We start from the raw sequence: 111,858 nt of genomic DNA, 5'->3' as shown, positions 1-111,858 counted from the left end.
AACTGCTCGGCGCCATCTGCGACGCCTTGGACGTGCCACTGTCACGGGTACTCACCGACGCGGGCGAGAACATGGCCGAACGTGAGCACGTCGACGCGGCGGTCCCGGCGTCGGCTCACGCCAACGTCGCCCACATCGATGCGGCCACCAAGGTCGTCATCCCGCACGCCGTGTCGATGGCCGTCGCGTGACATGAACCCGGCCCCGGTCTGATTGCGCTGTTCGTGCCCGCGGCGCGAATTTTCGCAAAACGCCCACGCGAACAGTGCGCGGGGCTGTGGCTGCTTGTCCGGAACCGATAAGTTGGCATCAGAGGAATTGCGGAAATCTGAATGACGAGGCCCCATCAAGGGCCCGACAAGCCCGACAGATAAGGCGGAACGAACCAATGGCCAATCCGTTCGTCAAGGCGTGGAAGTACCTGATGGCGCTGTTCAGCTCCAAGGTGGACGAATACGCCGATCCGAAGGTGCAGATCCAGCAGGCCATCGAGGACGCCCAGCGTCAGCACCAGGCCCTCACCCAGCAGGCCGCCCAGGTCATCGGCAACCAGCGCCAGTTGGAGATGCGGCTCAGCCGCCAGTTGGCAGACATCGAGAAGCTGCAGGTCAACGTCCGTCAGGCGCTGACGCTGGCTGATCAGGCCACGGCTGCCGGTGACGCGGCCAAGGCCACCGAGTACAACAACGCCGCTGAGGCATTCGCCGCCCAGCTGGTCACCGCCGAGCAGAGCGTCGAGGACCTCAAGGGTCTGCACGACCAGGCCCTGCAGGCGGCCGCGCAGGCCAAGAAGGCCGTCGAGCAGAACGCGATGATGCTGCAGCAGAAGATCGCCGAGCGCACCAAGCTGCTGTCGCAGCTGGAGCAGGCCAAGATGCAGGAGCAGGTCAGTGCCTCGCTCCGGTCGATGAGCGAGGTGGCCGCGCCCGGCAACACTCCGAGCCTCGACGAGGTGCGCGACAAGATCGAGCGCCGCTACGCCAATGCGATCGGGCAGGCCGAGCTGGCCCAGAACTCGGTCCAGGGCCGCATGATGGAGGTGCAGCAGGCCAGCGTCCAGATGGCCGGGCACTCACGGCTCGAGCAGATCCGTGCCTCGATGCGCGGCGACGCCCTGCCCAGCGGCGACGCTTCTCCGGGCACGCCGGCCTCGCCGTCGACCAACCAAACCTCTGCCACGCCCGAAAACCCGCTCGGCCAATAACGATTCGAGTGGGTTAGATCATGGCTGTCAAGACCGGACGACCGGACACCTGGAGATCGCTGGCGCAGCGGGCCATCGACACCGCGGCCGATCTGTCCGGTGCGCTGACCGAAAAGCTCAGTGCCGCCGCCGATCCGCGCGCAAAGCTGTTGCGCAAGCGGCGGTGGGCACTGCGCTTCGGGGTGTTCTTCACCTTGTCCAGCGTGTTCTGGGTACTGGTGACGGCGCTGCTGGCGTCGTGGAGCACACCCGTCTGGGGCCTGATCATCAGTGGAGCGCTCGCAGCCGGCGCGGCCTTCCCGGCCACGCTGTTCTGGCTGCGCTACCGGTGGCTGCGCGCGGAACCGCTTCCGGCGCAGCGACCCGTGGCCGGACGCCGGTTGCCGCCGTGGGGTTCGGCGGCGCGTCAGCCCATGGCGGCGCTGATGGCCTCCGAACGCGGCATGTTCTCGTTGCTCGGCGTGCTGGAGCGCGGTCGGATGCTTCCGGCCGACGAACTGCGTGAGCTGACCGCGGTGGCCAATCACACGGCGCGGACGATGGCGGCCACCGCCACCGAGGTGGTGTCGATGGAGCGGGCGATCAGCAACGCCCCGCAGTCGCGCCAGCATCTGGTGCCGACCATCAACGCGTTCACCGCCCAACTCGGTCAAGGTGTGCGGCAATACAACGAGATGGTCACCGCCGCAGCCCAGCTGGTGTCGACGGTGAACAGCGGCCAGGGCGCGGCGTCGCCGTTGGCGCAGCAGCGTTACCGCAGCGAGCTGACCGGCGCCACCGATCGTCTGATCGGCTGGGCGCAGGCGTTCGACGAACTCGGTCAGCTGCGCCGCGCGTGACCCGGCGCTACAGCGAGGGCCGCAACGACGGTACGACCACCCCGGCCAGCCCGCGCAGCGTGGCCTTGAACATGTCGAGGAAGTCGAAGTAGTCCCGCCACAGGGTGATTCGGCCTTCGTGCACCTCGAAGACACCGCACACCCAGAACTGCAGACGGACCGGGCCGAACACCAGCGCATCGGTGCGTTCGGTCAGCACGGCCGCACCATCGGCGGCAATCCGGTGGATCTTCACCTCGAAACCGGCTCGCCCCTCCATGGAGCGAAACAGCTTTATCGCGCGATTACGCCCATAGATCGTCGGCAGGCCGACGTTCTGGTAGACGAGGTTCTGCGCCAATGCGTTCTCGGCGGTGTCGAAATCCTGTTCCTGCAGTGCGTTGAGGAACGTCTCGACCGTGCTGGTCTGCGACGCAGCTGCGGTGGTGGATTGGTCAGCCATGCCCGAAGCCTAGTGCGGGAAGGCTGTGGCAAGGTAGCCCGGTGCGCGTAGCAGTGGTCGCCGGGCCGGATCCCGGGCATGCCTTCCCGGCCCTGGCGTTGTGCTTGAAGTTCCTGGCCGCGGGGGATGTCCCGACGCTGCTGACCGGCGTCGAATGGCTCGATACCGCGCGAGCGGCCGGGGTCGAGGCGGCCGAACTCGTCGGCCTCGATGTGACCGATGCCGACGACGATGCCGATGCCGGAGCCAAGATCCACCAGCGTGCCGCGCGGATGGCCCAGCTCAACCTCCCCGGCCTGCGGGAGCTGCAACCGGACCTCGTCGTCTCCGACGTCATCACCGCCTGTGGGGGGATGGCCGCCGAACTGCTCGGATTGCCGTGGGTCGAGCTGAATCCGCATCCGCTGTACCTGCCGTCGAAGGGGTTGCCGCCGATCGGCAGTGGGTTGGCCCCCGGGGTCGGCCTGCGTGGACGTCTTCGCGACACCGTCATGCGCGCCCTGACCGCGAGATCGATCCGGGCCGGTCTGGCCCAGCGGGCTGCGGTACGGGCCGACATCGGCCTTCCACCGGTCGATCCCGGGCCGCGGCGTCGGCTGATCGCCACCCTGCCCGCGCTTGAGGTGCCGCGTCCGGATTGGCCGGCCGAGGCCGTGGTGGTGGGCCCGTTGCATTTCGAGCCCACCGACGCGGTACTGACCGTGCCGCCGGGATCGGGACCGGTCGTGATGGTGGCGCCGTCTACTGCGACCACCGGTACGCAGGGGATGGCCGAGTTGGTCCTGGAATCGTTGCGCCCCGGCGACACGCTGCCGGCGGGCGCCCGGGTGGTGGTGTCGCGACTGGGTGGCGCCGAACTCGAGGTGCCTCCGTGGGCGGCGGTGGGCCTGGGCCGGCAGGACGAGTTGTTGTCGCGGGCCGACCTGGTGATCTGCGGCGGCGGGCACGGCCTGGTGTCCAAGGCACTTCTGGCCGGTGTGCCGATGGTCGTGGTACCCGGTGGCGGTGATCAGTGGGAGCTCGCCAATCGCGTTGTGCGCCAAGGTAGTGGGCAGCTGGTGCGCCCCCTTTCGGGCGAGGCGCTGACGGCCGCCGTCGGTACCGTGCTCGCTTCACCGTCATACCGCGCGGCCGCCCGGCGCGCCGGAACCTCGGCGGACGAGGTGGCAGATCCGGTACGGGTGTGCCATGACGCACTCGTGCGCACTGGGTAGGTTGGGCTCGTGCGGCTGACGGAATTCAATGAGCTCGTGGACGGCCAGTTCGGCACGATGCGAGGCCGTTCGCTGCTCGTCGACCACGTGCTCAGTGCCCTCGACGGCCGGACGGCCGCACAGGCCATCGAGGACGGCGAGGAGCCGCGCAATGTGTGGCGGGCACTGTGCGCGGATTTCGACGTTCCCCGTGACCAGTGGTGAGCGTTCAGTGGTGACTTCCGCGGGGAGGCCACCGGCTTCCCCTGCGCAGATTTTCGGCGTATACCGGAGTCATGGGTCTCGGTGACCATCCGATGCGGACGCCCCTCTACGGTGTCCTGCTGGTGATCGCAGCGGTTCTGCTGTGCTGGTTGGTCGCGTCAACTCTGAGTGGCTGGCAGGCCGCCCTCGGATATTTCCTGGCCATCGCCGTCGGCGCATTCGGCTTCGTCCTGACGCTGCGGGATCTCGACAACTTTCCGAACTGGCGTCACTGACCGAGATCATCTCCGGCGTGTCCACTTGAGTCGAACAGATGTTCGTCTAGTGTGGGCGGTGTTCGACCGACTTGTCGGTGCCCTGGCCTAGCGTCACGGCCAACCGATCGGAACACCGGTCAACACGACTACTTGGAGAGGCACCATCATGGCGCAGCAGGCCCCTGATCGCGAAAAAGCGCTCGAACTGGCGATGGCCCAGATCGACAAGAACTTCGGTAAAGGCTCGGTGATGCGCCTCGGCGAGGAGGTGCGCCAGCCGATTTCGGTGATCCCCACCGGTTCGATCTCCCTGGATGTGGCCCTCGGCATCGGCGGCCTGCCGCGCGGCCGGGTGGTCGAGATCTATGGCCCGGAATCCTCGGGTAAGACCACTGTGGCGCTGCATGCGGTGGCCAACGCCCAGGCCGCCGGCGGCATCGCGGCGTTCATCGACGCCGAGCATGCCCTGGATCCCGAGTACGCCAAGAAGCTCGGTGTGGACACCGATTCGCTGCTGGTGAGCCAGCCGGACACCGGCGAGCAGGCGCTGGAGATCGCCGACATGTTGGTGCGCTCGGGCGCGCTGGACATCCTGGTGATCGACTCGGTGGCCGCCCTGGTGCCCCGCGCTGAGATCGAGGGCGAGATGGGTGACAGCCATGTCGGCCTGCAAGCCCGCCTGATGAGCCAGGCGCTGCGCAAGATGACCGGCGCGCTGAACAACTCGGGTACCACCGCGATCTTCATCAACCAGCTCCGCGAGAAGATCGGCGTGATGTTCGGCTCGCCCGAAACCACCACGGGCGGTAAGGCTTTGAAGTTCTATGCCTCGGTCCGCCTGGACGTGCGTCGCATCGAGACACTCAAGGACGGCACCGACGCGGTCGGTAACCGCACGCGCGTCAAGGTCGTCAAGAACAAGGTGTCGCCGCCGTTCAAGCAGGCCGAGTTCGACATCCTGTACGGCCAGGGCATCAGCCGCGAAGGTTCGCTCATCGACATGGGTGTCGAGCACGGCTTCATCCGCAAGTCCGGGTCCTGGTTCACCTATGAGGGTGAGCAGCTGGGCCAGGGCAAGGAGAACGCCCGCAAGTTCCTGCTGGAAAACGTCGACGTCGCGAACGAGGTCGAGAAGAAGATCAAGGAAAAGCTCGGTATCGGTGCCGTGGTGACCGCCGAGGCGACCGCTGATGACGTCCTTCCCGCCCCGGTTGATTTCTGAGCCGTCGGGTACGCCCGAGGGGGAGCAGGCGCAGGATCCTCGCAAACGCGAGGAACAGGCCAAGAACGTCTGTCTGCGCCTGCTCACCGTACGGGCCCGCACCCGCGCCGAGTTGACCGAGCAGCTCACCAAACGGGGCTACGAAGAAGACCTCAGCGCCAAAGTGCTCGACCGGCTCACCGAGGTCGGGCTGATCGATGACGAGGACTTCGCCGAGCAGTGGGTGCGGTCACGGCACGCCAACGCGGGAAAAGGCAAGCGCGCCTTGGCCGTCGAACTCCGCAAGAAGGGCGTCGACAATGACGTCATCGACGCTGCACTGGCCGATCTGGATCCGGCGGCCGAGCGACAACGGGCCGAGCAGTTGGTCCGCGACAAGCTGCGTCGTGAACGGCTCGATGACGAGGACGGCGATGTGAAGGTGACTCGCCGATTGGTCGGCATGCTGGCCCGTCGTGGCTACAACCAGTCGATGGCCTTCGACGTCGTCAGTGTCGAGCTTGCCGCCGAACGGGAGCGCCGCCGGGTGTGATCAGTCGCGTGGGGGGTGCAACATCTGTGCGCCCGGTGCGCCCTCCTGCTCGACCTCCTCGGGCTCGAGTGGCGCGGGCCCGCGGCTGGAACGACGCAAGCGCTGCTCGATCCTGGTGGCCAACGACGACAATGCCATGTTGACGCTGATCATCAAGATCGCGATGACGATCAGTGCGGGCAGGATGTTGCCGTAGGCCGACCCGATGTTCGTGCCCTGGCGAACCATCTCCACGAACGTGATCTGATAACCGATTGCGGTGTCCTTGAGCACCACGACCAGTTGCGAAACCAGCACCGGCAGCATCGCGGTGATGGCCTGCGGCAACAGGATCAGGCGCATGGTCTGCGTCCACGTCAATCCCAGCGACCACGCAGCCTCCTGCTGGCCACGAGGAAGGGAATGGACGCCGGCCCGAACGATTTCGGCAATCACCGCGCCGTTGTAGAGGGTCAACCCGGTCACCACGCCGGCCAGCGCCACGTGCCTGGTCAAGAACTCGTCGAACGTCCCGAAGTCGAGCATGCTGTAGAGGAAGAACGCGAACAGCATCATGATCAGCACCGGCACGGCGCGGAAGAACTCCACGATGACCGCGCAGGTCCATCGGATCGGCGCGATCGGCGCCAGGCGACCAATACCGAGCATCAAGCCGAGCACCAGGGCCAGAACGATCGATATCGCCGCAGCCGTCAACGTTCCCTCGATGCCGGGCAACACGTAGGTGACCCACGGGTCCGAGGTGAGGAACGGCTTCCACTTGGCGGGCTGGAGTTGGTCTTTCTCCCACAACCGGAAGAGCACGAAGGCGATCAGTGCGAGCGCGGCGAACGCGGCGAGCACCGTCAGTACGTTGTTGCGTACCCGTGCCCTGGGACCCGGGGCGTCGAACAGCACCGATGCGGCCATTACCGTGCCTGTCCGTTCTTCGCGCAAGCGCTCATCGGTGTGGGTTCGTTCTTCGCGCAAGCGCTCATCGGTGTGGGTTCGTTCTTCGCGCAAGCGCTCATCGGTGTGGGTTCGTTCTTCGCGCAAGCGCTCATCACCGTGCCACCGCCAAGCGCTTACCCAACCAGCCGAACAACAGCCCCATCGGCAATGTCAGCAGGATGAACCCGGCGGCCATGATGGCGCCGACGGTGAGCACTGCCGCAGTCGACTCGATCATCTCCTTCATCAACAGCGCCGCTTCCGCCACGCCGATCGCCGAGGCGATCGTGGTGTTCTTCGTCAATGCGATCAACACCGATCCCAGCGGAATGATCACTGCACGAAATGCCTGGGGCAGCAGGATCAGTCGCAGGTTCTGCCCGAAGGTCAAGCCCAGCGACCGGGCCGCCTCGGCCTGACCCATGGGCACCGTGTTGACCCCGGATCGCACCGTCTCGCATACGAAAGACGCGGTATAGACCGTCAATCCGAGTACGGCCAGCCGAAAGTTGCTGTCGGCGATCGATGTCGGTGAATGCGGGTCGACCAGCGTGATCCGTAGTGTCTGACCGACCCCGAGTGCACAGAACACGATGATCAGGGTCAGGGGAGTGTTGCGGATGACGTTCACGTAGGCGGCGCCGAGCCAGTTCAGCACCGGCACCGGTGCCAGCCGCATGGCGGCCAGCACCGTGCCCAGGATCAGCGCACCGATCGCGGAGTACACCGTCAGCTGGATCGTGGTCCAGAACGCCGCGAATATCTGGTCGCGGTATGCGTCGAATATCTCCACAATCGGCGCGCTACCGGCTCAGTTGCGGTCGACGGCGGGCGGCGCCGGGGTGGTGATACCCGCGGGGCCGAGGTTGCGCTCGAACGCTTCTTTCCAGGCTCCGCTGGATTCCATCTTCTCGAGCGCGTCGTTGATCTTGTTGCGCAGCTCGGTGTCACCCTTCTTCAGACCGATGCCGTAGCGCTCCTCGGAGAAGGTGTCACCAGCGATCTTGAACGTGCCCGGGCTCTGCGCGGCGTAGCCGGCCAGAATCACCTCGTCGGTGGTCAACGCGTCCACGGCACCGCTCTTGAGGGCGTCCAGGCACAGCGTGTACGTGTCGTACTGCTGCAGTTGCACCTTCGGGTACTCGTCCTTGATCCGCTGCGCCGGGGTCGACCCCGACACCGAACACAGCTTCTTGTTGTTCTCCAGCGAAGCTGCCCCGGTGATGTCGGTGTTGTCGGCGCGCACCAGCAGGCTCTGCCCGGTGAGCAGGTACGGGCCCGCGAAGTCGACCTTCTCCTTGCGTGCATCGGTGATCGAGTAGGTCCCCGCGATATATTCGACCTGACCGTTCTGGATCAGCGTCTCGCGCTGCGGCGAGGGCGCTTCCTTCCACTCGATCTTGTCCTCGGGGTAACCGAGTTCGTTGGCCACGTATTTGGCCACGTCGACATCGAACCCGGACATGGTGCCGTCGGGCTTCTTCAGGCCGAGCCCGGGCTGGTCGTACTTGGTACCGATGACGATCTTGCCGGAGTCGCCACCACCGCCACAAGCGGTCGCGGCGAAGGGGAGGGCGATCGCGAGCGCGAGGGTACCGACCAACTTGAACGGCGCTGATGGCATGTTCGGGTTCCTTTCGGGTGCAGCGTTAGTGCGGAGGTCAGTGGTGCAGGATCTTGCCGAGAAAATCTTTGGCGCGTTCGGATTTCGGATTGTCGAAGAACTCGGCCGGTGGAGCGTCTTCGACAATCGCGCCGTCGGCCATGAACGCCACCCGGTCAGATGCCCGGCGGGCGAAACCCATCTCGTGGGTGATCACCACCATTGTCATGCCCTCGGAAGCCAACGAGGTCATCACCGCCAGCACCTCGTTGATCATCTCGGGGTCCAGCGCGCTGGTCGGCTCGTCGAACAGCATCACCTTCGGGTCCATCGCCAACGACCGAGCGATGGCCACGCGTTGCTGCTGCCCACCGGACAGCTGGGCCGGGTACTTGTCGGCTTGGTTGGCCACCCCGACGCGATCCAGCAGGGCCATCGCCTTCTCGCGTGCTGCGGCCTTGGACTTCCGGCGCACCTTCACCGGGGCGAGGGTGACGTTCTCCAGGATCGTCTTGTGCGCGAACAGGTTGAAGGACTGGAAGACCATGCCGACGTCCGAGCGCAGCTGGGCCAGCTTGCGCCCCTCGGCCGGCAGGGTCTGGCCGTCGATCTCGATGCTGCCGGAGTCGATGGTCTCCAGCCGATTGATCGTGCGGCACAGCGTGGACTTGCCCGAACCCGACGGGCCCAGCACCACGACCACCTGGCCCCGGCCCACTTCGAGGTTGATGTCGTTGAGAACGTGCAGCGGGCCGAAGTGCTTGTTGACCCCCGACAGCGCGATCATCGGCACATCTGGTCGTGCGGCATTGTCGACCTGCGGCTGCTCGCCGGGGCTTCCCATGGCAGGTGACCTTACCCAGGGAATGTCCGGCCTGCCCGGATCTCATGAATCCGCCGCGTTAACGTTTCGGACCCGTCCGTACCATTGAGGCCGTGACGACGATGGTGAACCGGGACGCGACGGCGCCGGACGAGCGCTCGCGCGAAGAGTCGTCGGTACAGGAACAGCGCGACGTGCGCACCTATCAGGTCCGCACCTACGGCTGCCAGATGAACGTACATGACTCCGAGCGGCTGTCGGGCCTGCTCGAGGACGCCGGATATCGGCGGGCCGAGGACGGCACCGACGCCGACATCGTAGTGTTCAACACCTGCGCGGTGCGCGAGAACGCCGACAACAAGCTGTACGGCAACCTCAGCCACCTGGCCCCGCGCAAGCAGTCCGATCCGAACATGCAGATCGCCGTCGGCGGATGCCTGGCGCAGAAGGACCGCGACTCGGTGTTGCGACGCGCCCCGTGGGTCGACGTGGTGTTCGGTACGCACAACATCGGGTCGCTGCCCACGTTGCTGGAACGGGCGCGGCACAACCGCACCGCCCAGGTCGAGATCGTCGAGGCCCTGCAGGAGTTTCCGTCCACGCTTCCGGCGACTCGCGAATCCGCTTATGCGGCTTGGGTGTCGATCTCGGTGGGTTGTAACAACACCTGCACGTTCTGCATCGTGCCCTCGCTGCGTGGCAAAGAGGTGGACCGGCGGCCCGGCGACATCCTGGCCGAGGTGCAGGCCTTGGCCGATCAGGGTGTGCTCGAGGTCACTCTGCTGGGCCAGAACGTGAACGCCTACGGCGTCTCGTTTGCCGACCCGGAGGTGCCGCGCGACCGCAGTGCCTTCGCAAAGCTGCTGCGCGCGTGCGGCGACATCGACGGGCTGGAGCGGGTGCGGTTCACCTCACCGCACCCGGCCGAGTTCACCGACGATGTGATCGAGGCGATGGCGCAGACTCCGAACGTGTGCCCGACATTGCACATGCCGCTGCAGTCCGGTTCGGACCGCATTCTCAAGGCGATGCGGCGCTCGTACCGGGCTGAACGCTACCTGGGCATCATCGACAAGGTGCGCGCCGCGATCCCAGACGCCGCGATCACCACCGATCTCATCGTCGGTTTCCCGGGTGAGACCGAGGAAGATTTCCAGGCCACCCTCGATGTGGTCGAACAGTCGCGATTCGCGAGCGCGTTCACCTTCCAGTACTCGATCCGGCCCGGTACCCCGGCTGCCGAAATGCCCGATCAGTTGCCGAAAGCGGTTGTCACCGAACGCTATCAGCGACTGATCGAGCTGCAGGAGCGAATCTCGCTGCAGGAGAACCAGGCTCAGATCGGGCGGACCGTCGAACTGCTGGTTGCCACGGGAGAGGGGCGTAAGGACGCCGCCACCGCCCGTATGTCGGGACGGGCCCGCGACGGCAGGCTGGTGCACTTCAGCCCCGGCCCGGACGCTGAGGGGATTCGGCCCGGCGACATCGTGACCACCACCGTGACCGGCGCCGCGCCGCATCACCTGATCGCCGATGCCCCGTTGGCCACGCATCGACGCACCCGCGCCGGTGACGCCCACGCCGCCGGGCAGCGCCCCCGTACCGGCGTCGGCCTGGGGTTGCCGCGGATCGGGGCGCCGGAGACCGCGCCGTCATCAGGAGGATGTGGCTGTTGAGCAAGGAAAGCGACTTCGAGCCGTTCAAGGACGACCTCGCCGCCGTCGAACGCAAGGTCACCCGCGAGTTCGACTCGGGTCCGCGCGCGATGGTCGTCGCGATCCTGGTGTTCGTGGTGCTGCTGTCGTTCGTGCTGCCGCACACCGGTTCCAGCAAGGGCTTCGACGTCCTCGTGGGTGACGCCACGGCCGTGGCCGACGGCATCTCACTGCCGTCGCGGGTCTTCACCTGGTTGGCGCTGGTGTTCTCGGTCGGCTTCTCGACACTGGCGCTGATCACCCGCCGCTGGGCGCTGGCCTGGGTGGCCCTGGCGGGTTCCGCCGTGGCCAGCGCGCTCGGGATGCTCGCCGTGTGGTCACGTCAGACCGCGGGGGACCATCCCGGCCCCGGCATCGGGTTGATCATCGGCTGGCTGGCGGTGATCGTGCTGACGTTCCACTGGGCGCGGGTCGTGTGGTCGCGCACCGCGATGCAGCTGGCCGCCGAGGAGGACCGGCGTCGCCAGGCCGCCGAGCATCAGCAGCGCGGCGTGCTCGACATCCCGAACGGTGACTCGACGAAGAAAACCGACGTCACCGAGACCGGCCCTGCGGACACGAAGCCCGACCAGCCGGACCAGACCTAGCCGCGGCTATTTGCGCTCTCCGAGCGCGGCTGCCGCCGCGTCGGCCCACTGACGCCACTGCTCGGCGCTGGCCCTGGCCTCGGCCGCATCCTTGGCCCGCCCGGCCGCCTCGGCCTTCTCCGCCTGCCGTTCGAACTGCTCGGCCCGTGAGCGGAACTGATCCGCCCGAGCCTTGGCCTCGGGATCGACGCCGCCGGCCGGGGCATCGCGAACCTTCTTTTCCACGGCGCGCAGCCGGCGTTCCAGGTCGGCAGCGCGTTCGCGGGGAACCTTGCCGATCGCGTCCCACTTGTCGCCGATGGTGCGTAAGGCCGCGCGGGCGGCGTCGAGGTCGGTCGTGTCGATCTTTTCGGCCTCGGCCAGCAGCGCCTCCTTGGCGGCGGCATTGGCCTTGAATTCGGCGTCGCGTTCGGCGTTGGCGGCGTTGCGGGCCCCGAAGAACGTGTCCTGAGCAGCCTTGAACCGGTGCCACAGCGCGTCGTCGACGTCCTTGGCGGCGCGTCCCGCGCTCTTCCACTGCGTCAACAGGTCGCGGAAGGCGGCCGCGGTGGCGCCCCAATCGGTCGAGCCGGACAGCTGCTCGGCCTGCTCACACAACGCCTCCTTGACCTGGCGGGCGCCGGCGCGGCCACGGTCGAGTTCGGCGAAGTGCGATCCGCGGCGGCGGTTGAAGGTCTCGCGCGCCGTCGAGTAGCGCTTCCACAGGGCGTCGTCGAGCTTGCGGTCCAGCCCGGTGATGGTGCGCCATTCGTCGAGAATCTCGCGTAGGCGATCCCCGGCGGCTTTCCACTGCGTGGAGTTCGCGGCCAGATCCTCGGCCTCGGCGGCCAGTGCCTCTTTGCGCGCGGTCTGCGCGGCCCGGTGCTCGTCACGTTGGGCGCGCTCGGTCTTGGCGGCCTCGTCGGCGTGGTCCACGATCGCTGCCAGACGGGTGCTCAACGCGTCGACGTCGCCGAGAACCGCTGCGGTGGGCAGACTTTCGGCCAGCGCAGCGGCAGCCGACTTGATCTTGCGGGCGTCACCGGTGCCCGAGGACAGTCGACGTTCCAGCAGCGCCACCTCGGTGTGCAGGTCATCGAAGCGTCGGCCGAAGTGGGCGAATGCCGCTTCGGTATCGCCGGCCTGCCACGAGCCGATGACACGTTCACCGGATCCGTTGATCAACCACACCGTGCCGTCGTCGTCCACCCGCCCGAAGCGGTGCGGATCGCTGGTCGGCGCCACCGCGACGACCGGGGCAACCCGGCTGGGGCGGGGGACGGGACGGGGCGGCCCCGGCCTCGGGGCAGGTGAAGGAGTGGGCCTCGGCGTGGGCCCGGACGTCGGCTGTGGGGTGGCTCCGCCTGGCTCACTGGTTGTCATATCCGCTCCTCGTACTCCGCGCGGTCCACCCGCGCATCTGCCGCGCGACGCGGCGCCTGATGCTGTCGCTTTGTCCGCTATTCAAGCAGGTCGTGCTGTGCCGTGCCCATGGCTTTAGGCTCAATGCCCCGACAAACTAGTTTGGTGACGTGCTCAGCGCCATCGCGATCGTCCCCGCAACCCCGGTTCTCGTGCCCGAACTGGTGGGTTCGGCCGCGGTCGAGGTGGCCGGACTGCGCGCGGCGGTGACCGCGGCAGCAACCTCGTTGCCGCCGCATTGGCTGGCGGTCGGCGTCGGCCCCTGCGACGCGGTCTACGGACCGGACTGTGCCGGGACCTTCGCCGGCTACGGCGTCGACGTCCCGGTGGCACTCGGCCCCGGACCCGTCGGGGGGCCGGTGGAACTGCCGCTGTGTGCCCTGATCGCCGGGTGGATCCGCGGACACGTTGCACCGGATGCCGCCATCGAGGTGCATGCCTACGCCGCATCACAACCGGTGGCGCAGGCACTGAGCTTCGGACGCTCCCTGCGGGCCCGTATGGAGGAATCCCCGGACCCCATGGGCGTACTCGTCGTCGCCGACGGCTTGCACACGCTCACCCCCTCCGCGCCCGGCGGGTATCTGCCGGATTCGGTGGCCACACAGCAGGATCTCGATGACGCGCTGGCCACCGGCGACCTCGCCGGGCTGGCCGAGCTGCCCGACACCGTGCTGGGGCGGGTGGCCTTTCAGGTGCTGGCCGGACTGGCCTGGCCAGAGCCGGGCACCGCCCGCGAGCTCTACCGCGGCGCGCCCTACGGGGTCGGCTACTTCGCCGGCGAATGGCTGCCATGACCCGGCCCATCGCGGTCATCGGGCCGACCGGGACCGGGAAATCGGCCCTGGCGCTGGCGATCGCCGAGAAATTGAGTGGGTCACGGGGCGTCGAAATAGTCAATGCCGACGCCATGCAGCTCTACCGCGGCATGGACATCGGCACCGCCAAGCTGCCCGTCGCCGAGCGACGCGGCATCCCGCACCACCAGCTCGATGTCCTCGAGGTGACCGAGACCGCGACGGTGGCCCGCTACCAGCAGGACGCCGCCGCCGACGTGGAGGCCATCGCGGCCCGCGGCGCGGTTCCGGTGATCGTCGGCGGTTCGATGCTCTACATCCAGTCGCTGCTGGACGAGTGGACGTTTCCGGCGACCGATCCGACGGTGCGGGCCCGATGGGAGGAGCGGCTGGCCGAGGTGGGGGTGGCCGCGTTGCATGCCGAGCTGACCCAAGTGGACCCTGCCGCGGGGGCGTCGATCCTGCCGACCGATGGCCGGCGGATCGTGCGGGCGCTGGAGGTAGTGGAGCTCACCGGCCTGCCGTTCGCCGCCTCGGCGCCGAGTATCGGTACTCCGCGCTGGGACACCGCGATCATCGGGTTGGATTGGGAGACAGCCGCTCTCGACACAAGGCTGGAACAACGTACCGACTCGATGTTCGCCGAGGGGCTGGTGGACGAGGTGCGCACGCTGATCGGCCGCGGGTTGCGGGACGGGGTCACCGCGGCGCGCGCTCTCGGTTACGCGCAGGTGCTCGCCGACCTGGATGCCGGGGGAGACGGTGCGGCGGCACGAGAGCCCACATTCATCGGCACCCGCCGCTATGTGCGCCGGCAGCGGTCCTGGTTCCGTCGCGACCATCGGGTGGTGTGGCTGGACGGGGCCGCCGACGGACTGGTGCACGACGCGCTGCGGGCGTGGCGGCACGTATCCTGAACAGGTGATCTTCGCCAAAGGGCACGGTACCCAGAACGATTTCGTGGTGCTGCCCGACCTCGACGCTGCGCTGTCGCTGACGCCTGCCGCCGTGGCCGCGTTGTGCGACCGCCGCCGTGGCATCGGGGCCGACGGCGTACTGCGGGTGACGACGGCCGGTGCTGCGCAGGCTGCCTGCGTTTTCGAGCGGCTGCCGGAGGGGGTGGCGGCCACCGACTGGTACATGGACTACCGCAACGCCGACGGCTCCATCGCGCAGATGTGCGGCAACGGGGTACGTGTATTCGCCCATTACCTGCGCGCCTCAGGCCTGGAATCCGCCGACGAGTTCGTGGTGGGCTCGTTGGCCGGCCCCCGTCCCGTGGTGCTGCACAGCGCCGACCCGACCACCGCGGACGTCACCGTCGAGATGGGTAAAGCGAACCGGTTCGGCACCGGAACCGCGGTGGTCGGTGGCCGCAGTGTCAGCGGTATCGCCGTCGACGTGGGCAACCCGCACCTGGCGTGTGTCGGCCTGACCGAGGACGAGTTGGCTGCCCTCGACGTGGGCTGCCCGGTGTCCTTCGACGAGCAGCTGTTCCCCGAGGGCGTCAACGTCGAGGTCCTGACGGCTCCGGTGGACGGCGCAGTGTCGATGCGTGTGCACGAACGTGGCGTCGGGGAAACGCGGTCCTGCGGTACCGGCACGGTCGCGGCCACCTTGGCCGCGCTGGCCCACCAAGGTGCCGACACCGGGACCTTGCAGGTCCGGATCCCGGGTGGGGAGGTCACCGTGACGATCACCGAGTCCACCAGCTACCTGCGTGGACCATCGGTGCTGGTCGCCAGGGGAGAGCTGTCCGAGCAGTGGTGGCATGCCGCCCACGCGTAATTGGGGTGCGCGCGCAACGATGCACGTGACAACCTGTAAGTACATATGACTCATCCAGAACATCCCCTCACTCCCAGCACCGGCGAGCTGGCGCTGGAAGACCGCGCCTCATTGCGCCGCGTCGCCGGGCTGTCCACCGAACTCACCGACGTCACCGAGGTCGAATACCGCCAGCTGAGGCTGGAGCGCGTCGTCCTGGTCGGGGTGTGGACCGAGGGCAGTGCGGCCGACGCCGATGCCAGCCTTACCGAGCTGGCCGCGCTGGCCGAGACCGCGGGCTCGGAAGTGCTCGAGGGCCTGATCCAGCGCCGCGACAAACCCGATCCATCGACCTACATCGGCTCGGGCAAGGCGGCCGAACTGCGCGAGATCGTGCTGGCGACCGGCGCCGACACCGTGATCTGTGACGGTGAGCTCTCACCCGCGCAGCTCAACTCGTTGGAGAAGGTGGTCAAGGTCAAGGTCATCGACCGGACCGCGCTGATCCTGGACATCTTCGCCCAGCACGCCACCAGCCGAGAGGGCAAGGCACAGGTGTCGCTGGCTCAGATGGAGTACATGCTTCCCCGGCTGCGCGGCTGGGGTGAATCGATGTCGCGGCAGGCCGGCGGTCGCGCCGGCGGGGCAGGCGGCGGCGTGGGAACCCGCGGGCCAGGTGAGACCAAGATCGAAACCGATCGCCGCCGCATCCGTGAGCGGATGGCCAAGCTGCGCCGCGAGATTCGCGACATGAAGAAGATCCGCGACACTCAGCGCAGCCGCCGGCTGTCTTCAGACGCCGCCTCGGTGGCCATCGTCGGCTACACCAACGCCGGCAAGTCCAGCCTGCTCAACGGCCTGACCGGGGCCGGGGTGCTGGTAGAGAACGCGCTGTTTGCGACTCTCGAACCGACAACGCGCCGAGGCGAATTCGACGACGGCCGGCCTTTCGTGCTGACCGATACCGTCGGCTTCGTCCGGCACTTGCCCACCCAGCTCGTCGAAGCGTTCCGGTCCACCCTGGAAGAAGTGGTCGATGCCGATCTGCTGGTACACGTGGTGGACGGCTCCGACGAGCATCCGCTGGCACAGATCAACGCGGTACGCGAGGTGGTCAACGACGTAGTCGTCGAATGCGGCATCGCCCCACCGCCGGAGTTGTTGGTGGTCAACAAGATCGACGCGGCGACCGGCCTCGGGCTGGCCACGCTGCGCCGGGCGCTGCCCGACGCGGTGTTCGTCTCGGCGCACACCGGCGACGGGCTGGACCGGCTGCGGGCTCGCATGGCCGAGATGATCCCTCCCACCGATGCGACGGTGGACGTGACGATTCCCTACGATCGTGGGGATCTGGTGGCGCGGGTGCACGCCGAGGGCCGGGTGGACGCCACCGAACACACCGCCGAAGGCACCCGCATCAAGGCACGGGTACCGATGGCGCTCGCCGCGGGTCTGAGCGAGTTCACGACCTTCTGAACGTTCGGCCTTCTGAACGCTTCGGCGAGGCGGGCCTCAGGCTGCCGGTTTCTTGTCCTTGGCCCCGGCCGACTTGTCCTTGACCCGGGTGGTGCCTGCTGTCTTGCGGTGCGGGCCGCCCAGCGCTTTGTGCACGGTGCTGCGGAGCGACTTCGCCACATCGCGCGCCGGATGTGCCTTGACCGGCGAGGCTTTCAGCTCCGACGGACGGTGTTGCTCGCTGATCGTGGGGTCGTCGGCGTCGGGAGCTGTGGTGAGCGTCGCAGTCCCCTTGGTGGCGGTCTTCAGTCGCGACAGCGGTCGGCGGTCGGGCTTCGCTGCGATCTTCGTGTCGGCGACGGTGTTCTCGGGTGTGCCTTCGACTGTGACGGTATCGCCGGATTCGGTCGGATCGGACCATCCGGGCAGCGGGTCGAGTCCGGGGTTGAGCGCGGCCTGGATGCCCTCGGGGATGTCGTTGACGAGGTCGGTCGCCAGTGTCACGGGGTTGAATCTGGGGAGCAGCTGAAACGGCGTGGGTGTGCTGTAATCCGTTCTGGTGTAACCGGTTTCGATCAGGGTCTGCGCCATCGGTGAGATCAGGTCGACGAGCGGAACCACCAGGGCCGACGTGCCGGTCGCCGCGCCCAGTTCGAGGAACGGCTGCATGATCGGCAGGGTCTTCGCCGGCAGCGTGATGTAGTACGTGTCGCTGCCGTCGACTTTCTGGCAGTGGGTTTCGGCGGTGCAGCTCTGCTGGGCGTTCTCGATCGCGGCCTGCACTTGCTCCGGCGTGTATCCGTAGGGTGTCGCCGTGGCCGGATCGTCACCCCTGGGATCCAGGTAGGTGCCATGTACGTACTGGAATCCGGCCAGTGCGTTGAGCAGCGCGAGCGGATTGAGCAGCCAGGACGGAGCGTCGGCCACGCCGTCGTACTCAAGGGCGATGTCGTAGGTCTCGATGCCCGTGTCCGTCGGGGTCGGTTGGCCGAATGTCGCGTCGAGGATGGGCACGGTGCCCAGGATCGCCAACCGCTCGAAGAGTCCGCCGTCGGGGCGGTTCGGATTACCGATCAGGACGAAGCTCAGGTTCTGTTTCTGCTCGTCGGTCAGGTCGGCCAGGTTGCCTTTGACGATGCTGGCGACGGTGGCGCCCTGCGAATATCCGAAGACGGCCACGGGGTGGGGCGCACTGGGGTTGTTGGAGCCGACGAGTTCGCTGGTCAGCTGGGTGACTCCGCTGGCCACCGATACATTCCATTTGGCGCCCTCCAATCCGCCCCAGCCCGGCAGCGGGATGGGCCAGAACTGAGCGATGTAAGGGACAGCCACCGGCGCCGCGCAGTCCTCGGCCCCGCAACTGCCGCTGGGTTGGACGTAGTAGGAGACTGCGTTGGCCATGTAGTTGTTGGAGCTCGCCGGGTTCGGGGTTCCGGTTCCGGGCACGATGAGCGGTGTCACTGCCACGACCAGGCCGACTGCTGCGGTACCGACCGGGGACAGCCCGATAACCACCGAACCGGATACAGCTACCGCGCCGACCAGCAGTGACCTGGCGGCAGCACGGGGTGAGAATCGCATCGGCCGGGATCTCCTTCTGCTGACGGCCCCGTCAGCGCTGAAGGGATCTTTGCATCGGCGCGCGGCCGCTAGGTGGCAAACGCCCGAAGTAGTGACCTCTCAATCGATCTGGCGCGGGCGCAGCACCGGCGGCTGGTGCGCGCGCACCGGGGGAAGCGCTTCGTCGAACTTCTCGATCTCCACCAGGACATGCGCGCCGGTGCAACCCTGGGCCAGCGAGGAGGTGCCGATGTCCGCGGTGAGCACGTTGGGGTTGCCGTGCACGCACATCGAATCGGGGTCGGCCGGGTCGGCCGGATCGAACCAGGCCCCGGTCGACAATTGCACTACTGCCCGGCGCACCCGATCGTCTATTACCACGCCGGCCAGACACGCCCCGCGGTCGTTGAATACCCGTACCACCTCGCCACCGCTGAGCCCGCGGGCCGCCGCGTCATCGGGGTGAATCCGGATCGGTTCTCGTCCCTGAACTTTCGATGCCTGACTGGCGGCGCCGCCGTCGAGTTGGCTGTGCAGACGGGTCGCGGGCTGGTTGGCCAGCAGATGCAACGGATAGGTGCGGGCCCGCTGCCCACCGAGCCACTCCGTCGGCTCGTACCACCGGGGATGGCCGGCGCAGTCGTCGTAGCCGAACCCGTCGATGGTGTGCGAGAAGATCTCGATGCGCCCACTCGGGGTGCCCAACCGGTGCTCGATCGGATCGGCCCGGAAATCGGAGAGCAGCGTCAGCCCCGGTTCGGTGGGCAGGCGCAGTTTGCCTGCGGCCCAGAACTCGTCGAACCGGGGAACGTCGAAATCCAGCCCGGCCGACCACTTCTCATACATGTGGACCAGCCATTGCCGAGCCGTGCGGCCCTCGGTGAACCGCGCGCCGAAGCCAAGACGATCCGCCAGCGCCGAGAACGTGGTGTAGTCGTCGCGGGAATCGGCATACGGCTGCACCAGCGCGGGCATCGCGACCAGCAGTGGGTCGTTGCGCGAGCCCGAATAGTCCTCGCGCTCATAGGCGGTGGTCGAGGGCACCACGATGTCGGCATGCTTGGCCATCGCCGTCCAGTACGGGTCGTGCACCACGATGGTGTCCACCCGCGACAGCGCCCGGCGCAACCGGGGAATGTTCTGGTGATGGTGGAACGGATTGCCGCCGGCCCAGTACACGCACTTGATGTCGGGGTAGCTCAGTTGCATGCCGTTGTAGTCGAACGGCTGCCCGGGGTGCAGCAGCATGTCGGTGACAGAGGCGACCGGGATGAACGTCTGCACCGGGTTGAGGCCTTGGGGCAGGGTGGGCAGGCCGCACCGCAGCGGCGGCAGTCCCGGCTCGTTCATCGACCCGTAGCCGTGCCCGAAACCTCCACCGGGCAGCCCGATCTGGCCGAGCATTGCGGCCAGGGTCAGCCCCATCCAGGGGGCCTGCTCTCCGTGGCGGACCCGTTGCAGGGACCAGCTGACGGTGACGACGGTCCGCGATGCGGCCATCCGCCGGGCCAGCGCGGTCAGTTCCTCGGCGGGCAGGCCGCTGAGCGCCGACGCCCACTGCGGGCTCTTGGCGACGCCGTCATCGCGACCCAGCAGATAGCGCTCGAACCGGCGGTAGCCGGTGCAGTGTGTATCGAGGAAATCGAGGTCGGCCAGACCTTCGGTGGCCAAGACGTAGGCCAGCGCGAGCATCACCGCCACGTCGGTGCCCGGGGCCGGGGCCAGCCACTGGCAGTCGCCGTCGACATCGTCGCGCAGCGGGCTCAACGACACGATCTGCCCGCCGCGCGCACCCAACCGGCGTAGCGCGTCGCGGGCCGGATGTGCGGTGGTGCCACCGTGATTGGTGCCGGTGTTCTTCAGCGCGAGGCCCCCGAAACAGACCAGCAGATCGGTGTTGGCGGCGATCACATCCCAGTCGGTGGAGCGCTTGAACAGGTCGTCGTGGGTGCCGACCACCCGGGGCATGATCACCCCGGTCGCGCCCAGGCTGTAGGAATGGCGCGAAAAGGTATAGCCGCCAAGCATTTTCAGGAAGCGGTGCACCTGACTCTGGGCATGGTGGAAGCGTCCGGCACTGGCCCAGCCATAGGAGCCGCCGTAGATTGCCTGGTTGCCGTAGGTGTCGACCACCCGGCTCAGCTCGTCGGCGAGCAACTCGGTGAGCTCGTCCCATGACACCGCCACGTACTCGTCGGCACCCCGATCGGTACTGGGGCCTGGGCCGTCACGCAGCCAGCCGCGCCGCACGGCGGGCCCGGCGACCCGCGAGCGGTGCCGGATCGAACCTGCGAGGTTGCCGAGCAACGGTGAAGGGTCGGTGTCGCCCACCATGGGGGTGACGGCGGTGATGTCGCCGTCCGCCACGTCGGCGGTGAAGCCACCCCAGTGCGCGAGGCTCGTGGGGGACTGCGGCATGGCCCGAGTTTACGGGCGGTACGGCCCTCCCCGCGGCTGACCAACCACCCGGTTGGTATAGGTTGACCCCAACTATGTAACCAGTACCGGAGGTCACACCATGAGCAGTGCTGTGAAGTACGACCGCACGTTGTTCGAGCCGGAGCACGAGCTGTTCCGCGAGTCATACCGGGCGTTCCTGGACAAGCACGTCGCGCCGTTCCACGACCAGTGGGAGAAAGACAAGATCGTCGACCGCGGGGTCTGGCTGGAGGCCGGTAAGCAGGGCTTTCTCGGGATGGCGGTGCCCGAGGAGTACGGCGGCGGCGGCAACGACGACTTCCGCTACAACACGATCGTCTGTGAGGAGACGGTGGCCGGCCGCTACAGCGGCATCGGCTTCAGCCTGCACAACGACGTCGTAGCGCCCTATCTGCTGCGGCTGGCCAACGAGGAGCAGAAGCAACGCTGGCTGCCCAAGTTCTGCACGGGTGAATTGATCACGGCGATCGCAATGACCGAACCCGGCACCGGCAGCGACCTTCAGGGCATCAAGACCCGTGCCGTCCGCGACGGCGACCACTACGTGCTCAACGGGTCGAAGACCTTCATCACCAACGGCATCAACTCCGACCTGGTGATCGTCGTCGCCCAGACCGACCCCGAGAAGGGCGCGCTGGGCTTCTCCCTGCTGGTGGTGGAGCGCGGCATGGAGGGCTTCGAGCGGGGCCGGCACCTCGACAAGATCGGTCTGGACGCCCAGGACACCGCCGAGCTGTCGTTCACCGACGTCAAGGTGCCGGTCGAGAACCTGCTCGGCGAGGAAGGCCAGGGCTTCGTCTACCTGATGCAGAACCTGCCGCAGGAACGGATCTCGATCGCCATCATGGCCGCGGCTGCGATGGAGGCGGTGTTGGAGCAGACGGTGCAGTACACCAAGGAGCGCAAGGCGTTCGGCAAGCCGATCGGCAGCTTCCAGAACAGCCGGTTCCTGCTGGCCGAACTGGCGACCGAGGCCACCGTGGTGCGGATGATGGTCGACGAGTTCCTCCGGTTGCACCTCGACGAGAAGCTCACCGTGGAGCAGGCCGCGATGGCCAAGTGGTATTCGACCGAGAAGCAGGTCGAGCTCATCGACCGCTGCCTGCAGCTGCACGGCGGCTACGGCTACATGCGGGAGTACCCGGTAGCACGGGCGTACCTGGACGCGCGGGTGCAGACCATTTACGGCGGTACGACCGAGATCATGAAGGAGATCATCGGACGCAGTTTGGGCGTCTGACGAGTCCGGATCACCCCGTGTGACGGCCCGAGAAGCCCAAATCTGGGTCCTTGGACCCAGATATTGGGGCTTTTTTGGCCATGATCGGCCACGTTCCTTGGTTATCGTCACCTGCTGAAGCAAAGTTGTCGGGGCGGGACATTTCTGAGGAAACTTTGCCGAACGAGCGGGGAGAGCGCATGACTAGGCCTGGAGCGAGGCTGGACGCGACCGTGTGGCGGTTGGCGGTCGGCCTGCTCGCACTCGTGGTCGCTGCTTTGATGGGGCCGGCGGTGGCGTCGGCCACCCCGGAGTCGGATGCCGATGCGGCGGTCACGGCCGCCTGGCAGGCCAGCGGCGGTGACGGCGGGCCGCTGGGGCCACGCCAGGGCGGGGTCTACGCGGTCGGATCGGGCTTCGCGCAGAACTTCGCCGGGGGCAAGATGTTCTACACCCCGGCGACCGGCGCTCATTTCATGCAGGGCGCCATTCTGGAGAAGTACGAGTCGCTGGGCGGCGCCGCGGACGGGGATCTGGGATTCCCGACCATCGACGAGGGACCCGGGCTGGCCGCCGACAGCCGCAACTCGACGCTCAGCGCGCCAGACAAGCCCGTCATCTTCTGGACTCCTGCCACCGGTGCCCGCGTTGTCCGGGGTGCTATCAACGCCGCGTGGGACAAGCTCGGCGGTTCGGCGGGTGTGTTGGGCGTTCCAGCCGAGGACGAGTCGTTCGACGGCGACGTGAGCACCCAGAAGTTCACCGGCGGTGAGATTTCCTGGAACCGCAAGACCAAAGCGTTCACCACGGTTCCGCCGGAGCTGGCCGATCAGCTGACGGGTCTGGACGTGCCGTCGGATGCTGCCGCGGCGATCGCGGCGGCCCGTCGCGCGGCAGGCGGGCCGATGGGGCCGCTGGGGGCCAAGGACGGCGACCAGTACCCGATCGGCGCCGACGGGGTCGGGCAGAACTACGCCGGCGGCAAGATTTTCTACAGCCCGGCCACCGGCGCCAACGCGATCACCGGCCAGCTGCTGGAGAAATACGAAAGCGTCGGTGGACCGGAAGGCGATCTGGGCTTCCCCACCGCCAGCGAGTCCGAAGGCGGGCTGGGTCCGAACAGCCGCATCAGCACCTTCGCCGCGGCAGACAACCCAGTCATCTTCTGGACCCCCGACTACGGTGCGGTGATCGTCCGGGGAGCCATGAAAGCGGCCTGGGACAAGCTCGGCGGCGCCAAGGGCGCACTGGGCGCCCCCATGGCCGACCAGACCGAAGACGGCTCGGTCATCACGCAGCGGTTCAGCGGGGGAGCGATCTCGTGGGATCGCGACGCCAACAAGTTCACCACCGAGCCGTCGAAACTGGCCTCCGAGCTGAGCGGACTGCAGGTTCCCGGAGTCGGTCAGCCCCATGCCGGTGGTCCGCAGCCGTCGACAGCCGATACCGAGAAGCCATTCTCCTGGCATTGGAGCTGGTGGTGGCTGATCGCGGTGGTCCCGGTGCTGCTGCTGGCGGGGCTCATCGTGGGGGCGGCACTGTGGCACCGCCGCCGGGCCGGCCGCGATGACGACTTCGAACACGATCCATTCGACGACGACTACGACGAGGCACCCGGCCCACCGCACTACGACGACGGTCGCTACGACGAGGCGCGCTACGAATCGCGGGGATACGACCACGACGAATTCGCCGATGACCACGGCGCCGATACGTCGGGCAGCTACACGCCGAGCACTGCCTACGGTGCCGGCGAAGCCGCGACGACTCGATTCGGCGGTCCGGGCGAGGACATGGCGAGTGCGGCGGCGTCGCCGTATGACGGCCCCACCGACACCGCGATCCCGGTCAGCCAGTGGGCCGCGCCCCGCGGCCCCGCCATCGGTTACGGAGTCCCGGGTGAGGAGGAGGAACCGCCGGAGGATTCCGCACAGCTGGTCGGGGAGCGCGGCTTCGACGACGATGACGACTTCGACGACTACGAGGACTACGAGGACGACGACTTCGGCGACGAGGACTTCGGCGACGAGGATCTCGACACGCCCATCGATGCGGACTTCGAAGAAGTTGCCGAGGGCGAGGACACCGACGGCGAAATCGAAGCGGAGCTCGCAGACGACACGTTCGACACCGGGGCGTTTGCGGGAGCGACCGGCGGTGTCCCCGCGGCTCCTGGCTTCTCGACGCTGAGCGGCCTGGCCCCGCCGAGCGACCAGGACAATGTCGACACTGCGCCCACCCGGGTGATCACCGAGGCCGATGTATACAGCAGCAGCGAATCCCACAGCGGGCGCCATGCCGCCATCGAACTCGACGAGATCCCGAGCGCCACGGCCATTCACCTACCGCTGGACGACCCGAATCGTGCGCCGGAAGGCTACCCGATCAAGGCCGACACCAAGACCGGCCGATACTGGGCACCCGACAGTAGCGAGTATGACGATGCGGTCGCCGAGATTTGGTTCGCCAGTGAGGAATTCGCGCGCACCAACGGTTTTGTCCGAACCGACTGACCCAGTGCCCACGGGCTGAGCTACCGGGCTCCGGCCGCCTTTCGGTGCGGCCGGCCCGGCTCTCGGTCCGTCAGATCTTGCGGATCACGGTGACGACCTTGCCGAGCACCGCTGCGTCGTTACCGGGGATCGGCTCGTATGCCGGGTTGTGCGGCATCAGCCAGACCTGACCGCGGGTCCGCTTGAACGTCTTGACGGTGGCTTCGCCGTCGATCATGGCTGCCACGATGTCGCCGTTGTCGGCCACGCTCTGCTGGCGCACCACCACCCAGTCGCCATCGCAGATGGCCGCATCGACCATCGAGTCTCCGACGACCTTGAGCAGGAACAGCGAGCCCTCACCGACCAGTTCGCGGGGCAGGGGGAAGACATCCTCGACGGCCTGCTCGGCCAGGATGGGACCGCCCGCGGCGATGCGCCCGAGCACCGGAACGAAGGTCGGCTCGGGTAGTGCATCGGAACCGGCCACGTCGGTCGAGACCACCGCGGCGGCCGGATCGTCCGCACCGCGCACATCGACCGCACGCGGCCGGTTGGGGTCGCGTCGGAGATAGCCCTTGCGTTCCAGGGTGCGCAACTGATGGGCGACCGACGAGGTCGAGGTGAGGCCGACCGCGTCCCCGATCTCGCGGATGCTGGGTGGGTAGCCGCGACTGGTCACCGATGTGCGGATGACGTCGAGAATCGTCCGTTGCCGGTCGGTGAGGCCCCCCTCGGCCCGGCGTGGACCCGCGCTGTCCGATTCGGCCGGGGTGTCGGTGCTGCCGTCCCTGCTGCGGTCGTCGCTCATGAGGCCGAATGTAGTCGTTGTTCGAACATTAATCAAACATGTGTTCGACGCGTGTTGTGGGCGTGTCTGCAGGTGGGTGCGGCGCGCGCCGCCGCCGAGGGGTGGGCGGGCCTGGTGGCCCGAACTTGTCGGTGGGCTGTTCTATCGTTTGGCAACAGTTCGATCACATGTTCTATCAATCGAACACCTGAGCGACTATGTTCGAACACAAGAGCGAAACGTCTCACCGAAAGGCAGTCAGATGGCGATCATCGATATCCCCGCCGATAGCCGTTCCCGCGCTGTTCGGGCCACTCCGCGGTCGCAGGGCCCCCGCGCCCAGTTCGGCGCTGGTGCCCCCAGGCCGTTGCGCCGGGTCCAGCGGCCCTCGCCCACGCGTCCCGCCGGCGGTTCGGTTCGCTACCGCGGGACCGGGGTGTTGATGTCCCGGGCATCTCACCGCAGCCGGCCCATCACCCCTGTGACGACCGTCCTGTTGGCACTGGTGGCAGCCGGCATCACGATCTGGCTGGGTTTGGTGGCCCAACTGGGCGGGGTGATGGGAACCGAGCCCGGCGCGACTCCGACCGAACTCGCGGTGGTGCAGGTGAAGTCGGGGGAGACGCTGCAGCAGGTGGCCCGGCGAGTCGCCCCCGACGCCCCGGTCGCCCGGGTCGTCGAGCAGATCCGCGATCTCAACCAGCTCGAATCCGCGGCGCTGGACGCAGGGCAGACGCTGCTCGCGCCGGTTGGCTGAGCAGTGTGATGTCCGCTGAATCGTCCTGGCTGCCAGCGACACTGGTCGGCGTCGGCATGAGCGTCTACGCACCACTGGACCCGGCGGTGAATCTGCCGCGGGCATCGCGGGTACGCTCAAGAGCGCTCGAACTAGTTGTCCGGCGGCATGACGAAGGAGCGGTAATGCACTGTCCGTTCTGCCGTCACCCCGATTCGCGTGTGGTCGATTCACGCGAGACCGATGAAGGGCAGGCCATTCGACGCCGTCGGTCCTGCCCCGAGTGCGGACGTCGATTCACCACTGTAGAGACCGCCGTGCTGGCCGTGGTGAAGCGCAGCGGGGTAACCGAGCCGTTCAGTCGCGAGAAGGTCATTCGCGGGGTACGCCGGTCCTGTCAGGGCAGGCAGGTCGATGACGACGCGCTCAATGTCTTGGCGCAGAAGGTCGAGGACGCGGTCCGCGGGCTCGGTACGCCGGAGATCCCCAGCCATGAGGTCGGCTTGGCGATTCTCGGGCCGCTGCGCGAACTGGACGAGGTCGCCTACCTGAGGTTCGCGTCGGTGTACCGGTCGTTCACGTCGGCTGAGGATTTCGAGCGTGAGATCGAGGCGCTGCGCGCCCACCGCGCCGAGGCGTAGTCCGCGCCAGGCCGGCGTCAGTCCAGTCGGGAGCTGCCGTCGTTGACCACACGGCCGGCCACGCGAACCCAGCCCTCCGGACTCCATCGGGTCTCGATCACCGAGCCTTTGCCCTGGATAATCGTCAGATCCCGGCTGAGATAGTCGGTCATCCGCACCGCAGCTGCTCCGGTGGCCTCATCTTCGGGAATCCCCAGATGTGAGGCGAATGACCGGGAGCGCAACGTGCCGTTCGCCTCGTCGATCCAGGCCCACAGGTAGGCATTGTCGAAATCGTCGGGTTCGGCGGCGAGAACCTCCTCCACCGTGGCCAGGTCGTAGATGGCGAATTCAGGGGCCCATTCCGAGCGGGCATTCACAATGGTTCGATCGTCGTCGTACTCGATCGAAACGATTCCCGCGGGTACGCGCAGGGTACGGACCGGCAGCCCCAACTCGCGCAGCCACCACGACGCACCGACCGTCGGATGTCCGGCGAACGGCAGCTCGACAGTCGGGGTGAAGATGTGAACGCCGGCCGAGTTGCCACCGGGCTGCGGCAGATCGATGAATACAGTTTCGCTGTAACCCAATTCGGTGGCGATCCGTTGCCGGTCGTCGGGCGCCACCGTGCTGTTGTCAACAACCCCCAGCGGGTTGCCGTACTTGCCTTCGGAGTCGGTGAACACGCGCAATACGGTGACGTCGATGGCCATAGACCGATGCTACGTCGCCCCCGCGCACCCCGGGCGGATCCGCCCGCGGGAGAAGGTCAGGTGGCGCTGCGCTCGTCGGCGCCCATCGCGTCGAGTACCGCGATCTGAGTATCGAAGGGCCCGCTGATCGTCGCTCCGGTCCGCCCGCTGCGCAGCAGGCTGCGGAGTTCATCCTGGTCGTAGACCGAGGGGTCGGTCGTGTCGATGAAGCGTTCTACCACCTCGACGAAGCGGTCAGGATCGTCGTGGAACGGAAAATGCCCGGATCCGGAGAAAATGTCCAACTGGGAACCGGGCATCGCGGCGTGGGCCATCCGGGCGTGGCTGACGGGGATCACCGAATCGGAGTCACCCCAGATCAATTGCACGGGAACGGATTCGGTCAAGTAACAGCGATCCAGCATGGTGACGACCTGACCACGCCAGTCCACCACGGCGCGCAGCGTGCGGGCGAAGGCCGACGATGCTGTCGGCTCGGGCAGATCGGCCAGGATACGCAACATGTCCGGGATGTCGTGTCCGAGACCGGCCGAGCCAAGCACCGCGCCGGCGGCACGGCCGGCCAGCTGCAACGCCGGCAGCACCAGGGGCAGGCGCAGCAGCGCCAGGGCTTCACTGCCCATCGGCAGGGACGCGACCCGCAGGGCGATGTTGACATCCTTGGTGACGCCACCGGCGCCGACGAGGATGAGGCGGTCCACCAACTGCGGGAACTGGTAGGCGAATTGCATCGCCACGCCGCCGCCCAGGGAATGCCCGACGACCGTCACCCGATCGATGTCGAGCACGCTGAGCAGGTCGCGCATCCCATTGGCGTACGCGGCCACCGAATAGTCCGCGCGCGGTTTGTCGGAGCTACCGTGGCCGAGCAGGTCCGGGGCGATCACCGTGAACCGCTGTGCCAGGGCCGATTGCACCGTGTGCCAGGTTGTGGAGTTGTCACCGATGCCGTGGATCAGAAGTATCGCCGGTCCCGATCCGGCGACCCGGAAGGCCCGACGGTACCCGTGGATCGTGCGGTATTCGAGTGCTGGGGTGAGCTCGCGAACGGTCCGCAGATGGGATTTGCGCTCGGTCATACTGGTCAACCTCGCTCTCGGCCCGGCATCGGGCCCCTATGAGTGGGTGTCGCCGTTCGGGAATCCGTCGCCGAAGCCGTCCCGTCCGTCCCGGTACCTGTCGTCCTTGTGCTTGTCACCGGCCTGCTGAGCGAGGAACCGTTCGAACTCGGCACCCAGCTCGTCACCGCTGGGTAGTTCCTCATCACGCGCCAGCAGGGACCGATTCTCCTGTGCGGCAACGAATGCATCGTACTGGCGCTCCAGCCCGGTCACCACTTGGGCGACCTCGGTGCTGGCTTCTACCTGCTCGTTGATCTTGCTGTACACCTCGGCGCCGGCCTCGGAAAGCTTCTCCAACGGCAGTTGTAGCGAACCGGTTCGCGCCACCTCGGCCAAGAGTGCCTCGGCGGCCGGCGGATAAGCCGTCTGAGCCAGGTAGTGCGGGACGTGCACGGTGTAACCGACCACCTCGTGGCCGTGCTGAGCCATGCGGAACTCGAGGAGGTTGGAAACGCTCGCCGGCACCTGGACCTCGCCGACCCACGGGGTGTGGTCGGCGATCAGCTCCTTGTCGTTGGCGTGCGCGGTCAACATCACCGGGCGGGTGTGCGGCACCGCCATCGGAATGGTGCCCAGCCCGATCACCCGTCGGACCCCGAGTTGCTCGGACAGTAACCGCACCGCGGTGATGAAACGCTCCCATCGCAGGTCCGGCTCGAGGCCGGCCAGCAGCAGAAACGGTGTCCCCACGCCGTCGTGCAGCGCGTACAGGTTCAGCTCGGGTTCGTCGTAGCTGGTGAAATGGTCGGTTTTGAATGTCATGAGCGGCCGCCGCGACCGGTAGTCGAGCAGTTCGTCGATGGCGAACGATGCCACGAGCTCGGTGTCGAGGGTGTCCTTCAGATGCTCCGCGGCCAGCCGGATGGCGTGACCGGCGTCGGAGAACCCCTCCAGGGCGTGAATCAGCACGGGGCCGCGGCCATCCGAAGACGACAGCTGTGGAGCCGGGAACTCAAGCTCGTACATGCCGCTCTGGTCGGGCTGGTAGTGCTGCTCGGGGGTATCGCTGCTGTCGGTCATCTCGCTTCGTCTCCTCGCTGCGGTAGCACGCTGTGACGGCCTACCACCGTTCTGTCTAGTGTCTCGCATACCCGCACCGCGGGTTCGTTCCGCCCCGCTTGTGCGTGCGAACGCGCCGGGGTGCGGTCGGCATTCCGACGATGGTCCGCGCGATCAGGCAAAATCGTGACGGTGCAGGTGGCCCGGATGGTGAAGCTCACACTCGCGGCGGCGTTGATGACGGCCGCGGTCGCGGCCTGCACCGGGCCGGGCGACCCGGCTGGCTCCGGGACAGCCGGCCCCACCACGGCCCCGCCGACCAGCGCACGGGACTCCACCCGCCCCTTGTCGCAGGCAGGCGCCGAGTCCGTGACCCCGGACCCGCGGGTGGGGGCACTTTTCCTCGGTGACACCACGACGCACACCTGCAGCGGTTCGGTCCTGGCCAGCACAACCGGCGACCTCATCCTGACGGCTGCGCACTGTCTGCTCGACGGGGTGGACACCGCCTTCGTTCCCGGCTTCGGCGAAGGCGATGGTGATGCCTGGCACGTCGAGGCCGTGTATCTGGACCCGCGCTGGATCGCCGACCAGGATCCGCGGGCCGACTACGCCATCGTGCGGGTCGCGGGCGGGAAAGGCGCCGGGCTGCTCGCGGAGGCCGAGGGTGGGCTGACCCTGGGTTCGGCGCCCGCGCCGGGTAGCCCGGTGACCGTGACGGGCTACCAGATGGGCGAGGGAGGCGGCGCGCTGGCCTGCCGGGGCACGGCAACGTCGTCGCAAGGATTCCCGTCCCTGGCTTGTGGCGGCCTGACCGACGGTTTCAGCGGCGCTCCGTGGGTGTCGGGGTCCACGGTGACCGGGTTGGTCGGTGGCCTCGACGGAGGCGGATGCGATGACGACGTGTCCTACTCGCCGGTTTTCGATCACCGCATCGCCCGGCTGCTGGCCCGGGCTGAGGCGGGCGGACCCGGCGACGCGGCGCCCGAGGCCCTCGCCTCCGACTGCTGATCGTTGCCCGCCTGGCACATGCGGCTGACGCCGAATACGCGGTGAACAGGCGCCACCGGGTTATCCCCAGCGCAGAATCCATCCCCAACCACCGGCGGCGGGCTGGTTCGGGCGACGGTTCCTGACGGCTCCGGTTGGCACGGTCAGACCATGACCACGCCATCGCCATCCTCGTCAGAGTTCGACTTCCATCTCAACCGTCCCGGTGCGCTGATCGCCGCACTTCCCGCCGTACTCGGGTTCGTCCCGGAATTCAGCCTCGTCCTGGTCACCGTCAACCACGGTGAGCTGGGCTGCGTCATGCGTGCTGATCTGGCCGACGACATGACCGAACGCGTCGCGCATCTGGTCGGCCTCGCGGCCACCGCCGGCGCGGACGCGGCGATCGCCGTGATGGTGGATGACCACAGCAGGGATTGCCGGGCGTGCGATGACCGCTACCGCGACCTGGCATCGGTGCTGGACCAGGCGCTTGCAGTCGAGGACATCGAACTGTATGCAGCCCATGTCGTGGACAAGGTGGCTGCCGGCGGGTTCTGGCATTGCGCCGACAGTTGCGGCGAGCAGGGATGGGTGGATGATCCGGGTGCGTCGCCGCTGGCGGCAGCCGCGGTGCTGGACGGCCGCCGGCTTTACGCCAGCCGTGACGAACTGCTGGCGGTGATCCGGCCGGATCCGGTAGCCGTCGACTCGACGCAGCGGCGGTTGGCGCTCGCGTCGCAGCGGCCCGGATGCCCGGATCCCCGCCCCGACGCCGAGGTGCGCAGCGACATCGAAGCCGCGATGACGGCGGCCCTGCAGTTGGCCGAGGGAACGCTGCCCGGCCACCCTGAGTTGGCGCGGCTGGCCGAGGGTTTGGCCGACCCGCGGGTGCGTGACACGCTCTACGCGCTGGCGGCGGGGGAGTGTGCCGAGCAAGCCGAAGCCCTGTGGGCGCTGCTGGCCCGCACGCTCCCTGACCCGTGGCGCGTGGAAGCGCTTGTCCTGCTCGCATTTTCGGCGTACGCACGCGGCGACGGGCCGCTGGCAGGGGTGTCGCTTGATGCGGCCCTGCAGGCGCGGCCGACGCACCGGATGGCCGGCATGCTCGACACCGCACTGCAATCGGGGATGCACCCCGAGCGGATCCGCGAACTGGCGGGCACCGGGTACCGGCTGGCGCAGCAGCTGGGCGTGCAGTTGCCACGGCGAAAGCCGTGGGGGCGTAGGGCCAGTTGAGCCGGCTAGACCTTCTCGACGCGGACGGCGTGCGCCATGTGATGGGGCAGCTCGACCTGCTCGTGCCCCGGGATCACGATCATCACGCCGCCGTGGTCGTTGGCCTCGACGGTGACGCGCGCGTTCGGCACCACCCCGGCGTCCTTGAGCCGGCCGATGAGTTCGGTGTCGCCCTGGACGTGTTCGGTGAGCTGACGCACCACCACCGCCACCGGCAATCCGACCGGGAGCTCGGTCAGCCGGACCAGGCTGACATCGTCGTAGCCCGTCGCTCCTACGCCGAGATCGCCCAGGCCCGGAATCGGGTTGCCGAACGGTGAGGTGGTGGGGTTGTCGAGCACCTGGACCAGGCGCCGCTCCACGTCCTCGCTCATCACGTGTTCCCAGCGGCATGCCTCGGCGTGGACATCCTCCCAGGGCAGCCCGATCACATCGACGAGCAACCGTTCGGCCAGCCGGTGCTTGCGCATCACGGCGACCGCGAGGGCGCGGCCCTTGTCGGTCAGCTCCAGGTGGCGGTCACCGGCCACGTGCAGCAGGCCGTCGCGCTCCATGCGCGACACGGTCTGGCTGACCGTCGGACCGCTCTGGTCGAGCCGTTCGGCAATGCGGGCACGCAGCGGCACCACGCCCTCTTCTTCGAGGTCGTAGATCGTCCGCAGGTACATCTCGGTGGTGTCGACCAGATCGTTCATGCGCGCCTTCCCAGCCCAAACGTCACCGCACAGTCTACCGTTTCCGGCTCTTGAACTGCGGCGCAACATCGGGGCGTCGGGCACCTCACACCGCGAGGTAAAACTCCAGGCCACAGCGATGTGCCCCGCCGGAAACCGGCGGGGCACATCGACAGGAGGACTAGCTGGCGTAGGAGCGGAGCCGATCGGCACGCTCGCCGTTGCGGAGCTTGGCCATCACCTCACGCTCGATCTGGCGGACACGCTCGCGGGACAGGCCGAACAGCTTGCCGATCTGGTCCAGGGTGCGGGGCTGGCCGTCGTCGAGGCCGAACCGCAACCGGATCACCTGCTGCTCGCGCTCGTCGAGCGTGGCCAGCACGTGGCGGATGTCGGTGTGCAACAGCTCGGAGATGACGGCGTTCTCGGCCGACATCGCCTCGGAATCCTCGATGAAGTCGCCGAGCGGGGCTTCCTCGTCGGTGCCGACCGGCATGTCCAGGCTCACCGGGTCGCGGCTGTGCTCCAGCAGATCGTTGATCTTCTCGACCGGAATACCGGACTCTTCGGCCAGTTCCTCGTCGGTGGCCTCGCGGCCCAGGTGCTGGTGCATCTCACGCTTGATCCGGGCCAGCTTGTTGACCTGCTCGACCAGATGGACGGGCAGGCGGATGGTGCGGCTCTGGTCCGCCATCCCTCGGGTGATGGCCTGGCGGATCCACCACGTGGCGTACGTGGAGAACTTGAAGCCCTTGGTGTAGTCGAACTTCTCCATCGCGCGGATCAGGCCCAGGTTGCCTTCCTGGATCAGGTCCAGCAGCGGCATGCCGCGGCCGGTGTAGCGCTTGGCCAGTGAGACGACCAGGCGCAGGTTGGCTTCCAGCAGGTGCCTGCGGGCGGCCTCACCATCGCGGACGACGGCGGCCAGGTCGCGTTTGCGGTTCTCGCCGAGACGCTTCTTGGTGTCCAGCATGTGCTGGGCGTACAAGCCTGCCTCGATGCGCTTTGCGAGCTCTACCTCATCGGCGGCGTTGAGCAACGCCGTTTTGCCGATGCCGTTCAGATACACGCGCACGAGGTCGGCGGCAGGGCTCTGGGCGTCCAGATCACTGTCGACGCGGCTTGTGGTGGCATTTGCCATGACGGCCTCCTGATCGGCTCGAACTGTCATGAAGTACAACGTGGTAGACCCCATGAGAGTTCCCGCCGATCTGGAGATTCATGCCCGTTGAGCTGCAGTTTTTCCGGACCGACCTGAGAATGTCCTAAGAATGGCTAAAGAAGCCGCTCAGCTGGGAGCATCATCGCCCGGCCGCGCTGACTCCGGTTGCGGTGCCACGTTCGGCTCCTTCTGTAACGCCGGGCGCTCCGCGGTGGGGAACAGGGGTATCCGCTCGCCGCGGCCGGCGTAGCGTCGCGGTTCCTCGGCGCTACGCGGGGGACGGTCGTTGGCGATCAGAACCGCCATCCAGGGCAGCGGTATCGACGCCACGATGATCGCGAGCGAGATGAGGCCGTTCTGCCAGATGTTGTAGGCGACGGCCGCCAGGATGAGCGCCGGAATACGGAAGGCCATCAACGTCAGGTACTTGCGGACACGTTGGCGATGCTGCACTTCGTATGCGGGTGCGGCTTTGGTGATGAGAACCGGGCGGGCTTCCTTGCCGAAATCGTCGCCGAAATCGCCGTCGAAACTCAGCTCGTGGCTTTGTTTCATGCCTCTACTGTTCCACACCTGGCGCCGGTGGTGGCAGGTGGATTTCCCTATGGCCCGCACCCAGGCACAATGAGAACATGCAGACCCAGACCATCGAGCGCCCGGACACCGACGAACGCGTCGACGACGGGACCGACGACGACACCCCCAAGTTCTTCCATTACGTCAAGAAGGACAAGATCGCCGAAAGCGCCGTCATGGGCACGCATGTCGTCGCGCTGTGCGGCGAGGTGTTTCCGGTGACCAAGTCGCCCAAGCCGGGTTCTCCGGTGTGCCCGGACTGCAAGAAGATCTACGAGCAGCTCAAGAAGTAGGTGGCGGTACCGGCGGTTCGACGTGCTCGGGCACACGGCTTTCGGCCGGTGCCGGGGCGCCGCCGCTGAAGCCGGCGTTGAGGGCTTTGTACTCAAGCCATTCCCGCAGTCTCCTGGTGTGGGTGTCCGCCGCGGGCCACTCCTCTTGTATGGCCGCATTGAGTTCGGCGCCGAACATGACGGCAAAACCCAGGAAGAACGCGAACAGCAGGAAAGCGATCGGTGTTGCCAGTGCACCGTAGGTGTAGCCGGTGCTGGTGATCCAGGTCAGGTAGATCCGCAGCCCGAAGGTGGCGACCAGGAACACCACGGTGGCCAGGACCGCTCCGAGCACCAGGCGGTGGGTCGGGATCGGTGCCGGCAGCGAGACCCGGTAGAGGATGGTCACCCCGACGAAAACCGCCAGGAACAGCGCCGGGTAGTAGCCGTAGCGCAGTACGTTGTCCCAGCTGTCCGGAATGTGCTCGGCGACCGCCCGGGGCCCCAGCGCCACCAGCGGCGCGACCGCGATCGCGAACACCAGCATGATCACGTAGAGCCCGAGCGCATAGAAACGCTGGCGCACCGGATGCCGTAACGGTGTTTGGCCGTGGGCTTCCACGATCGAGTCCACGAACGCCGAGACCGCCGACGAGCCGGCCCACAACGAGATCACGAAGCCCACCGACACCACCTCGCCCCGGGCACCCCTGACGATGTCGCGGATCGTCGGCTCGATGATCTCGTTGACGACGTTGGGTGAAAAGAAGCTGTTCGCCGCGTTGATCAGTTGATCCTGGATCGTCGGCAGAGTGTCCGGCCCGAACAACGGTGCGATGTAGGCCAGGCTGCCGAGCATCCCCAGTAGTAGGGGAGGCAATGACAACGCGCACCAGAACGCCGCCTGTGCCGACTCCGAGAAGATGGAGTCGTCCCAGCTCTTCGACAATGTGCGTCGAGTGATATGCCAGATGTGGTGGCGTGATGGTGGTACTGGAAGCGGCTGGCCAGTCATGACCAGTCAAGCATTACTGACGAAACGTGCTCCTGCCCAGGCGGGTGGTGTCGGAGGCCGTGAAGGGTGCGCGACAGCAGCCGTTAGACCTCTGCCGTGCTGGTTTCCAACACCGCGGCCAGCTCGACCAGCTTGGCTTCGTGCTCGTTGGCATGGTGCTGGCAGAAGAGCAGCTCGGCCCCTGAGGGCAGCTTCGCGCGCACGCGTGCGGCCGCGCCGCAGCGATCGCAGCGATCGGCTCTGGTTAGCTCCGGGCTTGTCAGAGTTGCGTTCATGGCTCCTCCGTCTTCTGCTCTGCGCATCTCGGCAAAGGCGCCTCGATTGCGTATGTCTACTCTGTCAGACGTTTTGGATTCCGGCCTTGTTCCCCAAGGGTTCACCGGTGTGTCGTGTCTCACTTGGCCGCAGCGTTGCTGGACCGGCAAGCTGACGGTATGCACCCGTCGCCGCGTGTCCTGGTTCACCTGTGCAGCGTCGAGGACTGGCGCCGGGCCCAGCGTAGCGGCGAACATCGTCCGGACTCGCTCGGTGTGCAGGGCTTCGTCCACCTCTCGGCTCCCGAACAGGTGCATCTGCCGGCCAACCGGCTCTACTCCGGACGTGGCGACCTGGTTCTGTTGCACATCGACCCGGAAAAGCTGACCGATCCGGTGCGCTGGGAGCCGGGGGTCCCGACGGATCCCGACGCGATGCTCTTCCCGCATCTGTACGGCCCGCTGCCGCTGACCGCTGTGACGGCCACCGCGCCCTATGTGCCCGACGATCAGGGCCGGTTCGCGCCGCTGGTCGGCGACACGCCGTCGGGGTAGAGCGCAGGTCGGCAGCCGGCGCGGCGCGTGACATGCTCGTCAGGTGTCCGGCGCAGCCCAGAATCGGCAGGGCGCGGCCACCCGGCTGCGCCTGGTGAAGGCTGCCGAACGATTGTTCGCCGCCCAAGGTGTGGATGCGGTGTCGGTGCGGGCAGTCAACGCCGCCGCGGGCCTGGGCGCGGCCTCGGTGCACTATCACTTCGGATCCAAAGACGAGCTGTTGCGGGCGGTGCTCACCGACATCGGCGCACCGGTGCGCGACGAGATCGCGGCCAACGTGGCGGTGCTCGCGGCCGATCCGGTCGCGCCGGGACCCGACGCCCTGGTCCGCGCGGTCACCGAGCCGTATCTGAAACTGCTACTGCGTCACCGGGTTCGCGGCATGCGCTGGATCAAGATCATCGCGCAGATCTCGCAAGAGGACAATCCGGTTCTGCTGGACACCGAGCAGCATCTGCCCGACGAACTTTTCGCCCAGGTGCAGCGGGCCTTTCCCGGCTCCGATCCGGCGCGTCTGGAACTGCGCTGGGCGATCTCGATCATGAACTTCATCCAGGCGCTGAGCCGAGCCGACGAATGGCGCCGTAACGGCAGCCGGCTGGACGAGACCGAACTACGTGACTTCTACGACGACCTGGTGCGTTTCGTCGTCGGCGGGGTCGATCGCCTGCTCGGTTCCTGACGGATCCGTCCCACCCAGCGGGAGCCTTTGCAGGCCTAATTTATGGATCACTTGATCCAATCATTCGATCCAGATAGCGTCCCCGGCATGTGGAATTCGAGCTCGATCAAGTTCGGGGCGTTCCTGGCCCCCTATCACCCCCTCAACGCCGACCCAGCGCTGCAGCTGCGCCGCGACATCGACCTGATGTGCCACCTCGACCATCTCGGATTCGACGAGGCCTGGATGGGCGAGCACCATTCGACCGGATCCGAAATCGTCCCGGCGCCAGATGTGTTCATCGCCGCGGCGGCCGAGCGCACCGAACGGATCCGGTTCGGCACCGGCGTGATGTCGTTGCCGTACCACCATCCGCTGGTCACGACCGACCGCATCACCCAACTCGATCTGCAGACCCGAGGTCGGCTGATCGTGGGCACCGGGCCGGGCAAGATCCCGCTGGACGCGCACATGATGGGAATCGATCCCCTCGACCAGCGCCGGATGCAGGGCGAGGCGCTGGAGGCTGTCCTTCGGCTGCTGCGTGGCGAAGTCGTCAACATGGAGACCGACTGGTTCACCCTGCGTGATGCCCGCGCCCAATTGCCCACCTACGATCCGGCAGGTATCGAGGTCGCGACTGCATCGACCATCTCACCGAACGGCTCGGTCCTGGCCGGCACGCACGGGTTGTCACTGCTGTCACTTGCGGCCAGCTCGCCGACGGGATTCGACGTGCTCGACCGAAACTGGGGTGTCTACGAACAGGTTTCGGCCGAACACGGCCATCAGGCCGACCGCTCCACCTGGCGCCTGGTCAATCCGATGTTCATCGCCGAGACCCGGGCCGAGGCCGAACGCGCCGTCAGTCGCCGGATCCATGCCATCGCCGAATACGTCAACCGGCAGCAGGGCATCAACCCCGAGTGGGCGCAGACTCCCGAGGGCATCATCAACCAGTGGCGCACCGACAACCTGGGCGAGTTCGGCCAGGTGATCATCGGCACCCCCGAGGATGCGATCGCGCAGATCGAGCGGCTCATCGAGAAGACCGGCGGATTCGGCACCCTGCTGATCCTGCACGTTGACATGGCCGGCTGGGAGGAGACCTTGCGTAGCTACGAACTGTTCGCCTCCGAAGTCGTGCCGCACTTCAAGAAACGCAACGTCGGCCGCCAAGCCAGCCTGCAATTCGCCGAGGACAACAGCCAGTATCTACTCGGCGGCCTCATCGGTGCGATCACCAAGGCGCACACCGACTATTACGGCCGGCCTGCCGAGCAGCTCGCCGGGCAGGAGGCCTGATGCGTGCTGCGGAGTACTTCGAGGGTCAGTTCACCGTCGCCGACGTGACCGAACCGCCGGTGACCGGACCGGGCCAACTGCGCATCAAGGTCGCGGTCTGCGGCATCTGCGGCAGTGATCTGAGCATGTCGAAGGACCCGTGCCGGTTCGTGGAAGTGGCCGTCGGTGCGGGCTACCCGTTCGCGGTGTTCGACGCCGGCCGCCCGGTGGTACTCGGCCACGAGTGGGCCGGCACCGTCGTCGAAACCGGTCCGGGCGTCGAGGATTTCGCTGAAGGCGACCGGGTCACCGGGCTTGGCATCACCACCGAGCAAGACACCGGACTGCCGACGATCATCGGCTACTCGAACCGATATCACGGGGCCTTCGGCGAATTCATCCTCGTCGATGCCTTCTGGGTCCGGCACGTGCCCGACGGCCTGTCCCTGGAGCACGCCGCGCTGGCCGAGCCACTCCATGTCGGTGAGATGCACATGCAGCAGTCCGGCCTCACGCCTGCAGACACAGCGCTGGTGATCGGGTGCGGATCGATCGGGCTGGGCACGATCCTGGCCGCGAAGGCGGCAGGCGCGCACACCGTCATCGCCTCAGAGCCGTCACCCAAACGCCGTGAGCTGGCCGCCAAGATGGGCGCCGACATCGTGGTCGACCCCGACGATCAGGATCCGATCGCGCTGTACAACGAGCTGCTGGGCAGCGGCAAGACCGGTGGCGGCCTCCTGATCGCCTACGAGTGCAGCGGCCGGGTGGGCACCTTGAACACGCTGACCCATACCCTGCCGTGGGGTTCGCGCATCCAGGTGGTGGCCTCGCCGTTCGCCGAGGAGACCATCATCCCGGTGGTGGCCCAGATGCGGCAGATCGCAATCAACTTCGGCCACGGACCCTACGACCAGGCCTACGAGAAGGTGCTGGCGCGGCTGGCGGCAGGCGACATCGATGCCGAGTCGATCATCACGGGCCGGGTCGGACTCGACGGTCTCGACGACGCTTTCGAGGCACTGCGTGACCCCGAGGCGCACGTCAAGATCCTGGTGCTGCCCGGGCGGTGAGGTTGTGGCGGGTGCGCGGTGCCCTGCAGCAGCAGGGCACCGCACGCTTGGGCACTGCGCTCAGTCGGCGTGGACCGGTGTCACCGGGATCCGCCCGGCGCTGGCTCCGCCGTCGACGGTCAGGTCCGCGCCGGTGATGTACGACGACGCGTCCGAGGCCAGGAATGCGACGACTTCGGCGACCTCTTCGGGAGTGCCGACCCGGGTGAGCGGGGCACCGGGGTGGCCCCCGAGACCGCGTTCCACCTCCAGATGAGCGATCATCGGAGTGTCGATCATGCCCGGATAGACCGTGTTCACGCGGATGCCCAAGGGGCCCAGCTCGATCGCCGCCACCTTCGACATGCCGCGCAAACCCCACTTGGAGGCGCCGTAGGCGGTGTAGCCGGCGAGTCCTTGAACGCCGGCCTGCGACGAGATGTTGACGATCGACCCACCTGCGCCGGCCTTCATCGGTTCGGTGACGGCCTGCATGCCCAGGAAGGCGCCGATCAGGTTGACCCGCAGCATCTGCTCGAACCCCGCGGGGTCCTGCTCGGCAAGCGGCACCACCTTGCAGATCGCGGCGTTGTTGACCAGCGCATCGATCCGGCCGAACTCCGCCATGGCAGTGTCAACCGTTGTGCGCCAATCATTTTCGCTGCCGACGTCGTGACGTACAAAGCGGGCCGCGGGGCCGATGGACGCGGCGACCCGCTCACCATCCTCGACGAGTACGTCGGTCAACACCACCTGGGCACCGAGGGCCGCGAACAACCGCGCTTCGGCTTCACCCTGGCCGCGGGCGGCACCGGTGACGATCGCGACCTTGCCGGACAGGTCGACGCCGGCCATCAGTCGTTGTCCTGGTCGATGCCGGTGAGCATGAGTTCGGATATGCGGCGGGGGAACTCGGTGAACTTCGCCATCGGAACGATGTTGCGCGGCAGGATGACGTGGCGGCGGTTGTGCTCGATGGCCTCGGCGATGGCCACGGAAACGTCCACCGGTTCCAGCGACTCGCGCGGGATCATCCGCCACCGGATCGAGCGCTCGATGGTGCGCCTGGCCGGCCCGAACGCGCGAATGTGGTCGATCATGTCGGTTTTGACCTCGCCGATCTGCACCAGCGTGGTGCCGACCGGCTTGCCCCGCAACTCGCCGCGAATGCCTGCGGTGAAATGGCTCAATCCGGCCTTCGACGTGCCGTAGAGGGTCAGTCCCGGCCCCTGCGAGATCGCGCCCATCGATGACACGTTGACGATGTGGCCGCGACCGCGCTGCACCATCCGCGGTATCACCTGGCGGCAGATGTCCATCGGCGCAGCGAGGTTGACTTGCAGCAGGTTCCGAATCTGCTCCGGGCTGACCTGGTGGAACCGGCCGACGTGGTCGATACCGGCGTTGTTGATCACGATGTCGATGGGTCCGTCGGCCTCGATGCGGTCGATGAGGCCTTCCACGGCCTCCGGCTCACACAGGTCGGTCGGGTAGGCCTTGCCTTCCAGCTGCTTGGCGAGCAGGTTGAGAGACTCGGCGTCGCGCGCCACCACGGCAACATCGACGCCTCGTGCGGCCAGCACCTCGGCGATGCTCTTGCCCAGTCCGCGGCTCGCGCCGGTGACCAGAGCGCGGGTGTTCCGAAGCTTCATGGGTTGCCTTTCATTGATTTTGGGATGCAGTGGTGGAGTTCAGGGCGTCGCGCACGACGGCGCACACGTCTTCGGTGGCCTCTGCGGCAGCGGGGAGATGGTCGGCGAGGTTGAAGAATCCGTGGAAGCCGCGCTCGTAGCGCCGGACGCTGACGTTCGCGCCGCCGGCGGCGAGCCTGCGGGCGTACTCCTCGCCTTCCTCGCACAGCGGATCCAAGGCCCCGGTGAGCACGTGCCCATCCGGAAGTCCGGTCATGTCACCGAGAATCGGCGAGGCGGACACGTCGGCATGGGCGCCGCAGGCCCCGAGGTACTGCGCGGTGAACCACTGCATGTGCTCGGCGGTCAGCACCCCGCTGCGGGTGTGCGGGCTGGACAGCGATGACTTGCGGCGCTGGTCGACCACCGGGTAGATCAGCACTTGGAATGCGATCGGTGGGCCATTGCGGTCCCGTGCCGTCATCGCGACAACTGCCGCCAGGTTGCCACCCGCGCTGTCGCCTGCGACCACGAGCCGGGCCGGGTCGCCACCGAACTCGCCGGCGTGGTCGGCCACCCATTGCGTTGCCGCCCAGGCATCTTCGACCGCGGCGGGATACGGATGCTCGGGCGCCAGCCGATAGTCGACGGAAACCACTATTGCACCGATGCCGTTGGCGAGGCGGCGGCAGCACGAGTCATGTGAGTCCAGGTCGCACAGGACAAATCCGCCGCCGTGGAAATAGATCAGCACGGGCAGGCAGGTGTCGGCCTCGGTGTCCAGCGGGTGGTAGATCCGCACCGGAACCTCACCGGCGGGACCTGGGATGGCGCGGTTTTCGACCTTGGCCACAGCTACCGGCTGAGCCGGTCGGCGGCTGGCCTTGAGCCGGGCCCGGACCTCGGCCGCGGCGGCGATGGGGTCGAGGTCACCGGACAGGATCGGGGCGAACGCATCGCCCATCCGGCCGGCGACCTCGCGCTTCATCGACTCGTGATCGCTCACCGCGCACCCCCGGTCAGCTCGCCGCGCAGCACCTTGCCGGTGGCGTTGCGGGGCAGCTTGGTCAGGAACTCGACGTCGCGGGGGATCTTGTAGCGGGCCAGGTTGGCCCGCACGTAGTCCTTGATGTCGTCGGGGGCCAGGGTGGCTCCGTCGACCAGCACCACATAGGCGTTGAGCCGTTGGCCGAAATCGTTGTCGCTGACCCCGATCACGGCCACCTCGTCGACCTCGGGATGGCTGGTGATCAGGTTTTCGACCTCCAGCGGATAGACGTTCTCGCCGCCGCAGATCACCATGTCGTCGTCACGGCCGTCGATGTAGAGCCGGCCGGTCTCGTCGAAGTGGCCGACATCGCCGCTGCTCTGCAATCCGTCGATGGACTCCTTGGTGCGGCCGTCGGTGTAGCCGGCGAAGCTCACGTCGCTGCCGGCGAAGACCCGGCCGATCACGCCCGGTTCGGTGATCTGTTTGCCCGCATCGTCGTAGAGGCGCACCACGCATCCGACCGGTGCCCGGCCCGCGGTCCGGGGATCGTGGAGCAGATCCTCGGGCATCGCCACGGTCATGACCGCGAGTTCGGTTGAGCCGTAGAGGTTGTAGAGCACCGGACCGAATTCGGCCAGGGTCCGCTCGACCAGGTCGGGTGGCATGGCCGAGCCGGAAACGAAGACGATCTTGAGTGACGAGGTGTCGTATTTGTCACGAACGTCCTTGGGCAGGGCGAGGATTCGCTGCAGCATGGTCGGCACGACCACCAGCACGTCGCAGCCGTGATTCTGGACCGAGCGCAGGGTTTCCTCGGGGTTGAACTTGCGTCGCAGCACCAGGCGGTTGCCCAGCGCCAGCGACAGCACCGCCTGGCCGAGTCCCGTGCCGTGGAACATCGGCGCGGCCAGCATGCAGGTCTGACCGCGGCGGCGCGGCACTCGGTCGAGCAGCTGTGCCGAGAACAGGGGAGAGGTCTTGCCGCGCGGGGCACCCTTGGGGGTGCCGGTGGTACCGCTGGTGAGCAGGGTCATGCCGCCGGGATTGGCCGGAGCGGCCACCGGCGCGGGGGAAGTGTGCGCGATCAGGCCTTCCAGCGAACCTTCGACATCAGCGGCTGAGCGTTCGTCGGTCCACGCCAGGAAGCGCCGTACACCGGGATCGATGGCACTGACCAGGTCGGCGAACTCCTCGTCGTAGATGAGCACGTTCACCTTTTCGCGGGCCGCGACATCGGCCAGCTGCGGCTTGGCGAAGCCCGTGTTCATCAGCAGCAGTTGGGCCCCGACCTTGCCGGCCGCGGCCAAGATGGTGACCAACCCGCGATGATCGCGGCACAGGGCGGCGATGACCGAACCCGCGCCGATTCCCCGCGAGTTCCAGGCCCTGGCCAGGGCATTGACCCGGTCGTTGAGCTGGACGAACGTCACGTCGCCCCATTCGTCGGTGATGGCGATGGCGTTGGGGTCACGGTTGGCGGCGCTTTCGATGACGGCGGCGAACCCCCCGAACTGGCGGACCAGCTTGGCTTGGCGGATGCCGTCGGCCGCTCCACCGGACAGGCCCGACTCGCGAAGCACGGCGATGCTGCGGGCGATCACCCGGAACCGATTGGCCGTGGCTACGAGGCTGGCAGGGCGCGGAATGGCTCGCTTCATGGCGCAAACCGTAGGGGCCGTCGAGCCTGCTGCGGACCGTTGAGTCTCGCTGGTTGGGACAGCTTGTCTCTTGGGACACACGGTCGGATAAGAGTGATGACAGCCACAGACAGTGCCGTAACGGCGGTGAGGACAAGCGAGGTTGGAAAATGCGGCGTTTGAAGGGCGAGGACAACAGCTTCCTGGCGTGGGAGAGCTCGGTGCAACCACAGCACACGATGAAGGCCGTCGTGCTCGATCCGAGCCAGATGTCCGAGCCACTCTCATTCGACCGGCTCAAGTCGGCCGTGCAGGGCTGGGTCGATCACATCGAGCCGTTGCAGTGGCAGCTGCTGTCCCCGCGGGTGGGCTTCGGCCGGCCGTGGTGGGTTTCGCGGCCACAGGTCGACATGCAGTACCACCTGCAGCGGACCACTGCGCCCGCGCCCGGTGGCGACGACGAGCTGGCCGCGACGATCGGTGAGATCTTCGAAGTCGGGCTGGACCGCGACCGTCCGGCCTGGCAGTTGTGGTTCGTCGAGGGGCTGGCTGACGGCCGCATCGCACTGGTTCTCAAGATTCACCACGCGGTCGCCGACGGCACCGCATCGCTGCGGCTGCTGGAAACCCTGTACAGCTCCGATCCGCAGACCCCGCTGCCGCAGCCACTCTCGTCACCGCTGCCGAACGAGCGACGCCCGGCACCATGGATCTGGTGGCCGCTGGTCCTGCGTCACCAGATCGCCGCACTGGCCCGATTCCCGAGCATCATCGCTCGCACCGTGGCGGTCACCAGGGTGATCCGGCGCAGGCAGAAGGCCGGAAAGCCGGGGTACGCAGAAGCGTTCGCCGCGCCGGCCATGCCGTTCAACGAGCCGTTCTCGGCCCGCCGCCGATTCGCCTACCGCCGCTGCGATGTGACGGAGATCAGGCGTGTCTCAAAGGCTTTCGGCGTCACCGTCAACGATGTCTTCCTCACGATCTGCGGTGGGGCGCTGCGCGACTACCTGGCCGAGAACGGCAAGCTCGGCGACGAAAGCATGACCGCGGTGGTGCCGGTCTCGATGCGCCCGGTCGAGACCGAGGCCGAGTGGGGTAACAAGGTTGCCCGCTGGAACGTCGACCTCGCGACGCACATCGCCGATCCGGTGGAGCGGTTGGCCGCGGTAGCCTCGGCGACCCGCACCGCGCGTGAGGTGCAGGCTGAGCGCGACGCCTGGCTGCAGCACGACTGGATGGAGTATTGGCCGCTGTTCTGGCTGTACTCGCGGGTGTTGCCGATCCTTGGTGCGAAGATGAAGCGCCGCCCGATGTTCAGCCTGATCGCGTCGAACATGCGCGGGCCGCAGAGCACGCTGTATTGGGGCGGGGCCCCAATCGAGCAGCTCATCTCGTCGGGACCGATCGTGTTCCCGATGGGGCTGAACTTCACCGGCTGGAGCTACCGCGATCAGATGGCGATCTGTGTGCTCACCTGTGGTGACCAGGTGTCTGATCCGTACGGCATCGCCGACCGGGTACCGCGGGCACTGGCCGAGCTTGCGGCTCGGGCGGATTCAGCCGGCAGTGGGGTGCGCGACGCGTCGGATCGTCAATCGGTATCCGGCTAGCACGTCGAACCACAGGCGGGCCACGGGATCCGTGGCATCGAGCGCGTGACGGTTGCCGCTGCTGAGAAGTTGGTCGGCGGCGTTGCGGGCGCGGGTCACGGCCTGGAATTGGGCCGTCGCCGCGGCGGGCCCATCGGCGCTCACAGACGTCAGAAGTTGAAGCCGTGCGGCGTCGATGTCCGATTCCGCCCTGGCCACCAGCACCGCCGACGATGTCAGCTCGGTGGTGTCCTCGCTTCCGTACGACGTGGCCAGCCGCTGCCGGACCTGGCCGACATGCGCCCGCCACACACCTGCGGCGGCGCCGACCACGGCGGCGGCCTGCCCGGCACCGGCGAGGACCTCGTAGGGCGGCCGGGTCGTGCCGGAATCGGCAGTGTCACCCGAACCGTCGGCCGGGACCGGGAACACGTCCTGCGCGTCGACGAGCGCGCCGGAGGCCGTGACGTCGGCGATCCCGGCCGCATCCAGGCCACGCGGGCCGGTGTGGCGGTCGAGACGCACCGCACCGCGGGGGACGAGCACGTGCCGGACCGAATCGCCGTCCAGGGCGTTCACCAGCAGCCAGTCCGCGAAAAGGGCGCCGGATACCGCCTGCCAGTGACCGGTCAATCGGAAGCTCCCGCGGTCGGCCGTCAGTACACCCGTGTGCTCCTCGCCGGTGGTGACCAGTGCACCGGCATCGGCGCCCCACACCCGCTCGGCGGCGCTGTCGCCCAGGCCCGCAACCAGGTGAGCCGCGGTGTTGACCGCCGCGGCCAACCACCCGCCCGACCCGTCGCGCTCGGCGAGCGCGGCCACCGCGGCGACGAAATCGACTGCCTCCGAGCTTGATCCGGTCACCGCACGCCCGCCGCAGCGGACCGGCTGCAACAACCGGAACGACGGATCGCTACGGACGGCAATCGATTCAGCAACCGAGACACCGGGATCGACGCCGGGTGCACCGGGCGGCTCGGCCATATGACCTCCTGAGAGGGGCGACGGATGGTATCCACGATGGTGACATACCCGACGGGCAGGATAGGGCGGCACTGATGACGCAGAATGTGCGCGCCGCGGTGCGCCAGGCACTGCCGGCGATCGCCGAAGCCGCCGCCGACGTCGACCGCGGCGGGGCCGTCGATCCCGCGGTGATCGCCGGCCTGCACGAGGCGGGTTTCTTTGCGATGCTGCAACCCAAGGCGTTCGGCGGCATCGAGGTAGACCCGGCCGAGTATCTCGCCGTCACCCGCGACCTTTCTGCGGCATGTACCTCCACCGGCTGGCTGGCCGGGTGGTTGGGGGTCAACACCTGGCATCTGTCGTTGTTCGACGAGCGCGCCCAGCGCGACGTGTGGGGGCAGGATCGGCGGACCTTGCTCTGCGAGTCATACGCCCCGACGGGCCGCCTCGAACGTGTCGGAGACGACTTCCGGTTGTCCGGCAGGTGGAGCCGGTGCACCGGCATCCTGCACTCGTCGTGGCTCATGGCCGCCGCGGTGCTGGTAGGTGAGGACGGTGCCGCCCAGGATTTCCTGGTGGCACTGGTGCCGCGGGCCGACTATGTCGTGGAATCGAGTTGGGACAGCGTGGGATTACGCGGTATCGGCGCGCACGACGTCGTCGTCTCCGGTGCGGTGGTACCGCGGTATCGCACGTTCGGCTGGGTCAGTGACGATCAGCTGGGCAGGCTGGCGCCGCTGTACCGACTGCCGCAACCGACGATGTACACCCACACCGGAACGGCTCCTCTGCTCGGTGCCGCCCAGAACATCCTTTCGGTATTGCGGCCGAAGGCCACCTCGTCGGCGGATCCGGTTGCCATGGCGTGCAGTGATCTTGAGTTGTCGATCGCCCAGATCGACCGCAATCTCGGCGATCTCATGGCATGCGCGGGCGCCGGGCAGGCCGCAGACACCGATCTGGTGCTGCGGTCGCGGCGCGACCAGGTGCTGGCCTCCGAACGTGCGGTCGCGGCGATCCGGACGTTCATCGCCCACTCGGACGGCCGCGACGCCGAGGACCTCCTGGTGGAACGTGTGTGGCGTGATGTCCAGACTGCGCAGACGCACGTCGCCAGCAACGTGGAACAGGTGCTGGCCCTGGTCGGCCGCCACTCGTTCGGCATGGAGGTCGACGAGATAGTTTGGTAGCCGCCGGATTCAGACCCAGGCGTCTGAGGTCAGCGTGCGCAACACACGTGACAACAGGTTGTCGGTTGCCTGCGCGTGAGCCGGGGAGGCCGAGGCGGTATCGCGTCCGGTGCCCAACTGCTCGGAGATATGCCGGGCGGCTCGGATCACGAACGGGGCGGTTCGCTGCAACCGGTGCAACGGCACCGCGCCCGTCAGGGACAGGCCCGCCACCTCGCCGTCGGTCGACCGCAGCGGGGCCGCCACGCTGGTCAGCCCGATCGCCAATTCCTCGTTGTCGTAGGCCAGGCCATGCCGGGACCGGATCCGGGCCAGTTCCCGGTGCAGGGTTTCCAGATCGCTGATGGTGGACCGGGTGGACCGGGTCAGTTTGGGGCCCAGCACGGCATCCACCTCCTCGGCCGGGAGTTGGGCCAGCATGGTCTTTCCGAGCGCGCTGGCATGTGCGGGCGAGTGCCCGGCGACGCGGGTGGGGACCACGGCGCTGTTACGGCCGGCCACCTTGTCGAGATAAACCACGTCGCCCCCGAAGAGCACCCCCAAGTGCACCACCAGTCCGGTGTCGGCATGCAGACGGGACAGGGTCGGCGATGCCACGCTGCGCAGTTGCGAGTGGTCGACCATCCTGGTCACGGGCAGCGGAGAGGCGGCCAGTGCGTAGCCGTCGGGGCGGTGTTGCAGGAGTCCGGCGCGGTGCAACTGTTTGAGAATCCGGTGTACCGAAGACCGGGGCAGACCCGTGCGTCCCGCGATCTGATCCAACCGTAGGTGTTTGCCGGGTTCGTCGAAGACATTGAGGATCAAGGCCACGCGATCCACCATCGACACAGCCGTGTCGCGTTGTTCGGCACTCGGTCGGGATGTCGCCTTGCTGGCGGATGTCGGCACCTGCGCCCCCTGGGACGTCGGACATTGAAGCACTCACGATCTCACTCAGCGGGATGCTGCCGCAACCACTTGGGCACGTGTCCGACCATGGTGGTCGGCACGCGATATGCGCGACAAGGGAGTTTTCGATGCGTGGTGTGGAGATGACCGGGGACGTTCTGGACGGCATCGACGAGAATGCCGAACGGCTACAGGCGCTCGGACTCGTCAACGAGACGCTGGGCCGGCTCGACATCCGGACGGTCGACGCGCTGCGTGAGTCCGGGGTGATGCACATGTTGCAGCCTGCGGAGTTCGGCGGCATCGAGACTCATCCCGGCGACTTCGCCGAGGCTGTCCTGGAAATATCCCGCCTGGACGGGGCCGCGGGTTGGGTGGCCGGTTCGGTCGGCGTGCCGCCGTGGGCGTTGGCCTCGGCTGACCGGCGTCTGCGCGACGAGGTGTGGGAGGCCGACTCTGACGTCTGGATCGCGTCGGCGCACACGCCGGCCGGTGTGTTGCTGCCCGTCGACGGTGGCTACCGCCTCTCTGGCGAGTGGCGCTCGGTCGCGGCGATCGACCACTGCGAGTGGGTTGTCGTCGGTGCCCGCGTGGTCGGTACCGGCGACGCCGACGGACTCGGGTATTCGCTTGTGCCACGGGCTGATCTGCACATCATCGAGGAATCCGGTGATGCGATCGGGCTGATCGGCGCCGGAAGCAAGAGCATCACGATCGATGACGCGTTCATCCCGGGGCATCGGTTGCTCAACCACAACAGCATTGTCGACGGCACCGCCGCGGGGCACGCCGGGTTGCGCAATCCGATCTACCACATTCCGCTGAGTACCATTGCGCCGCTCGGGATCACGGCTGCGGTGATCGGGATGGCCGAAGGCGCACTGGCCCACCATGTCGAGGCGATCGGCGTCGAAGGTCCGGTCGAGGAACACGCCGCCGCCGAGATCAGGGCGTCGCGGCTGGCGTTGCTCGACACACTGACCGCATCGTTCAACCGGGTTCTGGACGGCCCGATCGACCCGGGTATGCGCGCGCGGGCGCGCCGCGACCAGATAGCCGCGGCGCGCCGCGCGGTGCGTGCGGTCGACGAGATCGTGTGCCAGTCGAGTGTCGAAGCGCTGCACCGGACGAGTCCGCTGCAGCGGTTCTGGCGGGATGCCCACGTCGGGTTTGCGATGGTGGTGGGCGAGTCGAAGACCGTGGCTCCCTAGGCCCCTCAGGCGTGGGTGCCACCGTCGATACGGATCTCGGTGCCGCTGATGAAGGCGCCGTCGTCGGATACCAGCATCGCGATCACGCCCGCGACGGCGGACGGGTCACCCATGCCCGCTCCGCCGGAGCTCAGGTCGGTCGGCATGATGGGCGACAGCTTGGCGAACAACGACCAGTCGGCGTCGGAGGGAACGAGTCCCGGTGTGGCGTCGGTGATTCCGGACTTGATGCTGCCCGGCGCGACGCTGACCGCCCGCAGCCCCTGCTTGCCGTACTCCAGGGCCAGTGCATGGGTCATCGACTGGATGCCGCCCTTGCTCGCCGCGTAGGCCGCCATGTACGGATGAGCGAATGCGGCCGACGTGGAACTGAAGTTCACGATCGCGCTCCGCGGATTCTGCAGCAGCGCCGGCAGCGTCTCGCGGATCACCAAGAACGTTCCGGTGAGGTTCACCCCGATGATCTGGTTCCACTGCTGCAGGCTCATCTCGTGTGTGTGCACCGCGCGCAGCATGCCCGCGGCATTGACCACCGCATCGAGGCCGCCGAGTGTCTCGACCGAGTTTCGCACGCCGGCCACCACCGATGACTCGTCACCGATGTCCATCGTCACCGCGTTGAGCCGGTCTGCCGTGTCGGCCTGCTGGGCGTTCTGTTTTGTGGATTCCAGGCCCTCGACGGAGATGTCGGCGCCCATCACGACCGCCCCCTCGTCGAGCAGTCGCAGTGCGGTGGCCTGCCCGATGCCCGAACCCGCGCCGGTCACCAGGATCCGGCGCCCTTGCAGCCTATTGCTCACAATCATTGTCCCATCACGTATTTCACGGTCGGACCGGCCGTCCATCCGCCGTCGACGGCGATCTCGGAGCCGGTGACGTAGCTGGAGGCGCCGGACAGCAGGTAGCACACCGCACCCGCGATCTCGTCGGCCTCACCGACGCGGCCCATCGGGGTGTTGGGGTAGTTGCCCTCACCCTGTTGGATACCGATCTGGGCGGTCATCGGCGTGTAGGTCATGCCGGGATGCACCGAGTTCACCCGGATGCGGTCCGGACCAAGTTCGACCGCGGCGATCTTGCTCAGCCCGCGCACACCCCATTTGGACGCGCCGTATCCGGCGGTCAGTGCCAGGCCCATCAGGCCGGCGGCCGAGGAGATGTTGACGATGGAACCTCCCCCTGTGGCGCGCATCGGTGCGATGACCGCCTGAAGGCCGTTGAAGACGCCGACCAGGTTGATCTCGAGCACGGTGCGGAAGTGGTCGAGCGGTTCGTGCTCGATGAACTGGCCGGTCGAGATGCCCGCGTTGTTCACCAGGCCGTTCAGCTTGCCGAATTCGGAGAGCGTCAGCTCGACAGCGGATTTCCACTGCGCCGCGTCGGTCACGTCGAGATGGACGTAGCGGGCGTTGTCACCCAGCTCGGCGGCCAGCGCCGCGCCGTCGTCGTCGAGCACGTCGGAGACCACCACTTTGCCGCCGCGCCTGACGATGTGCCGAGCGAACGACGCGCCGAGGCCGCGTGCGCCGCCGGTCACGATCGCTACGACGTCAGACAAGCTATCCGAATCTTCTTGCATCCCAACAACTTCCTTTCGAGGTGAAGCCGGGCTGGGGCCAGCGTCGATCCAGCCGCAGCGTTGCCGTGGTGTGACCGCAACGATAATCCCGGCGGCGGACGTTCGGGTGTGAGTCTCACTCAGCAGGATGTATCCGCCGCCGGGCGATCGCTTCAGCGGAACGGCTGTTGAGGAGCAGTCGCAGATATCCAGTTCGAATGGCCGGCTGGTGGTTAGGGTCGAGGCACGCCGGGTGCGGTGGACGCGACTCCGCCGCGCCGGGGGCGAAGGGCACGAATCGCTGCCGCGCCGCTCCGGACCGTCAGCCTCGTACCGGTGAGTGAGACAACCGGTGTTCGCTTCATGCGGTCGTTCGTAACGTGACGCACCGAACATTGAAGCGAAAGGCATCGACAGTGACAGCCCAGCCAGCTCCGTCAGGTACCGCCGAAAAAACCACCGCCACGGTGGACGTGGTTGTGGTGGGGGCCGGATTCGCCGGGCTGTACGCATTGCATCGCCTTCGGCAGCAAGGCCTTTCGGTGCGGGTGTTCGAGGCCGCCGCCGGGGTGGGCGGTGTTTGGTACTGGAACCGGTATCCCGGTGCCCGATGCGACGTCGAGAGTGTCGACTACTCGTATTCGTTCGACTCCGATCTTGAGCAGGAGTGGAACTGGACCGAGAAGTACGCCACCCAGCCGGAGATCCTGGCCTACCTCAACCACGTCGCCGACCGGTTCGACCTGCGGCGCGACATATCGTTCGAGACTCGCGTGACCGACATGGTGCTGGACGAGAAGACGCTGCGCTGGCAGGTCCACACCGACCGTGGCGACGCGGTGTCCGCACGCTTCTGCATCCTGGCGGTCGGCCCGCTGTCGAACGCGAACATCCCGGCGATCGAGGGCCTCGATTCGTTCGCGGGCGAGGTCTACCACACCGCGCACTGGCCGCACGAAGGCGTCGATTTCACGGGCAAGCGGGTAGGTGTGATCGGTACCGGATCCTCTGGTATCCAGGCGATCCCGTGCATCGCCAAGGAAGCCGAACAACTCTTCGTCTTCCAGCGGACCCCGAACTACAGCGTGCCGGCCGGAAACATCCCGCTCGACGACGAGACGCGGGCCGCGCAGAAGGCGGGCTACGCCGAGCGGCGCAGGCTCTCGATGCTCAGCGGCGGCGGTTCACCGCACCAGCCGCATCCCAAGTCCGCCCTTGAGGTTTCGGCCGAGGAACTGCAGCAGACCTACGAACGCCGCTGGGAACTGGGCGGCGTGTTGTTCTCCAAGGCCTTCCCGGACCAGTTGGTGACCCTCGAGGCCAACGACACCGCGCGACGGTTCTGGGAGCAGAAGGTGCGAGCCGTGATCGACGATCCCGCGGTCGCCGACGTGTTGATCCCGAAGGATCATCCGATCGGCGCAAAGCGAATCTGCACTGACGACAACTACTTTCAGACCTTCAACCGAGACAATGTTGCGTTGGTGAATCTGCGGGCCACGCCGATCGAGCGGATCGACCCTTCGGGTGTCGACACCACCGACGCACACTACGACCTGGACGCACTCGTGCTGGCCACCGGGTTCGACGCGATGACCGGGTCGGTCCAGAAGCTCGACATCGTGGGCCGTGCCGGCCGGACCCTGAACGAGGCGTGGGGTGAAGGTCCGGTGACGTACCTGGGTCTCGGTGTCCCGGGCTTTCCGAACCTGTTCAACATTGCAGGCCCCGGCGCCCCTTCGGTGCTGGCCAACATGGTGCTGCACTCCGAATTGCACTTGAACTGGGTGGCTGACGCGATCGCTTACCTCGATGCTCAGGGCGCGCCCGCGATCGAGGCACGCGAGGACTCCGCGGCCGAGTGGGTGGCCGAATGCACTCGACGTGCCGCTGCAACGCTCATGCCTCAGGCCAATTCGTGGTACCTCGGGGCGAACATCCCAGGCAAACCGCGGGTATTCATGCCGTTCGTCGGCGGTTTCGGCGTCTACGGCGAGATCATCGCCGACGTCGCAGCGGCCGGCTACAAGGGTTTCGACATTCACCAGGATCTGCCGGCCTAGCGGCCGAGCGCGCTGCGGATATCGGAGCACAGCTGACGTGTGGCCTTGCCGGCCAGCGTCAGCGACGGCATCGTCATGAACCCGTGGATGGCGCCGGCGTAGTCGCGGTACGCCACCGGCACCCCCTGGGTCACAAGTGCTTCGGCGTAAGCCGAGCCTTCGGAGTGCAGTGGGTCCAAACCCGCGGTGACCACCACTGCCGGTGGTAGCCCACCCAGCTTCGCCTGCAGTGGCGAGGCGTGGGGGTGGCCGCGGTCGGCGACGTCCGGTACGTACTGATCCCAGTACCAGGCCATGGCGGCACGAGTGTTGTAGAACCCGGTCTCGAACCGGCGGTACGACTCGGTGCCGAAGTCCGCGGCGATCACCGGGTACAGCAATGCCTGGCAGGCGATCTGCGGACCGCCACGATCACGGGCCAGGATCGTGGTGACCGCCGCGAGGTTGCCGCCGGCGCTGTCGCCGGCGACGACGATCCTGGTCGCGTCACCGCCGAGGTCCCGTGCCGATGCCGCGGCCCAGCACAGTGCGGAGTAGATGTCCTCGGCCGCGGTGGGCCACCGGAACTCCGGTGCGAGCCGGTAGTCGACGGCGATCACCACCGCGCCGACCCCGTTGCTCATCGACCGGCACAGGTCGTCGTGGGTGTCCAGATCGCAGAAGACGAATCCACCGCCGTGCGCGAACACGACGATCGGCAGTGCTCTTCCGGAGTCCGGCAACGCCGATTCCGGTGCCGGCCGGTAGATCCGCACCGGGATGTCGCCGGGAATCACGCGGTTCTCGACCGCCCCGATCGGTTGCGGCTGCTCCGCGGGCCGGTACCGCGCCCGTACGGCAGCCCGCGCCTCGGCGCCGCTCATCGTCTCGACGGCGGGAAATCCGGTGTTCAGAACCGGGAGTAGTGCTGCGATTTCGGGATCGACGTCCATATCGGCCTATCCGGGTTGCCCGTACACGGCGACCACCACGGTTCGGTCCAGGCTGTTCTCCGACCAGACCCCGATCTTGGTGTTGGCACAGTCCCGCATGATCGCCAGGTACGCGGGGTTGTCGAACCACCGGTTCATCAACTCGATTCCGCTCATCGCCATGGCAGGGTTGATCGCCACGGTCTCGGCGACTCGGCCGCCAAAGCCCGCTGCCTCGGCGCGGTCCTGGGGTGTGGAGCCGTCTGAGCCGATGTCCCCGTCGAGTTCGCGGTGGTTCAGTACATCGTTGGTGTGCCATTGGGCGGCCAGGCGCAGCTGCGGGTCGGCCTTGATGTCGACCGGGCAGCCGGCCTGGCGCCTGATGGTGAAGACGTTGGACTCCACACTCTTGTTGAACCGCTTGTTGTCCGCATGTACCACCGGTGCCATGGTGATCAATGCGGCGGGAACGAAACACGCCGCGCTGTATTGGCTCACCCGGCGCTTCACCTTGTGCCACTTGGCCATATCGTCGTCCATTCGGTCAGTCCCGTTCAGTTGGGCCGTGCCCGGTAACCGACAGCCGAGTTGCGCAGCTGCCAGATCGCTGCCGGGCATAGTTCGTTGACGGCCTGATTGATCAGGTACCCGGCCTGATACTCGTCGGAGTTGCCGAAATCGTGCTTGACATCCTGCATGAGGTCGCCGTAAGGCAGCCCGGCGTTGACCTTGTCGCAGATGCCGCGCCCGTAGGCCAGGGCGTGGTCGGCGCCGGCGAAGTTGTAACCCGGTCGCACCGTGACGTTCACCAGGTAGGCCACTGCGTCGGCTCGCGCCGCGGGGGGCGCGAGGGCAAAGCCCAATGCCCCGGCCACCGCGCAGGAGGCCAATACCAGGACGGGTGTTCGGCGTCCGCTGGAAACCGTTGTCACTTGTGGTGCTACCGCCTTTCGCTGACGCGGGTACCGGCCAGATCGTGAGTCCACGGAGGGTGACAGATCAGACCGGGTCGAATTCGGAGGTGAGCCAGCGGCCGTCGACTTGGTCGAGGGTCACCCGCACACTGGACGCCGTGCTGGTGGGTGGCTCGGCACCCATGATGATCGACTGGTTCACGTACACCAGCACCACGGCGTGATCGGGCGCGACGGACACCGGCGACGCGGCCGGAACGGTCGCCACCGCAGAGATTTGCTTCTGTCTCGCACCCGGGATCACCACGTCGTGGATCAGCGATGTGTAGGAGTCCCGGAATTCACCGGTGAGGTTGTCCTTCGCCGATTCGAGGTCCTGCGCCACGTTGTCGGCGCGATACGACAGCATCTTGATGGTGTTCTGTGTCGCTGCCTGGACCGATTCGACGCGTGCGGCATCCGTGCGCCGGTTCGAATCATCTTGGTACTTCAGATATGCCGCGCCCAGCGTCAGCGTCAGCGCGGCGCCGGGTAGCACGCCGAAGGCGACGAGCCGGCTCCAGGCGATGGGCCGCTTGGGCCACCGTCTGTCGGTTCCGGTTGTCCCGGGCCGATCTACGGCGGTCGCATCGTTGGTGGTGCCGGTCGTGTCGTGCTCAGTGATGTCGTCGTCGACAACAGTGAGATCTTGCGGGGTGACGTCGAGCTGGGTCACGGTACAAACTCCACATTCGATACTTTGGTTTCGTCGCCGACCTTCTGGACCCCGATCCGCATCCGCCACGCGCGCGGATCCTGCTCGGGTGCACCGGCATTGGAGGTTTTCACCGACACCGCGACGAGCACCTGGGCGCTGTCGGGCGTCTGTGATTCCAATCCCGCCTCGGTGATGGTGCCCTCCGAGGTGGACTGAGCCTTCTTGACGACCTCGACGAATGCGGGAGCCCGCTTCTGAAAGTCGTCGTGAAACCCGCCCGTTGCGGCGTCGAGGATGCGTTGCACATCGGCCTCTATCTCGGTGTGCTTGAGCGTCGTCAGATTCAGCGCCCCCTGCCGGCCGACCGACAGGAACAGCTCGCGCTGCTGGTCGGCCTGATGTGCTTCGTACGACCGGAACCCCAGCCAGCCCGACACACCTGTCAGCGCCACCACGGTGGCCGCGCCGGCGACCAGCGCGGTGCGCAGTCCGGATCGGGCACCGGGCGTGGCCGAAGCGTCAGGGGTGGCATCGGCCTTCGCGGATTTCCCGGCATCGGCTCCGTCCGGTTCGGTGCCTGGCGATTCGGTGTGCTCCGGTTCGGCTCCGTCGGGCCCGTGTTCGTTCAGTTCGCCGTGGGAGGCATCATCATCGACTGCCACGTCTGCTCCTTGTCTGCATTCTGACCCAGGTCTGCCTGGGTGTAGACCTTTCCGTCCGGCGCCACGTATGTGCCTGTGGCGGGGTCGTATTCGGCGACGGTGATCGGTGGGGGAGGCGCCGGTGCCTGTTGTGGTGGCGAGCCCGGCGGCAACTGCGGGATATCCTGGCCGGACAGGGTGGCGTTCGGGTCGCCCTTCCAACTGAGGCCGTCGTTGAGCGGTACGTATTGCTCGTCGCTCTCACACATCTTCACGGTGGGAGCGCGCTTGCCGGGCACCGTCATACACGGAATATTGCGTGCGCCACGCACATTGAACATGGAATCCTGTGGCACGCGGCAGTACAGATCGCCCGCCGGGCGGTCCGGGTAGTCCTCGAACGTCGCGACCCGCTGCTGCTGGGCGGGCAGGTATCCCGTGGTGCATGGCGGCGGCAAGTTGAAGTTGAGCTTGAAGCTCAGGTAGGCGCCGCGGTACGGAGAGTCGATGTTGCGGTTGGGTACACCGATCGCCTGCATGATGGCGGTGCCCTGTGGGAGCAGCACCAGCAGCTGTTCGATGGCGGGCTGATAGGTGACCGCCACCTTTCCGGTGCTGACCAGGTTCGCCAGTACCACCGGCAGGGTCGGTTGCAGGCGTTCGAACAGCGCCCGGGCCTCGCCGGCGGCGGGTGCGCCGTTCTTGAGTACTCCGGCCACGGCTTCGTCCTTGGCCTGCAGTTGTTTGGTGATCGTCGCGAGATTGGCGGCCCAGGCCTGGATCGAATCGCTGGTGTTCGACTGTGAATCCAGCACGGGTGCGCTCTGGTCCACCAGCGCCGTCAGCGGATCCAGGTTCTCACGGGCGTCGATGGCCAGCGCCGTGGAACCTTTCACGAACCGCGAGATCTCCGGACCGAGACCACCGACCGCCGTGTAGCTTTCGTCGATCACGGTCTTGAGGTCGTCGTTCGGAATCGCCTTCAGACCCGCGTTCGTCGCATCGAGCAGGGTGTTGATGTCCGGCGGTATCGAGGTGCGGTCCGACGGAATCACGTCCCCGTCGCGCAGCGGCCGGGCATGGGCGTCGCGCGGCACCAGGGCAATGAACTGTTCGCCGACGGCGCTCTGACTGTGTACCTCGGCATCGAGGTCGGAAGGTATCGCGATGTCGGATTGCAGCGAGAGCACCGCCTCGACGCCGGAGTCGGTGAGGTTGACCGCCATCACCCGGCCCACCTCGGTACCGCGGTAGGTGACGTTGCCGCTCTTGTACAGACCACCGGTGTGCGGCAGTTCCATGCGGACCGTGTAGTGACCCGCATTGAACATCAGCCAGGGCAACCGCATGTAGCCGAACACCATGAGTGAACCGGCCACGATCGCGACCAGACCGAAGATCGCCAACTGGATCTTGATTCGTCTATTCAGATGCATGTCAGGGCCCCTGATCCAGGTGATATGGCACCACCAGCGGGTTGCCCGCGGTGTATGGGCTGGGCATCTGGCCGATGGTCCGGCCCCATTGCATCTCCAGCTCGGTGAGGTCGCCTTCCCAGCGAGTGCCGGTGAACAACGACGAGTCGAGGCGGCTCAGTGTCATGTCGATCACGGCCGTCAGGTTCGCGTAGTCGCCGCGAACCCACTTGTCCAACGTCTCTTTCGGCCACGGGAAGGTGGCCAGGAAACTCAGGGACCGGGTCAGCGCGGGACCGGCGTTGGCCAGCGATTCCAGCACCGGTCCCAGATCTGAGAACTCCTTGATCAGTGCTTCTTTGGACTCCTCGACCGCTCCGGCGGCGATGCTGCTGAACCGGCCGAGTCGATCGAGTACCTCGACGAGATTGTTGCGCTGGTCCTTCAGAACCGTCAGCGCTTCGGGAATGGTGGTCAGCGCACGGTCGAGAACCGGCTTCTGCGAGGCGAACTGGCCCATCATGTTGTTGAAGCCCTCGGTCGCCGCGATGATGTCGTCGGTCTGGTCGTTCGCAGACGCGATGAACGTGTCCAGTTGCTGTATCAGGCTGCGCAGATCGTGCTCCCGGCCGGCGAAGGCAGTGCTGAATGCCTTGGTGATCTCCTGGATCTGGCCGATACCGCCGCCGTTGAGCAGCATCGACGCCGCGGCCAGGGTCTGCTCGGTCGAGGGGTAGGCGCCGGCACTGGTCAGCGGGATCTGTGAGCCCTCGTGGAGCCGGCCCGCGGGCGCAGAGCCGTCCGGTGATGCGAGCTCGACATGCAGCGAGCCGAGCAGGCTGGTCTGGCCGATCTTGGCGGTCGTGTTGGCCGGTAGGTTCACGTCACCGTCTATGCGCATGGTCAGCAACGCATGCCAGCCCTGCCGCTCGATCTTGGTGACGTTGCCGACCGTGACGTCGCCGACGCGTACCCGCGAATTCTGTTGAATATTGGTGACATCGGGCATCTGCGCGGTGATGGTGTATGCCCCGGGGCCCTGGCCGGCAGTGCCGGGTAGCGGTATCGAGTTCAGCCCCTTCCATCCGCAACCCGATGCCGAAGTGGCGACCGACAACGCGAGCACCGCAGCGGCGGTGCATCGCCGCCGGATCCGGTTCATGAGCCGGCTCCGGTCGGCGGCACCATCAGGCCGGACAGACCGGCGCCCGGGTCGGTGGACACGGTTCCGGTCCCGGTTCCGGCTTCGGCGGGCAGCGGGCCACCCGGCTGAGGTTGGGCGGGTTCGGTTGCGGCCCGCGGCGTTTCCGGAACGCCCGCCGCGGGCACGTGATCAGGACGCATCCAGTCCTCGCTGTAGGTGATCTCGTTCGGCCTGGCCTGTGTGCCGACGATGGGGTTCATTCCGAACGGCAGGAAGTTGTACTGGCGGTTCTTGATGATCGGCGCCAGATACTGCACGCACAGCTTCGCCGACTGTTCTGCGCCCAGCCGCGACGCCGCCTGGATCGCACCGCACAGGAAACTCACCGGATTGTTGAAGTTGCTCACCGCGAGCATTCCCGTCAGTGCGTTCTGCGCCGGGTTGTAGATGTTGAGGAAGTTGGCCAGCGATGTCGGCGCGATGTGCAGAGTCTGCTTGATGTCGTCGAGGCTGTCGTTCAAAGCCTGACTCACCGAGGCCAGCTTGTCCGAGGTGGTACCGAGGGTTTCGCGGTTCTCGGCCAGGAAGCCCTGCACGTCGGCCACCGCCACGTTGAGATCGCGCATGGAGTTCCCGATCTCGTCGGGGTCGTTGGCCAGTAGTGCCGTGACCCCCGCGAAGTTGCGGTTGAGCCGACTCATCAGGTCGGTGCTCGACTGCAACGCCGAAACCAGGGTGGCCAGGTTGCGCACCGATGAGAACAGATCTTCGCTGTGGTCGCCGAGTGCCGAGAACGCCTGCGACATCTTGATCAGCGTGTCGCGGACATTGCCGCCCTCGCCGCGCAGATTGTCCGCGCCGGTACTGACCAGCTCGCCCAACGTGCTGAGCCCGCCGGGCCCGGTGGGTTTGAGACTTTCGGTGAGTTTCTCCAGCTGTACGCGAAAGTCGTCCCACTCCACCGGAACCGCGGTGCGCTCCTGCGGGATCACGGCATTGTCCGCCAGCACCGGACCACCGATGTAGGCCGGGGTGAGCTGTATGGCGCGGGAGGTCACCAGCGACGGTGACAGGATCGCAGCGTTGGCGTCGGCAGGCACCCGGTACTTGGCAGCGTAGGAGAAACTGACCTTGACCCGGTGGGGCTCGGCCTCGATCTTGTCGATCGTGCCGACCGGCACCCCGAGGATCCGCACCTCGTCGCCGACGAACATGCCGTTGGTGTTGTCGAAGTAGCCGACCACGTGGATCTGGTTCAGGCTCGGCGAAATCCTCAGCACCGCAACAGCACCGGCGATCAGGCAGCCCACCAGCAGCGCACTGAGCGCGATCCGCATTCGTGCTGAAGCGGTCATCGTCCGGCCTCCGGTAGTGGGTCGCTGACGTGCACGCCGGACGGCGTCGGCACAGATTCCAGGCCCGGCGGCGCCGGGGCGGGTGGGCCCGGTGGCGGGCCGCCCGGCGGCGGTGCGGGCAGTGGTTCGCGGTATGGGTACCGGGGGTCGCCAGGATTGCCGGTGATCGCGTCGGGAAGCGTCAGATGGGGCTCGCCGCCCTGGCCGGTTCGCGGGAACGGCACCGGCATCGCCGGGATGCCGGGCTGGCCGGTCGGGGGATCGGTGAGCTCGGAGGGCGGCAGCACGTTCGGGTCGAGACCGAGATCGGAGAACGCCGCATCGATGAACGGCTGCAGGAACTGTCCGGGCAGCAGATTGGACACGTAAGCCTTGAAAAACGGCCCGGACGACACCGATTCGCCCAGGGACATCGCGTACGCGTTCAGCAGCTTGATGGACTTCTGTACCCGGTCCTTGCGGTTGTCCACGATCGCCAGCACGCCGTTGACCTTGTCCAGTGCCGGCTTGAGCTGAGTGCGATTCTCCGCGACGAACGCCGAGAGCTGTTGGGACAGCGACGAGATGTTGGTGGCGATCTGGTCGAGGGCAGCGCTCTGGCCCTGCAGCTCGGCCAGCAGGGCGTTGCTGTTCGCGATCAGGCCCACCACCTGATCGCTACGTTCGGCCAGCACGGCGGTCGACTTCTTCGCGTTGTCGAGCAGGGTGCGCAGGCTCTCGTCGCGGCGATTGAGCGTATCGGAGAACCGCGCAACGCCTTTGAGGGCCGCGCTGAGCGCCGGAGGGGTGTCGTGGAAGGTCTCCGACAGCGTTGACAACGCGTCGGAGACCTTGGTGGTGTCGAGTCCACTGATGGTGGCCGACAGGTCGCCGAGGGCGTCGGGCAGCTGATAGGGGGAGATGGTCCGATCCAGCGGGATGGTGTCGCGCAACCGGCCGTCGCCGCGCGGGGTCACCTCCAGGACCTTTGTGCCCAACAGACTTTTCGTCTTGATCGCCGCCTCGGAGCGGTCGCCGAGGCGGATGTCGTCGGCCACCTTGAAGGAAACCAGAACCCGGGCCCCGTCGAGTTCGATCCCGGACACCTCACCGACCTGGACACCTGACACCTGCACCGCTGCGCCCGACGCCAGTCCGCCCGCTTCGGCGAAGTATGCCGAGTAGCTCTCACCGGCCGACAGGAAAGGCAACTTGTCATACTGCATCGCGCCGATGACCAGGCCCGCGGTCGTGGCGATGCCGGCTGCGCCGATCACCAGGGGGTTGCGCTCGCTGAAAGTCTTCATTTGGGTGTGCACCGTCCCGAGGACTGGCCGGCCATCTTCACGTAAACCGGTTGGCCACCTTTACCGTTCAGCTTCAGCACGATGTCGCAGAGGTAGAAGCTGAAGTAGTCGCCGTAGATGCCCTGGCGTCCCAGCATCTGGAACGTGTCGGGCAGGGTGTTGAGGAAGTTGTCGAGATATTCGTGATCGGCGACCACGATTCCGGCGGCGCGGTCGGCCTCTCGCACCGTCTTGCCGAACGGCGCGCGAGAGCGGGCCAACAGGTCGGTGATCGAACCCGTCGCGTCGTCGATGTTGTGGACCGCGCTGCCGACGTCGGTCTTGCGTTCAGCCAGAGCGGCGACAAGTTGCGACAGGGAGTCCACGGCCTCCGAGAACTGCCCGCTCTGCTCGCCCAGCGAACCGAGCACGGTGTTCAGATTCGTGATCACCTCACCGATCAACTGATCGCGGTCGGCCAAAGTGCTTGTCAGCGCCGCGGTCTGGGTGAGAAACGAGCCGAGGGTGCCGCCCTGGCCCTGTAGTGCGCTGATCAACTGCCCACTCAGCGCGTTGACCTGCTCGGGGTCCAAAGCGCGAAACAGCGGGCGGAAGCCGCCGATCAGGGCGTCCAGGTCGAGCGCCGGCTGGGTCTGGTCGACGGGGATTGTGTCGCCCGGCTCGAGTCGGGTCACGTCACCGGCGCCCTCCTCGAGCGCCAGAAAGCGCCCGCCGATCAGGTTGTCGTAGCGCACCGAGGCGCGGGTGCCTTCGGTCAGCACCACGGTGTCGTCCGCGGAGAACTCCACGGTGACCAGGTTGTCGTCCCGGACGGTCAGCTTCTTGACCTTGCCGACCTCCACTCCGGCGATCCGTACGAAGTTGCCGTTCGCCAACCCGGTGGCATTGGTGAACAGTGCGTTGTAGGTCTTCTCGTCCTGGAATCGCAGCTGGGCGAACACCGCCAGCAGTGCCACCAGTCCGAGCACACACACGGTCACGAAGATGACCAGGCGCCAGACGGCGCCTGACAGGTTGTCTTTCACGAACGTGGTCCTCTGCTGTCGCGGTTCTACGGAGCGGGTGGGGGTTCAGGTGCCGGGGCCGGTGGTACGCCCGGATACAGGGGTGCGCCGTCCGGTCCGTACTGCGGTGCGCCGTAGGGCGGCGCGTCCGGGTGGGGGACCGGGCCGATCGCGGGCGGGCCGATGCCGAGCACGCCGGGAGGTTCAGGTGCGGCGCGGGTCACCGGGAAGTAGTTGATCCACCAGGGATGCCCGATACCCGGATTGGGCCGCATGTCCAGGCCGGTGCCCCAGCCGGTGTCGGTGACCAGATAGCGCACCGGGAAGTTCTTGTCGACGATCGGTAGCGATCCGCAACCGGGCTTACCGCCGGGCCCGCCCTTGGCATTGACGATCGGCAGATTGTCCGGGTAGCGGTACTGATCGGAGCCGAGCAGCAGGCCGGTGTCCAGGATTGTGGAGCGACCGTCGATGCCACCGGCCCCGTCGTAGCCGCCATTGTCCAGATACCACTTGGCGCCCACCAGCATGCAGGTGTACTCGGGGTTGTACTTGTGCAGCAGGGTGGTGGTCGGTTCCAGTGTGTTGATCCCGTCGACAAAGTTCTGCCTGTTGGGTTCGAGCAGCGCCGTCCCTGACTTCGAGAGCCCGATCGTGTTGAGCAGCAATGCATCCAGCGCGTCGGGGTGGCTGCTGATCGTGGCGCTGGAGGTACTCACCGCATCCAGGGTGGAGACGATGTCGGCGGCGGCTGCGCCGTAGGTGTCGGAGAACGCCTGAAGCGACTGCCAGTCCGTGCGTAGCGTCTCGTTGCGTGGGTTGAGCTCGGCCAGCACGGTATTCGCGTCAGTAGTGGCCTGACCGATCCGCTCGCCCTGGCCCCGCACGCCGTCGGCCAGGGCCGTCAGGACCGCGTTGAGTTTGGCCGGGTCGATCTGGTGGAGCAGGTCGACGAGGTTGCCGAAGACGGTGTTCACCTCGGTGGTGACGTTGCGTGATCGCAGTACGGCGCCGGCGGCCAGCCGCGACGAGCTGGGCTGGTCCGGGTAGACGAGATCGACGTACTTGGCGCCGAACACGCTGGTGGCCCTGATCTGCGCCTCGACGTTGGACGGGATGAACTTGATCTGGTCGGGCTCGATTTGCAGGCGCAGGCTCACCTGATCGGTGGAACTGCTGATCCGTTCGACCCGCCCGACCTGGACACCACGCATCTTGACCTTGCCGCCGCTCTCCATCACCAGGCCGGCGCGGTCGGACGTGACCGTCACGGGGACATAGGTCCGGAACGATCCGGAGAACAGGGACATGGTCACGAAGATCATCGCGACGATCGCGGCGATCAGGATTGCGGTCCACCACGCGGGGTGAAGGCGATATTCGCCAGGTCTGTTCTGCATGCCGCTACCCGGACAGGTTGAAGTTGCCGGACTGGCCGTAGATGGCCAGAGAGACGAACAAGGTCACGAACACGGCTGAGACCAGGGAGGTGCGGACCGCCCGGCCGACGGCCTCACCGACGCCTGCGGGACCGCCGCTGGCGGTGAATCCGTAGTAGGTGTGCACCAGCATCACCACGATCGCCATCGTGATGGCCTGGAAGAACGACCAGATGAGGTCGGTCGGGTTCAGGAATGTGTTGAAGTAATGGTCGTAAACTCCGGTCGACTGGCCGTAGACGGCGGTGGTCCCGATGCGTGCGGCAGCGAAAGAGGCAAGGACCGCAACGCAATACAGCGGAATCACCACGACCACGCCGGCTACCACACGGGTGGAGGCCAGGTACGCCACCGATCGGATACCCATCACCTCGAGGGCGTCGATCTCCTCGGCGATCCGCATTGCGCCCAGCTGGGCGGTGGCGCCGGCGCCGATCGTGGCCGCGAGGCCGATGCCCGCGTTGAGCGGTGCGATGAGGCGCACGTTCAGGTAGGCGGAGGTGAATCCGGTCAGGGCTTCGACGCCGATACCGGCCAGGGAGTTGTATCCCTGCACGGCGATCAGCGCACCGCCGGACAGGGTGAGGAACCCGACCACCACCACGGTGCCACCGATTACCGCGAGAGCACCTGTGCCCAGGCTCATCTGGGCGATCAGCCGCACCATCTCGAGCTTGTAGTGGACGAACGCCTCGCCGATGGACGCGATGGTCTTGGCGTAGAACTGCGACTGTCGGCCGACCTTGTTCCACTCGTCGACCCAAGATGAGACTGTGCGGCGAACACGCGGGAAGGGGATTTTTGCGACCGGGTTGCTCATGCGGTGGCCTTCACTCCGACGGCCGTCGCGATGACGTTGATCACGAACAGCGCGATGAAGGAGAACACGACCGTCTCGTTGACCGCGTTGCCGACGCCGGCGGGTCCGCCGTCAACGGAAATGCCCTTGTAGCAAGCGATCAGGCTCGCCGCGATGCCGAATATCGCCGACTTGATCAACGAGATCAGCACCTCGGGCAAGCCGACCAGCAGCGTCAGACCCGCGGCGAACGCGCCCGGGGTCACGTGCTGGATGAACACCGAGAACACGAAACCGCCTGCCAGGCCGACGATCGTGACCAAGCCCGACAGTAGGAAGGCCACCACGGTGGCCGCGAGTACCCGCGGCACCACGAGGGCCTGCACCGGGTTGATACCGAGTACCCGCAGCGCGTCGAGTTCTTCGCGGATGGTGCGTGCGCCCAGGTCGGCGCACATGGCGGTGGCGCCGGCGCCGGCCACGACGAGCACCGTGACGATCGGGCCGATCTGGGTGACGGCGCCCAGTGCGGCGCCGGTGCCGGAAAAGTCGGCCGCACCGAACTCGACCAGCAGGATGTTGAGCGTGAAGGTGGTGAGCACCGTGAACGGGATGGACAGCATCAACGTCGGCACGATCGACACGCGGGCGACAAACCACGTCTGCAGCAGGAATTCCCGCCAAGCGAACGGTGGCTGGAACATGAGCACGAACGTGTCCAGGGCCATCGCATAAAAGCCGCCGATCGCGCGGACCGGTTTGGTTGCCGTGTCAGAACTGATCACGGCGCCGTCCCACTGTGGCCATGCCGACTCTCCTCATTCACATTGCGGTGCGTCTGGATGGCGCCGATATGTGATGTGCAACACAGGCACGCGCGCCGGAGGTCCACGCTGCCACGAACGGAGCGGCTCCGAAGTGCCGGTTCCGCTCAATGAGACTGCCGGTGAATGGTGAGTACGACTAACTGGCTGGGGGCGCTCCGCCCACCGGAGATCCGGCGGTGAAGCGGTATCGATGTGGGGCGCGATGGCGAATTCAGCTTGGGCGCAAGCTGTTGCGACCCGCAGCAAAACGGCACCGGGACCCGGGCTGGGTCTCGGTGCCGATTTCGGAAGGAGGGGCTGCGTCTAGTCCAGGTAGTCCCGCAGTACCTGCGAGCGGCTCGGGTGACGGAGCTTGCTCATGGTCTTGGACTCGATCTGGCGGATGCGCTCACGGGTCACGCCGTAGACCTGGCCGATCTCGTCGAGCGTGCGCGGCTGGCCGTCGGTCAGGCCGAAGCGCAGCCGGACCACGCCGGCCTCGCGCTCGGAGAGGGTCTCCAGCACGGACTGCAGCTGATCCTGCAGCAGGGTGAAGGACACGGCGTCGACGGCCACCACGGCCTCGGAGTCCTCGATGAAGTCACCGAGCTGGCTGTCGCCCTCGTCGCCGATGGTCTGGTCCAGCGAGATGGGTTCACGCGCGTACTGCTGGATCTCCAGCACCTTCTCCGGCGTGATGTCCATTTCCTTGGCCAGCTCTTCGGGCGTGGGCTCGCGACCCAGGTCCTGCAGGAGCTCACGCTGGATACGGCCCAGCTTGTTGATCACCTCGACCATGTGCACCGGGATACGGATGGTGCGGGCCTGGTCGGCCATGGCGCGGGTGATGGCCTGGCGGATCCACCACGTGGCGTAGGTGGAGAACTTGTAGCCCTTGGTGTAGTCGAACTTCTCGACCGCGCGGATCAGGCCCAGGTTGCCTTCCTGGATGAGGTCGAGAAACGCCATGCCGCGGCCGGTGTAGCGCTTGGCCAGCGAGACGACCAGGCGCAGGTTGGCTTCCAGCAGATGGTTTTTCGCGCGATCGCCGTCACGGCAGATCCACTGGTAGTCGCGCCGCACCTGGGTGGTGAGCTTCTCGCCCTTCTCGGCGAACTCGGCCATCTTCTGGGTGGCGAACAGCCCGGCCTCGATGCGCTTGGCGAGCTCGACCTCTTCCTCGGCGTTGAGCAGGGCGACCTTGCCGATCTGCTTCAGGTACGCGCGGACCGAGTCGGCCGAGGCCGTCAGCTCGGCGTCTTTGCGTGCCTGCCGCAGTGCCTCGGACTCTTCCTCGTCCCACACGAAGTCGCCGGAGGCCTTGTCCTTCTCCGACGGCTCGGGGTGCTCCTCGTCGGCCTTCGCCTCTTTGGCTGGCGCGGCGGCCTTGGCGTTCTTGCCTTCCCCGGACTCCGCCTCGTCCTCGTCCTCGTCCTCGGCTGAGTCCTCGACGTCGTCATCGGACTCGAGATCGTCGTCGAGCTCGAGATCGGTGTCCTCGACGTCGAGATCGTCGCCGGGGCCCGATTCCAGGTCGTCGGTGGTCTCAAGATCGTCGTTGACGTCTTCGGGCTTGCTCGCCGCGGCCTTGGCTGCCTTCTTGGCGGGCGCCTTCTTGGCGGGGGCGCGCTTGGTGGCGGTGCCGCCCTCAGTCTTGCCCGCGGTGCTCTTGGCTGCCCGCTTGGCCGGGGCCTTCTTGGCGGGAGTCTTGGTAGCGGTGCGCTTCACCGGCTCGTCGGTCGCCGGGCTTGCCTTTGTCGCTGCCACGTACACCCTTTCGGTCTCACGAAATTTCACGGTGGGCATGGGCATACTCCACCGAAAGCGTCTGCTATCGAATGTTGGCGTTCTTATCGGCTGGGATATTCACCGCTATTCGGTAGGCGGCCGCCGAGGACCATTGTAACGACACTGTGGGTGTTCACCGTCGCGAGCGGCAAATTTCGGCACGTCGCCCGGCAGACTCAGCGAAGTTACCCGGCGGTAGCTTGCGGGTTGGTGGTGCCGGGAAGCTGGCTGGCCATGGCGGCGCCGACGATGCCCGCGGTGTTGAGCAACGCCGCGGGGACGATCGGGGTGCGGATCTTGAGCAGTGGCAGCCACTTCTCGGACTTGCGGCTGATCCCGCCGCCGGCGATGAACAGATCGGGCCAGATCGCGTTCTCGATCGTCACCAGAACCTTGTTCACCTCTTCGCTCCACCGCGCGTAACTCCAGTCCTTGCGCTCCTTCACCGAGGACGCAGCGCGGTGTTCGGCCTCCTTGCCGTCCACCTCCAAGTGCCCAAATTCGGTGTTGGGCAACAACACTCCGTTGTGAATGACCGCGGAGCCGATACCGGTGCCGAAGGTCAGCAGCACCACGACACCGGAGTTGTCCTTACCCGCCCCGTAGTGCTCCTCGGCCAGACCTGCCGCGTCGGCATCGTTGAGCACACGCACCGGCCGCCCGCCGAGTGCGGTGCTGATCACCTCGGCGGCGTTCACGCCGATCCACCCTTTGTCGACATTGGCCGCGGTGCGCACGATGCCTTCGGTCACGACGCCCGGGTAGGTGACGCCCACACTGCCCGTCCAACCGAACTCGGCCACCACCGCAGCCACCGTTTTCGTGACCGCTTCCGGTGTGGACGGCTGCGGCGTGTCGAGCTTGAAACGCTCGCCGACGAGGAGCCCGGTGTCGAGGTCGACGATGCCGCCCTTGATCCCGCTGCCGCCGACGTCGACGCCGAATCCTCGGCGTTGGACTTCGACGGCCGGAACCGGATCTGCCGTTGGTGCATCGGCTGCGGTCATGGGGTGCTCCTTTGTGGGACAGGCGGTGCGCTGTCGGACGGGGCGAGGGACAAACCAAGGCGCGCCCCACCCTAGTCGCTGAACATCGCACCCGCGTGTGGTCCGGCCCGCCGTCGCACAGCGACTTTTCGGGCCGAAGATGTTGCGATAGGGCAGTGACCGACAACAGTTTCGATGCTCCCGCCTTGCGGGTCGTGGCCGAGCAGCTGGCTACCGAGGCCGCCGCCTTCGTCGCGCGCCGGCGCGCCGAGGTGTTCAGCTCCGACGGAGTCGCGGTACGTGACGACGTGCGGACCGTCAGATCGAAGAGCACACCGACCGACCCCGTCACCATCGTCGACACCGAGACCGAGCGGTGGTTACGTGAGCGGCTGGCGGTGTTGCGGCCCTCAGAGCCGATCCTCGGAGAAGAGGAGGGCGGTCGGCGCGATGATCGCCCGGGATTGAGCTGGGTGCTCGACCCGATCGACGGCACGGTCAACTTCGTCTACGGGATCCCGGCCTACGCGGTGTCGGTGGCCGTGCAGTACGACGGGCGATCGGTGGCCGGAGCCGTGGCGGACGTGCCCGGCGGTGAGGTGTACTCGGCTGCCCTGGGCCATGGTGCGGCGGTGGTGCGTGACGGGGTGCGGACAGCACTGCGGTGCAGCGCTGTCCGGGACCTGTCCATGGCGCTGCTGGGTACCGGCTTCGCCTATGACCCCGGCCGTCGCGCGCGGCAGGCCAGAGTCATGGCCCAGCTGCTGCCCGCGGTGCGTGATGTGCGTCGTATCGGTTCGTGCGCGCTGGACCTGTGCATGGTCGCAGCGGGCCGGTTGGACGCCTATTACGAGGAGGGCGTTCAGGTCTGGGATTGGGCCGCGGCGGCGTTGATCGCCGCCGAGGCGGGGGCGACGGTGCGGTTGCCCACCACACCCGGTTCCGAGCAGGTGGTTGCGTCGGCGCCGGGCGTTGCCGACGCCCTGTGCGACGCGCTAGCAGGTGCCGGTGTGGATCTTTGACAGCAGCGCGGAATCCGACGGAGCAGTGGCGTCGGGCCGCAGGCTGGCCAGCACGGCCTTGATGTCGTCATTGCTGGCGAGTTCGCTGAACTCGGTGCCCAGGGCCAGATCGACTGTGGCGTCCGGCCTTTCGTCCTGGAACAGCTCGGTGCACGGCGCCACCAGCCACACCGCGGCGGCCGCGGTCCGGCCCGCTGGGCCGAACCGGATCTGCCCCTGGCATTCCAGGCGCGTGGTGGAGTAGATCGGGTCATTCGCGGCCTCGGGTTGGGCGAAGCCGAGATCGCGCAACGCGCCGGCGACCTCGCCGGCCTGGCCGCCCTGTCCGCTGGCGTTGAGCACCCGGATCCGGGTCTCGGCCAGCGGAGCCGGCGTCACGTCTGTCATCGCCGAGCTGGCCACCTGCTCACCGAGCTTGGGCGCTGCCGGATCGGTGGCCGGCGGTGGGTTGTTGCAGACCGTGGCTTCATGCACATCCGTCGGCTGGCTGAGCGCGACGATCCAGACGACCATCGTCACCACCGCCAGCGTGGCGAAGAGCACGATGCCGGGAACGAAACTGCGCCGACGGAACGGTCGACCGTGCCGGTCGAAAGCTGTGCCATCGGTGATTTGCGCGACCACATGTGCACTCTAAGGGCAAACGTGTTCGCTGATGCATCAGAGCTCAGACGGTAGTGTGATGTAAATCACACTGAAACGTGTGGCAATACGGGCACGAATCATTTGGGGAATGCGTTCGACGCTGGTACAAAGCTCTGCTGCAAGGTAAGGGAGGGGACAAAGACGATGGCTACCGACTACGACGCTCCACGACGCTCCGAGGCAGACGAGGTTTCCGAGGATTCGCTCGAGGAGCTCAAGGCACGTCGCAACGAGGCGCAATCCGCCGTGGTGGATGTCGACGAATCTGAATCGGCCGAGTCGTTCGAGCTGCCGGGCGCGGACCTGTCCGGCGAGGAACTGTCGGTGCGGGTGGTCCCGAAGCAGGCCGACGAGTTCACCTGCTCCAGCTGCTTTCTGGTGCACCACCGGAGCCGGCTGGCAAGCGAGAAGAACGGCGTGATGATCTGCACCGACTGCGCCGCCTGACGGCGGTACGACCGCTGCGGCGGTGATTCGCGGTTCAGCCGCTTCAGCCGCCCAGCGCTGCGAGGACGCGATCCGGACGACGAGAACTGATGAGCCAATACGGGGTGGGGTCATCGGGATCGTCGAGCACTACCAGCACCATCGGGCCAATCCAGGCCCGGTGTACGACGAAGGCAGCGGGATCGAGCTGACGGCCCAACGCAGCCGACTTGGCTGACCGCGGCACTTCCGCGGTCCGGGAGATGACACTCGTCGGCAGGTGCGCATCGCCGATCCACAACTCGGTATCGCCGGCGCTGTCACGCACCACCTTCAATTCGGTCTTGCTGAACCACATCAGCACGGCCGCCGCCACGCCGAAGAGCAACACGTACGGCAACCATGCCGGAATGGCCGGGGCGGCCAGGCCGACCTCGAACGCGATCACCCCTGCCAGCACCGCAGCCGGCAACGACCACCACCAAGGCACCCACAACCGTTCGCGGTATGGAACGCTTCGGGTGGTTGCGCGCGTGTCTGACACGCGGCTCAGAGTAATCTGTGACGTCGTGTCCACCTCTCTGGCGGTCGTCCGATTGGACCGCGAACTACCGATGCCCAGCCGGGCGCACGATGGGGACGCGGGCGTAGACCTCTACAGCGCGCGCGATGTCGAACTGGCACCCGGGCAACGCGAGCTCGTGCCCACCGGTGTCGCCGTGGCCATTCCGCACGGAATGGTGGGACTGATCCATCCGCGCTCGGGTCTGGCTGCCCGCGTGGGGCTTTCGATCGTCAACAGTCCGGGCACGATAGACGCCGGTTACCGCGGCGAGATCAAGATTTCGCTGATCAACCTCGATCCCGGCACGCCGATCGTGGTCAAGCGCGGTGACCGGATTGCCCAGTTGTTGGTACAGCGGGTAGAACTGCCCGAGTTGGTCGAGGTGACCTCGTTCGACGAGGCCGGCCTGGCCGACACCTCCCGTGGCGACGGTGGCCACGGTTCCTCCGGCGGACATGCGAGTTTGTGATGGCATTCGGAAAACGCAAGAGCAAGGAATCGGCGGACGAGCCGGTTCGTCAGAGCGACGACGAGCAGGTCGTCGACCAACCGGACGCAGCGGAGCCGGCCGATTTCGACGAGGGTTCCGACGACGGCCCGTTCGACATCGAGGACTTCGACGATCCGGAGGTGGCGACGCAGGGCAGGCTGGATCTCGGTTCGGTCCTGATCCCGATGCCCGACGGTGGACAGGTCCAGGTCGAGCTCAACGAGGCCGGTGCGCCCAGCGCGGTGTGGGTGGTGACCCCGAACGGGCGGTTCACCATCGCCGCCTACGCCGCACCCAAGAGTGCGGGCCTGTGGCGTGAGGTGGCGGGCGAACTCGCCGAATCACTGCGCAAGGACGCCAGCTCGGTGAACATCCAGGACGGTCCGTGGGGCCGCGAGGTGGTCGGTGCGGGTAACGGCGGCGTGGTGCGCTTCATCGGTGTCGACGGCTACCGCTGGATGGTGCGCTGTGTGGTCAACGGTTCCCCCGAAACCATCGACGCCCTCGCCGACGAGGCACGGACCTCGTTGGCCGACAGCGTGATTCGTCGCGGCGATACGCCGATGCCGGTGCGCACACCGCTGCAGGTGCAGCTGCCCGAGCCGATGGCTGCCCAACTGCGGGCTGCAGCGCAGCAGGCCGCGATGCAGCAGGCCGCCCAGCAGCTCACCACCGCGGCGCAGATGCCTCCGCAGGATGAGCCACCGGCCGACCCGGTGGCGCGCCGAAGCGTGCAGGGCTCGGCGATGCAGCAGCTGCGGACCATCACCGGCGGGTAGTAGTCCCTCAACCCGCCACGGTGTCGCTGGCGGCCTCCTGCAGCGCCGCCAGACAGGCCGCGCCCAACACGCCGGTGTCGAGCCCCATCTGGTCCAGCGTGACCGACCGCAGCGCCGATCGAGGGGCTGCGGCCACCCACTCGTATCCGACTTCGGCCGGATGCACGGGATCATCGGTGGCCACCGCGACGCCCATGGGCACCCCGAGTCGTTCGAGCTCGGCACTGCCGGGCGCGCGGTAACCGGCGGCTTCCTCCAGCGCATCCGGCAGCGTCGGCCACTGGCCCACCCAGGAGCGGGCCAGCTCATCGGCCAGCCACGGCGGGCTGGAGGCGCGCATCTGCGCAACTGTGGCCGCCAACCCGTCCCGGCGCAGCAGCTCGGCGGAGTGCCGCGCCAACAGTGCGGCCGGGGCGTGCTGAGAAGATCCCGTCCATGGCGGCAAGGCGGCCAGCACCGCCACGGTTCGGCTGGGATGGTCCAACGCCCACCGTGCCGCCACGACGGCGCCGATGGACACCCCGCCCACCGCGATCGGCCCCGACCGGGCCGCGTCGTCGAGGGCGTGCAGGTAACCGGCGACAAGTCGTTCCGGGGTCGGCGGCGGGGTCACCACGAGTGCGTCGGCGCCGTGCAGCGCATCCGAAAAAGCCCGGTAGACGTAGTCGTCGTCGGATCCGGTACCGGGCAGCAAAACGGTTGGGACACCGCGAAGGATGACGCTCATCACATGATCGTGCCTGCCCCGTCAAATCGTCGGCGTGCCGACCCGTACCCCACGTGGCATTCGGTCAACAAGAGGTCTACCGTGGCGTTGGTTGGGCGGATTCACAGTGGATCCGCAGAAGGTCAGGAGAGGCCATGGCTACGGCCGAAGGGTATCTGCGCCGGCTTACGCGACGCCTGACGGAAGACCCCGAACAGCTCGATGTCGAAGAGCTCAGTGACGAAGCCGTCAATACCGGCGCGCTCAAGGCGATCGACGCCCAGCGCGGCCAGGAAGTGACGATGGTCGGCACCCTGCGCAGCGTCGAATGTAATGGCAAGGGGTGTTCCGGCGGCATCAAAGCCGAACTGTTCGACGGAACCGACACGGTGATGTTGGTGTGGCTCGGGCAGCGCCGCATTCCGGGTATCGAGTCGGGCTGCACCCTGCGGGTGCACGGCCGGGTCGGCAAGCTGGAGAACGGCGCCAAGGCGATTTACAACCCCCGCTACGAAATCCAGAAGTGAGCCAGGCCGAAAACGACACCGGCAGCGCCCCTCAATCCCCCGAGAGTGATCCGGCGTCGCCCCCTGCCCACCGAGGCGGCCGGGCGGTGCTCGAGCAGATGGGCGGCGTCAGCGGGCTGATCTACTCGTCCCTGCCGGTGGTGGTGTTCGTTCCGGTGTCGACGATGTTCGGGCTGGTGCCCGCGATCGCTGCCGCGCTCGGCGTGGCGACACTGATCCTGATCTGGCGGCTGGTCCGCCGGGAATCCGTGCAGCCCGCGGTGTCGGGATTCTTCGCCGTCGGCGTCAGTGCGCTCATCGCCTACCTGGTGGGGGAGTCGAAAGGCTATTTCCTGCTTGGTATCTGGAGCTCACTGTTGTACGCCGTGTTGTTCGCGGTCTCGGTGGTGATCCGCCGTCCGGTGGTCGGCTACATCTGGGGCTGGGTCAACACCCACGACCGGGCCTGGCGCGACGTCCGTAAAGCAGTGCTGGCGTTCGACGTCGCCACGCTCACCTGGGTCGCGGTGTTCGCGTCGCGGTTCCTGGTGCAGCAGTACCTCTATGACTCCGATCAGACGGGTTGGCTGGGCTTCGCGCGGATCGCGATGGGCTGGCCGCTGACCGCCGTCGCGGCGCTGGTGACCTATCTGGCCATCCGGGCCGCACAACGCGCCGTACACGCCGAGGACTCCAGCCGCAGCCTGGACGACTGAGCGGCGTGCGCCGGGCTAGCGCGGCTCCGGACGCAGCAGCAGTTCGCGCAGTTCGTCCTCGGACTCGGTGACAGCGACGAACAACAACTCGTCGCCACCCTCCAGTGGCTCGTCGGATTCGGGCACGATCACCCTGGCCCCGCGCAGGATCGTCACCAGAGCGGTGTCACGTGGCAGCTCGAGGCGTTTGACCGGACGTCCGCCCCACGGGGTGTCGTCGGGAAGGGTGATCTCGACCAGGTTGGCCTGTCCCTTCCGGAACTCCATCAGGCGCACCAGATCGCCGACGGCAACGGCCTCCTCGACCAGTGAGGCCAGCATGCGCGGCGTCGACACCGCGACATCCACGCCCCAGTTCTCGTCGAACAGCCACTCGTTGCGCGGATCGTTGACGCGTGCCACCACCCTGGGTACCGCGAATTCGGTCTTGGCCAGCAGGCTGACCACGACATTGACCTTGTCGTCACCGGTCGCCGCGATCACCACGTCGAACTCTTCGAGCTTGACCGATTCCATCAGGGTGAGCTCACAGGCATCACCGAGCAGCCAGTGCGCGGCCGGTATGGCGTCGACGTCGATGTGGTCGGGATTGCGCTCCAGCAGCGTCACGTCGTGATCGCTGTCGAGCAACTCGCGGGCGATCGAGCGACCGACCGCCCCGGCCCCGGCGATGGCAACTTTCATCGGCGCGACATCTCCTGAGAATCGTCGTTGGCAGGGATGATGGCTGTCATTCGGATCCGAGGTCCTCGCTCGGCGGCAGCGCCGCGATGGCCAGTGCCTCGGCGATGTGCCCGGACACCGCGGCCACGTACACCTGGTCGCCGGCCTGGATCACGGTTTTCGGTTCGGGCAGATAGCCGTTGCCGAACCGGATCATGAAGGCCACCCGCCCACCCGTGGCCGCTTCCAGGTCGGTGACCAGGTGCCCGGCCCAATCCTGGTGCAGCGGAAGTTCGGCGACGCCCACATTGCCCGACGGATCCCGCCACTTGGTGGTCTCGGTCTCTCTGGTCAGCACATTGAGCAGCCGATCTGTGGTCCACGGCACCGTGGCCACGGTGGGGATACCGAGGCGCTCGTAGACCGCGGCGCGCTTGGCGTCGTAGATACGGGCCACCACGCGTTCGACACCGAACGTCTCGCGGGCCACCCGGGCCGAGATGATGTTCGAGTTGTCGCCCGAGGAGACCGCGGCGAACGCGCCGGCCTCCTCGATGCCGGCACGCAGCAGCACGTCGCGGTCGAAGCCCATGCCGAGCACACGCTCACCGGCGAAGTCCGGCGAGAGCCGGTGAAATGCAGTGCTGTCGCGGTCGATGACCGCTACCTCGTGGCCGATCCGGGCCAGGCTGTCTGCGAGGGAGGCGCCCACTCGGCCGCACCCCATGACGACTACACGCACCCGACGGTTCCTTTCCGGTGGCAGAAATGCGCTGTTGCGCTAACCGTGCACCCGGAACGCTACAGCTTTGTCACGCCTTATCGCGTTCGGGCTTAGTCTTGGCTCTCGTGTCCAAGCTTTCGACGGCGGCGCGCCGGTTGGTACTGGGGCGGCCGTTCCGCAGCGACAAGCTCTCCCACACCCTCCTGCCCAAACGGATCGCCCTTCCGGTGTTCGCCTCCGACGCCTTGTCGTCGGTGGCTTATGCGCCCGAGGAAATCTTTCTGGTGCTGTCGGTTGCCGGGCTGACCGCTTATTCGATGGCGCCCTGGATCGGCCTTGCTGTGGCCGGGGTCATGCTCATCGTGATAGCGAGCTACCGGCAGAATGTGCATGCCTACCCGTCGGGTGGCGGCGACTACGAGGTCGTGACAACCAACCTGGGGCACACGGCAGGGCTCACGGTCGCCAGCGCGCTGCTCGTGGACTATGTGCTGACGGTGGCCGTCTCGATGTCATCGGCGATGTCCAACATCGGTTCGGCGATTCCGTTTGTCGCTCAGCACAAGGTGTTGTTCGCCGTTGTGGCGATCCTGTTGCTGGCCTCGATCAACCTGCGGGGAATCCGTGAGTCTGGCACGGCATTCGCGATACCGACGTACGCATTCATGTTCGGCATGTTCGTCATGCTGGGTTGGGGCCTGTTCCAGATCTATGTGCTGGGCAATGAGCTGCGCGCCGAATCGGCAGGCTTCGAAATGCATTCCGAACACGGACAGGTGCTCGGCTTCGCGCTGGTGTTCCTGGTGGCCCGGGCGTTCTCCTCGGGTTCGGCGGCGCTGACCGGGGTCGAGGCGATCAGCAATGGCGTGCCGGCATTCCGCAAGCCCAAGTCGCGGAATGCCGCGACCACTTTGTTGTTGCTCGGTCTGATCGCTGTGACGCTGTTCATGGGCATGATCGTCCTGGCTAGGGCCACCGGTGTGCAGATCGCCGAACGCCCGCTCGAACAGCTGGTCGGCGCGCCACCGGACTATCACCAGAAAACGTTGATCGCGCAGCTCGCCAATGCGGTGTTCCACGATTTCCCCGTCGGGCTGTTCCTGATTGCCGGGGTGACGGCGCTGATCCTGGTGCTGGCGGCAAACACGGCCTTCAACGGGTTCCCAGTGCTGGGGTCGATTCTGGCCCAGGACCGATTCCTGCCACGACAGCTGCACACTCGCGGTGACCGGCTGGCGTTCTCCAACGGCATCCTGTTCCTGGCTTTCGCGGCCATCGCTTTCGTGGTGGCCTTCCGCGCCGAGGTGACCGCGCTGATCCAGCTCTACATCGTCGGCGTGTTCGTGTCGTTCACGCTCAGTCAGATCGGCATGGTCCGGCACTGGACCCGGTTGTTGCGCACCGAAACCGATCTGGCGGTGCGGCGGAACATGATGCGCTCGCGCGTCATCAACGCGATCGGCCTGACGGCCACGGGTGCGGTGCTGGTGGTTGTCGTGGTGACGAAGTTCGCCGCGGGCGCGTGGATAGCGATCCTGGCGATGTCGGCGCTGTTCATCCTGATGAAGTTGATCCATCGGCATTACGACACCGTGGCCCGCGAGCTCGAAAAGGAGGACGAGGACGCAGGCGACATCGTGCTGCCCAGTCGCAACCACGCCGTCGTGCTGGTGTCCAAACTGCATCTGCCGACCAAACGGGCGCTGGCCTATGCCCGGGCCACCCGCCCGGACGTGCTGGAGGCCATCACGGTCAGCGTCGACGACGCCGAGACCCGTGCGCTCGTGCATCAGTGGGAGGACAGCGACATCAGTGTTCCGCTGAAGGTGATCGCTTCTCCTTATCGCGAGATCACCCGCCCGGTACTGGATTACGTCAAGCGGGTGACGAAGGAATCGCCTCGTACCGTGGTGACGGTGTTCATTCCCGAGTACGTCGTGGGGCACTGGTGGGAGCAGGTCTTGCACAATCAAAGTGCGTTGCGGCTCAAGGGGCGGCTGTTGTTCATGCCCAATGTGATGGTGACATCGGTTCCGTGGCAGTTGAATTCCTCGGAGCGCTTGAAGGCGCTGCAGCCACGCTCCACCCCGGGTGATGCCCGTAGGGGATTCCTGGAATGACGGAACTGACGCTGACCACAGGGCCGGCCGCCAACGGTGGCAGTTGCGTGGCCCGTCACGACGGGCGAGTGGTGTTCGTCCGCTACGCACTGCCCGGAGAGACAGTGCGGGTCAACGTATTCGACGAGCGTGGATCATATTGGCACGCGGAGGTTGTCGAGGTCCTGGAAGCTTCCGGGGACCGCGTCGGTTCGCTGTGCCCGATCGCCGGGGTACACGGTGCCGGCTGCTGCGATCTGGCGTTCGCCGAGCCGGAGGCCGCGCGGCGGCTCAAGGGCTCGGTGGTGGCCAACCAGCTGTCGCGGCTGGGCGGATTCACCTGGCGCGACGAGCAGACCGCGGTAGCCGAGCCGGTCGGTGCCGGTGACGTTCTCGGCTGGCGGACCCGCGTGCGGCTGGACACCACCGCAGACGGCCGGGCCGGATTGCACCGCTACCACAGCGCCGAGTTGGTCACCGACCTACAGTGCGGACAACTGCCCGCCGAACTGACCGATGGCCTGGCCGCGATGCGTTGGACCCCGGGCGCGCACGTACATGCGGTACTGGACTCCGACGGTCGCCGGCACATCGTGCAGTCGGGCCCGAAGGCCACGGTCCGCAAAGGCAGCCCGGCCTCCGGTCCGAGGAATCCGACGCGTGTCGTCGAGGGCGATTACGAGGCGGTGCAACGCGTCGGCGGGCGGCGGTGGATGCTGCCGGTGACGGCGTTCTGGCAGGCCCACCGCGACGCAGCGGCCCTCTACAGCGGGCTGGTGGCCGATTGGTCCGGGCTGCAGCCGGGCATGACGGCGTGGGATCTGTACGGCGGTGCCGGGGTGTTCGCCGCGGCGCTGGCCGGACAGGTCGGGCCGGGCGGACGCGTGCTGACCGTCGACACTTCGCGCGGGGCGTCGCGTGCGGCGCGTGGCGCGCTGGCCGACCTGCCCTGGGTCTCGATTGTGACCGACTCGGTCCGGCGCGCCCTGTCCGCCGAGCCGGGACGGCCCGACGTCGCGGTGCTCGACCCGCCGCGCACCGGCGCCGGCCGCGACGTGATCGACGCGCTGACGGCCACCGGCGTGCCACGCGTGATCCACATCGGTTGTGAGGCAGCTTCATTCGCCCGTGACATCGGGCTCTACCTCGGCCACGGCTACACGGTGGAGGAGTTGCGGGTGTTCGATTCGTTCCCGCTGACCCATCACGTGGAGTGCGTCGCGGTGCTGACCCGCTGACCCGGGTCGGTCACTCCCCGACGTCGGGGCCCATCGTCGGGGTGGGGAAGTGTGCGTAGGTGGCCCGGTTGCCGCCCTCGGCCCGCGACTGGTTCATCGCGGTGTCGGCCAGGCCCACCAGGGCGTCGACAACCTGCGGAGTGGGCAACTCGGTCAACGGGCGCAACTGACTACACGCCGTGCCGATGCTGGCCGTCAGGCGCATGGGTGTGGTGGTGATGGCCATCCGGATCCGGTTGACCAGCGGCGAGGGGTCGTTGGTCTTGAAGACGTCGGCGATCAGGAACTCGCTGTCGGAGACGTGGGCCAGCGGCACTTTGTGGCGCACGGTCTCGCGGATGGCCTGGGCCACGGCGACGCGGGCGTGCAAGGTGCTGTGGCTGCCGTCCATGTCGCTCAGCAGCGCCATGTCGTCGATCCCGACCGCCACGATCACCAGGTATTGATCGTCGTGGCGGCTGTGCGAGCCCAGCATCGTGGCGGTGTGCATGTCGAAGGCCTCGCGGTTGAGCAGACCGGTCAGCGGGTCGATCTCATTGGGGTGCTGGACGCGGTCGGGTTCGATCAACTCGACGGCCATCCGGCACAGCGCGGAGGTGCCAAGGATCACCAGAACCGCGACCAGCGCGCCGGCGATCCCGAGCCACGCGTCGATCAGCGCCACCCGGTATGCGAGGAAGCCCACCACCACACCGGAGGCTGCCCAGGTCAGGTGCAGTACCCGGGGACTGTGCAGGAAGGCGGTGTAGGCGGTGATCAGGCTCAATGCGCTGGATCCCATGAGGCCGACCACCGGGTCGACCAGCAGGATGCACGTCGCCGCGATACAGGCGGTGCCGATGGACACGACGATCCAGGACTGGGTGCGGCTGGGCCATTGGCGCCGCCACCACCATTGCGCCAGGATCAGTCCACCGATGCTCACGGCCACCGCCACGTACTGGAGGCTGCCGTGCGGCCCCTTCGGGCTGGTCAACACCAGCAGTGGGATGAGGCTCAACCCGACGATCGTGGTCCCGATCGTGCGTTGCATCCGGGTGCGCTTGCCCTGCGCAGCGAGCAGGGCAGTACGCGCGTAGTAGTTATCGAATGGACTCAACCCGCACCCCGGAGTAATCGACTTCGCCTACACCCTACGTAATCACGTGGGTCGTGGTTTTGTTGCCGGTTTGAGGCGCTGCCGCCGACATCGTCTACCTCATCACAGGACGAAATAGCGCAACCACAAGTAGAGGGCCGACAGCGACACCGAAAGCGCCGTCACCACGATCCCTTTGCGAGTGAATTCCCAGAACGAGATCGGGGTGCCTGCGCGGCGGGCAATGCCGAGCATCACCACATTGGCGCTGGCACCGATGGCGGTCAGATTCCCGCCGAAGTCGGCACCCAGGGCCAAAGCCCACCAGAGGGAATCGGGATGAGCGATTTCGGGCATCGATGCGGAGAGTCCGGACACGATCGGCGCCATGGTCGCGACGTAGGGAATGTTGTCGATGACACCCGATACCGGTGCCGATACCCCCAGAATGAGCATCACCGTCAGGAGGGCGTTGCCTCCGGTGGCCTCGGTGGCCGCCCTGGCCAGCGCGTCAACGGTACCGGTCTTGACCAGTGCGCCGATCATGACGAACAGGCCGGCGAAGAACAGCAGCGTCTCCCACTCCACGCCGGACAGGTAGTCGGAGCGATCGAGCCGCGAGAGCACGATGAGCAGACCGGCGCCGATGAGTGCCACCACGGACGGGGCGACGTGGATGACGGAGTGCAGGATGAACGCCGCGAACACCAGGCCGAGCACGACACCGCACTTGATCAACAGACCCGAGTCACGGATCGCCTCACGCTCTTGCAGGGCCATGACGTCTGCCACCCGTTCGGCCTCGACCTCGAAGGAGCCACGGAACAGTCGCGGCAGCACAGCGAGGAAGGCCAGCACCACGATGATCACGATCGGCGTCATGTGCAGCAGGAAGTCGTTGAAGGTCAGATCGCCGCGGCTGCCGATGATGATGTTGGGCGGATCTCCCACCAGGGTCGCGGCGCCGCCGATGTTGGAGGCGAACACCTCTGCCATCAGGAACGGAACCGCGTTGATCGCGAGCCGGTCGCAGACCAGCAACGTGACCGGCGCGATCAGCAGAACCGTGGTCACGTTGTCCAGCAGCGCCGAAGCCAGGGCGGTGACCAGCACCAGCAGGATCATGATCCGCAGGGGCGAGCCCTTGGCCCGCTTGGCTGCCCAGATGGCGACGTACTCGAATACGCCGGTCTGGCGCAGCACGCTGACGATGATCATCATCCCGAGCAGCAGGAAGATGACGTCCCAGTCGATGCCGGTTTCGTGTGAGAAGAATGCGTCATCGGACTCGACCACACCGAAGGCCAGGACGACGGCCGCACCGCCCAGGGCGACCGTGGTCTTGTTGATCCGATCACTGGCAATCAGAACGTAGGCGATGACGAAGACGCCGATCGCGAAAGCAGCCATCGACAATCAGTGCCTCAATGCGGCCTCGAGCAGCCGCGACGCCGTGATCACCCCGTGCATCTCCCCGTCCTTGAGGACTGCGACCAGCGGACTTCGCAACTTCGCCATCAACGCGGCGACTTCGATGATGGTGTCGTCGGCGCGCGCGGAAGGAACGTCGATCAGATGCTTGGGCAGCACTTCTCGCACCGTCTTGCCGTGCAGCTTCTCGGCGATCCGATCAGCCATCGACTCGTCGAGCACGCCGGCCAGAGCCGGATCGTCCTGAACGTACTGCGGAATGATGAGCCGGACCACTTCAGCGGCCGGCAGGACCGCGTGGGGCAGCCCGGAGGTATCGGTCACCACGATGCCGGGGAGGCGGTGCTCGGCGAGCATGTGAGCGGCGTCGAGTGCGTCGGCCTCGGCGGAGATCACCGGAAAATCCTCAGCGATGTCCTCTGCTTGCACTCCAGCACCATACGACCCGGATGTGGCCCGGCGCACCTGTGTGCGGATCTGCTGCTAGCGTTAGGTATCGGTGTGCCGGGAAGCCTGGTCGGCGCCATTTCGTGCTGACCTGGGAGGCGTGCCGATGAATGCTGAAGGTGACCGGACCGGGCGACGCCTGCTCTCGCGTGGCTCGTGGCGGGAGTGGCAACGCGTCTCGCAATTGTTGCGCGCCGAAACCGTCGGCGGCGCGATGTTGCTGGCCTCGGCGACGGCCGCCCTGGCCTGGGCCAACTCACCGTGGTCGGAGAGCTACCACAACCTGTCGTCGGTCATGCTCGGGCCGGAATCTCTACACCTGAATCTCAGCGTGTCCGCGTGGGCGGCCGACGGGCTGCTGGCCATCTTCTTCTTCGTCGTCGGGGTCGAACTCAAGCGCGAATTCGTCGCCGGGGATCTGCGGGACCCGGCCCGTGCCGCGCTTCCGATTGCGGCCGCCGTCGGCGGCATGGTGGTTCCGGCGGGGATATTCCTCGCGATCAACCTGTCCACCGGTCATTCCGAAAACGCCGGCGGTTGGGCGGTGCCGATCGCCACCGACATCGCGTTCGCGCTGGCCGTGCTGGCCGTACTGTCCACACACCTGCCGTCGGCGCTACGGATCTTCCTGCTCACGCTCGCAGTTGTCGACGATCTGCTGGCGATCCTGGTCATCGCGGTCTTCTACACCGATCATCTGGCGCCGGTACCGCTGCTGCTGTCGCTGATTCCGATCGCGTTGTACGGCGTGGCGGTCCAGCGCGGCGTCAGGCAGGAATGGGTGTTGTTGCCGCTGGCCGTGGCGGCGTGGGCTTTGATGCATGCCAGTGGCGTACACGCCACCGTGGCCGGCGTGTTGCTGGGTTTCACGGTGCCTGTGCTGGGAAAGCATGCCAGTGCCGACTACTTCGAGCATCGCGTGCGTCCACTGTCGGCGGGAGTCGCAGTCCCGGTGTTCGCATTCTTCGCGGCAGGAGTCACCCTCGGCGGCGTGTCGGGATTCGCCTCCGCGCTGAGAGATCCACTGACCATCGGGGTGATCGCCGGTCTGGTGCTCGGCAAGCCCATAGGTGTGCTGGGGACCACCTATCTGCTGTCGAGGTTCACCAAAGCCAGCCTCGACGAGGACTTGGCCTGGCGTGACGTGCTCGGTGTGGCCTTGCTCGCCGGCATCGGGTTCACTGTGTCGCTGCTCATCGGAGAACTCGCCTTCGCCGAGCATCCGGTCGCCGACGATGAGGTCAAGATCGCCGTGCTCACCGGATCGGTGATCGCCGGTCTGCTTGCCGCGGTGGTCCTGGTGTCGCGGAACGCCGTTTATCGCCGGATTCATGTTCTGGAAACCACCGACGCCGACCATGACGGCGTGCCTGATGTCTATGCGCCTCGGCACGACTGACGTCGGGATGCGTGCGTACACTGGCGGAATGCTTGAACAGGTCCGCGGTCCGGCTGATCTGCAGCACCTGTCTCAGTCTCAGTTGACTGATCTGGCACAGGAAATCCGTCAGTTCCTGATTCACAAGGTCGCTGCAACCGGCGGGCATCTTGGCCCCAACCTGGGTGTCGTCGAACTCACGTTGGCGCTGCATCGCGTGTTCGATTCGCCGCACGATCCGATCGTCTTCGACACCGGACATCAGGCCTATGTGCACAAGATGCTCACCGGGCGCGCACAGGATTTCGACACCCTGCGGTGCAAGGACGGCCTGTCGGGGTACCCGTCGCGCAGCGAGAGCGAGCATGACTGGGTGGAGTCCAGCCATGCCAGCACGGCGTTGTCCTACGCCGATGGTCTGGCCAAGGCATTCGAGCTCACCGGGCACCGCAATCGACACGTCGTCGCGGTCGTCGGTGACGGTGCCCTCACCGGCGGCATGTGCTGGGAGGCGCTGAACAACATCGCCACGGGTAATCGGCCGGTGGTCATCGTCGTCAACGACAACGGCCGCAGTTATGCGCCGACCATCGGCGGGTTCGCCGATCACCTCGCGGGCCTGCGGTTGCAGCCGGCCTATGAGCGGTTCCTGGAAGAGGGCCGCCGGGCCGTGCGTGGGCTGCCAGTGGTCGGCGAGTTCTGCTACCAGTGCATGCACAGCATCAAGGCGGGCATCAAGGACGCGGTGGCCCCGCAGGTGATGTTCACCGATCTGGGGCTCAAGTACGTCGGTCCGATCGACGGCCATGACGAGCATGCCGTGGAGAATGCGTTGCGCCACGCCCGTGGCTTCAAGGCTCCGGTGATCGTCCACGTGGTGACCCGCAAGGGCATGGGCTACGCGCACGCCGAGAACGACGAAGCGGATCAGATGCACGCCTGCGGCGTCATCGATCCGGAGACGGGGCTGCCGACGAAGGCGTCCGCGCCCGGCTGGACGTCGGTGTTCTCCGACGAGCTCGTCAAGATCGGCACCAAACGACGTGACGTCGTGGCCATCACCGCGGCCATGCCGGGGCCCACCGGCCTGAGCGTGTTCCGGGATCGGTTCCCCGACAGGTTCTTCGACGTCGGTATCGCCGAGCAGCACGCCATGACCTCGGCGGCCGGCCTGGCCATGGGTGGCCTGCATCCGGTGGTGGCGATCTACTCGACGTTCCTCAACCGCGCGTTCGACCAACTGATGATGGATGTGGCACTGCACAAGCTGCCCGTCACCATGGTGCTGGACCGGGCCGGTGTCACCGGACCGGACGGCGCCAGCCACAACGGGGTGTGGGATCTTTCGATCCTCGGAATCATCCCGGGCATCCGGGTCGCCGCCCCTCGCGACGGGGCGCGGCTGCGGGAGGAACTGGGCGAGGCGTTGGCGGTCAGCGACGGTCCGACTGCCCTTCGGTTCCCGAAAGGCGATGTGGGCGAAGACATTCCGGCAATCGAGCGGCGCGGTGGCGTCGATGTGCTCGGCGTCCCGGCGGCCGGTCTGACCGACGACGTATTGCTGGTCGCGGTGGGTTCGTTCGCGTCGATGGCACTGGCCGTCGCCGAGCGGCTGCGCAATCAGGGCATCGGCGTGACGGTGGTGGATCCGCGCTGGGTACTTCCGGTGCCAGAGGTACTGGGTGAACTGGCCCGCGACTACAAACTGGTGGTCACCGTCGAGGACAACGGCGTGCACGGCGGCATCGGCTCGTCGGTGTCCGCGGCGCTACGCCACGCCGAGATCGACGTGCCATGCCGGGATCTCGGTGTCCCGCAGGCCTTCCAGGATCATGCCTCGCGCGGTGAGGTGCTTGCCGAGATCGGTCTGACCGACCAGCACATCGCCCGGCAGATCACCGGATGGATCGCCGCGATCGGTGCACCCGTGGGGGAGCAGGAAGTCGGCCAGCAGGTCGACTAGCAGTCGTCGGGTTTGTCGGGCATGTGGTCGGCGCCATGACGCTGTTCCGGTCAGGCTCGGCGTTCTTGTGAAATCGCCCTTCTGCCGGTCTTGGACGATCAGAGCATCGGAACTCAACTAGGTTGCAGACATGGACGCCGAATTGCAGCGCTGGAAGACCGCCGGGCAGGTCTTCGACTACCTTGGCTTCGACATCTTCTACCGGGTCGAGGGAACCGGGCCGAATCTTCTTTTGGTCCACGGTTATCCGTTCAATTCGTTCGACTGGTCGCTGGTCTGGCCCACGCTGACCGCGCGGTTCAGGGTCATCGCGCCGGACATGATCGGAATGGGCTTCTCCGACAAGCCGGTCGCCTACGAGTACTCGGTGCGCGATCACGCCGATATGCACGAGGCGCTGCTGCATCACCTCGGAGTCGGCGACGCCCACATCCTTGCGCACGACCTGGGGGATTCGGTCGGCCAGGAACTGTTGGCCCGCCATGAGTTCGGTGGACAAGCCTACGGCGCTCTGAACATCGCATCGATCACCTGGCTCAACGGCGGCCTGTTCAACGAGGCCTACACGCCACGGCTGATGCAGAAGGCGATGTCGCGAACGCCGTTGGGCGACATCATGAGTCCGCTACAGGGCAGCCGGTTGTCGCGTCGGCTCGTGGAGCCGACCATCAACGAGATGTTCGGGGTGAACACCAAGCCGTCGCCACAGCTCATGGAAAAGTTCCACCAGATCCTGGAGTACAACGACGGCAAGCGGGTTCTGCACAAGGTCGGCCGGTTCCTCGACGATCGATACAGCCACCGGAATCGCTGGGTACGGGCGATGCGGGAGACCGCGGTGCCGATGCGGCTGATCGACGGGCCTTCGGACCCGAATTCGGGGCGACACATGGCGCAGCGCTATCTCGAGGTGGTTCCCGATCCCGACGTGGTGATGCTCGCGGACGACATCGCGCACTGGCCACAGATCGAAGATCCGCAGGGCGTGCTGACGCATTTCCTGGCGCACATCGAGCGAGTCGGGTGAGCCTCAGTCAGCGGAGCTGAGCGCCTTGGCCAGCACCGGCACCGTGAGCTCCCGCTGCCAGGGTCGGACGTTGGCTTCGACGAGGAAGTCCGACACCGCGGTGGCCACGTCGCCCACGGGGCGCCAGTCCCAGCACAGTCGGCGCACCACCTCAGGGGTGATGAGGTTCTCGGCCGGCACCGAAACGCGCTCCGACAGTTCAGCCAGGCCGGCCCGCGCGGCCTCCAGCCGGGCTGCGGCTTCTGGCTTGCGCCTGGCCCAGCGGGCGGCCGGAGGCGGGCCGCTCTGGGCGTCGTTGGCCTCGGGCGGGTCGGTGTTGTCCCTGGCCCGGTTCAGCGCGTCCAGCCAGACCTTGGCGCTCTTGCGCTGTTTGGAACCCCCGAAGACCGGAAGTGCGATGAGCTCGTCGACGGTCTTGGGATTGGCGGTGGCGGCGTTGATGATCGCCGAGTCGGGCAGGATCCGGCCGGGGGCGATGTCGCGGCCGCGGGCGATGGTGTCGCGGGTGGTCCACAGCTCGCGGACGGCGGACAGGGCCTGTGCATTGCGGACCTTGTGGATCCCGGAGGTTCGCCGCCAGCGATCACGTCTGGTGGGCTGCGCCACATACGTGCGCAGGTACTCGAATTCCTGTGCGGCCCAGTCGGTTTTGCCCTGCTCTTCGAGGACAGCGGCGACGGCGTTGCGCAGTTCCAGCAGTACCTCGACGTCCAGGGCGGCGTAGTTGAGCCATTCCGGTGGGAGCGGCCGTTTGGACCAGTCGGCCGCGCCGTGCCCTTTCATCAACTGCAGCCCGAGCAGCCGTTGCACCATCGCGGCCAGGTTGACCCGCTCGAAACCGGCCAGCCGGCCGGCCAACTCGGTGTCGTAGAGCTTGCCCGGCCGCAGGCCGATCTCGGACAGGCAGGGCAGATCCTGGTCTGCGGCGTGCAGCACCCATTCGTCCTGGGACAGGGCCTCGGCCACCGGTGCCATCGCGTCGATGGGGGAGCCGCCATGGTTGACCGGGTCGATCAGCGCGGTACCCGAGCCGGTGCGGCGGATCTGCACCAGATACGCGCGATTGGAGTAGCGGAAGCCGGATGCCCGCTCCGCGTCGATTGCGAACGGTCCGCTGCCTTTCGCAAGCGACGTTGCTGCAGAGGAGATTTCACCGGAAGTGACGCAGACTTCGGGCACCCCGTCGACAGGGGTGAGCAATGGGGTTGCTTCGGCCTCGTCGGGCTCGGCTGGGTCTGGGTCTACTTCGGTCATCTCACGCGCGGGTACGGGAACTCAGGTCGGTCACGCCCGCCGGAGGCAACCCTGCGGCGTGCTCGAGCACTTCGCAGAACGCCTCCACGTGCGGTCCCAACTCCAGATCGGTCGCGGTCCAAGAAGCCCGAAGCTCGAGCTGGTGGGCCCGCGGCGGGCCGGATATGTCACCGTAGCGCACCGAGGTGGTGGCCGTGACGGTGCCGCCGAGCGCGGTGACGTGCTCGGCACGTGATTCCAGGGCGTCCACGAGCCAGCTCCAGGCCACCTCGGGCAGCAACGGGTCGACGGCTTCGCTGGAGTCCAGGTCAGCCTGGATATAGGCGACCAGGCGCATGGTGCCGTCCCAGGCCTCGGCTCCGTCGGGGTCGTGCAGCAGGATCAGCCGCCCGAACGCGTCGCCCTCGGAGCGCTCCGGGATGATCGCGGTCTCGGGGTGCCGGACCTCGGCGCCCAGCGCGTAGCTGTAGGGCGCCAGCCGCTGCGGCGGGCGTATCGGACCCAGCTCGATTTCCGGCCGCACGGTGGTGGCATTCATCGCCGCCACCGCCGTCCGGAACTGGGCCGGTTCGGCAGAGGTCACGCCATTTGACGCTAGTGGATACTGCCAGGACAGGACGCAGGCGCGCCGTAGTGGTGGCGTCACGAACCGGCAACGGTCTGCGCCCGCGGGCACGTGGCACCATAGGAGCCGATGAATACCCGCCGGGAGCTGCCCGATTCCCCGTATCTTGCCGCCGTGAGCGGCCGCACCCCGCGCCGTGTGCCGGTGTGGTTCATGCGGCAGGCCGGCCGCTCATTGCCGGAGTACCGCGCGTTGCGGGCTCAGCACCGCATGTTGGAGGCCTGCTTCGACCCCGAGCTGGTCTGCGAGATCACGCTGCAGCCGGTGCGCAGGCACGGCGTCGACGCCGCGATCCTGTTCTCCGACATCGTGGTGCCGCTCAAGGCCGCCGGGATCGGTCTGGACATCGTCCCCGACGTGGGGCCCGTCATCGAACATCCGATCCGATCGGTGGCCGACGTCGAGGGTATGAAACCGCTTGAGCCAGAACAGGTTTCACCAGTCACCGACGCTGTCGAAATGTTGGTCCGGGAGCTGGGCGACGTGCCGCTGATCGGCTTCGCCGGCGCACCTTTCACGCTGGCCTCCTACCTGGTCGAGGGTGGCCCCAGCCGGCACCATGAGCGCACCAAGGCCATGATGCTGGGGGAGCCGGCCACCTGGCACGCCCTGATGAGTGCGCTGACCGATCTGACCATCGAGTTCCTGCAGGCCCAGGTGGACGCCGGCGTGGACGCCCTGCAGGTGTTCGACTCCTGGGCCGGAACGCTGTCGTTGGCCGACTACCGCACCTACGTGCTTCCGCACACCACCCGGGTGTTCGCCACGATGGCCGCCGCGGGAGTGCCCATGACACATTTCGGAGTCGGTACCGCAGAGCTGCTCGGGGCGATGTCCGAGGCGCTGGGCACTGCCCCGGCCACGATGGTCGGGGTGGACTGGCGGACCTCGCTGGTCGACGCCGCGGCCCGGGTCAAGGCAGGCACCGCCCTGCAGGGCAACCTCGACCCGGTGGTGCTGCTGGCGGGCTGGCCGGTGGCCGAGGCGGCGGTGCGCCGCGTGGTCGACGACGGGCGTGCCGCGGTGGCGGCTGGGGCGGCCGGCCATGTCTTCAACCTGGGCCACGGTGTGCTGCCGGCGACCGATCCCGGCATCATCACCGAGGCGGTGACGCTGGTGCACTCGCTGTGAGTGCCAGCTATTGCGTTGTCGGCGGCGGCATTTCAGGCCTCGTCGCGGCGTACCGGTTGCGGCTCGCGGCCGGCCCGCGGGCGCACATCACGCTGCTCGACCCAGCTGACCGGCTCGGCGGGGTGCTGCGCACCGAGCGGGTCGGCGGGCAACCGTTCGACGTCGGCGCCGAGGCGTTCGTGGTGCGCAGGCCCGAAATGCTGGACCTGCTCACCGAGCTCGGCCTGGCCGGCCGCCGACTCAGTCCCACCGGTGCCCGGCCCCTGATCTACAGCGGTGCCCGGCTGCACCAGCTGCCGCAGGGCACCTTGCAGGGCATTCCCGCCCAGGCGTCGTCGCTGCTCGGCTTGGTCGACGACGAGACCGTGGCGCGGATCCACGACGAACGCTCCCGGCCGCTGCGGTGGACCCCCGGTGCTGATCCGTCGGTCGCCGAGGTGGTCGGTGACCGGTTCGGCCCACAGGTGGTGACCCGGTCGGTGGACCCGTTGCTCAGCGGCGTGTACGCGGGGTCCTCGGCGACGATCGGGCTGCGCTCGGCGGTGCCATCGCTGGCAGCCGCCCTGGATCGTGGGGCGCGAAGCCTCACCGAGGCGGTGCGCGAGGCGTTGCCGCCACCGTCGGACGCGCCGGTGTTCGGTGCGGTCGACGGTGGCTACACGGTGCTGCTGGAGGAGCTGCGTCGCCGCGCCGACGTGCGGTGGGCGCAGGTCGCCGCGGTACGGGTGGACCGGCGGGGACAGGGCTGGTCGGTGCTCGACGACGAGGGCGCGAGTTGGTATGCCGACGCGGTGATGCTGGCGGTCCCTGCCCCGCACCTGCCTGCCCTGATCGAACACATCGCTCCGCGCACCGCGGCGGCGGCCCGGCGTATCCGGGTGGCCTCGGCGGCGGTGGTGGCCCTGGCGCTGCCGGGTGGGACACCGTTGCCGCAGCAATCGGGCGTGCTCGTGACCGCGGGGGAGCGCCTCAACGCCAAGGCGATCACCATGTCCTCCCGCAAGTGGGGCCGGCGCGGGAATGTCGAAATGGTGCGGTTGTCGTTCGGCCGGTACGGCGACGATATGGCCGCCAACACCGGCGATGACGACCTGCTGGCCTGGTCGGCACGCGATCTGAACACGCTGTTCGGCGTCACCGTGGAGCCGGTGGACAGCCACGTGCACCGCTGGATCGACGCGATGCCACAGTACGGTCCGGGGCACGGCGAACTGGTCGCCGAACTGCGTGCGGGGCTGCCCCCGACGCTCGCGGTGGCCGGCGGTTATCTGGACGGGATCGGGGTGCCGGCGTGTGTGGGCACCGCCACCCGGGCGGCCGCGGAACTGGTGTACAGCCGCGTGGCACGATAGGCGTATGGCCAAGCTCGACTATGACGAACTGAACTCCACCATCCGCTACCTGATGTTTTCGGTGTTCGCGGTGAGCCCCGGGGAACTCGGCGAGGACCGCGCCGACGTCACCGATGAGGCGACGGCGTTCTTCAAGACTCAGGAAGAGCGTGGTGTGGTCGTGCGCGGCCTGTACGACGTCGCCGGCCTGCGGGCCGACGCCGACTTCATGGTCTGGACCCACGCCGACAACATCGAGGCGCTGCAGGCCACCTACTCGGACTTCCGTCGCACCACCGCGCTGGGCCGGATCAGCGACCCGGTGTGGAGCAGCGTGGCATTGCACCGGCCGGCCGAGTTCAACAAGAGCCATGTCCCGGCGTTCATCGCCGGTGAGGACCCGGGCAATTACATCTGCGTGTACCCGTTCGTGCGTTCCTACGAGTGGTATCTGCTGCCCGACGAAGAGCGTCGCCGCATGTTGTCCGAGCACGGCATGGCCGCCCGGGGCTACAAGGATGTGCGGGCCAACACCGTGCCGGCATTCGCCCTCGGCGACTACGAGTGGATCCTGGCGTTCGAAGCGCCCGAACTGCACCGCATCGTCGATCTGATGCGCGACCTGCGGGCCACCGATGCCCGCAGACACACCCGCGAGGAGACGCCGTTCTTCACCGGCCCGCGGGTCAGTGTCGAGGATCTGGTCGCCAAACTCCCGTAGCCGCACGCGTTTTGCCGTCGCTTTCGCAGGCGCTTTGTCACGCGTGCCCGGGCCCGCGATTGGCCGTCACTTTGTCACGCCAGAGTGGCGCTCAGGCCTGAGCGCCACTCCAGCCTGACATCACGGGCCGGGTTCGCCGTCCGCCCCCGCGTTTTGTCACGCCAGAGTGGCACTCGGCGGCGACAGCCACTCCAGCGTGACATTGGGATGCGTGACATTGGGATGCGTGGCACTCGGATGGCGTGACAGTGTCCTGATGGGATGGGCCTGCAATCGGTTTGGGCGCGGTGGGGTCAACCTGCTGGGCCAAGATGGCCCGCTGTTGGAGCGGCTGCAGGGGCGTCACTCCGTTTTGGGCACCAGCTTCAGTGAGATCGAGTTGATGCAGTACCGCTGGTCGGTCGGGGTGGGATACCCCTCGCCTTCGAACACGTGCCCCAGGTGACTGTGGCAGTTCGCGCACAGCACCTCGACCCGGTGCATCCCCAATGACGTGTCCGATCGCAGAATCACCGCAGCGGAATCGGCCGGGTCGAAGAAGGACGGCCAGCCGCAATGGGATTCGAACTTCTCGGTGCTGCGGAACAACTCGGCACCGCAGGCCCGGCACTCGTACACACCCTCGGTCTTGGTGTCGGTGTACTCGCCGGTGAAGGGCCGCTCCGTGCCCGCGCGGCGCAGCACCGCGAACTCCTCGGGGGTCAGCTTCTCGCGCCACTCGTCGTCGGTGAGCTGCAGCTTGGGGCCGTCGGTTGTCATATCCCCAAGTTACGTTCTGCTCGGTGGTCAGCGCCACCGATCCCGGGCAGACCGCCGTTACGCCCACACCAGGTCTCGGCTCGCCGCACTCGGTGAGAGGCCGAACATCTCATGGCACACCCGATCGGCGTGTGCGCTGTCGGTGAACCCGGCCGCATGTGCCGCGTCGGTGAGTGACGCGCCATCCCGCACCGCCTCGACGGCGCAGCGTAACCGTGCCCAGCGCACGTACGTCGGAAATGACTGTCCCACTTGATCATTGAACAACCTGCCGAGCCGACTCGGAGACAGTGCCACCTGTCGTGCGACGTCGGTGAGCCGGACCTGGCCCGGAAGCAGGCGCGGGATCAGCTCGACCGCGGCGAGCACGCTGGGATGCCAGATGTCCGCCGTCGGCCGGGCATACCCGTCGGGCGGTGCGGCCATCAGCTCGTCGAGTAGTTGTTCTGGAGGCAGCGGGCTTGTCCAGCAGGGCAGGTGGCGGCCGGCCGACACCCACTCGGCCACATCGTCAGTGACGGGTCCGGTGCGGCTGAACACGCTCGGGTCGAGGAAGGCCAGTACACCGGAGGTGGGTTCGAGAATGCGGATGCCGTGGTCACGTCCGGATGGAATGACAGCGGCCGAGGTGACGGCGCGGCGTCCGCGCGCATCGGACAGCTCGAACGTACCCGCGAAGGCCCGCACCACCTGCGCGGCCACGTGGTGGTGTGGTCGCGCGTCGGACAATGTGCCGGTGTAGCAGAGCGCGCCCGCGACGACCGCCACCGCGCCCGACCATGCCCCGTCGCGATCACCGCTCACCCGCTCAATCTCTCATACGGCCGATCTGTACAAGCTGCGTCCGTCACGGATCGGCCATGCTGGAAGTCCACCAAGACAAGGGAGCTCAGATGCCGGCAATGTCACAGATCGAGCGTGCGTTCTGCCAGACCGCGTTGTGGCGCGGCGGGACCGGCAAGGCGGTGTTCGGCAGCATTCCACTGGATCGACTGGGTCGTGATGTTCTCGAAATCGGTTCGGGCAGTGGAGATATCGCGGCGCGCCTGCGGCGGGCCAATCCTGAGCTGGCCATCACCGCGACCGATTTCGACCCGGCGATGGTGCGCACCGCGGCCCAGCGGCTGCAGTCCTATCCGGAGGTGACCGTGCGCGGCGCGGATGCCACCGACCTGCCGTTCGCCGACGACTCGTTCGATTCGGTGCTCAGCTGCCTGATGCTGCACCACATCGTCGAGTGGGAGCAGGCGATCGCCGAGATCGCCCGGGTGCTGCGGCCCGGCGGGGTGTTCACCGGTTACGACCTGACCCGCACCCCGATGGCGACGGCGATCCACCGGCTGGACCGGTCACCGTTTCGGCTGGTGAATCCCGACGAACTCGATCAGGTGTGTGCGCGGCACGGTCTGGCGATGCGGACCCGGACCCGGCTGGCGGGACAGGTCATGCAGTTCACCTCAGACTGATTCGGCTTCTTTGGCCCGGCTCAGCCACGGCGGGTCGATGCCATCGTCGAGCCGGCCGTCCTGCTTGGCGTCCAGATAGCGGAAATACAGCACACAGAACACCACGACCAGCATGAGCGACCAGCCGTAGGTGATCTTCATGTATTCCAGGAACCGGCCGGTGGTGGGCCACCTCCACAACAGCCAGCGGTCCATGGTCATGAACCCGTAGACCGCCAGCCACGCCGGCCAGTTGCGTATCACCGAGTTCGGTAGCACCACCGTCATCAGGAACGGGAACAGCATCATCGAGTAGTAGCCCTGAGCGAGTCCGAGCACCAGCCACGAACCGATCAGCAGCACACCCGACGAGGTGAGCATCCAGAACAATTGGTCGCGTTCGCGGTAGTAGCGGTACAGCAGCCACAGGCTGATGACCGTCAGCACCACCGCCGCCACCCGGAACACGATGATCAACCACATCGGCAACCCGTAGTAGATGCCGTTGCCCAGGATCGAGGAGTTGAAGTAGTCCCGCGTCTGCAGGATGTAGGGCGCGGTGTTGCGCACGAAGCCCATCGGATCCGCGGACAGCGGCCAGGCCACCGCGTTGAACACCAGGGGTACCCCGAACGCGGTGATCATCGTGCGCCCCTGACGGTTGAGCAACGGCAACAAGAGCAAGGGCGCCAGCGACGGTTTCACCACCAGCGTCAGGCCGATCGCCGCCCCGGCCAGCAGTTCGTTGCGGCTGCCGGATTTGAGAAGGAACCAGAAGAACAGCACCTCACCCAGCAGAATGCAGCCGTTGATGTTGGTGAAAACCAGTGTGTTGGTGACGGATTCGGTGCAGAACATGGCCAGCAGCAGGGCCGGGAGCGCAACCGAGGTGAGCGAGAACTTGAAGAGCCGCACCAGAACGGCGGCCGCAATGATGACGGCCACGGCGTTGATCGCCACGAACCAGAACCGGGAGGCGAACTCCGGCAGGAAGCCGAACGGCGCCAGGAGCAAGGTGCCGCCGGGCGGGTACAGATAGTGCGGGTCGACGTAGCTGAAATGCTCGTTGTAGATGGCCCAGTGCCGCCGGAAGTTGGACACCGCGCGGTACACCGGACCGAAGTCGTCGGTGATGTAGCCGTTGGTGGCCAGCACGTAGCTGCGGTGGATGATCGACAGGATCGCGAGCGGCCACAGCACCGAGCGCAGCACCGTGGCGGTGCTCGGCGCAGAGGTGCGGGGACGGAAAATATTCAGAAGACCGACTCTGGCGGCATTGGTCGGGGATTCTGCTTCGGCCACCAGCGAACCTTATACCGACGCCGATCGCGCCCGGCGTCAGGCAGGACAGTACGTGTCGGTCTCGGGCAGGTTGCCGCCGTCGAGATAGCCGGTCAGCGGGGGCAATGCGCACGCGGTGTAGATGCTGGCCCCGTGGCCGACGCCTTGCCACATCACCCGACGGTTGTTGGAGCCGGCGTTGATGACGGTTGCGGCCACAGCCGCAACGCCCTCGTTGCCGACGATCGGGTCATTGCGCACGCCGAGCAGCAGCACCGGAATCTTGAGGTCCTTCGGGTCTTTCGGTGCCGTGCTGCTGGGCCAGTTGAGGCATTTGACGAGGTTCAGCGCGCCGACCGCGCCGAACTGCGGGTAGAGCTTGCCCCAGGCGACCACGAGTTCGCGAACGCGGTCGGGGGTCGGTCGGTTCAGCGCGTCGCTGCATGAGTTGACGAACTGGCCGTCGGTCTGGCGCAGGTTTTCGGCCTGGGTGATCAAGCCCGAGATCGGGCCGGCGTCACCGGCGCGAGCCGCGGCCAGTGCGGTCGCCAAATTGTTGGTGGCGGCCAGTCGGTCGCCCTGGGGGAAGCCCATTCCGGTGGTGATGGCGTCGGCCAGCGTGGCCACCGAGGCCCCGGCGGGCCCTCGGCCGGCGCGCGCATCGGCCAGCAGGGAGTCGACGGCACCCTTGGGGTCGGGTGCCAGTGGGCAGTTGGTGGCCACGCACTGCGCGGCGAACGCGTCCAGTGCGGCCTGCTGGCCTTTGACCCGCTGCTCGGCAGCCGCCTCGGCGCCGATCGCCAGCGGCAGCGGGGAGTCCAGGACCAGTCGCGACACCTTGTTGGGGTGCGAACCGGCGTAGGCCAGGGCCACCTGGGCGCCGTTGCCGACACCCAGCAGGGCCAGGGTGGGCACGTCCCAGGTGCTGCGCAGCCGCTCCAGGTCTTCGGCGGCATGCGCGTTGTCGTAAGCCGAGTCGCCCGGGGCAATGGTGTCAGTGCAACTGGTGGTGGCGGTCATGGTGACTTCGCGCAGATTGGCCACCGGATCGTCGCCGGCCTGAAACTGGGTCTGGTCCAGCATTTCCTGGCGGTCGTAGACGTCGCGGCAATCGAGTGCGTCGGACATGCCGATGCCGCGCCGGTCCACGGCGACGATGGGATGGGTCTTGAGGATGTCGGTTCCCGAGCGCGCCAGCCAGGTCGGCAGCTGCACCGAGGTGGGGATGTCGGTCCCGGTGGTCATCACCAGCGGGCCGGCGTCGGGCGGGGTCTGCGTCGAGCGGGCCCGCACGACGCCGATGCTGACCGTGCCGGTGGCCCCGCTGATCGGGTCGAGATCGGCGTCGTAGGTCGCGCAGTCCAGCGTGACGCCGGTGGGCGGTTGCACGCCGGCGCCGCTGAACACCCGAGGCGTGCAGTCGCGCCAGGACAGGTCGTTCTTGGGGGCTTCGATGCCGGGCGGACCGGGTGGGGCCGCCGACGTGCTCACGGGTTGTCCCTGCGGGTGAGCGCCGGAATCGGTGGCATACCGCGGATCTGCGGCGAACAGCGGTGCGCAAGCGGTGAGCACTCCCAGTGACAGAACGGGCGCGGCGACCGCGGACCTTCTCAGGGCTTTCACCAGCTGATGACGCATGCCGACCACAGTAGCGACAGACAGTGCCGATGCTCCTCGCGCCAGCGCTCGTCGGCGCATCTACCCGCGGACGTAGCGGGTGTACAGGTAGCCGTCGTCGTCGGTGAGCAGGTGTGACGGCCGCATCCGGGTGTGTGCCTGGCCCGGGCCGGTGGCGATGCGCCGTGCCACGCCGCCGACCAGGATCGGAGCCACTGTCAGGCACAACTCGTCGAGCAGGTCCTGCTCGATCAGCAGGCTCAGTAGTTGGGGACCGCCCTCGGTCAACACCCGGAAGAGTTTGCGTTCGGCGAGGATTCGCAGTGCCACCGCCGGGTCCACTCGGGTTGGATCGGCACCGGAGGCGTCGAGTACCTCGGCGACGGTTCCCAGCCGGTGCCGTGCCTCGCCGACGGTCTTGGTGGCGGTGAGGATCAGTGGTGCCACCTCGGTGCGGGTGAAGAACTTGGCGTCAGGCTCGAGGTCGGCCGACGCGGTGACGACGGCGATCGGCGGCACCTCAGCCTGGCCGCGACGTTGCCGCTCCTGACGTTGTGCGACCGTCAGCTGGACGCCCGAATAGTTCTCGATCCGTACGGTGGCAGCGCCCATCAGGATGACGTCGGCGGTGTGGCGCATGAGATTGAACACAGCCCGGTCACCCGGACCGCCCAGTCCGCCGGACTTGCCGTCCTCGGTGGCGCCGCCGTCCAGACTGCTGATCATGTTGCCGCGAACCCAGCATCTCTGCAGGTCATCGGGATAGGCGTAGTAATCGGCCAGCCGGCCGTCGGTGATTTTGTCGACATTTCCCAGCACGGTCAGTTCTGTTCCGGCGGTGTCATCGGACATGAACTGAATTGGAGCACGTCGTTACGCTGCCTCCATGCACGGGTCCAGCGGCGTCGCTCATCTCGCCGATCGTCATCCCTCCGTCACGCCCGAGCGGCTGGTCGCACAGTTGGTTCCGCCGCCGACGTTCGCCGACGTCAGCTATGACAGCTATCGCCCGGACCCGTCCGAACCGTCTCAGGCCGCCGCGGTTCAGTCGTGCCGCGATTTCTGTGAGCAGGCAGCGCTGAGGCGGGCCGGCAAGAAGAAGCTGTTCGGCAAGCGCGAGGTGCTGCCGGGGGTCGGGCTGTACCTGGACGGTGGGTTCGGCGTCGGCAAGACCCACCTGTTGGCCTCGACCTATTACACACTTTCCAAGGACGAGGCGGCCGCGGGATACCCGGCGGCGTTCGCCACGTTCGGCGAGCTGACCCAATTGGCCGGGGTGTTCGGCTACAACGAGTGCATCGACCTGCTCTCCGAGTATGTCGTTGTCTGCATCGACGAGTTCGAGCTGGACGACCCGGGTAACACGACATTGATCTCGCGGTTGCTCTCGGCGTTGGTGGAGCGTGGGGTGTCGATCGCGGCCACCTCGAACACCCTGCCCGAACAGTTGGGTGAGGGCCGGTTCGCCGCGCAGGACTTCCTGCGCGAGATCAACACGCTGGCCCAGATTTTCACCACGGTCCGCATCGAGGGCCCCGACTATCGGCATCGCGATCTGCCGCCGGCGCCCGAGCCGCTCTCCGATGAGGAGGTGGCACAGCGGGCCGAGGGTGTCGACGGCGCGACGCTGGACGACTTCGATGCGTTGTGCGCGCATCTGGCCACCATGCACCCGTCGCGCTATCACGCGTTGATCGAAGGGGTGACCGAGGTGTTCATCACCGGGGCGCATCCGATCGAGGATCAGAGTGTGGCACTGCGGCTCGTGGCGTTGACCGACCGGCTGTACGACGCGGGTGTTCCGGTGCTGGCGTCAGGGGCCAAGTTGGACACCATTTTCAGTCCGGAGATGGTGGCCGGTGGGTTCCGGAAGAAGTACCTGAGGGCCACCTCGCGGCTGCTGGCCTTGACCGCCGCGGCGCAAAGGACCGTTTAGACCGGCCGGGTCATCACGTAGTCGTCCTCGGTGCGGGTGCCGAGCCGGAAGGTCTTGGTGCCGCTGATGGTGAAGCCGTTCTTGGTGTAGAAGCGCTGGGCGCGGTGGTTGTGCTGGTTGACCCCCAGCCACATGCAGCCGGCCCCGGATTCGGTCCCGGCGTCCAGGGCCGCCGACATCAATGCCTGGGCCACACCTTCGCCGTGCCGGCCGGGCAGCACGTAGATCTTCGACAGTTCCAGTGCGGGCCGCAGGGTCACCGCCCGCTGGACATCATCGTCGTCGGGCACACCGTGGATCAGCATGGCGTATCCCGTGATCGAGTCCTCCCGCGCCACCAGCACGATCCGGTTCGGATCGGTGAGGTACTCGCCGAAGCGTTCCTCGGACAGGTTTTCGGCGATGAATGCGGCGACGTTTTCCGGGGTCACCGACGGGGGACAAGCCAAGGGAAATGTGGCGGCCGCGACCGCGGCGAGTTCCGGAAGATCAGCTGCCGTGGCGGGCGCTACCTGCATGGCTCTCCGTAGGCGCCCGCTCGTCGGTGATCACGGCAGGGGAGCGCCCGGCTGCCACAGATTCCATTGCGCCAGGTGCTTTCCCGACTTGGTGTCGGTCAACACCACGTTGGTGACCAGTGCGCGGTAGACGTCCCAGTAGACGTCGCCGTTGACGGTGGCGCCCGGGGGCGCGTTGCGCAGAGCTGCTTCGAGCCGGTTGGGCGCATCGGTGTGCTTGGGCTCGTACGCGTCGGCGTAAGGGGTGACGCCGTTGAAGGTGAACGCCAGTGCCATCGCGTACGGGTTGGGCGCAGCGACGGTGGTCACCGTGATCGGGGCCCGCCACGGACCGCCCTGGGCGCGCCAGCGGGGCGAACCGTTCCAGCCCCAGCCGGGCGGAACGTCGCTGGCGAGCACGTCGTGCACGGTGACGTCGGCGACGATGCCGTTGTCGGTCTCGACCCGCAGCGTCTCGCCGATGTTGCCGATCGGGGTGGCTTCGGCCGAGGCCGCCGGCGGAGCCACGAAGGCGGTAACCGACACCACCATGGCCGTGAACATGAGCGCAAACCAGCGAGGCATGCCAGGCATGATCGCACAGACTGAAACGTGTTACAGCCGGTTGGGTCAGGACACCCACGGCCCGACGCCGCCGACCTTGTCGATCCGGATGCGGGTGAGCCACCCCGGCGGCGCATCCTTCGGCGGGAACGGAACGTCGGGAGCGGCCAGGGTTTGCGCCAGGTCCTTGAGGAGTTCCGGTGCGCCGCCTTCGATGATGCGGGCGGTACCGGTGATCGCCAGATAGGGGCGCATCACCTCGCCCACCCGGCCCGGGTCGAGGATCGTCACCGCGACACGGGGATCGCGGCGGACATTGCGGACCTTCTTGTGTTCGGACAGGTGTGCCGTGACGAGCTCGTCACCGTCGGGAGTGGACTGCAACGCCACCCAGACCAGGGTGACCTGTGGGCTGCCGTCCGGGTTCAGCGTGACGAGCGTGGCGTCGGCCCCTGCACCGATCAGTTCGCGTGCGGCGTCGTTGAGTATCACGGTTGGTTCTACGGATGGGTGACCGCTTTCATTCCCGGCTCATTCCGCTTCGGTGTCCGCGGCCTTCGTCATGAACGGTGCCAGTGCTTCGGCCAGTTCGGTCTCGAACCGCTGCGGGTCGGCACCGAGGCGGTGCAGTGGCCCGTCGGAGTCCTCGGCCTCGGCCAGGGCGAGCAGGATGTGTTCGGTGCCGATGTAGTTGTGGCCGAGCCGAAGTGCCTGCCGGAAGGTCAGTTCCAGCGCTTTCTTGGCGCCGCCGTTGAACGGGATCAGTGCCGGAACCTCGCCTGCCGGTGGCGGAAGGGTGATGGCAGCACGAGCGGCTTCTTCGGTGATGCCTTGACTCACAAGGAGTTTGGCGGCAATCCCGTCGGGTTCGGCGAACAGGGCCAGCAGTAGGTGCTCGGGGGCGATTTCGGCATTGCCTGCCGCGTGGGCGGTGTTCTGCGCGGCGACGACGACGTTTCTGGCCCTTGGGGTGAACCGGCCGAATCCGGCACTCGGGTCGAGCGCGGCGGGGTCGAAATCGGGGACCTTGGGGACGAAGCGTTTCTGGGCGGCTTGCTTGGTGACACCCATTGCCTGGCCGATGTCGGTCCAGGAGGCGCCCGAGCGCCGCGCTTGGTCGACGAAATGTCCGATGAGGTGGTCGGCGATGTCGCCGAGGGCATCGGCGGCGATCATCGCGTCGATCAACTGCTCGAGGGGTTCGGTATGGGCCTTCTTGATTGCGCTGATGAGGTCGTCGAGGCGGACGGGGTTGGTGAGGGTGACGTTTTGGACCATGCGTCAACCCTAGGTTGACGATGCGGAGGCGTCAACCACAAGTTGACGGCGGCGAGTGGCGGGTGGCGCGGTGCCCGGGGACCCGCCCTCGCGGATCGGGCAAGATAGCGCCGGTGAATCTTGAAGAGCGCGTGCTCAACCTGTTGCGGCCCGTGCTGCGGCCGGTGATGCGGGTGCTGTCGCTGCGCACGATCGTCATCGTCGGTGCGCTGTCGGTGGTGGTCACCGTGATCACGCTGGGAACCTGGGTGTGGATCGGCGTCACCAATGACCAGTACAGCCAGCTCGACCGGCGCCTGGATTCGCTGAGCAGCCTCGGCGACGTGAGCACGCTGCTCAGTGCGACGAAGCAAGGTGCGGCGGACAACTCCACGCATGACGACGGTGGCTTGGTCCGCACCGCGCACATCGGTGGCGTCAGCGTCTCGGTCCCCAGTGACATCGTCTTGCCGAGACTGGAAAACGGCTATGCCAACACCACGATCGACGGGGTCGAGTACCGGGTGCGGACGTTCACTGCCGGGCCGGCCAGCATCGCACTCGGTGCACCGCTGGCCGAGACGCAGCGCCGGATCGACGAGCTGCACCTGCGGGTGTTGCTGATCTGTGGCGGCGTCATCGGCAGCACCATCGTGGTGGGTTGGATGATCTCGCTGGTGATGATCACGCCGTTCCGCCTGCTCGCGCAGCAGGCACGTGCCATCAACGCCCAGTCCAAACCCGATGAGGTGCAGGTGCGCGGTGTACGGGAGGCCGTGCAGATCGCCGAGGCGGTCGAGGGCATGCTCGCGCGCATCGGCAATGAGCAGGAGCGCACCAAGGCCGCGCTGGAATCGGCCCGCGACTTCGCCGCTGTCGCTTCCCACGAGCTGCGCACCCCCCTGACGGCGATGCGTACGAACCTGGAGGTGCTGTCCACCCTGGACATGACCGCCGAGCAGCGTCAAGAGGTGATCGGCGATGTGCTGCGTACCCAGAGCCGCATCGAGGGCACCCTGACCGCACTGGAGCGGTTGGCTCAGGGTGAGTTGACCACCGTCGAGGACTTCGTGCCGATGGATGTCACCGAACTGCTCGACCGCGCGGCCCACGATGCGCTGCGCACCTACCCGGGCTTGCGGGCCACCTTGATGCCCTCGCCGACGGTGCTGATGCTCGGCATGCCCGCGGGCCTGCGTCTGGTGATCGACAACGCCATCGCCAATGCCGTCAAACACGGTGGGGCCACCGAGATCCGGCTCAGTGCGGTCAGTTCGGCCGATGACGTGCAGATCGTGGTCGATGACAACGGTTCCGGAGTGCCCGAGGCCGAGCGCGCCGAGGTGTTCGAGCGGTTCGCCCGCGGCACCACCGCATCGCGTTCGGGATCTGGGCTGGGCTTGGCCCTGGTGGCTCAGCAGGCCGAATTGCACGGCGGCACAGCGGCTTTGCTGGAGAGTCCACTGGGCGGCGCACGGCTGTTGTTGCGGCTGCCGCTCAGGCCGGCCCGGGTGGAGGATGCGCCGTTCTGACCTGACGGCGGCTCAGCAGTCCTGAATCGGTGTCCGCGCCAGGAGCTCGTCGAGGAAGCCCGCGGCCTCGCGTCCGGCGCGCTCCACATCTCCGGCGGCGATCGCCTCGACCAGCTCGTCGTGCGGGAACATCCCGCCCGGGGCGGCGCTGGCGGTCGCGACGCTGGCCGTGATCGCCTCGAGTAGCCCGCGGTAGATCTCGATCAGCACCGGGTTGTGCGATGCACGCACCACTGCCAGGTGGAACTCCGTGTCGGACTGGGTGAACTGCGCGTGATCGGTGGTGTCGGTGTGTGCCAGGTGAGCGCGGAGTTCGGCAAGGTCTTCTTCGGTGCGGGCGGTCGCGGCCAGCCGGGCACCCTCCACCTCGAGGCAGCGCCGGACCTGTAGCACATCGCGCAGCTCGGATCCGCACAGCCGGCGCAGCGCTGCCGACACCTCGCTGGTGGCCCGCACGTAGGTGCCGTCGCCCTGGCGGACTTCGAAAATGCCGTTGTGTGCCAGCGCCCGAATGGCTTCCCGCACCGTGTTGCGCCCGACTCCGAGCGCCTCGACCAGTTCGGGCTCGGTGGGAATCCGGCTGTCCACCGGCCATTCGCCCGAGGTGACCAAGGTGCGCAACTGCTCGATGACCTGGTCGACCAGGCCCGTGCGCCGCGTTGTGGCCAGAGGCACTTTTGGCCCTTCCTTTCTCGGCCTTTCATCCAATCATAGGATGTATGGCATCATAGCCGGGTGAGTAGGACCCTGCGCAACGAATCCACGAACAGCTACGAGCACGATCTGGAGCTCGAGCTGGACGGTGCGGTAGAGGTTCGTCCCGGTGCAATGGCGGCAGGCGGAGCGCTCCTGGTCGTCGCGGTGATCCTGACCGCGCTGAACCTGCGCCCCGCGATCACCAGCATCGGACCGGTCCTCGGCGAGATGCGTGAATCGCTCGGCGCCTCGGCCGTCTGGGCCGGCGTGCTGACCACGCTGCCCGGGCTGTGTTTCGCCGCCGCGGGCCTGACCGCGCCCTGGTTGGCCCGCCGCGTCGGGCTGGGCCGGGCGATCTCGATCGCCCTGGTGATCCTCAGCATCGGCCTGGTCGTCCGCGTGCTCGACGGCCCCTACGTGGTGATCGGCGGGACGCTGGTGGCCACGGGCGGCATCGCGCTGGTCAATGTGCTCATCCCGGTGGTGATCAAGGGTTCGTTTCCCGCCCAGATCGGTCTGATGACCGGTGTTTACACGGCCGCCCTGCAGGGCGGCGGCGCGCTGGGATCCGCGGTCACCCCGCCGCTGGAGCCTCTGCTCGGCGGCTGGCGCGGTGCGCTGGGCTCCTGGGCGCTGGTGGCCGTCGTCGCGCTGCTGTTCTGGTTGGTGGGTGCTCGGGGCATCAGCCGGGCCCGCGCCCAGCAGGCTGCCTCGGGTGGTTCGGCACGGTCCCTGCTGCGCAGTCCGCTGGCCTGGACCATCACCTTGTTCTTCGGCTGCCAGTCGTTCCTGGCCTATGTCGTGATGGGCTGGCTACCCGAAGTGTTCATCGACAACGGCGTCAGCAAGACCGACGCCGGGCTGCTGCTGGGGCTGGTGTCCATCCTCGCGGTGCCGATCAGCCTGATCGTGCCGCCGCTGGCGGCCAAGCAGAAGAACCAGAGTGGGTGGATCGTCGGCCTCGGCGTGATCGGGATGGTCGGCATGATCGGTCTGCTCGTCAATCCTGGCGCGGTGCCGCTGCTGTGGAGCTTCTTCATCGGCATCGGTATGAGCGTTTTCTCGTTGGCGCTCACGGTGATCGCGCTCCGCGCGCGCAACGCCGAGGACACCGCCAGGCTGTCGGGGATGGCGCAGGGCTTCGGCTACCTGCTGGCCGGCGTGGGCCCGTTCACGTTCGGGTTGCTGCATGACATGACCGCCGGATGGACCGCGCCGTTCGTGATGGTGCTGGCGGTCTACCTGGTGCAGATGGTGGCAGGTGCGCTCGCCGGCCGTAACCGCTACGTCTGAGTCACAAGCCCGCATTGTGACGCCACAACATTGTGGCGCCTACCGGTGATCGGAGCAGGCCACCACCATTGGTGAGGTGACCACGTGTACCGCGCCCTATACGGCGGCAAGGCCGTTCCACACCGCTCTTCTTGCCGAATTGAACAGTGCGGGTTCGGCCTTCGGGCACATCACGCCGAACTGGTTCGCCTCGGTCATGGGCACCGGCATCGTGGCCACGGCCGCGGTCACCCTGCCGCTGCACCTGCCGGGCCTTCACGAATTCGCCACGGTGGTTTGGATTCTGGCCGGCACGCTGTTGGTGGTGCTGACCGCGGCGTTCGCCGCGCACTGGATCCGGCATCGTGACCAGGCGAAAGCCTATGCCGCGCATCAGGTGGTCGGGCAGTTCTATGGCGCTCCGGCGATGGCGCTGCTCACGGTGGGAGCGGGGGCGCTGCTGCTCGGCCCTGCGATCGTCGGCCAGGCTGCGGCGGTGGCGCTGGACGTGGTGCTGTGGACTGCCGGAACGGTGTTGGGACTGGTTGTGGCCCTGTGGCTTCCGTTCGCGATGATCACCCGGGAGGATCACGCCGACGTGGAGGCGGTCCCGGCCTGGATGATGCCCGTGGTTTCACCGATGGTCTCCGCCTCGACCGGCGCGCTGCTTGTGTCACACCTGGGCCCCGGGCAAGCCGGGATGACCTTGTTGGTGGCCTGCTATGCCATGTTCGGCCTGAGCCTGCTGGCCGGACTGATCACCACGACCATGGTGTACTCGCGGCTCATGCACGGTGGCTTCAGCCAGGTGCAGGCGGTCCCCACGGTGTGGATCGTGCTGGGTGTCGTCGGCCAGTCGATCACCGCGGCCAATCTGCTGGCCGCCCATGCCGGCTCGGTACTGACCGATCCAGCCACGGTGTCGGCCCTGCACGCTTTCGGGATCGTGTACGGCCTGGTGATGGGTGGTTTCGGAGCGTTCGTGTTCTGCCTCGCGACGGCACTGACCGTGCACGCGGCACGGCGCGGGTTGTCTTTCAGCCTGACCTGGTGGAGCTTTACCTTCCCGGTGGGTACCTGCGTGACGGGTGCGTCGGCGTTGGGTGCGGCCACCGGTGCGGTGGCCATCTCCTGGCTTGCGGTCGCGTTGTACGTGTTGTTGCTCGGTGCGTGGGCGACGGTGGCCACCAACACGGTGCGCGGTGTGCGGTCCGGTCGGCTGCTGCGCGGCTGACGCACAAGGTGGCGCCGAGTGCGACGCAGGGGTCGTAGATCCTTCGCGGGAACGACCTTTGCGTCACTCTCGGCGGTGTTGATGGGACCCGATGTGACTGAGCAGCTCGCGCACCGCCCCCGCCGGTGGGGTGCGGCCTCCCGACCAGATCGCCCGCAGTTCCCGGCACAGGTCCAGCCCGGTGACGGGCACCGCGCACAACCGGCCGAGGGTGAGGTCGTCGTCGACGGCCAGTCTGCTCATCACGGCCGGTCCGGCACCGGCCAGCACCGCGGCGCGCATGGCAGCCGCAGAGGACAGTTCGATCACCGGATCGGCTTGCCGGCTCGAGGGGCCCAGCGTGGACCGCAGCGCGGAGCTGAGGGCTTCCCGTGTGCCCGAACCGGGTTCGCGGGACACCAGCGCGGTCGCGTTGAGTTCGCCGGGGTCCACCGGTGCCGACCGGCGTGCCCACTTGTGCTCCGGCGGCACCACGGTCACCAGTTCGTCATGGGCGATCACCCGGCTGCGTAAACCGGCTGGGGCTCCAGGGGATTCGATGAACCCGAGGTCGGCGGACCCGTCACGCACCGCGGCGATCACCTGATCGCTGTTGGTCGCGGTGAGGATGACTTGCGGTGCGGCGACGCCTCGGCGTGCCGCGTCGGCCTGCAGCGACACCAACCACCGTGGCATGAGTTGCTCGGCGATCGTCAGGCTGGCCGCGACGGTGATCCGGCTGTGGCTTTCGTTGCGCATCGCGGCCAATCCGGCGTCCACGCGTCCGGCGACATCGAGCAATTGATCGGCCCACTCGGCGACGACCGCCCCGGCCGCGGTCAGCCGCGAGCCACGGGGACTGCGCTGCACCAGCCGCACCCCGGTTTGGGCTTCGATGGAGGCCAGGCGGGCCGATACCGCTTGCTGGGTGAGGCCCAGTTCCCGGCCGGCGGCGCCGAGGCTGCCGGTGCGCGCGATCGACAGCAGCACTTCGAACGCTGCCAGCTCGGGCATCCGTGCGCTCAGCGGCATGTTCAGGATCGTAGGTCGTGGTCACAAACCACGCTTGTGAACGCCCGGTTATGGACCGCGGGCGGCCGTGGTGTAGCCTGGCCGACGTGACTATCGGTGTGTGTGCCAGCTATTGGCGCTTTATCAAGGCTCCGGGCGGAGCCGATAAAGCGCAGCACTAAGCACGCATCCACCCGGAGCCCAGGCAGTGACCATCGGTCGCTGCCTTTCGTCGTTACAGGGCGCCGGACCTCTGACAGGTGCCCACCACCAGGAAGGCACCTGAAAATGAATTTGGCGCAGATCGCCAACGCCCCCGCCACATCGGACCGACGGGTCCGCAGTTTCAGCGCGATTCCCAGCCCGCACGACGTGCTGTCCGAGTTCCCGCTCGGGGAGCGCCGTGCCGAGCGGGTGGCCCGCGACCGCGACCAGATCGCCGACATCCTGGCCGGCCGGGACGACCGGCTGCTGGTGGTCGTCGGTCCGTGTTCGGTGCACGATCCCGCCGCCGCGCTGGAGTACGCCAGCCGGTTGGTCAAGGTGGCCGACGAGCTCAAAGACCAGCTCAAGATCGTGATGCGGGTGTACTTCGAAAAGCCGCGCACCACCATCGGCTGGAAGGGTCTGATCAACGACCCGGGCATGGACGGCACCTACGACGTCGCGCGTGGCCTGCGGGTGGCCCGCCAACTGCTGCTCGACATCATCGACATCGGGCTGCCGGTCGGGTGCGAGTTCCTGGAGCCGACCAGCCCGCAGTACATCGCCGACGCCGTCGCCTGGGGTGCGATCGGTGCTCGCACCACCGAGTCGCAGGTGCACCGCCAGTTGGCGTCGGGCCTGTCGATGCCGGTCGGGTTCAAGAACGGCACCGACGGCAACATCCAGGTCGCCGTCGACGGCGTGAAAGCTGCTGCAGCTCAGCATGTTTTCTTCGGTATGGATGATATGGGCCGGGGCGCGCTGGTCAGCACGGCGGGCAACGAGGACTGCCATGTGATCCTGCGTGGCGGCACCGGCGGACCGAACTACGGCCCCGACGCGGTGGCCGATGCCGCCGCCAAGCTGACCGCTGCCGGGCTGCCAGGCCGTGTCGTGATCGATTGCAGCCATGCCAATTCCGGCAAGGATCACATCCGTCAGGCATCGGTGGCAGCCGAGGTCGCCCAGTTGGTTCGGGACGGGTTGCCGATCAGCGGGGTGATGCTGGAGAGCTTCCTGATCGCCGGTGCCCAGTCGCCAGAGGCCCGTCCGCTGACCTACGGCCAGTCGGTCACCGACAAGTGCATGGATTGGGACGCAACGGATCTGGTGTTGCGGGAGCTGGCAAAGCGCGAAGGTTAGGTCCCGCTCGGCTTGCGGTACCGGCCACCGGGATCGCGGTCGAACTTGGGCGGGTTGGCGGGGTCGAGTTCGATGAGGACATCGTCATCGGCGTCGTTAGGCGCACTGAACACGACGACGTGGGACCCCGCCAGTGGAACCCGGGCGTGATCGGCAACCATGTTGGCGGTCACCACCCGGCGCCCGGCCGGCCCCTCGAATGCGACTGTCACGGTGAATTGCGGGTCGTCCGCGGTCCAGCGTTTCAGGAATTCCACGTTGCTCAACACGCCCGGTGAGCGAACACCATGACTGCGCAGGGTCGCCAGCCGGTGTTGGCGCCGCCGGATGTATCGCACACCCCGCCACGCCGCGAGGGTGGCGGTCGCCGCGCCGGCCGAACAGGCCACGCTGGCCAGGGCGACGACCCCGCCGCTGAAATCCCTGAACCACAGGGCGGCGCCGAGCAATCCGACCGCGACACCGGCCAAGGTAGGTATCAGGGCGATCCAGTTGCCGGTCCTGCGTTGCCCGAACGTGTCGCGGGCCTCGTCGGCAACGATGCTCGCCAGGATGGCCGGCAGAAACGATCCGATGATCGCGGCGATGCCCAACCATGGTGACGGGCCGTGGCTCGGCTGGTCGTGGCTGTGCAGGCTGCGAAACCAGAAGGCGGCCGCGACGGCGATCGGCACCCACAGGATGAACGTCAGCACGGCGAAGAATCGCAGCGTTTCCGATGGCTGGGAGGCCGGCACAGTGATGCGGCTGTGCTTCTCCACGGTCGAGAAGTGGGGGAGCGAACCTTCCCAGCTGTCCGGCTGGACGGTGGTATCGCCGGTCATGAGGTGCTCCCTTCACTCGGAGTCACCAGTATCGGCTACGTGTCCGAGCCTTCGGGCAGGTCGTCCGCGTCGCGCTGCCAGCTTCCGGGCATCATCGGGGTGGTGGTACCGCTGCCGAACGTGTCATCGGCGAGCGTGGTCAGCCCGGCCGGACCGGCAACGGCGGATTTCACTGCGGTGCCGGTGAATCCGAGGTTGCCGGCGCCGCTGCCGGAAGCACGGGTGGCGGTTTGCTCAGGCGGTGCCGTGGTGGTGTCACCGTCTGCGGTCATGAACTCGTAGCGGTAGCCGCGATCTTTGGCTGTCCCGCCGCGACGCTTGCGCGCCTGCGCCCGTCGCTTGTTGATCGCGGCCGCTGTCGCGGCGGCCGCCGACGATGCCCCGACCGAGTCCGACGCCTGCGCGGTCGCGCTGTGCCGCATGGTCGGGCCGAAACCGAACCCGGGGCCAGCGCCGGGGACTGCGTACATGCTGGTTTCGGCGCCGGTGGCCATCGGTGCAGGGGAGGGCGCCGGGGTGACCGGCGCTGCGCTCGGGGCCGGCGCCGCCGTACCCGCGGTCACCGACGGCGCGGACGGGCCCGGGAGTGCGGCGATCGCGGGGTGCTCGGCCGGTTGGGAGACCGTCTCGGGGCCGGGGGCGTCGATGGGAATGTCGTAGGCCTGTGCCAGCCCGACCAGCCCGAGCATGCCCAGCATCGCAGGTGAGGCCGCGGCGACCGCCGCGGCATACAGCGGAGTGCCGAGTACGGCGAACACCGCCGTGTACGCGCCGAGGAAGAACACGTTGATGTAGGTAGTGAACAACAGGGACGGATCGGCAATGATCTCGGCGAGGACCTGAGGAATCCGCCATGGTTCGAGGATGAATTCCCTGAGCTGGTCGTACATCCCGTAAAAGTGCTCGGACTGCCCGGCCAGCCAGTTCCCGATCGGGTCGTTTGCCTCGATCCAGTCTTTGATCGGATTGCTGAACGTGAGGGCGTCACCCGACTCGGCGGCGCGAGCCTGGGTGGCGGCCTGCATGACCATGGCCGATCCCGACCCCAGCTCCCCGATGCCCGGCGCCATCAGCATCGGTGCCGCCGTGGAGGGCGGGGTGGTCGCCACCGCCACTTCGGTGGCCGCCTGGTAGGTCGTCATCGTGGTGGCGGCCTGGACCCACATGCGCACGTAGTCGGCCTCGTTGACGGCGATCGGGACGGTGTTGATCCCGAAGAAGTTGGTCGCCACCAACACCCCGAGGGTCGCACGGTTGGCGGCCAGCTCGGCGAGCGTCGGCATGGCCGCGAGCGCGGCGGTGTAGGAGGCGGCGGCGGTCTCGATCTGCGCGGCCACCCCGGCGGTGCTCGCGCTCGTCTCCGTCAGCCAGGCCAGATAGGGGAGGTGTGCCGTGGTGTACCGCTCGGCGCTGGGACCCTCCCAGGCGCCGGCCTGCACGGTGCCCATCAGGGTCGTCAATTCTGTTGCTGCCGCAGAGTATTCGGTGCTCAAGGAGCTCCACGCGCCGGCGGCGGCCAGCAGCGGTCCGGCGCCGGGCCCGCTGCTGAGAAGTGCCGAGTGGACTTCGGGCGGCACGGCCATCCAGACCGGGGCGGTCATCGCGCACCTCGCCGGAAGCTGCGAAGGGTGGCGGTGCTGTTTGCTGCGATGGGGGTGGGGGCGCAGATGGTCATCGGTGTTGTCCCGGGTGCGGTGCGTGCAGGCGGCCCGGTGTCTCCTTTCGATCGCTTCGCCCCCCGGTAGCTAAGTATGGTTAGCATAAGCTAACTTCAACTTATTTGGGGTATGAAGTTCCTATGTCTTGGGGATCGTCGGTAATGGGCTGAGCTCAGCGACGGTAGGCGGGCAGCTTCTCGGCGAGTTCGTCGAACATGCGCTGGTTGAGCCCGAAGGCCAGCTTCACCTCGCCGACCACGCGATCAATGTCGTCCCTGTCGAGGCCGAGTCCGTCGAGGCGGGCCCGGTAGGCGTCCTTGTACGGCTTGGGCCGCATCGGAAAGTCGTAGAACGCAAGGCCTTCGGCGTCGAGGCCGAACGAGCGGCCCAGAATGCGGCCGATGGCCTGACCGCCGGAAAGGTCACCGAGGTAGCGCGTGTAGTGATGGGCCACGAGCACGCCGCCCCAAGGGGAATCGGCGAACCGATCGCAATACGCACGTACCGCGGGTGAGTCGACGTCACGATCCGCGCCGGGTGCCCAATGGGCCAGGTCGGCGTCGATGGCGTCGAGCCGCTCGAGTGCCGGGTCGTACACGGCGCTGACCAGCGGGTCGGCGCGGTGTTCCCGGACAGCGGACTCCAAGGCGTCATAAATCGCCCGCAACCGCAGCAGATAGTCCACGTAGCCCTGTTCGTTGACCCGGCCGCTCAGCAGCTCGGTGATGAACGGCGACTGCTCGGCGGCGTCGTGCTGGTCGGTCGAGTCCTGACGCATCGCCGCGGACAGCGATCGGACGGACTCGGTTGCGACGGCACTCGGCGGCATACTCGGCTCCACTTGGTAGGGATCAACTTTGACAGCTTGTCAGCATCATCCTGACAACCTGTCGGAAACCTAACACGGGACCGGCGGTTGCGGGGGCCTACGGTTTTCGGAGACGCACGCGGCTAGCGCGTCGCGCCGAGCGCGCGCAGGACGAACCGTTCGATTGCCTGGACCGGAAGGTGCCGCGGCGCCAAGCAAGCGTGAATCAGCGACATGGTGGCGGGCTCGTCGTCGACGACGAACTGTCCGGCGGCGACCCCCTGGGCCAGGATCTCGCGCAGCACGTCCTCGACCGCCACCACGTGGTCGCGGATGGCCAGCATGGTTTCGGTCGACAATGCGCCGTAGAGCTGCATGCCCATACCCATGTGGAATTCCTGTCCGGCCTCCAGCTGATGGCGGATGTACACCCCGAGACGTCCGACCGGATCGTCGACCTCGGACAAGGCGGCGCGCAGCCCGTCGAGGTAGCGGGTGGTCTCGTGGGAGGCGAAGGCGATCACCACGGATTCCTTGTCCGGGAAATGGTGATAGATCGCGGTCCGGCCGATGCCGGCCTCGGCCGCGAGCTTGGCCATCGTGATCGCGTCGAAACTGTGCTCGGCCATGAGCGTCGCGAACGCCTCGAAGATGCGCTGTTGGACCAGCTCGCGGTGTTCTCCGACCGATGAGGCACTGATCCTGGGCACGCTCGACTCTAACCCGGATTTTGCGTGGAAATGGGCGTGGGCTTGGTCTGATGTCGAGTTGTGTTGCTGGGGAGTAGTTTTCGGGTGTAGGCGTGGGTGGATTGTCCTGTTTCGCCAGGTGGTGCGGGCTTTCCCGGGG

Annotated in this window: 114 protein-coding genes (1 of these 114 only partly in view); 49 read left to right on the top strand and 65 right to left on the bottom strand. The window is 67.1% G+C overall.

The window, feature by feature from the left end; genetic code table 11:
- The 3 genes from clgR to pspM form a co-directional block, all read left to right on the top strand.
- A protein-coding gene (clgR, locus tag BKG60_RS22285) for a transcriptional regulator ClgR (protein ID WP_075910029.1) crosses the window boundary here: on the top strand, positions 1-191 show its 3' portion. The gene continues 151 nt to the left of window position 1, outside the view; the window shows 191 of its 342 coding nt (coding positions 152-342); its start codon lies beyond the left edge, outside the window; the stop codon is at positions 189-191.
- A 197-nt stretch (positions 192-388) separates the two neighbouring features.
- Positions 389-1,204, top strand: coding sequence for a phage shock protein PspA (gene pspA, locus BKG60_RS22280; RefSeq protein ID WP_075910004.1), 816 nt, complete (start codon positions 389-391; stop codon positions 1,202-1,204).
- Between the two features lie 20 nt (positions 1,205-1,224).
- Positions 1,225-2,043, top strand: a complete 819-nt coding sequence (pspM, locus tag BKG60_RS22275; protein ID WP_075910003.1) for a phage shock envelope stress response protein PspM — start codon at positions 1,225-1,227, stop codon at positions 2,041-2,043.
- Positions 2,044-2,050: 7 nt separating this feature from the next.
- Here pspM and BKG60_RS22270 read toward each other — a convergent pair whose 3' ends face one another.
- Positions 2,051-2,485 carry a limonene-1,2-epoxide hydrolase family protein gene (locus tag BKG60_RS22270; RefSeq protein WP_070944024.1) on the bottom strand — a complete coding sequence of 145 codons (435 nt, stop codon included), beginning with the start codon at positions 2,483-2,485 and terminating at the stop codon, positions 2,051-2,053.
- A 41-nt stretch (positions 2,486-2,526) separates the two neighbouring features.
- On the opposite strand from BKG60_RS22270, the gene BKG60_RS22265 reads away from it, so the two are divergent.
- From BKG60_RS22265 to recX, 5 genes are all read left to right on the top strand, one after another.
- Positions 2,527-3,699, top strand: coding sequence for a glycosyltransferase (locus tag BKG60_RS22265; RefSeq protein WP_070944023.1), 1,173 nt, complete (start codon positions 2,527-2,529; stop codon positions 3,697-3,699).
- 9 nt (positions 3,700-3,708) lie between these two features.
- Positions 3,709-3,903, top strand: a complete 195-nt coding sequence (locus BKG60_RS22260) for a DUF3046 domain-containing protein (protein WP_070944022.1) — start codon at positions 3,709-3,711, stop codon at positions 3,901-3,903.
- A 71-nt stretch (positions 3,904-3,974) separates the two neighbouring features.
- Positions 3,975-4,178: a hypothetical protein gene (locus BKG60_RS22255; RefSeq protein WP_075910002.1), complete on the top strand. Its 204-nt coding sequence runs from the start codon at positions 3,975-3,977 to the stop codon at positions 4,176-4,178.
- Positions 4,179-4,326: 148 nt separating this feature from the next.
- The gene (gene recA, locus BKG60_RS22250; RefSeq protein ID WP_070186559.1) at positions 4,327-5,382 is read left to right on the top strand and encodes a recombinase RecA; all 1,056 of its coding nucleotides are present in this window, start codon (positions 4,327-4,329) and stop codon (positions 5,380-5,382) included.
- Complete coding sequence (recX, locus tag BKG60_RS22245) at positions 5,351-5,914, top strand: recombination regulator RecX (RefSeq protein WP_070186558.1); 564 nt, start codon at positions 5,351-5,353, stop codon at positions 5,912-5,914. Before recA ends, recX begins: the two co-directional genes overlap by 32 nt.
- Here recX and BKG60_RS22240 read toward each other — a convergent pair whose 3' ends face one another.
- The 4 genes from BKG60_RS22240 to BKG60_RS22225 all read right to left on the bottom strand — a co-directional run bounded on the left by BKG60_RS22240 (position 5,915) and on the right by BKG60_RS22225 (position 9,234).
- Positions 5,915-6,823 carry an amino acid ABC transporter permease gene (locus tag BKG60_RS22240; protein ID WP_070186557.1) on the bottom strand — a complete coding sequence of 303 codons (909 nt, stop codon included), beginning with the start codon at positions 6,821-6,823 and terminating at the stop codon, positions 5,915-5,917.
- Between the two features lie 133 nt (positions 6,824-6,956).
- Positions 6,957-7,637, bottom strand: a complete 681-nt coding sequence (locus tag BKG60_RS22235; protein ID WP_070944018.1) for an amino acid ABC transporter permease — start codon at positions 7,635-7,637, stop codon at positions 6,957-6,959.
- A gap of 18 nt (positions 7,638-7,655) precedes the next feature.
- On the bottom strand, positions 7,656-8,468 hold the full coding sequence (locus tag BKG60_RS22230; RefSeq protein ID WP_070186555.1) for a glutamate ABC transporter substrate-binding protein: 813 nt from the start codon (positions 8,466-8,468) through the stop codon (positions 7,656-7,658).
- A gap of 37 nt (positions 8,469-8,505) precedes the next feature.
- Positions 8,506-9,234: an amino acid ABC transporter ATP-binding protein gene (locus tag BKG60_RS22225; RefSeq protein WP_070944167.1), complete on the bottom strand. Its 729-nt coding sequence runs from the start codon at positions 9,232-9,234 to the stop codon at positions 8,506-8,508.
- Positions 9,235-9,392: 158 nt separating this feature from the next.
- Between BKG60_RS22225 and miaB the strand changes: the two genes are divergently transcribed.
- Together miaB and BKG60_RS22215 are read left to right on the top strand one after the other, a co-directional pair.
- On the top strand, positions 9,393-10,946 hold the full coding sequence (gene miaB / locus BKG60_RS22220; protein ID WP_075910001.1) for a tRNA (N6-isopentenyl adenosine(37)-C2)-methylthiotransferase MiaB: 1,554 nt from the start codon (positions 9,393-9,395) through the stop codon (positions 10,944-10,946).
- Positions 10,934-11,572, top strand: coding sequence for an Rv2732c family membrane protein (locus BKG60_RS22215; RefSeq protein ID WP_075910000.1), 639 nt, complete (start codon positions 10,934-10,936; stop codon positions 11,570-11,572). Before miaB ends, BKG60_RS22215 begins: the two co-directional genes overlap by 13 nt.
- A 6-nt stretch (positions 11,573-11,578) precedes the next feature.
- On the opposite strand, the gene BKG60_RS22210 is transcribed toward BKG60_RS22215, so the two are convergent.
- Positions 11,579-12,934: a DUF349 domain-containing protein gene (locus BKG60_RS22210; protein WP_075909999.1), complete on the bottom strand. Its 1,356-nt coding sequence runs from the start codon at positions 12,932-12,934 to the stop codon at positions 11,579-11,581.
- 149 nt (positions 12,935-13,083) lie between these two features.
- Between BKG60_RS22210 and BKG60_RS22205 the strand changes: the two genes are divergently transcribed.
- Genes BKG60_RS22205 through hflX form a run of 4 tightly spaced genes read left to right on the top strand, consistent with a single transcriptional unit; the run spans position 13,084 to position 17,013 of the window.
- Positions 13,084-13,770 (top strand): class III extradiol ring-cleavage dioxygenase family protein, encoded by a 687-nt coding sequence (locus tag BKG60_RS22205; protein ID WP_070944013.1) that lies wholly within the window; start codon positions 13,084-13,086, stop codon positions 13,768-13,770.
- Positions 13,767-14,687: a tRNA (adenosine(37)-N6)-dimethylallyltransferase MiaA gene (gene miaA, locus BKG60_RS22200; RefSeq protein WP_070186550.1), complete on the top strand. Its 921-nt coding sequence runs from the start codon at positions 13,767-13,769 to the stop codon at positions 14,685-14,687. Before BKG60_RS22205 ends, miaA begins: the two co-directional genes overlap by 4 nt.
- A gap of 4 nt (positions 14,688-14,691) precedes the next feature.
- On the top strand, positions 14,692-15,558 hold the full coding sequence (gene dapF / locus BKG60_RS22195; RefSeq protein WP_075909998.1) for a diaminopimelate epimerase: 867 nt from the start codon (positions 14,692-14,694) through the stop codon (positions 15,556-15,558).
- Positions 15,559-15,603: 45 nt separating this feature from the next.
- On the top strand, positions 15,604-17,013 hold the full coding sequence (hflX, locus tag BKG60_RS22190; protein ID WP_075909997.1) for a GTPase HflX: 1,410 nt from the start codon (positions 15,604-15,606) through the stop codon (positions 17,011-17,013).
- A gap of 36 nt (positions 17,014-17,049) precedes the next feature.
- Here hflX and BKG60_RS22185 read toward each other — a convergent pair whose 3' ends face one another.
- Together BKG60_RS22185 and BKG60_RS22180 are read right to left on the bottom strand one after the other, a co-directional pair.
- Positions 17,050-18,573, bottom strand: a complete 1,524-nt coding sequence (locus tag BKG60_RS22185; protein ID WP_075909996.1) for a PE-PPE domain-containing protein — start codon at positions 18,571-18,573, stop codon at positions 17,050-17,052.
- Between the two features lie 99 nt (positions 18,574-18,672).
- Entirely contained in the window at positions 18,673-20,970 is a 2,298-nt protein-coding gene (locus BKG60_RS22180; protein WP_075909995.1) for a molybdopterin-dependent oxidoreductase, read from the bottom strand.
- Between the two features lie 100 nt (positions 20,971-21,070).
- Between BKG60_RS22180 and BKG60_RS22175 the strand changes: the two genes are divergently transcribed.
- Both BKG60_RS22175 and BKG60_RS22170 read left to right on the top strand, forming a co-directional pair.
- Positions 21,071-22,231, top strand: coding sequence for an acyl-CoA dehydrogenase family protein (locus BKG60_RS22175; protein WP_070186545.1), 1,161 nt, complete (start codon positions 21,071-21,073; stop codon positions 22,229-22,231).
- 179 nt (positions 22,232-22,410) lie between these two features.
- Complete coding sequence (locus BKG60_RS22170; protein WP_075909994.1) at positions 22,411-24,723, top strand: LGFP repeat-containing protein; 2,313 nt, start codon at positions 22,411-22,413, stop codon at positions 24,721-24,723.
- Positions 24,724-24,793: 70 nt separating this feature from the next.
- Here the strand turns inward: BKG60_RS22170 and lexA are convergent, their stop codons facing one another.
- Positions 24,794-25,513, bottom strand: coding sequence for a transcriptional repressor LexA (gene lexA, locus BKG60_RS22165; protein WP_075909993.1), 720 nt, complete (start codon positions 25,511-25,513; stop codon positions 24,794-24,796).
- Positions 25,514-25,754: 241 nt separating this feature from the next.
- On the opposite strand from lexA, the gene BKG60_RS22160 reads away from it, so the two are divergent.
- On the top strand, positions 25,755-26,249 hold the full coding sequence (locus BKG60_RS22160; RefSeq protein WP_075909992.1) for a LysM peptidoglycan-binding domain-containing protein: 495 nt from the start codon (positions 25,755-25,757) through the stop codon (positions 26,247-26,249).
- Positions 26,250-26,413: 164 nt separating this feature from the next.
- Positions 26,414-26,869 carry a transcriptional regulator NrdR gene (gene nrdR, locus BKG60_RS22155; protein ID WP_070186541.1) on the top strand — a complete coding sequence of 152 codons (456 nt, stop codon included), beginning with the start codon at positions 26,414-26,416 and terminating at the stop codon, positions 26,867-26,869.
- Positions 26,870-26,886: 17 nt separating this feature from the next.
- On the opposite strand, the gene BKG60_RS22150 is transcribed toward nrdR, so the two are convergent.
- From BKG60_RS22150 to BKG60_RS22140, 3 genes are read right to left on the bottom strand one after another with little or no spacing between them, the layout of a single operon-like run.
- Complete coding sequence (locus tag BKG60_RS22150; RefSeq protein ID WP_075909991.1) at positions 26,887-27,564, bottom strand: PhzF family phenazine biosynthesis protein; 678 nt, start codon at positions 27,562-27,564, stop codon at positions 26,887-26,889.
- Positions 27,565-27,620: 56 nt separating this feature from the next.
- Entirely contained in the window at positions 27,621-28,643 is a 1,023-nt protein-coding gene (locus BKG60_RS22145; protein ID WP_075909990.1) for an alpha/beta fold hydrolase, read from the bottom strand.
- Between the two features lie 36 nt (positions 28,644-28,679).
- Positions 28,680-29,705 carry a proteasome assembly chaperone family protein gene (locus tag BKG60_RS22140; protein ID WP_070186538.1) on the bottom strand — a complete coding sequence of 342 codons (1,026 nt, stop codon included), beginning with the start codon at positions 29,703-29,705 and terminating at the stop codon, positions 28,680-28,682.
- Between the two features lie 186 nt (positions 29,706-29,891).
- On the opposite strand from BKG60_RS22140, the gene BKG60_RS22135 reads away from it, so the two are divergent.
- Both BKG60_RS22135 and BKG60_RS22130 read left to right on the top strand, forming a co-directional pair.
- On the top strand, positions 29,892-30,695 hold the full coding sequence (locus BKG60_RS22135; protein ID WP_075910028.1) for a trypsin-like serine peptidase: 804 nt from the start codon (positions 29,892-29,894) through the stop codon (positions 30,693-30,695).
- A 150-nt stretch (positions 30,696-30,845) separates the two neighbouring features.
- Entirely contained in the window at positions 30,846-31,913 is a 1,068-nt protein-coding gene (locus BKG60_RS22130; RefSeq protein ID WP_075909989.1) for a DUF4192 domain-containing protein, read from the top strand.
- A 5-nt stretch (positions 31,914-31,918) separates the two neighbouring features.
- Here the strand turns inward: BKG60_RS22130 and BKG60_RS22125 are convergent, their stop codons facing one another.
- The 3 genes from BKG60_RS22125 to BKG60_RS22115 all read right to left on the bottom strand — a co-directional run bounded on the left by BKG60_RS22125 (position 31,919) and on the right by BKG60_RS22115 (position 34,322).
- Positions 31,919-32,608 (bottom strand): iron-dependent transcriptional repressor DtxR, encoded by a 690-nt coding sequence (locus BKG60_RS22125; protein ID WP_070186537.1) that lies wholly within the window; start codon positions 32,606-32,608, stop codon positions 31,919-31,921.
- A gap of 160 nt (positions 32,609-32,768) precedes the next feature.
- A complete protein-coding gene (sigB, locus tag BKG60_RS22120; RefSeq protein WP_255741598.1) occupies positions 32,769-33,758 on the bottom strand; it encodes a sigma-70 family RNA polymerase sigma factor SigB in 990 nt (329 codons plus the stop codon).
- A gap of 117 nt (positions 33,759-33,875) precedes the next feature.
- Positions 33,876-34,322, bottom strand: coding sequence for a DUF3099 domain-containing protein (locus BKG60_RS22115; RefSeq protein WP_239252723.1), 447 nt, complete (start codon positions 34,320-34,322; stop codon positions 33,876-33,878).
- A gap of 59 nt (positions 34,323-34,381) precedes the next feature.
- On the opposite strand from BKG60_RS22115, the gene BKG60_RS22110 reads away from it, so the two are divergent.
- Positions 34,382-34,618 (top strand): DUF3039 domain-containing protein, encoded by a 237-nt coding sequence (locus BKG60_RS22110; RefSeq protein ID WP_070186535.1) that lies wholly within the window; start codon positions 34,382-34,384, stop codon positions 34,616-34,618.
- On the opposite strand, the gene BKG60_RS22105 is transcribed toward BKG60_RS22110, so the two are convergent.
- The gene (locus BKG60_RS22105) at positions 34,608-35,612 is read right to left on the bottom strand and encodes a YihY/virulence factor BrkB family protein (RefSeq protein ID WP_070186534.1); all 1,005 of its coding nucleotides are present in this window, start codon (positions 35,610-35,612) and stop codon (positions 34,608-34,610) included. The genes BKG60_RS22110 and BKG60_RS22105 overlap by 11 nt on opposite strands.
- A gap of 83 nt (positions 35,613-35,695) precedes the next feature.
- Positions 35,696-35,887, bottom strand: a complete 192-nt coding sequence (locus BKG60_RS22100) for a DUF7455 domain-containing protein (protein ID WP_070186533.1) — start codon at positions 35,885-35,887, stop codon at positions 35,696-35,698.
- A 159-nt stretch (positions 35,888-36,046) separates the two neighbouring features.
- Here BKG60_RS22100 and BKG60_RS22095 point away from each other — a divergent pair, with 159 nt between their 5' ends.
- From BKG60_RS22095 to BKG60_RS22080, 4 genes are all read left to right on the top strand, one after another.
- Positions 36,047-36,421 carry a DUF952 domain-containing protein gene (locus BKG60_RS22095; protein WP_070186532.1) on the top strand — a complete coding sequence of 125 codons (375 nt, stop codon included), beginning with the start codon at positions 36,047-36,049 and terminating at the stop codon, positions 36,419-36,421.
- A gap of 43 nt (positions 36,422-36,464) precedes the next feature.
- Positions 36,465-37,103, top strand: a complete 639-nt coding sequence (locus tag BKG60_RS22090; protein WP_075909988.1) for a TetR/AcrR family transcriptional regulator — start codon at positions 36,465-36,467, stop codon at positions 37,101-37,103.
- Positions 37,104-37,190: 87 nt separating this feature from the next.
- Positions 37,191-38,387 (top strand): LLM class flavin-dependent oxidoreductase, encoded by a 1,197-nt coding sequence (locus tag BKG60_RS22085; RefSeq protein WP_075909987.1) that lies wholly within the window; start codon positions 37,191-37,193, stop codon positions 38,385-38,387.
- Positions 38,387-39,439, top strand: a complete 1,053-nt coding sequence (locus BKG60_RS22080; protein WP_075909986.1) for an alcohol dehydrogenase catalytic domain-containing protein — start codon at positions 38,387-38,389, stop codon at positions 39,437-39,439. Before BKG60_RS22085 ends, BKG60_RS22080 begins: the two co-directional genes overlap by 1 nt.
- A gap of 60 nt (positions 39,440-39,499) precedes the next feature.
- On the opposite strand, the gene BKG60_RS22075 is transcribed toward BKG60_RS22080, so the two are convergent.
- Genes BKG60_RS22075 through BKG60_RS22060 form a run of 4 tightly spaced genes read right to left on the bottom strand, consistent with a single transcriptional unit; the run spans position 39,500 to position 43,698 of the window.
- Positions 39,500-40,273, bottom strand: coding sequence for an SDR family NAD(P)-dependent oxidoreductase (locus BKG60_RS22075; protein ID WP_075909985.1), 774 nt, complete (start codon positions 40,271-40,273; stop codon positions 39,500-39,502).
- Positions 40,273-41,070, bottom strand: coding sequence for an SDR family NAD(P)-dependent oxidoreductase (locus BKG60_RS22070; RefSeq protein ID WP_075909984.1), 798 nt, complete (start codon positions 41,068-41,070; stop codon positions 40,273-40,275). Before BKG60_RS22070 ends, BKG60_RS22075 begins: the two co-directional genes overlap by 1 nt.
- A gap of 10 nt (positions 41,071-41,080) precedes the next feature.
- On the bottom strand, positions 41,081-42,055 hold the full coding sequence (locus BKG60_RS22065) for an alpha/beta hydrolase (RefSeq protein ID WP_242671635.1): 975 nt from the start codon (positions 42,053-42,055) through the stop codon (positions 41,081-41,083).
- Positions 42,052-43,698 (bottom strand): AMP-binding protein, encoded by a 1,647-nt coding sequence (locus BKG60_RS22060; RefSeq protein ID WP_120764998.1) that lies wholly within the window; start codon positions 43,696-43,698, stop codon positions 42,052-42,054. Before BKG60_RS22060 ends, BKG60_RS22065 begins: the two co-directional genes overlap by 4 nt.
- Before the next feature lie 149 nt (positions 43,699-43,847).
- On the opposite strand from BKG60_RS22060, the gene BKG60_RS22055 reads away from it, so the two are divergent.
- Entirely contained in the window at positions 43,848-45,287 is a 1,440-nt protein-coding gene (locus BKG60_RS22055; protein WP_075909983.1) for a wax ester/triacylglycerol synthase family O-acyltransferase, read from the top strand.
- On the opposite strand, the gene BKG60_RS22050 is transcribed toward BKG60_RS22055, so the two are convergent.
- A complete protein-coding gene (locus BKG60_RS22050) occupies positions 45,234-46,250 on the bottom strand; it encodes an acyl-CoA dehydrogenase family protein (protein ID WP_075909982.1) in 1,017 nt (338 codons plus the stop codon). The genes BKG60_RS22055 and BKG60_RS22050 overlap by 54 nt on opposite strands.
- A 74-nt stretch (positions 46,251-46,324) precedes the next feature.
- Between BKG60_RS22050 and BKG60_RS22045 the strand changes: the two genes are divergently transcribed.
- On the top strand, positions 46,325-47,422 hold the full coding sequence (locus BKG60_RS22045) for an acyl-CoA dehydrogenase family protein (protein WP_070186524.1): 1,098 nt from the start codon (positions 46,325-46,327) through the stop codon (positions 47,420-47,422).
- 9 nt (positions 47,423-47,431) lie between these two features.
- Here the strand turns inward: BKG60_RS22045 and BKG60_RS22040 are convergent, their stop codons facing one another.
- Complete coding sequence (locus BKG60_RS22040; RefSeq protein WP_242671633.1) at positions 47,432-48,310, bottom strand: IclR family transcriptional regulator; 879 nt, start codon at positions 48,308-48,310, stop codon at positions 47,432-47,434.
- 143 nt (positions 48,311-48,453) lie between these two features.
- Here BKG60_RS22040 and BKG60_RS22035 point away from each other — a divergent pair, with 143 nt between their 5' ends.
- A complete protein-coding gene (locus tag BKG60_RS22035) occupies positions 48,454-49,521 on the top strand; it encodes an acyl-CoA dehydrogenase family protein (protein ID WP_075909981.1) in 1,068 nt (355 codons plus the stop codon).
- Between the two features lie 5 nt (positions 49,522-49,526).
- Here the strand turns inward: BKG60_RS22035 and BKG60_RS22030 are convergent, their stop codons facing one another.
- Together BKG60_RS22030 and BKG60_RS22025 are read right to left on the bottom strand one after the other, a co-directional pair.
- Positions 49,527-50,321, bottom strand: coding sequence for an SDR family NAD(P)-dependent oxidoreductase (locus tag BKG60_RS22030; RefSeq protein WP_423226860.1), 795 nt, complete (start codon positions 50,319-50,321; stop codon positions 49,527-49,529).
- A 2-nt stretch (positions 50,322-50,323) separates the two neighbouring features.
- Positions 50,324-51,100 (bottom strand): glucose 1-dehydrogenase, encoded by a 777-nt coding sequence (locus BKG60_RS22025; protein ID WP_075909979.1) that lies wholly within the window; start codon positions 51,098-51,100, stop codon positions 50,324-50,326.
- A 395-nt stretch (positions 51,101-51,495) separates the two neighbouring features.
- Here BKG60_RS22025 and BKG60_RS22020 point away from each other — a divergent pair, with 395 nt between their 5' ends.
- Positions 51,496-53,142 (top strand): flavin-containing monooxygenase, encoded by a 1,647-nt coding sequence (locus tag BKG60_RS22020; RefSeq protein WP_075909978.1) that lies wholly within the window; start codon positions 51,496-51,498, stop codon positions 53,140-53,142.
- On the opposite strand, the gene BKG60_RS22015 is transcribed toward BKG60_RS22020, so the two are convergent.
- The 15 genes from BKG60_RS22015 to ppgK all read right to left on the bottom strand — a co-directional run bounded on the left by BKG60_RS22015 (position 53,139) and on the right by ppgK (position 68,348).
- The gene (locus tag BKG60_RS22015) at positions 53,139-54,074 is read right to left on the bottom strand and encodes an alpha/beta hydrolase (RefSeq protein WP_075909977.1); all 936 of its coding nucleotides are present in this window, start codon (positions 54,072-54,074) and stop codon (positions 53,139-53,141) included. The genes BKG60_RS22020 and BKG60_RS22015 overlap by 4 nt on opposite strands.
- A gap of 6 nt (positions 54,075-54,080) precedes the next feature.
- Entirely contained in the window at positions 54,081-54,581 is a 501-nt protein-coding gene (locus BKG60_RS22010; protein ID WP_075910025.1) for a CAP domain-containing protein, read from the bottom strand.
- Between the two features lie 26 nt (positions 54,582-54,607).
- Positions 54,608-54,949 (bottom strand): DUF732 domain-containing protein, encoded by a 342-nt coding sequence (locus BKG60_RS22005; protein WP_075910024.1) that lies wholly within the window; start codon positions 54,947-54,949, stop codon positions 54,608-54,610.
- A gap of 103 nt (positions 54,950-55,052) precedes the next feature.
- Positions 55,053-55,682: a hypothetical protein gene (locus BKG60_RS22000; protein ID WP_242671632.1), complete on the bottom strand. Its 630-nt coding sequence runs from the start codon at positions 55,680-55,682 to the stop codon at positions 55,053-55,055.
- Positions 55,679-56,326: a hypothetical protein gene (locus tag BKG60_RS21995; protein WP_075910023.1), complete on the bottom strand. Its 648-nt coding sequence runs from the start codon at positions 56,324-56,326 to the stop codon at positions 55,679-55,681. Before BKG60_RS21995 ends, BKG60_RS22000 begins: the two co-directional genes overlap by 4 nt.
- Positions 56,290-57,741 carry an MCE family protein gene (locus tag BKG60_RS21990; RefSeq protein ID WP_075909976.1) on the bottom strand — a complete coding sequence of 484 codons (1,452 nt, stop codon included), beginning with the start codon at positions 57,739-57,741 and terminating at the stop codon, positions 56,290-56,292. Before BKG60_RS21990 ends, BKG60_RS21995 begins: the two co-directional genes overlap by 37 nt.
- Position 57,742: 1 nt before the next feature.
- Positions 57,743-58,882 (bottom strand): MCE family protein, encoded by a 1,140-nt coding sequence (locus BKG60_RS21985; protein WP_075909975.1) that lies wholly within the window; start codon positions 58,880-58,882, stop codon positions 57,743-57,745.
- A complete protein-coding gene (locus BKG60_RS21980; RefSeq protein ID WP_075909974.1) occupies positions 58,879-60,219 on the bottom strand; it encodes an MCE family protein in 1,341 nt (446 codons plus the stop codon). The genes BKG60_RS21985 and BKG60_RS21980 overlap by 4 nt, the downstream gene beginning before the upstream one ends.
- Entirely contained in the window at positions 60,216-61,505 is a 1,290-nt protein-coding gene (locus BKG60_RS21975; RefSeq protein ID WP_075909973.1) for an MCE family protein, read from the bottom strand. Before BKG60_RS21975 ends, BKG60_RS21980 begins: the two co-directional genes overlap by 4 nt.
- On the bottom strand, positions 61,502-62,530 hold the full coding sequence (locus tag BKG60_RS21970; protein ID WP_075909972.1) for a virulence factor Mce family protein: 1,029 nt from the start codon (positions 62,528-62,530) through the stop codon (positions 61,502-61,504). The genes BKG60_RS21975 and BKG60_RS21970 overlap by 4 nt, the downstream gene beginning before the upstream one ends.
- 26 nt (positions 62,531-62,556) lie before the next feature.
- Positions 62,557-63,909, bottom strand: coding sequence for an MCE family protein (locus tag BKG60_RS21965; protein WP_070187030.1), 1,353 nt, complete (start codon positions 63,907-63,909; stop codon positions 62,557-62,559).
- A gap of 4 nt (positions 63,910-63,913) precedes the next feature.
- A complete protein-coding gene (locus BKG60_RS21960) occupies positions 63,914-64,768 on the bottom strand; it encodes an ABC transporter permease (protein ID WP_070187029.1) in 855 nt (284 codons plus the stop codon).
- Positions 64,765-65,475, bottom strand: coding sequence for an MlaE family ABC transporter permease (locus BKG60_RS21955; protein ID WP_171055020.1), 711 nt, complete (start codon positions 65,473-65,475; stop codon positions 64,765-64,767). Before BKG60_RS21955 ends, BKG60_RS21960 begins: the two co-directional genes overlap by 4 nt.
- A gap of 402 nt (positions 65,476-65,877) precedes the next feature.
- Positions 65,878-67,320 (bottom strand): RNA polymerase sigma factor, encoded by a 1,443-nt coding sequence (locus tag BKG60_RS21950; RefSeq protein WP_110765045.1) that lies wholly within the window; start codon positions 67,318-67,320, stop codon positions 65,878-65,880.
- A 206-nt stretch (positions 67,321-67,526) separates the two neighbouring features.
- A complete protein-coding gene (gene ppgK, locus BKG60_RS21945; RefSeq protein WP_070187026.1) occupies positions 67,527-68,348 on the bottom strand; it encodes a polyphosphate--glucose phosphotransferase in 822 nt (273 codons plus the stop codon).
- Positions 68,349-68,503: 155 nt separating this feature from the next.
- Here ppgK and BKG60_RS21940 point away from each other — a divergent pair, with 155 nt between their 5' ends.
- On the top strand, positions 68,504-69,349 hold the full coding sequence (locus BKG60_RS21940) for an inositol monophosphatase family protein (protein ID WP_070943985.1): 846 nt from the start codon (positions 68,504-68,506) through the stop codon (positions 69,347-69,349).
- On the opposite strand, the gene cei is transcribed toward BKG60_RS21940, so the two are convergent.
- On the bottom strand, positions 69,323-69,973 hold the full coding sequence (cei, locus tag BKG60_RS21935; protein ID WP_070943984.1) for an envelope integrity protein Cei: 651 nt from the start codon (positions 69,971-69,973) through the stop codon (positions 69,323-69,325). The two genes, BKG60_RS21940 and cei, sit on opposite strands and share 27 nt — an antisense overlap.
- Positions 69,974-70,138: 165 nt before the next feature.
- On the opposite strand from cei, the gene BKG60_RS21930 reads away from it, so the two are divergent.
- Positions 70,139-70,441: a DUF4193 domain-containing protein gene (locus BKG60_RS21930; protein ID WP_019344626.1), complete on the top strand. Its 303-nt coding sequence runs from the start codon at positions 70,139-70,141 to the stop codon at positions 70,439-70,441.
- A gap of 43 nt (positions 70,442-70,484) precedes the next feature.
- Here BKG60_RS21930 and BKG60_RS21925 read toward each other — a convergent pair whose 3' ends face one another.
- Positions 70,485-70,964, bottom strand: a complete 480-nt coding sequence (locus BKG60_RS21925) for a DUF3093 domain-containing protein (RefSeq protein ID WP_070187023.1) — start codon at positions 70,962-70,964, stop codon at positions 70,485-70,487.
- Between the two features lie 25 nt (positions 70,965-70,989).
- Between BKG60_RS21925 and dut the strand changes: the two genes are divergently transcribed.
- A complete protein-coding gene (gene dut / locus BKG60_RS21920; RefSeq protein ID WP_070187022.1) occupies positions 70,990-71,454 on the top strand; it encodes a dUTP diphosphatase in 465 nt (154 codons plus the stop codon).
- Positions 71,454-72,254, top strand: coding sequence for a DUF3710 domain-containing protein (locus tag BKG60_RS21915; protein ID WP_070187021.1), 801 nt, complete (start codon positions 71,454-71,456; stop codon positions 72,252-72,254). The genes dut and BKG60_RS21915 overlap by 1 nt, the downstream gene beginning before the upstream one ends.
- Before the next feature lie 7 nt (positions 72,255-72,261).
- On the opposite strand, the gene BKG60_RS21910 is transcribed toward BKG60_RS21915, so the two are convergent.
- Positions 72,262-72,981: an alpha/beta fold hydrolase gene (locus tag BKG60_RS21910; RefSeq protein WP_070187020.1), complete on the bottom strand. Its 720-nt coding sequence runs from the start codon at positions 72,979-72,981 to the stop codon at positions 72,262-72,264.
- Positions 72,982-73,115: 134 nt separating this feature from the next.
- On the opposite strand from BKG60_RS21910, the gene BKG60_RS21905 reads away from it, so the two are divergent.
- Positions 73,116-73,487, top strand: a complete 372-nt coding sequence (locus tag BKG60_RS21905) for an OB-fold nucleic acid binding domain-containing protein (RefSeq protein ID WP_019344631.1) — start codon at positions 73,116-73,118, stop codon at positions 73,485-73,487.
- 98 nt (positions 73,488-73,585) lie between these two features.
- Positions 73,586-74,182 (top strand): DUF3159 domain-containing protein, encoded by a 597-nt coding sequence (locus BKG60_RS21900; protein WP_110765044.1) that lies wholly within the window; start codon positions 73,586-73,588, stop codon positions 74,180-74,182.
- A 15-nt stretch (positions 74,183-74,197) separates the two neighbouring features.
- On the opposite strand, the gene BKG60_RS21895 is transcribed toward BKG60_RS21900, so the two are convergent.
- Together BKG60_RS21895 and BKG60_RS21890 are read right to left on the bottom strand one after the other, a co-directional pair.
- Entirely contained in the window at positions 74,198-74,866 is a 669-nt protein-coding gene (locus BKG60_RS21895; RefSeq protein ID WP_070187018.1) for a potassium channel family protein, read from the bottom strand.
- Between the two features lie 46 nt (positions 74,867-74,912).
- Entirely contained in the window at positions 74,913-75,587 is a 675-nt protein-coding gene (locus tag BKG60_RS21890; RefSeq protein WP_200806128.1) for a potassium channel family protein, read from the bottom strand.
- Positions 75,588-75,694: 107 nt separating this feature from the next.
- Between BKG60_RS21890 and BKG60_RS21885 the strand changes: the two genes are divergently transcribed.
- Both BKG60_RS21885 and BKG60_RS21880 read left to right on the top strand, forming a co-directional pair.
- Entirely contained in the window at positions 75,695-77,689 is a 1,995-nt protein-coding gene (locus BKG60_RS21885) for an APC family permease (RefSeq protein WP_070187016.1), read from the top strand.
- Positions 77,686-78,906 (top strand): class I SAM-dependent RNA methyltransferase, encoded by a 1,221-nt coding sequence (locus BKG60_RS21880; protein ID WP_070187015.1) that lies wholly within the window; start codon positions 77,686-77,688, stop codon positions 78,904-78,906. Before BKG60_RS21885 ends, BKG60_RS21880 begins: the two co-directional genes overlap by 4 nt.
- Positions 78,907-78,916: 10 nt before the next feature.
- Here the strand turns inward: BKG60_RS21880 and BKG60_RS21875 are convergent, their stop codons facing one another.
- The 3 genes from BKG60_RS21875 to BKG60_RS21865 all read right to left on the bottom strand — a co-directional run bounded on the left by BKG60_RS21875 (position 78,917) and on the right by BKG60_RS21865 (position 81,844).
- Complete coding sequence (locus BKG60_RS21875; protein ID WP_070943982.1) at positions 78,917-80,005, bottom strand: GGDEF domain-containing protein; 1,089 nt, start codon at positions 80,003-80,005, stop codon at positions 78,917-78,919.
- Between the two features lie 102 nt (positions 80,006-80,107).
- Complete coding sequence (locus BKG60_RS21870) at positions 80,108-81,394, bottom strand: ArsB/NhaD family transporter (RefSeq protein WP_070187013.1); 1,287 nt, start codon at positions 81,392-81,394, stop codon at positions 80,108-80,110.
- A 6-nt stretch (positions 81,395-81,400) separates the two neighbouring features.
- Positions 81,401-81,844: a CBS domain-containing protein gene (locus tag BKG60_RS21865; RefSeq protein WP_070187012.1), complete on the bottom strand. Its 444-nt coding sequence runs from the start codon at positions 81,842-81,844 to the stop codon at positions 81,401-81,403.
- A gap of 124 nt (positions 81,845-81,968) precedes the next feature.
- On the opposite strand from BKG60_RS21865, the gene nhaA reads away from it, so the two are divergent.
- From nhaA to BKG60_RS21850, 3 genes are all read left to right on the top strand, one after another.
- The gene (gene nhaA, locus BKG60_RS21860; protein WP_070187011.1) at positions 81,969-83,261 is read left to right on the top strand and encodes a Na+/H+ antiporter NhaA; all 1,293 of its coding nucleotides are present in this window, start codon (positions 81,969-81,971) and stop codon (positions 83,259-83,261) included.
- Between the two features lie 28 nt (positions 83,262-83,289).
- A complete protein-coding gene (gene dxs / locus BKG60_RS21855; RefSeq protein ID WP_070944160.1) occupies positions 83,290-85,203 on the top strand; it encodes a 1-deoxy-D-xylulose-5-phosphate synthase in 1,914 nt (637 codons plus the stop codon).
- 130 nt (positions 85,204-85,333) lie between these two features.
- Entirely contained in the window at positions 85,334-86,230 is an 897-nt protein-coding gene (locus tag BKG60_RS21850) for an alpha/beta fold hydrolase (RefSeq protein ID WP_070943981.1), read from the top strand.
- 3 nt (positions 86,231-86,233) lie between these two features.
- Here BKG60_RS21850 and BKG60_RS21845 read toward each other — a convergent pair whose 3' ends face one another.
- Both BKG60_RS21845 and BKG60_RS21840 read right to left on the bottom strand, forming a co-directional pair.
- The gene (locus BKG60_RS21845) at positions 86,234-87,484 is read right to left on the bottom strand and encodes an HRDC domain-containing protein (protein ID WP_070943980.1); all 1,251 of its coding nucleotides are present in this window, start codon (positions 87,482-87,484) and stop codon (positions 86,234-86,236) included.
- 1 nt (position 87,485) lies between these two features.
- On the bottom strand, positions 87,486-88,067 hold the full coding sequence (locus BKG60_RS21840) for a DUF3000 domain-containing protein (protein WP_070943979.1): 582 nt from the start codon (positions 88,065-88,067) through the stop codon (positions 87,486-87,488).
- Positions 88,068-88,178: 111 nt separating this feature from the next.
- Between BKG60_RS21840 and hemE the strand changes: the two genes are divergently transcribed.
- From hemE to hemQ, 3 genes are read left to right on the top strand one after another with little or no spacing between them, the layout of a single operon-like run.
- A complete protein-coding gene (gene hemE, locus BKG60_RS21835; RefSeq protein ID WP_070943978.1) occupies positions 88,179-89,240 on the top strand; it encodes a uroporphyrinogen decarboxylase in 1,062 nt (353 codons plus the stop codon).
- Entirely contained in the window at positions 89,237-90,592 is a 1,356-nt protein-coding gene (locus tag BKG60_RS21830) for a protoporphyrinogen oxidase (RefSeq protein WP_070943977.1), read from the top strand. Before hemE ends, BKG60_RS21830 begins: the two co-directional genes overlap by 4 nt.
- Positions 90,593-90,596: 4 nt before the next feature.
- Positions 90,597-91,292: a hydrogen peroxide-dependent heme synthase gene (gene hemQ / locus BKG60_RS21825; RefSeq protein WP_070187005.1), complete on the top strand. Its 696-nt coding sequence runs from the start codon at positions 90,597-90,599 to the stop codon at positions 91,290-91,292.
- 342 nt (positions 91,293-91,634) lie between these two features.
- Here the strand turns inward: hemQ and msrB are convergent, their stop codons facing one another.
- Together msrB and BKG60_RS21815 are read right to left on the bottom strand one after the other, a co-directional pair.
- The gene (gene msrB, locus BKG60_RS21820) at positions 91,635-92,051 is read right to left on the bottom strand and encodes a peptide-methionine (R)-S-oxide reductase MsrB (RefSeq protein ID WP_070185650.1); all 417 of its coding nucleotides are present in this window, start codon (positions 92,049-92,051) and stop codon (positions 91,635-91,637) included.
- Between the two features lie 57 nt (positions 92,052-92,108).
- A complete protein-coding gene (locus tag BKG60_RS21815; RefSeq protein WP_075909971.1) occupies positions 92,109-92,855 on the bottom strand; it encodes a helix-turn-helix transcriptional regulator in 747 nt (248 codons plus the stop codon).
- Positions 92,856-92,944: 89 nt separating this feature from the next.
- On the opposite strand from BKG60_RS21815, the gene BKG60_RS21810 reads away from it, so the two are divergent.
- Entirely contained in the window at positions 92,945-93,517 is a 573-nt protein-coding gene (locus BKG60_RS21810) for a class I SAM-dependent methyltransferase (RefSeq protein WP_070944159.1), read from the top strand.
- On the opposite strand, the gene aftC is transcribed toward BKG60_RS21810, so the two are convergent.
- Genes aftC through BKG60_RS21795 form a run of 3 tightly spaced genes read right to left on the bottom strand, consistent with a single transcriptional unit; the run spans position 93,509 to position 97,246 of the window.
- Positions 93,509-94,801 (bottom strand): arabinofuranan 3-O-arabinosyltransferase, encoded by a 1,293-nt coding sequence (gene aftC, locus BKG60_RS21805; protein ID WP_075909970.1) that lies wholly within the window; start codon positions 94,799-94,801, stop codon positions 93,509-93,511. The genes BKG60_RS21810 and aftC overlap by 9 nt on opposite strands.
- Before the next feature lie 33 nt (positions 94,802-94,834).
- Positions 94,835-96,415, bottom strand: coding sequence for an alpha/beta hydrolase (locus tag BKG60_RS21800; RefSeq protein ID WP_070185647.1), 1,581 nt, complete (start codon positions 96,413-96,415; stop codon positions 94,835-94,837).
- 60 nt (positions 96,416-96,475) lie between these two features.
- The gene (locus BKG60_RS21795) at positions 96,476-97,246 is read right to left on the bottom strand and encodes a pyrimidine reductase family protein (RefSeq protein ID WP_075909969.1); all 771 of its coding nucleotides are present in this window, start codon (positions 97,244-97,246) and stop codon (positions 96,476-96,478) included.
- Between the two features lie 34 nt (positions 97,247-97,280).
- On the opposite strand from BKG60_RS21795, the gene zapE reads away from it, so the two are divergent.
- Positions 97,281-98,330, top strand: a complete 1,050-nt coding sequence (gene zapE, locus BKG60_RS21790; RefSeq protein ID WP_075909968.1) for a cell division protein ZapE — start codon at positions 97,281-97,283, stop codon at positions 98,328-98,330.
- On the opposite strand, the gene BKG60_RS21785 is transcribed toward zapE, so the two are convergent.
- The 4 genes from BKG60_RS21785 to BKG60_RS21770 are packed head-to-tail and all read right to left on the bottom strand — an operon-like array spanning position 98,327 to position 100,669.
- Positions 98,327-98,848 carry a GNAT family N-acetyltransferase gene (locus BKG60_RS21785; RefSeq protein WP_075909967.1) on the bottom strand — a complete coding sequence of 174 codons (522 nt, stop codon included), beginning with the start codon at positions 98,846-98,848 and terminating at the stop codon, positions 98,327-98,329. The two genes, zapE and BKG60_RS21785, sit on opposite strands and share 4 nt — an antisense overlap.
- 30 nt (positions 98,849-98,878) lie before the next feature.
- Positions 98,879-99,412, bottom strand: coding sequence for a hypothetical protein (locus BKG60_RS21780; protein ID WP_075909966.1), 534 nt, complete (start codon positions 99,410-99,412; stop codon positions 98,879-98,881).
- Positions 99,413-99,457: 45 nt separating this feature from the next.
- A complete protein-coding gene (locus BKG60_RS21775) occupies positions 99,458-99,883 on the bottom strand; it encodes a PPOX class F420-dependent oxidoreductase (protein WP_075909965.1) in 426 nt (141 codons plus the stop codon).
- 39 nt (positions 99,884-99,922) lie between these two features.
- Positions 99,923-100,669: a Clp protease N-terminal domain-containing protein gene (locus tag BKG60_RS21770; protein WP_075909964.1), complete on the bottom strand. Its 747-nt coding sequence runs from the start codon at positions 100,667-100,669 to the stop codon at positions 99,923-99,925.
- A 167-nt stretch (positions 100,670-100,836) separates the two neighbouring features.
- Here BKG60_RS21770 and BKG60_RS21765 point away from each other — a divergent pair, with 167 nt between their 5' ends.
- Positions 100,837-102,180, top strand: a complete 1,344-nt coding sequence (locus tag BKG60_RS21765) for a sensor histidine kinase (RefSeq protein ID WP_070185652.1) — start codon at positions 100,837-100,839, stop codon at positions 102,178-102,180.
- Positions 102,181-102,192: 12 nt separating this feature from the next.
- On the opposite strand, the gene BKG60_RS21760 is transcribed toward BKG60_RS21765, so the two are convergent.
- Entirely contained in the window at positions 102,193-102,855 is a 663-nt protein-coding gene (locus BKG60_RS21760; protein ID WP_075909963.1) for a FadR/GntR family transcriptional regulator, read from the bottom strand.
- Positions 102,856-103,008: 153 nt separating this feature from the next.
- Here BKG60_RS21760 and BKG60_RS21755 point away from each other — a divergent pair, with 153 nt between their 5' ends.
- Both BKG60_RS21755 and BKG60_RS21750 read left to right on the top strand, forming a co-directional pair.
- On the top strand, positions 103,009-104,169 hold the full coding sequence (locus tag BKG60_RS21755; protein ID WP_070185651.1) for a CynX/NimT family MFS transporter: 1,161 nt from the start codon (positions 103,009-103,011) through the stop codon (positions 104,167-104,169).
- A gap of 76 nt (positions 104,170-104,245) precedes the next feature.
- Positions 104,246-105,382 carry a TDT family transporter gene (locus BKG60_RS21750; protein WP_075909962.1) on the top strand — a complete coding sequence of 379 codons (1,137 nt, stop codon included), beginning with the start codon at positions 104,246-104,248 and terminating at the stop codon, positions 105,380-105,382.
- 63 nt (positions 105,383-105,445) lie between these two features.
- On the opposite strand, the gene BKG60_RS21745 is transcribed toward BKG60_RS21750, so the two are convergent.
- Positions 105,446-106,393: a LysR family transcriptional regulator gene (locus BKG60_RS21745; RefSeq protein WP_070185638.1), complete on the bottom strand. Its 948-nt coding sequence runs from the start codon at positions 106,391-106,393 to the stop codon at positions 105,446-105,448.
- A 267-nt stretch (positions 106,394-106,660) separates the two neighbouring features.
- Here BKG60_RS21745 and BKG60_RS21740 point away from each other — a divergent pair, with 267 nt between their 5' ends.
- Positions 106,661-107,719 (top strand): 3-deoxy-7-phosphoheptulonate synthase, encoded by a 1,059-nt coding sequence (locus tag BKG60_RS21740; protein ID WP_075909961.1) that lies wholly within the window; start codon positions 106,661-106,663, stop codon positions 107,717-107,719.
- On the opposite strand, the gene BKG60_RS21735 is transcribed toward BKG60_RS21740, so the two are convergent.
- The 4 genes from BKG60_RS21735 to BKG60_RS21720 form a co-directional block, all read right to left on the bottom strand.
- The gene (locus BKG60_RS21735) at positions 107,716-108,543 is read right to left on the bottom strand and encodes a hypothetical protein (protein ID WP_075909960.1); all 828 of its coding nucleotides are present in this window, start codon (positions 108,541-108,543) and stop codon (positions 107,716-107,718) included. The genes BKG60_RS21740 and BKG60_RS21735 overlap by 4 nt on opposite strands.
- A gap of 35 nt (positions 108,544-108,578) precedes the next feature.
- Positions 108,579-110,144: a PPE family protein gene (locus BKG60_RS21730; protein WP_070943963.1), complete on the bottom strand. Its 1,566-nt coding sequence runs from the start codon at positions 110,142-110,144 to the stop codon at positions 108,579-108,581.
- Positions 110,145-110,373: 229 nt separating this feature from the next.
- Positions 110,374-111,030, bottom strand: a complete 657-nt coding sequence (locus BKG60_RS21725; RefSeq protein WP_070943962.1) for a biliverdin-producing heme oxygenase — start codon at positions 111,028-111,030, stop codon at positions 110,374-110,376.
- 122 nt (positions 111,031-111,152) lie between these two features.
- Complete coding sequence (locus tag BKG60_RS21720) at positions 111,153-111,719, bottom strand: TetR/AcrR family transcriptional regulator (protein WP_070185633.1); 567 nt, start codon at positions 111,717-111,719, stop codon at positions 111,153-111,155.
- Between the last annotated feature and the right edge of the window lie 139 nt (positions 111,720-111,858).

It is taken from the genome of Mycobacterium syngnathidarum (assembly GCF_001942625.1).
Lineage (GTDB): Bacteria > Actinomycetota > Actinomycetes > Mycobacteriales > Mycobacteriaceae > Mycobacterium > Mycobacterium syngnathidarum.
This window is presented reverse-complemented; position numbering and strand designations above follow the sequence as displayed.

Excerpts from the sequence above, each read along its gene's own strand:
- BKG60_RS22225 (WP_070944167.1), bottom strand. The coding sequence starts at position 9,234 with ATGATCGCGCTGTCGGGGGTCAACAAGCACTTCGGCCCGCTGCACGTT.
- BKG60_RS22105 (WP_070186534.1), bottom strand. The coding sequence starts at position 35,612 with ATGACTGGCCAGCCGCTTCCAGTACCACCATCACGCCACCACATCTGG.
- ppgK (WP_070187026.1), bottom strand. The coding sequence starts at position 68,348 with ATGACCGCAGCCGATGCACCAACGGCAGATCCGGTTCCGGCCGTCGAA.
- BKG60_RS22110 (WP_070186535.1), top strand. The coding sequence starts at position 34,382 with ATGCAGACCCAGACCATCGAGCGCCCGGACACCGACGAACGCGTCGAC.
- BKG60_RS22240 (WP_070186557.1), bottom strand. The coding sequence starts at position 6,823 with ATGGCCGCATCGGTGCTGTTCGACGCCCCGGGTCCCAGGGCACGGGTA.
- BKG60_RS21980 (WP_075909974.1), bottom strand. The coding sequence starts at position 60,219 with ATGACCGCTTCAGCACGAATGCGGATCGCGCTCAGTGCGCTGCTGGTG.
- BKG60_RS22180 (WP_075909995.1), bottom strand. The coding sequence starts at position 20,970 with ATGCCGCAGTCCCCCACGAGCCTCGCGCACTGGGGTGGCTTCACCGCC.
- BKG60_RS21900 (WP_110765044.1), top strand. The coding sequence starts at position 73,586 with ATGGGCGGCGTCAGCGGGCTGATCTACTCGTCCCTGCCGGTGGTGGTG.
- BKG60_RS22085 (WP_075909987.1), top strand. The coding sequence starts at position 37,191 with ATGTGGAATTCGAGCTCGATCAAGTTCGGGGCGTTCCTGGCCCCCTAT.
- nhaA (WP_070187011.1), top strand. The coding sequence starts at position 81,969 with ATGAATGCTGAAGGTGACCGGACCGGGCGACGCCTGCTCTCGCGTGGC.
- BKG60_RS21740 (WP_075909961.1), top strand. The coding sequence starts at position 106,661 with ATGAATTTGGCGCAGATCGCCAACGCCCCCGCCACATCGGACCGACGG.
- BKG60_RS21910 (WP_070187020.1), bottom strand. The coding sequence starts at position 72,981 with ATGAGCGTCATCCTTCGCGGTGTCCCAACCGTTTTGCTGCCCGGTACC.
- BKG60_RS22185 (WP_075909996.1), bottom strand. The coding sequence starts at position 18,573 with ATGCGATTCTCACCCCGTGCTGCCGCCAGGTCACTGCTGGTCGGCGCG.
- BKG60_RS21905 (WP_019344631.1), top strand. The coding sequence starts at position 73,116 with ATGGCTACGGCCGAAGGGTATCTGCGCCGGCTTACGCGACGCCTGACG.
- BKG60_RS22145 (WP_075909990.1), bottom strand. The coding sequence starts at position 28,643 with ATGACCGAGCGCAAATCCCATCTGCGGACCGTTCGCGAGCTCACCCCA.
- hemQ (WP_070187005.1), top strand. The coding sequence starts at position 90,597 with ATGGCCAAGCTCGACTATGACGAACTGAACTCCACCATCCGCTACCTG.
- BKG60_RS21850 (WP_070943981.1), top strand. The coding sequence starts at position 85,334 with ATGGACGCCGAATTGCAGCGCTGGAAGACCGCCGGGCAGGTCTTCGAC.
- BKG60_RS21795 (WP_075909969.1), bottom strand. The coding sequence starts at position 97,246 with ATGTCCGATGACACCGCCGGAACAGAACTGACCGTGCTGGGAAATGTC.
- BKG60_RS22035 (WP_075909981.1), top strand. The coding sequence starts at position 48,454 with ATGACCGGGGACGTTCTGGACGGCATCGACGAGAATGCCGAACGGCTA.
- BKG60_RS21755 (WP_070185651.1), top strand. The coding sequence starts at position 103,009 with ATGGCGGCAGGCGGAGCGCTCCTGGTCGTCGCGGTGATCCTGACCGCG.
- hflX (WP_075909997.1), top strand. The coding sequence starts at position 15,604 with ATGACTCATCCAGAACATCCCCTCACTCCCAGCACCGGCGAGCTGGCG.
- BKG60_RS22230 (WP_070186555.1), bottom strand. The coding sequence starts at position 8,468 with ATGCCATCAGCGCCGTTCAAGTTGGTCGGTACCCTCGCGCTCGCGATC.
- BKG60_RS22160 (WP_075909992.1), top strand. The coding sequence starts at position 25,755 with ATGGCGATCATCGATATCCCCGCCGATAGCCGTTCCCGCGCTGTTCGG.
- BKG60_RS22050 (WP_075909982.1), bottom strand. The coding sequence starts at position 46,250 with ATGGCCGAGCCGCCCGGTGCACCCGGCGTCGATCCCGGTGTCTCGGTT.
- BKG60_RS21780 (WP_075909966.1), bottom strand. The coding sequence starts at position 99,412 with ATGCCTCGCTGGTTTGCGCTCATGTTCACGGCCATGGTGGTGTCGGTT.
- BKG60_RS21960 (WP_070187029.1), bottom strand. The coding sequence starts at position 64,768 with ATGAGCAACCCGGTCGCAAAAATCCCCTTCCCGCGTGTTCGCCGCACA.
- BKG60_RS22055 (WP_075909983.1), top strand. The coding sequence starts at position 43,848 with ATGCGGCGTTTGAAGGGCGAGGACAACAGCTTCCTGGCGTGGGAGAGC.
- BKG60_RS21810 (WP_070944159.1), top strand. The coding sequence starts at position 92,945 with ATGCCGGCAATGTCACAGATCGAGCGTGCGTTCTGCCAGACCGCGTTG.
- BKG60_RS21845 (WP_070943980.1), bottom strand. The coding sequence starts at position 87,484 with ATGACCGAAGTAGACCCAGACCCAGCCGAGCCCGACGAGGCCGAAGCA.
- BKG60_RS21965 (WP_070187030.1), bottom strand. The coding sequence starts at position 63,909 with ATGCAGAACAGACCTGGCGAATATCGCCTTCACCCCGCGTGGTGGACC.
- BKG60_RS21955 (WP_171055020.1), bottom strand. The coding sequence starts at position 65,475 with ATGGCCCTGGACACGTTCGTGCTCATGTTCCAGCCACCGTTCGCTTGG.
- BKG60_RS21975 (WP_075909973.1), bottom strand. The coding sequence starts at position 61,505 with ATGAAGACTTTCAGCGAGCGCAACCCCCTGGTGATCGGCGCAGCCGGC.
- recX (WP_070186558.1), top strand. The coding sequence starts at position 5,351 with ATGACGTCCTTCCCGCCCCGGTTGATTTCTGAGCCGTCGGGTACGCCC.
- BKG60_RS21930 (WP_019344626.1), top strand. The coding sequence starts at position 70,139 with ATGGCTACCGACTACGACGCTCCACGACGCTCCGAGGCAGACGAGGTT.
- BKG60_RS21735 (WP_075909960.1), bottom strand. The coding sequence starts at position 108,543 with ATGACCGGCGATACCACCGTCCAGCCGGACAGCTGGGAAGGTTCGCTC.
- dxs (WP_070944160.1), top strand. The coding sequence starts at position 83,290 with ATGCTTGAACAGGTCCGCGGTCCGGCTGATCTGCAGCACCTGTCTCAG.
- BKG60_RS21765 (WP_070185652.1), top strand. The coding sequence starts at position 100,837 with ATGCGGGTGCTGTCGCTGCGCACGATCGTCATCGTCGGTGCGCTGTCG.
- hemE (WP_070943978.1), top strand. The coding sequence starts at position 88,179 with ATGAATACCCGCCGGGAGCTGCCCGATTCCCCGTATCTTGCCGCCGTG.
- recA (WP_070186559.1), top strand. The coding sequence starts at position 4,327 with ATGGCGCAGCAGGCCCCTGATCGCGAAAAAGCGCTCGAACTGGCGATG.
- BKG60_RS22010 (WP_075910025.1), bottom strand. The coding sequence starts at position 54,581 with ATGGCCAAGTGGCACAAGGTGAAGCGCCGGGTGAGCCAATACAGCGCG.
- zapE (WP_075909968.1), top strand. The coding sequence starts at position 97,281 with ATGCACGGGTCCAGCGGCGTCGCTCATCTCGCCGATCGTCATCCCTCC.
- BKG60_RS22270 (WP_070944024.1), bottom strand. The coding sequence starts at position 2,485 with ATGGCTGACCAATCCACCACCGCAGCTGCGTCGCAGACCAGCACGGTC.
- BKG60_RS21985 (WP_075909975.1), bottom strand. The coding sequence starts at position 58,882 with ATGAACCGGATCCGGCGGCGATGCACCGCCGCTGCGGTGCTCGCGTTG.
- BKG60_RS22170 (WP_075909994.1), top strand. The coding sequence starts at position 22,411 with ATGACTAGGCCTGGAGCGAGGCTGGACGCGACCGTGTGGCGGTTGGCG.
- BKG60_RS22080 (WP_075909986.1), top strand. The coding sequence starts at position 38,387 with ATGCGTGCTGCGGAGTACTTCGAGGGTCAGTTCACCGTCGCCGACGTG.
- BKG60_RS21730 (WP_070943963.1), bottom strand. The coding sequence starts at position 110,144 with ATGACCGCCCCGGTCTGGATGGCCGTGCCGCCCGAAGTCCACTCGGCA.
- BKG60_RS22075 (WP_075909985.1), bottom strand. The coding sequence starts at position 40,273 with ATGGCCGGCGTCGACCTGTCCGGCAAGGTCGCGATCGTCACCGGTGCC.
- BKG60_RS22175 (WP_070186545.1), top strand. The coding sequence starts at position 21,071 with ATGAGCAGTGCTGTGAAGTACGACCGCACGTTGTTCGAGCCGGAGCAC.
- BKG60_RS22025 (WP_075909979.1), bottom strand. The coding sequence starts at position 51,100 with ATGCAAGAAGATTCGGATAGCTTGTCTGACGTCGTAGCGATCGTGACC.
- BKG60_RS21895 (WP_070187018.1), bottom strand. The coding sequence starts at position 74,866 with ATGAAAGTTGCCATCGCCGGGGCCGGGGCGGTCGGTCGCTCGATCGCC.
- BKG60_RS22130 (WP_075909989.1), top strand. The coding sequence starts at position 30,846 with ATGACCACGCCATCGCCATCCTCGTCAGAGTTCGACTTCCATCTCAAC.
- nrdR (WP_070186541.1), top strand. The coding sequence starts at position 26,414 with ATGCACTGTCCGTTCTGCCGTCACCCCGATTCGCGTGTGGTCGATTCA.
- BKG60_RS22100 (WP_070186533.1), bottom strand. The coding sequence starts at position 35,887 with ATGAACGCAACTCTGACAAGCCCGGAGCTAACCAGAGCCGATCGCTGC.
- BKG60_RS21785 (WP_075909967.1), bottom strand. The coding sequence starts at position 98,848 with ATGCAGGTAGCGCCCGCCACGGCAGCTGATCTTCCGGAACTCGCCGCG.
- BKG60_RS21870 (WP_070187013.1), bottom strand. The coding sequence starts at position 81,394 with ATGGCTGCTTTCGCGATCGGCGTCTTCGTCATCGCCTACGTTCTGATT.
- BKG60_RS22210 (WP_075909999.1), bottom strand. The coding sequence starts at position 12,934 with ATGACAACCAGTGAGCCAGGCGGAGCCACCCCACAGCCGACGTCCGGG.
- BKG60_RS22095 (WP_070186532.1), top strand. The coding sequence starts at position 36,047 with ATGCACCCGTCGCCGCGTGTCCTGGTTCACCTGTGCAGCGTCGAGGAC.
- BKG60_RS22060 (WP_120764998.1), bottom strand. The coding sequence starts at position 43,698 with ATGAAGCGAGCCATTCCGCGCCCTGCCAGCCTCGTAGCCACGGCCAAT.
- BKG60_RS22150 (WP_075909991.1), bottom strand. The coding sequence starts at position 27,564 with ATGGCCATCGACGTCACCGTATTGCGCGTGTTCACCGACTCCGAAGGC.
- BKG60_RS21770 (WP_075909964.1), bottom strand. The coding sequence starts at position 100,669 with ATGGTCCAAAACGTCACCCTCACCAACCCCGTCCGCCTCGACGACCTC.
- BKG60_RS22140 (WP_070186538.1), bottom strand. The coding sequence starts at position 29,705 with ATGACCGACAGCAGCGATACCCCCGAGCAGCACTACCAGCCCGACCAG.
- BKG60_RS21800 (WP_070185647.1), bottom strand. The coding sequence starts at position 96,415 with ATGCGTCATCAGCTGGTGAAAGCCCTGAGAAGGTCCGCGGTCGCCGCG.
- miaA (WP_070186550.1), top strand. The coding sequence starts at position 13,767 with ATGACCCGGCCCATCGCGGTCATCGGGCCGACCGGGACCGGGAAATCG.
- BKG60_RS21880 (WP_070187015.1), top strand. The coding sequence starts at position 77,686 with ATGACGGAACTGACGCTGACCACAGGGCCGGCCGCCAACGGTGGCAGT.
- BKG60_RS22070 (WP_075909984.1), bottom strand. The coding sequence starts at position 41,070 with ATGAAGCTTCGGAACACCCGCGCTCTGGTCACCGGCGCGAGCCGCGGA.
- BKG60_RS21990 (WP_075909976.1), bottom strand. The coding sequence starts at position 57,741 with ATGCATCTGAATAGACGAATCAAGATCCAGTTGGCGATCTTCGGTCTG.
- lexA (WP_075909993.1), bottom strand. The coding sequence starts at position 25,513 with ATGAGCGACGACCGCAGCAGGGACGGCAGCACCGACACCCCGGCCGAA.
- BKG60_RS21915 (WP_070187021.1), top strand. The coding sequence starts at position 71,454 with ATGGCATTCGGAAAACGCAAGAGCAAGGAATCGGCGGACGAGCCGGTT.
- miaB (WP_075910001.1), top strand. The coding sequence starts at position 9,393 with ATGGTGAACCGGGACGCGACGGCGCCGGACGAGCGCTCGCGCGAAGAG.
- BKG60_RS21725 (WP_070943962.1), bottom strand. The coding sequence starts at position 111,030 with ATGCCGCCGAGTGCCGTCGCAACCGAGTCCGTCCGATCGCTGTCCGCG.
- BKG60_RS22045 (WP_070186524.1), top strand. The coding sequence starts at position 46,325 with ATGACGCAGAATGTGCGCGCCGCGGTGCGCCAGGCACTGCCGGCGATC.
- BKG60_RS22255 (WP_075910002.1), top strand. The coding sequence starts at position 3,975 with ATGGGTCTCGGTGACCATCCGATGCGGACGCCCCTCTACGGTGTCCTG.
- BKG60_RS22125 (WP_070186537.1), bottom strand. The coding sequence starts at position 32,608 with ATGAACGATCTGGTCGACACCACCGAGATGTACCTGCGGACGATCTAC.
- BKG60_RS22215 (WP_075910000.1), top strand. The coding sequence starts at position 10,934 with ATGTGGCTGTTGAGCAAGGAAAGCGACTTCGAGCCGTTCAAGGACGAC.
- pspM (WP_075910003.1), top strand. The coding sequence starts at position 1,225 with ATGGCTGTCAAGACCGGACGACCGGACACCTGGAGATCGCTGGCGCAG.
- sigB (WP_255741598.1), bottom strand. The coding sequence starts at position 33,758 with ATGACAGTTCGAGCCGATCAGGAGGCCGTCATGGCAAATGCCACCACA.
- BKG60_RS21745 (WP_070185638.1), bottom strand. The coding sequence starts at position 106,393 with ATGCCGCTGAGCGCACGGATGCCCGAGCTGGCAGCGTTCGAAGTGCTG.
- BKG60_RS22135 (WP_075910028.1), top strand. The coding sequence starts at position 29,892 with ATGGTGAAGCTCACACTCGCGGCGGCGTTGATGACGGCCGCGGTCGCG.
- BKG60_RS22015 (WP_075909977.1), bottom strand. The coding sequence starts at position 54,074 with ATGGACGTCGATCCCGAAATCGCAGCACTACTCCCGGTTCTGAACACC.
- msrB (WP_070185650.1), bottom strand. The coding sequence starts at position 92,051 with ATGACAACCGACGGCCCCAAGCTGCAGCTCACCGACGACGAGTGGCGC.
- pspA (WP_075910004.1), top strand. The coding sequence starts at position 389 with ATGGCCAATCCGTTCGTCAAGGCGTGGAAGTACCTGATGGCGCTGTTC.